The 115343-nt window shown below is 33.8% G+C and carries 112 protein-coding genes, 12 pseudogenes, 1 riboswitch and 2 other annotated features (1 of these 127 running past the window's edge); of the genes and pseudogenes, 34 read left to right on the top strand and 90 right to left on the bottom strand.

All coding sequences use genetic code 11. From position 1 onward, the window contains the following. The 5 genes from ACQKNI_RS23825 to ACQKNI_RS23805 all read right to left on the bottom strand — a co-directional run. Nucleotides 1-670: the 5' portion of a PTS sugar transporter subunit IIC gene (locus ACQKNI_RS23825; RefSeq protein ID WP_427282708.1), read on the bottom strand. 614 nt of this gene lie to the left of the window's left edge; only the first 670 of its 1284 coding nucleotides appear in the window; it begins with the start codon at nucleotides 668-670; its stop codon lies beyond the left edge, outside the window. Between the two features lie 11 nt (nucleotides 671-681). Further along, nucleotides 682-987 carry a PTS sugar transporter subunit IIB gene (locus tag ACQKNI_RS23820; RefSeq protein ID WP_427282707.1) on the bottom strand — a complete coding sequence of 102 codons (306 nt, stop codon included), beginning with the start codon at nucleotides 985-987 and terminating at the stop codon, nucleotides 682-684. 488 nt (nucleotides 988-1475) lie between these two features. Next, nucleotides 1476-2309, bottom strand: a complete 834-nt coding sequence (locus tag ACQKNI_RS23815) for a DUF3974 domain-containing protein (RefSeq protein WP_088233307.1) — start codon at nucleotides 2307-2309, stop codon at nucleotides 1476-1478. Between the two features lie 24 nt (nucleotides 2310-2333). Beyond that, nucleotides 2334-3446: a toxic anion resistance protein gene (locus ACQKNI_RS23810; protein WP_427282706.1), complete on the bottom strand. Its 1113-nt coding sequence runs from the start codon at nucleotides 3444-3446 to the stop codon at nucleotides 2334-2336. A 311-nt stretch (nucleotides 3447-3757) separates the two neighbouring features. Further along, nucleotides 3758-4351: an O-methyltransferase gene (locus tag ACQKNI_RS23805; protein WP_088233309.1), complete on the bottom strand. Its 594-nt coding sequence runs from the start codon at nucleotides 4349-4351 to the stop codon at nucleotides 3758-3760. Nucleotides 4352-4656: 305 nt separating this feature from the next. Between ACQKNI_RS23805 and ACQKNI_RS23800 the strand changes: the two genes are divergently transcribed. After that, on the top strand, nucleotides 4657-4815 hold the full coding sequence (locus ACQKNI_RS23800; RefSeq protein WP_001100984.1) for a hypothetical protein: 159 nt from the start codon (nucleotides 4657-4659) through the stop codon (nucleotides 4813-4815). A gap of 375 nt (nucleotides 4816-5190) precedes the next feature. Here ACQKNI_RS23800 and ACQKNI_RS23795 read toward each other — a convergent pair whose 3' ends face one another. Continuing rightward, on the bottom strand, nucleotides 5191-6492 hold the full coding sequence (locus ACQKNI_RS23795; protein WP_427282705.1) for an RNA-guided endonuclease TnpB family protein: 1302 nt from the start codon (nucleotides 6490-6492) through the stop codon (nucleotides 5191-5193). A gap of 518 nt (nucleotides 6493-7010) precedes the next feature. Between ACQKNI_RS23795 and ACQKNI_RS23790 the strand changes: the two genes are divergently transcribed. Next, the gene (locus ACQKNI_RS23790; protein WP_427282704.1) at nucleotides 7011-7643 is read left to right on the top strand and encodes a cupin domain-containing protein; all 633 of its coding nucleotides are present in this window, start codon (nucleotides 7011-7013) and stop codon (nucleotides 7641-7643) included. 860 nt (nucleotides 7644-8503) lie between these two features. Here ACQKNI_RS23790 and ACQKNI_RS23785 read toward each other — a convergent pair. After that, nucleotides 8504-9901, bottom strand: coding sequence for an exosporium glycoprotein BclB-related protein (locus ACQKNI_RS23785; RefSeq protein ID WP_427282703.1), 1398 nt, complete (start codon nucleotides 9899-9901; stop codon nucleotides 8504-8506). Between the two features lie 730 nt (nucleotides 9902-10631). After that, nucleotides 10632-11246 (bottom strand): helix-turn-helix domain-containing protein, encoded by a 615-nt coding sequence (locus ACQKNI_RS23780; RefSeq protein ID WP_098840777.1) that lies wholly within the window; start codon nucleotides 11244-11246, stop codon nucleotides 10632-10634. A gap of 58 nt (nucleotides 11247-11304) precedes the next feature. Between ACQKNI_RS23780 and ACQKNI_RS23775 the strand changes: the two genes are divergently transcribed. Beyond that, nucleotides 11305-11889, top strand: a complete 585-nt coding sequence (locus ACQKNI_RS23775) for a LysE family transporter (protein ID WP_088233164.1) — start codon at nucleotides 11305-11307, stop codon at nucleotides 11887-11889. A 249-nt stretch (nucleotides 11890-12138) separates the two neighbouring features. Here ACQKNI_RS23775 and ACQKNI_RS23770 read toward each other — a convergent pair whose 3' ends face one another. Beyond that, nucleotides 12139-12882: an N-acetylmuramoyl-L-alanine amidase gene (locus ACQKNI_RS23770; protein ID WP_088233163.1), complete on the bottom strand. Its 744-nt coding sequence runs from the start codon at nucleotides 12880-12882 to the stop codon at nucleotides 12139-12141. Nucleotides 12883-13235: 353 nt separating this feature from the next. Between ACQKNI_RS23770 and ACQKNI_RS23765 the strand changes: the two are divergent. Further along, a pseudogene (locus tag ACQKNI_RS23765) lies at nucleotides 13236-13495 on the top strand (hypothetical protein). A gap of 756 nt (nucleotides 13496-14251) precedes the next feature. Here the strand turns inward: ACQKNI_RS23765 and ACQKNI_RS23760 are convergent. From ACQKNI_RS23760 to ACQKNI_RS23720, 9 genes and pseudogenes are all read right to left on the bottom strand, one after another. After that, entirely contained in the window at nucleotides 14252-16048 is a 1797-nt protein-coding gene (locus ACQKNI_RS23760) for an ABC transporter ATP-binding protein (RefSeq protein WP_098882956.1), read from the bottom strand. After that, on the bottom strand, nucleotides 16041-17795 hold the full coding sequence (locus ACQKNI_RS23755; RefSeq protein ID WP_088233161.1) for an ABC transporter ATP-binding protein: 1755 nt from the start codon (nucleotides 17793-17795) through the stop codon (nucleotides 16041-16043). Before ACQKNI_RS23755 ends, ACQKNI_RS23760 begins: the two co-directional genes overlap by 8 nt. 245 nt (nucleotides 17796-18040) lie before the next feature. Continuing rightward, a pseudogene (locus tag ACQKNI_RS23750) lies at nucleotides 18041-18130 on the bottom strand (DUF1349 domain-containing protein); the annotation flags it as partial. A gap of 8 nt (nucleotides 18131-18138) precedes the next feature. Beyond that, entirely contained in the window at nucleotides 18139-19023 is an 885-nt protein-coding gene (locus ACQKNI_RS23745) for a GNAT family N-acetyltransferase (RefSeq protein ID WP_088233160.1), read from the bottom strand. Between the two features lie 258 nt (nucleotides 19024-19281). Then, nucleotides 19282-19368: pseudogene (locus tag ACQKNI_RS23740) on the bottom strand (MOSC domain-containing protein); the annotation flags it as partial. Between the two features lie 55 nt (nucleotides 19369-19423). Beyond that, complete coding sequence (locus tag ACQKNI_RS23735) at nucleotides 19424-20548, bottom strand: C45 family autoproteolytic acyltransferase/hydolase (protein ID WP_098882955.1); 1125 nt, start codon at nucleotides 20546-20548, stop codon at nucleotides 19424-19426. Between the two features lie 442 nt (nucleotides 20549-20990). Then, entirely contained in the window at nucleotides 20991-21596 is a 606-nt protein-coding gene (locus ACQKNI_RS23730) for a PRK06770 family protein (protein ID WP_088233168.1), read from the bottom strand. A gap of 363 nt (nucleotides 21597-21959) precedes the next feature. Next, nucleotides 21960-22619, bottom strand: coding sequence for an AAA family ATPase (locus ACQKNI_RS23725; protein WP_140417531.1), 660 nt, complete (start codon nucleotides 22617-22619; stop codon nucleotides 21960-21962). Further along, nucleotides 22619-23515, bottom strand: a complete 897-nt coding sequence (locus tag ACQKNI_RS23720; protein ID WP_088233158.1) for a CPBP family intramembrane glutamic endopeptidase — start codon at nucleotides 23513-23515, stop codon at nucleotides 22619-22621. Before ACQKNI_RS23720 ends, ACQKNI_RS23725 begins: the two co-directional genes overlap by 1 nt. A 374-nt stretch (nucleotides 23516-23889) precedes the next feature. Between ACQKNI_RS23720 and cspD the strand changes: the two genes are divergently transcribed. Both cspD and ACQKNI_RS23710 read left to right on the top strand, forming a co-directional pair. Then, on the top strand, nucleotides 23890-24093 hold the full coding sequence (gene cspD, locus ACQKNI_RS23715; protein WP_000176365.1) for a cold-shock protein CspD: 204 nt from the start codon (nucleotides 23890-23892) through the stop codon (nucleotides 24091-24093). A gap of 85 nt (nucleotides 24094-24178) precedes the next feature. Beyond that, entirely contained in the window at nucleotides 24179-24364 is a 186-nt protein-coding gene (locus ACQKNI_RS23710; protein ID WP_000286203.1) for a cold-shock protein, read from the top strand. 37 nt (nucleotides 24365-24401) lie between these two features. On the opposite strand, the gene ACQKNI_RS23705 is transcribed toward ACQKNI_RS23710, so the two are convergent. Continuing rightward, a complete protein-coding gene (locus ACQKNI_RS23705) occupies nucleotides 24402-24953 on the bottom strand; it encodes a GNAT family N-acetyltransferase (RefSeq protein WP_088233157.1) in 552 nt (183 codons plus the stop codon). Between the two features lie 203 nt (nucleotides 24954-25156). Next, entirely contained in the window at nucleotides 25157-25783 is a 627-nt protein-coding gene (locus tag ACQKNI_RS23700) for a class I SAM-dependent methyltransferase (RefSeq protein WP_088233156.1), read from the bottom strand. Nucleotides 25784-25993: 210 nt separating this feature from the next. On the opposite strand from ACQKNI_RS23700, the gene ACQKNI_RS23695 reads away from it, so the two are divergent. Continuing rightward, nucleotides 25994-26542 (top strand): hypothetical protein, encoded by a 549-nt coding sequence (locus ACQKNI_RS23695; RefSeq protein WP_088233155.1) that lies wholly within the window; start codon nucleotides 25994-25996, stop codon nucleotides 26540-26542. A 56-nt stretch (nucleotides 26543-26598) separates the two neighbouring features. Here ACQKNI_RS23695 and ACQKNI_RS23690 read toward each other — a convergent pair whose 3' ends face one another. From ACQKNI_RS23690 to ACQKNI_RS23675, 4 genes and pseudogenes are all read right to left on the bottom strand, one after another. Continuing rightward, nucleotides 26599-27999, bottom strand: a complete 1401-nt coding sequence (locus tag ACQKNI_RS23690) for a protoporphyrinogen oxidase (protein ID WP_088233154.1) — start codon at nucleotides 27997-27999, stop codon at nucleotides 26599-26601. Nucleotides 28000-28212: 213 nt separating this feature from the next. Then, the gene (locus ACQKNI_RS23685) at nucleotides 28213-28362 is read right to left on the bottom strand and encodes an aspartyl-phosphate phosphatase Spo0E family protein (RefSeq protein WP_088233153.1); all 150 of its coding nucleotides are present in this window, start codon (nucleotides 28360-28362) and stop codon (nucleotides 28213-28215) included. A gap of 165 nt (nucleotides 28363-28527) precedes the next feature. Next, nucleotides 28528-28745: pseudogene (locus tag ACQKNI_RS23680) on the bottom strand (hypothetical protein); the annotation flags it as partial. A gap of 66 nt (nucleotides 28746-28811) precedes the next feature. Further along, entirely contained in the window at nucleotides 28812-29372 is a 561-nt protein-coding gene (locus ACQKNI_RS23675; RefSeq protein ID WP_088233152.1) for a helix-turn-helix domain-containing protein, read from the bottom strand. Nucleotides 29373-29543: 171 nt separating this feature from the next. On the opposite strand from ACQKNI_RS23675, the gene ACQKNI_RS23670 reads away from it, so the two are divergent. Next, nucleotides 29544-30431 carry a DMT family transporter gene (locus ACQKNI_RS23670; protein ID WP_088233151.1) on the top strand — a complete coding sequence of 296 codons (888 nt, stop codon included), beginning with the start codon at nucleotides 29544-29546 and terminating at the stop codon, nucleotides 30429-30431. A gap of 42 nt (nucleotides 30432-30473) precedes the next feature. Here the strand turns inward: ACQKNI_RS23670 and ACQKNI_RS23665 are convergent, their stop codons facing one another. From ACQKNI_RS23665 to catA, 4 genes are all read right to left on the bottom strand, one after another. After that, the gene (locus tag ACQKNI_RS23665) at nucleotides 30474-30983 is read right to left on the bottom strand and encodes a GNAT family N-acetyltransferase (protein WP_088233150.1); all 510 of its coding nucleotides are present in this window, start codon (nucleotides 30981-30983) and stop codon (nucleotides 30474-30476) included. 134 nt (nucleotides 30984-31117) lie between these two features. Beyond that, nucleotides 31118-32044 (bottom strand): GNAT family N-acetyltransferase, encoded by a 927-nt coding sequence (locus ACQKNI_RS23660; RefSeq protein ID WP_088233149.1) that lies wholly within the window; start codon nucleotides 32042-32044, stop codon nucleotides 31118-31120. A 20-nt stretch (nucleotides 32045-32064) separates the two neighbouring features. After that, the gene (locus ACQKNI_RS23655; RefSeq protein WP_088233148.1) at nucleotides 32065-32595 is read right to left on the bottom strand and encodes a GNAT family N-acetyltransferase; all 531 of its coding nucleotides are present in this window, start codon (nucleotides 32593-32595) and stop codon (nucleotides 32065-32067) included. Nucleotides 32596-32789: 194 nt separating this feature from the next. Next, nucleotides 32790-33440: a type A chloramphenicol O-acetyltransferase gene (catA, locus tag ACQKNI_RS23650; protein ID WP_088233147.1), complete on the bottom strand. Its 651-nt coding sequence runs from the start codon at nucleotides 33438-33440 to the stop codon at nucleotides 32790-32792. Between the two features lie 200 nt (nucleotides 33441-33640). Between catA and ACQKNI_RS23645 the strand changes: the two genes are divergently transcribed. After that, the gene (locus ACQKNI_RS23645) at nucleotides 33641-33823 is read left to right on the top strand and encodes a DUF4021 domain-containing protein (RefSeq protein WP_088233146.1); all 183 of its coding nucleotides are present in this window, start codon (nucleotides 33641-33643) and stop codon (nucleotides 33821-33823) included. 43 nt (nucleotides 33824-33866) lie between these two features. On the opposite strand, the gene ACQKNI_RS23640 is transcribed toward ACQKNI_RS23645, so the two are convergent. After that, nucleotides 33867-36098: an MMPL family transporter gene (locus ACQKNI_RS23640; protein ID WP_088233145.1), complete on the bottom strand. Its 2232-nt coding sequence runs from the start codon at nucleotides 36096-36098 to the stop codon at nucleotides 33867-33869. Between the two features lie 124 nt (nucleotides 36099-36222). Between ACQKNI_RS23640 and ACQKNI_RS23635 the strand changes: the two genes are divergently transcribed. Next, entirely contained in the window at nucleotides 36223-36840 is a 618-nt protein-coding gene (locus ACQKNI_RS23635; protein ID WP_140417530.1) for a TetR/AcrR family transcriptional regulator, read from the top strand. A 109-nt stretch (nucleotides 36841-36949) separates the two neighbouring features. Here ACQKNI_RS23635 and ACQKNI_RS23630 read toward each other — a convergent pair whose 3' ends face one another. Further along, complete coding sequence (locus tag ACQKNI_RS23630; RefSeq protein ID WP_088233143.1) at nucleotides 36950-37360, bottom strand: GNAT family N-acetyltransferase; 411 nt, start codon at nucleotides 37358-37360, stop codon at nucleotides 36950-36952. 532 nt (nucleotides 37361-37892) lie between these two features. Here ACQKNI_RS23630 and ACQKNI_RS23625 point away from each other — a divergent pair. Then, the gene (locus ACQKNI_RS23625; RefSeq protein WP_088233142.1) at nucleotides 37893-38333 is read left to right on the top strand and encodes a MarR family winged helix-turn-helix transcriptional regulator; all 441 of its coding nucleotides are present in this window, start codon (nucleotides 37893-37895) and stop codon (nucleotides 38331-38333) included. A 33-nt stretch (nucleotides 38334-38366) separates the two neighbouring features. Next, nucleotides 38367-39188 (top strand): class I SAM-dependent methyltransferase, encoded by an 822-nt coding sequence (locus ACQKNI_RS23620; protein WP_088233141.1) that lies wholly within the window; start codon nucleotides 38367-38369, stop codon nucleotides 39186-39188. A gap of 339 nt (nucleotides 39189-39527) precedes the next feature. Here the strand turns inward: ACQKNI_RS23620 and ACQKNI_RS23615 are convergent, their stop codons facing one another. Both ACQKNI_RS23615 and ACQKNI_RS23610 read right to left on the bottom strand, forming a co-directional pair. Then, entirely contained in the window at nucleotides 39528-39974 is a 447-nt protein-coding gene (locus ACQKNI_RS23615) for a HEAT repeat domain-containing protein (RefSeq protein WP_088233140.1), read from the bottom strand. Nucleotides 39975-40286: 312 nt separating this feature from the next. Beyond that, complete coding sequence (locus tag ACQKNI_RS23610; protein WP_088233346.1) at nucleotides 40287-41180, bottom strand: alpha/beta fold hydrolase; 894 nt, start codon at nucleotides 41178-41180, stop codon at nucleotides 40287-40289. 196 nt (nucleotides 41181-41376) lie between these two features. Between ACQKNI_RS23610 and ACQKNI_RS23605 the strand changes: the two are divergent. Then, nucleotides 41377-41595: pseudogene (locus tag ACQKNI_RS23605) on the top strand (DUF2441 domain-containing protein); the annotation flags it as partial. Between the two features lie 65 nt (nucleotides 41596-41660). Here the strand turns inward: ACQKNI_RS23605 and ACQKNI_RS23600 are convergent. Continuing rightward, on the bottom strand, nucleotides 41661-42542 hold the full coding sequence (locus ACQKNI_RS23600; protein WP_140417548.1) for an MBL fold metallo-hydrolase: 882 nt from the start codon (nucleotides 42540-42542) through the stop codon (nucleotides 41661-41663). Between the two features lie 142 nt (nucleotides 42543-42684). Between ACQKNI_RS23600 and ACQKNI_RS23595 the strand changes: the two genes are divergently transcribed. After that, nucleotides 42685-43422: a ZIP family metal transporter gene (locus ACQKNI_RS23595; protein ID WP_088233348.1), complete on the top strand. Its 738-nt coding sequence runs from the start codon at nucleotides 42685-42687 to the stop codon at nucleotides 43420-43422. Between the two features lie 81 nt (nucleotides 43423-43503). Next, entirely contained in the window at nucleotides 43504-45204 is a 1701-nt protein-coding gene (locus ACQKNI_RS23590; RefSeq protein WP_088233349.1) for a pyruvate oxidase, read from the top strand. A 45-nt stretch (nucleotides 45205-45249) separates the two neighbouring features. Here the strand turns inward: ACQKNI_RS23590 and ACQKNI_RS23585 are convergent. From ACQKNI_RS23585 to ACQKNI_RS23550, 8 genes and pseudogenes are all read right to left on the bottom strand, one after another. Then, nucleotides 45250-45387: pseudogene (locus tag ACQKNI_RS23585) on the bottom strand (peptide ABC transporter permease); the annotation flags it as partial. A 219-nt stretch (nucleotides 45388-45606) separates the two neighbouring features. Further along, nucleotides 45607-45909, bottom strand: coding sequence for a heterocycloanthracin/sonorensin family bacteriocin (locus ACQKNI_RS23580; RefSeq protein ID WP_140417549.1), 303 nt, complete (start codon nucleotides 45907-45909; stop codon nucleotides 45607-45609). A gap of 324 nt (nucleotides 45910-46233) precedes the next feature. Continuing rightward, nucleotides 46234-47235: an ABC transporter permease gene (locus tag ACQKNI_RS23575; protein WP_088233350.1), complete on the bottom strand. Its 1002-nt coding sequence runs from the start codon at nucleotides 47233-47235 to the stop codon at nucleotides 46234-46236. A gap of 1 nt (nucleotide 47236) precedes the next feature. Continuing rightward, nucleotides 47237-48103, bottom strand: a complete 867-nt coding sequence (locus ACQKNI_RS23570) for an ABC transporter permease subunit (RefSeq protein WP_098253440.1) — start codon at nucleotides 48101-48103, stop codon at nucleotides 47237-47239. 221 nt (nucleotides 48104-48324) lie between these two features. Continuing rightward, a complete protein-coding gene (locus ACQKNI_RS23565) occupies nucleotides 48325-50208 on the bottom strand; it encodes an FtsX-like permease family protein (protein ID WP_088233351.1) in 1884 nt (627 codons plus the stop codon). 11 nt (nucleotides 50209-50219) lie between these two features. After that, nucleotides 50220-50987, bottom strand: coding sequence for an ABC transporter ATP-binding protein (locus ACQKNI_RS23560; protein WP_088233352.1), 768 nt, complete (start codon nucleotides 50985-50987; stop codon nucleotides 50220-50222). A gap of 269 nt (nucleotides 50988-51256) precedes the next feature. Next, nucleotides 51257-51385 (bottom strand): annotated as a pseudogene (locus tag ACQKNI_RS23555) (IS3-like element ISBt2 family transposase); the annotation flags it as partial. Nucleotides 51386-51397: 12 nt separating this feature from the next. After that, nucleotides 51398-51544 (bottom strand): annotated as a pseudogene (locus ACQKNI_RS23550) (TetR/AcrR family transcriptional regulator); the annotation flags it as partial. Between the two features lie 157 nt (nucleotides 51545-51701). Between ACQKNI_RS23550 and ACQKNI_RS23545 the strand changes: the two are divergent. Next, nucleotides 51702-52199 (top strand): DAPG hydrolase family protein, encoded by a 498-nt coding sequence (locus ACQKNI_RS23545; protein WP_098253441.1) that lies wholly within the window; start codon nucleotides 51702-51704, stop codon nucleotides 52197-52199. 273 nt (nucleotides 52200-52472) lie between these two features. Here ACQKNI_RS23545 and thrS read toward each other — a convergent pair whose 3' ends face one another. From thrS to ACQKNI_RS23520, 5 genes are all read right to left on the bottom strand, one after another. Beyond that, nucleotides 52473-54392 (bottom strand): threonine--tRNA ligase, encoded by a 1920-nt coding sequence (gene thrS / locus ACQKNI_RS23540; protein ID WP_088230304.1) that lies wholly within the window; start codon nucleotides 54390-54392, stop codon nucleotides 52473-52475. A gap of 44 nt (nucleotides 54393-54436) precedes the next feature. Next, nucleotides 54437-54659 (bottom strand) — a binding site (T-box leader). Nucleotides 54660-54694: 35 nt separating this feature from the next. Next, nucleotides 54695-54916, bottom strand: a binding site (T-box leader). A gap of 121 nt (nucleotides 54917-55037) precedes the next feature. Further along, the gene (gene rluF / locus ACQKNI_RS23535) at nucleotides 55038-55745 is read right to left on the bottom strand and encodes a 23S rRNA pseudouridine(2604) synthase RluF (RefSeq protein WP_140417327.1); all 708 of its coding nucleotides are present in this window, start codon (nucleotides 55743-55745) and stop codon (nucleotides 55038-55040) included. A gap of 186 nt (nucleotides 55746-55931) precedes the next feature. Further along, on the bottom strand, nucleotides 55932-56552 hold the full coding sequence (locus ACQKNI_RS23530; RefSeq protein WP_088230305.1) for a YdbC family protein: 621 nt from the start codon (nucleotides 56550-56552) through the stop codon (nucleotides 55932-55934). A 140-nt stretch (nucleotides 56553-56692) separates the two neighbouring features. Beyond that, nucleotides 56693-56851 (bottom strand): PhzF family phenazine biosynthesis protein, encoded by a 159-nt coding sequence (locus tag ACQKNI_RS23525; protein WP_176548482.1) that lies wholly within the window; start codon nucleotides 56849-56851, stop codon nucleotides 56693-56695. Between the two features lie 12 nt (nucleotides 56852-56863). Beyond that, the gene (locus ACQKNI_RS23520) at nucleotides 56864-57682 is read right to left on the bottom strand and encodes a nucleotidyltransferase (protein ID WP_088230306.1); all 819 of its coding nucleotides are present in this window, start codon (nucleotides 57680-57682) and stop codon (nucleotides 56864-56866) included. A gap of 80 nt (nucleotides 57683-57762) precedes the next feature. Between ACQKNI_RS23520 and ACQKNI_RS23515 the strand changes: the two are divergent. Continuing rightward, nucleotides 57763-58149: pseudogene (locus ACQKNI_RS23515) on the top strand (hypothetical protein); the annotation flags it as partial. 207 nt (nucleotides 58150-58356) lie between these two features. Next, nucleotides 58357-58477: riboswitch (glycine riboswitch) on the top strand. A 107-nt stretch (nucleotides 58478-58584) separates the two neighbouring features. After that, a complete protein-coding gene (locus ACQKNI_RS23510) occupies nucleotides 58585-59952 on the top strand; it encodes an alanine/glycine:cation symporter family protein (protein ID WP_088230307.1) in 1368 nt (455 codons plus the stop codon). 46 nt (nucleotides 59953-59998) lie between these two features. Here the strand turns inward: ACQKNI_RS23510 and ACQKNI_RS23505 are convergent, their stop codons facing one another. Continuing rightward, on the bottom strand, nucleotides 59999-60529 hold the full coding sequence (locus tag ACQKNI_RS23505; protein ID WP_088230308.1) for a DinB family protein: 531 nt from the start codon (nucleotides 60527-60529) through the stop codon (nucleotides 59999-60001). Between the two features lie 14 nt (nucleotides 60530-60543). Continuing rightward, nucleotides 60544-61311: a DUF3891 family protein gene (locus ACQKNI_RS23500; protein WP_088230309.1), complete on the bottom strand. Its 768-nt coding sequence runs from the start codon at nucleotides 61309-61311 to the stop codon at nucleotides 60544-60546. Between the two features lie 203 nt (nucleotides 61312-61514). Here ACQKNI_RS23500 and ACQKNI_RS23495 point away from each other — a divergent pair, with 203 nt between their 5' ends. Next, a complete protein-coding gene (locus ACQKNI_RS23495) occupies nucleotides 61515-61787 on the top strand; it encodes an HU family DNA-binding protein (RefSeq protein WP_001043907.1) in 273 nt (90 codons plus the stop codon). A gap of 38 nt (nucleotides 61788-61825) precedes the next feature. Here ACQKNI_RS23495 and ACQKNI_RS23490 read toward each other — a convergent pair whose 3' ends face one another. Next, a complete protein-coding gene (locus ACQKNI_RS23490; protein WP_088230310.1) occupies nucleotides 61826-62368 on the bottom strand; it encodes a chorismate pyruvate-lyase family protein in 543 nt (180 codons plus the stop codon). Nucleotides 62369-62881: 513 nt separating this feature from the next. Next, complete coding sequence (locus ACQKNI_RS23485; protein WP_088230311.1) at nucleotides 62882-64084, bottom strand: L-lactate MFS transporter; 1203 nt, start codon at nucleotides 64082-64084, stop codon at nucleotides 62882-62884. Nucleotides 64085-64416: 332 nt separating this feature from the next. Here ACQKNI_RS23485 and ACQKNI_RS23480 point away from each other — a divergent pair, with 332 nt between their 5' ends. Continuing rightward, nucleotides 64417-64602, top strand: coding sequence for a YkvS family protein (locus ACQKNI_RS23480; protein WP_088230313.1), 186 nt, complete (start codon nucleotides 64417-64419; stop codon nucleotides 64600-64602). A gap of 58 nt (nucleotides 64603-64660) precedes the next feature. On the opposite strand, the gene ACQKNI_RS23475 is transcribed toward ACQKNI_RS23480, so the two are convergent. After that, entirely contained in the window at nucleotides 64661-64960 is a 300-nt protein-coding gene (locus ACQKNI_RS23475) for an ArsR/SmtB family transcription factor (RefSeq protein WP_088230314.1), read from the bottom strand. A gap of 342 nt (nucleotides 64961-65302) precedes the next feature. On the opposite strand from ACQKNI_RS23475, the gene ACQKNI_RS23470 reads away from it, so the two are divergent. Further along, nucleotides 65303-65476: a hypothetical protein gene (locus tag ACQKNI_RS23470; protein WP_088230315.1), complete on the top strand. Its 174-nt coding sequence runs from the start codon at nucleotides 65303-65305 to the stop codon at nucleotides 65474-65476. Nucleotides 65477-65574: 98 nt separating this feature from the next. On the opposite strand, the gene ACQKNI_RS23465 is transcribed toward ACQKNI_RS23470, so the two are convergent. From ACQKNI_RS23465 to ACQKNI_RS23440, 6 genes are all read right to left on the bottom strand, one after another. Further along, nucleotides 65575-66945 (bottom strand): DUF4179 domain-containing protein, encoded by a 1371-nt coding sequence (locus ACQKNI_RS23465; protein ID WP_088230316.1) that lies wholly within the window; start codon nucleotides 66943-66945, stop codon nucleotides 65575-65577. After that, nucleotides 66935-67510, bottom strand: coding sequence for a sigma-70 family RNA polymerase sigma factor (locus ACQKNI_RS23460; RefSeq protein WP_088230317.1), 576 nt, complete (start codon nucleotides 67508-67510; stop codon nucleotides 66935-66937). The genes ACQKNI_RS23465 and ACQKNI_RS23460 overlap by 11 nt, the downstream gene beginning before the upstream one ends. Nucleotides 67511-67913: 403 nt before the next feature. After that, entirely contained in the window at nucleotides 67914-71003 is a 3090-nt protein-coding gene (locus tag ACQKNI_RS23455) for an AAA family ATPase (protein ID WP_098840792.1), read from the bottom strand. Further along, nucleotides 71000-72157 (bottom strand): exonuclease SbcCD subunit D, encoded by a 1158-nt coding sequence (locus tag ACQKNI_RS23450; RefSeq protein ID WP_088230319.1) that lies wholly within the window; start codon nucleotides 72155-72157, stop codon nucleotides 71000-71002. The genes ACQKNI_RS23455 and ACQKNI_RS23450 overlap by 4 nt, the downstream gene beginning before the upstream one ends. Before the next feature lie 15 nt (nucleotides 72158-72172). Next, a complete protein-coding gene (locus tag ACQKNI_RS23445; protein WP_088230320.1) occupies nucleotides 72173-72412 on the bottom strand; it encodes a DUF2584 family protein in 240 nt (79 codons plus the stop codon). Nucleotides 72413-72596: 184 nt separating this feature from the next. Further along, a complete protein-coding gene (locus tag ACQKNI_RS23440) occupies nucleotides 72597-72854 on the bottom strand; it encodes a hypothetical protein (RefSeq protein ID WP_001145041.1) in 258 nt (85 codons plus the stop codon). Nucleotides 72855-73167: 313 nt separating this feature from the next. On the opposite strand from ACQKNI_RS23440, the gene ACQKNI_RS23435 reads away from it, so the two are divergent. Together ACQKNI_RS23435 and ACQKNI_RS23430 are read left to right on the top strand one after the other, a co-directional pair. Then, complete coding sequence (locus ACQKNI_RS23435) at nucleotides 73168-74223, top strand: enoyl-CoA hydratase/isomerase family protein (RefSeq protein WP_088230321.1); 1056 nt, start codon at nucleotides 73168-73170, stop codon at nucleotides 74221-74223. A 225-nt stretch (nucleotides 74224-74448) separates the two neighbouring features. Beyond that, nucleotides 74449-75081: a LysE family translocator gene (locus tag ACQKNI_RS23430; RefSeq protein WP_000572336.1), complete on the top strand. Its 633-nt coding sequence runs from the start codon at nucleotides 74449-74451 to the stop codon at nucleotides 75079-75081. Between the two features lie 70 nt (nucleotides 75082-75151). Here the strand turns inward: ACQKNI_RS23430 and ACQKNI_RS23425 are convergent, their stop codons facing one another. The 6 genes from ACQKNI_RS23425 to mmgD form a co-directional block, all read right to left on the bottom strand. Beyond that, nucleotides 75152-76612, bottom strand: coding sequence for a CoA-acylating methylmalonate-semialdehyde dehydrogenase (locus ACQKNI_RS23425; protein ID WP_088230322.1), 1461 nt, complete (start codon nucleotides 76610-76612; stop codon nucleotides 75152-75154). 36 nt (nucleotides 76613-76648) lie between these two features. After that, nucleotides 76649-77539 (bottom strand): NAD(P)-dependent oxidoreductase, encoded by an 891-nt coding sequence (locus ACQKNI_RS23420; protein ID WP_098253446.1) that lies wholly within the window; start codon nucleotides 77537-77539, stop codon nucleotides 76649-76651. Nucleotides 77540-77555: 16 nt separating this feature from the next. After that, the gene (locus ACQKNI_RS23415) at nucleotides 77556-79265 is read right to left on the bottom strand and encodes an acyl-CoA dehydrogenase family protein (protein ID WP_088230324.1); all 1710 of its coding nucleotides are present in this window, start codon (nucleotides 79263-79265) and stop codon (nucleotides 77556-77558) included. A gap of 154 nt (nucleotides 79266-79419) precedes the next feature. After that, complete coding sequence (gene prpB / locus ACQKNI_RS23410) at nucleotides 79420-80328, bottom strand: methylisocitrate lyase (RefSeq protein WP_000312630.1); 909 nt, start codon at nucleotides 80326-80328, stop codon at nucleotides 79420-79422. Nucleotides 80329-80346: 18 nt separating this feature from the next. Further along, a complete protein-coding gene (prpD, locus tag ACQKNI_RS23405; protein ID WP_088230325.1) occupies nucleotides 80347-81783 on the bottom strand; it encodes a 2-methylcitrate dehydratase in 1437 nt (478 codons plus the stop codon). A 98-nt stretch (nucleotides 81784-81881) separates the two neighbouring features. Beyond that, complete coding sequence (mmgD, locus tag ACQKNI_RS23400) at nucleotides 81882-83003, bottom strand: citrate synthase (RefSeq protein ID WP_140417328.1); 1122 nt, start codon at nucleotides 83001-83003, stop codon at nucleotides 81882-81884. A 649-nt stretch (nucleotides 83004-83652) separates the two neighbouring features. On the opposite strand from mmgD, the gene ACQKNI_RS23395 reads away from it, so the two are divergent. Beyond that, nucleotides 83653-83934 carry a hypothetical protein gene (locus ACQKNI_RS23395; protein WP_088230327.1) on the top strand — a complete coding sequence of 94 codons (282 nt, stop codon included), beginning with the start codon at nucleotides 83653-83655 and terminating at the stop codon, nucleotides 83932-83934. A 79-nt stretch (nucleotides 83935-84013) separates the two neighbouring features. Here the strand turns inward: ACQKNI_RS23395 and ACQKNI_RS23390 are convergent, their stop codons facing one another. Beyond that, on the bottom strand, nucleotides 84014-86497 hold the full coding sequence (locus ACQKNI_RS23390; RefSeq protein WP_088230328.1) for a transglycosylase domain-containing protein: 2484 nt from the start codon (nucleotides 86495-86497) through the stop codon (nucleotides 84014-84016). A 463-nt stretch (nucleotides 86498-86960) separates the two neighbouring features. Here ACQKNI_RS23390 and ACQKNI_RS23385 point away from each other — a divergent pair, with 463 nt between their 5' ends. After that, nucleotides 86961-87170, top strand: coding sequence for a KTSC domain-containing protein (locus ACQKNI_RS23385; protein ID WP_140417329.1), 210 nt, complete (start codon nucleotides 86961-86963; stop codon nucleotides 87168-87170). 70 nt (nucleotides 87171-87240) lie between these two features. Here ACQKNI_RS23385 and ACQKNI_RS23380 read toward each other — a convergent pair whose 3' ends face one another. From ACQKNI_RS23380 to ACQKNI_RS23365, 4 genes are all read right to left on the bottom strand, one after another. Further along, entirely contained in the window at nucleotides 87241-87453 is a 213-nt protein-coding gene (locus ACQKNI_RS23380; RefSeq protein ID WP_088230329.1) for a YqaE/Pmp3 family membrane protein, read from the bottom strand. Between the two features lie 195 nt (nucleotides 87454-87648). After that, complete coding sequence (locus ACQKNI_RS23375) at nucleotides 87649-88323, bottom strand: DUF6944 family repetitive protein (protein ID WP_088230330.1); 675 nt, start codon at nucleotides 88321-88323, stop codon at nucleotides 87649-87651. A gap of 218 nt (nucleotides 88324-88541) precedes the next feature. Further along, nucleotides 88542-89264 carry an SDR family oxidoreductase gene (locus tag ACQKNI_RS23370; protein ID WP_141552088.1) on the bottom strand — a complete coding sequence of 241 codons (723 nt, stop codon included), beginning with the start codon at nucleotides 89262-89264 and terminating at the stop codon, nucleotides 88542-88544. Nucleotides 89265-89578: 314 nt separating this feature from the next. Beyond that, on the bottom strand, nucleotides 89579-89914 hold the full coding sequence (locus ACQKNI_RS23365; protein ID WP_088230331.1) for a hypothetical protein: 336 nt from the start codon (nucleotides 89912-89914) through the stop codon (nucleotides 89579-89581). A gap of 211 nt (nucleotides 89915-90125) precedes the next feature. Between ACQKNI_RS23365 and gerPF the strand changes: the two genes are divergently transcribed. Then, the gene (gene gerPF / locus ACQKNI_RS23360) at nucleotides 90126-90341 is read left to right on the top strand and encodes a spore germination protein GerPF (RefSeq protein WP_001141569.1); all 216 of its coding nucleotides are present in this window, start codon (nucleotides 90126-90128) and stop codon (nucleotides 90339-90341) included. Nucleotides 90342-90559: 218 nt separating this feature from the next. Here the strand turns inward: gerPF and ACQKNI_RS23355 are convergent, their stop codons facing one another. The 3 genes and pseudogenes from ACQKNI_RS23355 to ACQKNI_RS23345 all read right to left on the bottom strand — a co-directional run. Continuing rightward, a complete protein-coding gene (locus tag ACQKNI_RS23355) occupies nucleotides 90560-90754 on the bottom strand; it encodes a hypothetical protein (RefSeq protein ID WP_088230332.1) in 195 nt (64 codons plus the stop codon). Nucleotides 90755-91492: 738 nt separating this feature from the next. Beyond that, nucleotides 91493-92344: a peptidylprolyl isomerase PrsA gene (locus tag ACQKNI_RS23350; protein WP_088230333.1), complete on the bottom strand. Its 852-nt coding sequence runs from the start codon at nucleotides 92342-92344 to the stop codon at nucleotides 91493-91495. 390 nt (nucleotides 92345-92734) lie between these two features. Next, a pseudogene (locus ACQKNI_RS23345) lies at nucleotides 92735-93301 on the bottom strand (glycoside hydrolase family 25 protein); the annotation flags it as partial. A gap of 315 nt (nucleotides 93302-93616) precedes the next feature. On the opposite strand from ACQKNI_RS23345, the gene ACQKNI_RS23340 reads away from it, so the two are divergent. Continuing rightward, on the top strand, nucleotides 93617-93811 hold the full coding sequence (locus ACQKNI_RS23340) for a hypothetical protein (protein ID WP_088230334.1): 195 nt from the start codon (nucleotides 93617-93619) through the stop codon (nucleotides 93809-93811). Between the two features lie 417 nt (nucleotides 93812-94228). Here the strand turns inward: ACQKNI_RS23340 and ACQKNI_RS23335 are convergent, their stop codons facing one another. Beyond that, nucleotides 94229-94765 (bottom strand): C1q-like domain-containing protein, encoded by a 537-nt coding sequence (locus ACQKNI_RS23335; protein WP_088230335.1) that lies wholly within the window; start codon nucleotides 94763-94765, stop codon nucleotides 94229-94231. A gap of 316 nt (nucleotides 94766-95081) precedes the next feature. Between ACQKNI_RS23335 and ACQKNI_RS23330 the strand changes: the two genes are divergently transcribed. Continuing rightward, nucleotides 95082-96410: a BclA C-terminal domain-containing protein gene (locus ACQKNI_RS23330; RefSeq protein ID WP_427282701.1), complete on the top strand. Its 1329-nt coding sequence runs from the start codon at nucleotides 95082-95084 to the stop codon at nucleotides 96408-96410. 136 nt (nucleotides 96411-96546) lie between these two features. On the opposite strand, the gene ACQKNI_RS23325 is transcribed toward ACQKNI_RS23330, so the two are convergent. Further along, complete coding sequence (locus ACQKNI_RS23325; protein WP_088230618.1) at nucleotides 96547-96843, bottom strand: hypothetical protein; 297 nt, start codon at nucleotides 96841-96843, stop codon at nucleotides 96547-96549. A 237-nt stretch (nucleotides 96844-97080) separates the two neighbouring features. Between ACQKNI_RS23325 and ACQKNI_RS23320 the strand changes: the two genes are divergently transcribed. Then, nucleotides 97081-97254, top strand: a complete 174-nt coding sequence (locus tag ACQKNI_RS23320) for a hypothetical protein (protein WP_088230337.1) — start codon at nucleotides 97081-97083, stop codon at nucleotides 97252-97254. 260 nt (nucleotides 97255-97514) lie between these two features. Further along, the gene (locus ACQKNI_RS23315) at nucleotides 97515-98123 is read left to right on the top strand and encodes a hypothetical protein (RefSeq protein WP_088230338.1); all 609 of its coding nucleotides are present in this window, start codon (nucleotides 97515-97517) and stop codon (nucleotides 98121-98123) included. A 572-nt stretch (nucleotides 98124-98695) separates the two neighbouring features. On the opposite strand, the pseudogene ACQKNI_RS23310 reads toward ACQKNI_RS23315, so the two are convergent. Both ACQKNI_RS23310 and ACQKNI_RS23305 read right to left on the bottom strand, forming a co-directional pair. Continuing rightward, nucleotides 98696-99052: pseudogene (locus tag ACQKNI_RS23310) on the bottom strand (DNA cytosine methyltransferase); the annotation flags it as partial. A 414-nt stretch (nucleotides 99053-99466) separates the two neighbouring features. Beyond that, nucleotides 99467-99670, bottom strand: a complete 204-nt coding sequence (locus tag ACQKNI_RS23305; RefSeq protein WP_088230339.1) for a hypothetical protein — start codon at nucleotides 99668-99670, stop codon at nucleotides 99467-99469. A 424-nt stretch (nucleotides 99671-100094) separates the two neighbouring features. On the opposite strand from ACQKNI_RS23305, the pseudogene ACQKNI_RS23300 reads away from it, so the two are divergent. The 3 genes and pseudogenes from ACQKNI_RS23300 to ACQKNI_RS23290 all read left to right on the top strand — a co-directional run. Beyond that, nucleotides 100095-100366: pseudogene (locus tag ACQKNI_RS23300) on the top strand (tyrosine-type recombinase/integrase); the annotation flags it as partial. Nucleotides 100367-100408: 42 nt separating this feature from the next. Continuing rightward, on the top strand, nucleotides 100409-100723 hold the full coding sequence (locus tag ACQKNI_RS23295) for a thioredoxin family protein (RefSeq protein ID WP_000658777.1): 315 nt from the start codon (nucleotides 100409-100411) through the stop codon (nucleotides 100721-100723). 439 nt (nucleotides 100724-101162) lie between these two features. Continuing rightward, nucleotides 101163-102044, top strand: a complete 882-nt coding sequence (locus ACQKNI_RS23290) for a cation diffusion facilitator family transporter (protein WP_140417332.1) — start codon at nucleotides 101163-101165, stop codon at nucleotides 102042-102044. Here the strand turns inward: ACQKNI_RS23290 and ACQKNI_RS23285 are convergent. The 5 genes from ACQKNI_RS23285 to ACQKNI_RS23265 all read right to left on the bottom strand — a co-directional run bounded on the left by ACQKNI_RS23285 (nucleotide 102031) and on the right by ACQKNI_RS23265 (nucleotide 104775). Further along, complete coding sequence (locus tag ACQKNI_RS23285) at nucleotides 102031-102669, bottom strand: phosphatase PAP2 family protein (protein ID WP_140417333.1); 639 nt, start codon at nucleotides 102667-102669, stop codon at nucleotides 102031-102033. The genes ACQKNI_RS23290 and ACQKNI_RS23285 overlap by 14 nt on opposite strands. Before the next feature lie 77 nt (nucleotides 102670-102746). Then, nucleotides 102747-103502 (bottom strand): sporulation protein, encoded by a 756-nt coding sequence (locus ACQKNI_RS23280; protein ID WP_088230341.1) that lies wholly within the window; start codon nucleotides 103500-103502, stop codon nucleotides 102747-102749. Then, the gene (locus ACQKNI_RS23275; RefSeq protein ID WP_088230342.1) at nucleotides 103484-104305 is read right to left on the bottom strand and encodes a serine/threonine protein kinase; all 822 of its coding nucleotides are present in this window, start codon (nucleotides 104303-104305) and stop codon (nucleotides 103484-103486) included. Before ACQKNI_RS23275 ends, ACQKNI_RS23280 begins: the two co-directional genes overlap by 19 nt. Continuing rightward, on the bottom strand, nucleotides 104305-104487 hold the full coding sequence (locus ACQKNI_RS23270) for a hypothetical protein (RefSeq protein ID WP_088230343.1): 183 nt from the start codon (nucleotides 104485-104487) through the stop codon (nucleotides 104305-104307). The genes ACQKNI_RS23275 and ACQKNI_RS23270 overlap by 1 nt, the downstream gene beginning before the upstream one ends. Nucleotides 104488-104595: 108 nt before the next feature. After that, nucleotides 104596-104775, bottom strand: coding sequence for a YozD family protein (locus ACQKNI_RS23265; RefSeq protein ID WP_000658451.1), 180 nt, complete (start codon nucleotides 104773-104775; stop codon nucleotides 104596-104598). Between the two features lie 149 nt (nucleotides 104776-104924). Between ACQKNI_RS23265 and ACQKNI_RS23260 the strand changes: the two genes are divergently transcribed. Beyond that, nucleotides 104925-105080: a DUF3930 family protein gene (locus ACQKNI_RS23260; RefSeq protein WP_002018281.1), complete on the top strand. Its 156-nt coding sequence runs from the start codon at nucleotides 104925-104927 to the stop codon at nucleotides 105078-105080. 4 nt (nucleotides 105081-105084) lie between these two features. On the opposite strand, the gene ACQKNI_RS23255 is transcribed toward ACQKNI_RS23260, so the two are convergent. From ACQKNI_RS23255 to ACQKNI_RS23210, 10 genes are all read right to left on the bottom strand, one after another. After that, nucleotides 105085-105747 carry a hypothetical protein gene (locus ACQKNI_RS23255; RefSeq protein WP_000101497.1) on the bottom strand — a complete coding sequence of 221 codons (663 nt, stop codon included), beginning with the start codon at nucleotides 105745-105747 and terminating at the stop codon, nucleotides 105085-105087. A 188-nt stretch (nucleotides 105748-105935) separates the two neighbouring features. Beyond that, nucleotides 105936-106151 (bottom strand): YozE family protein, encoded by a 216-nt coding sequence (locus ACQKNI_RS23250; protein ID WP_088230344.1) that lies wholly within the window; start codon nucleotides 106149-106151, stop codon nucleotides 105936-105938. A gap of 72 nt (nucleotides 106152-106223) precedes the next feature. Then, the gene (locus tag ACQKNI_RS23245; protein ID WP_000995763.1) at nucleotides 106224-106496 is read right to left on the bottom strand and encodes a YokU family protein; all 273 of its coding nucleotides are present in this window, start codon (nucleotides 106494-106496) and stop codon (nucleotides 106224-106226) included. Continuing rightward, nucleotides 106493-107914, bottom strand: coding sequence for a lysine 2,3-aminomutase (gene ablA, locus ACQKNI_RS23240; RefSeq protein ID WP_088230345.1), 1422 nt, complete (start codon nucleotides 107912-107914; stop codon nucleotides 106493-106495). The genes ACQKNI_RS23245 and ablA overlap by 4 nt, the downstream gene beginning before the upstream one ends. 210 nt (nucleotides 107915-108124) lie before the next feature. Beyond that, the gene (gene rocR, locus ACQKNI_RS23235) at nucleotides 108125-109510 is read right to left on the bottom strand and encodes an arginine utilization transcriptional regulator RocR (RefSeq protein ID WP_098253371.1); all 1386 of its coding nucleotides are present in this window, start codon (nucleotides 109508-109510) and stop codon (nucleotides 108125-108127) included. Between the two features lie 120 nt (nucleotides 109511-109630). Continuing rightward, entirely contained in the window at nucleotides 109631-110482 is an 852-nt protein-coding gene (gene ablB, locus ACQKNI_RS23230) for a putative beta-lysine N-acetyltransferase (protein ID WP_088230347.1), read from the bottom strand. Continuing rightward, on the bottom strand, nucleotides 110479-111747 hold the full coding sequence (locus ACQKNI_RS23225; RefSeq protein ID WP_088230348.1) for a peptidase: 1269 nt from the start codon (nucleotides 111745-111747) through the stop codon (nucleotides 110479-110481). Before ACQKNI_RS23225 ends, ablB begins: the two co-directional genes overlap by 4 nt. 15 nt (nucleotides 111748-111762) lie before the next feature. Then, nucleotides 111763-112425 (bottom strand): CoA transferase subunit B, encoded by a 663-nt coding sequence (locus tag ACQKNI_RS23220; protein ID WP_088230349.1) that lies wholly within the window; start codon nucleotides 112423-112425, stop codon nucleotides 111763-111765. Next, entirely contained in the window at nucleotides 112410-113108 is a 699-nt protein-coding gene (gene atoD, locus ACQKNI_RS23215) for an acetate CoA-transferase subunit alpha (RefSeq protein WP_088230350.1), read from the bottom strand. Before atoD ends, ACQKNI_RS23220 begins: the two co-directional genes overlap by 16 nt. Beyond that, nucleotides 113105-114415 (bottom strand): aspartate aminotransferase family protein, encoded by a 1311-nt coding sequence (locus ACQKNI_RS23210; protein WP_098253372.1) that lies wholly within the window; start codon nucleotides 114413-114415, stop codon nucleotides 113105-113107. The genes atoD and ACQKNI_RS23210 overlap by 4 nt, the downstream gene beginning before the upstream one ends. Between the last annotated feature and the right edge of the window lie 928 nt (nucleotides 114416-115343).

The following is a 115343-nucleotide window of genomic DNA, read 5'->3' as shown; positions in this document are numbered from 1 at the left end:
GTATAATAACGCCAAAGTAACTATCACCTGCTTTTACTAACGGGGCGGCTAATTTATCTACAACGTAATGTACATCAACTTTAAAAACAATCGTAATAAGACTCATAATAATAATAACGAAAGCTGCAGGTATAAGTGCTTCGAACGAACGCGATACTGATGGTGGTACTTGTTCTGGCATTTTGATTGTTACGTTATTCTTTTTACAAAATCTTAAAATCTCAACTGATAAAATAGAAACAATCATCGTCACGAATAATCCATGACCTCCGAGATTTGTCATCGGAAGCATAAACCCTTTTTTATCGATTAATTCAGGGGTTAATGTTAATAGCAGTGAACATACTGCAAGCTGCGCTCCCGATAAAGCATCTAACTTATAACTTTTCGCTAAATTATACCCTATTCCAAATGCTATATATAAAGACATAATAAACATCGTTAACCGATATGGTATTAATATACTTGTTTGATTTTTTAATGCCCAAACTGATATGAAACTATCTTTCGGTAATGGCGGAAATGCTACGATTAAAAAGAAACTTCCAACGATAATAAATGGTAACGCCGAAATAACTCCATCACGGATTGCTTGTAAATGCCTCTGTTCAGAAAGCCTTGCCATCGGTCCAGATAAATTTTTATCAAGAAACGTGACAAACTTATTCATAACGCTTCCCCCTAACTAATTAATTCATTTACAGTTTTCAATAATGTTGGTCCACCAAGCGGTGTGTATGCTTGCGGCGGAATGATACCGCACGGAACAGACTCCTGATCTGCCAGTTTTTTTACAGAATCAAATCGATGTCTAATTTGAGGGGCAACCATTACAACATCCCAACCATTCTTTACTTCTTCTTCCACCTCACTTGTTCCAATTGCATGCACTTCCATGTTTACACCCTTTTTCTCCGCCTCTTTTTTTAAAGCGCTTACAACAATTGCGCTGGACATTCCTCCAGAACAAACGAATAAAACCTTCATTATTGAATCCTCCTATGCTTATAAATTATTTCCTTCAAATGAAAGAAAGTTTCACTTTACTAACAAGCATATGAAGTAATGAAACGATTTAGTTATATTGAAAATAAATTTCATTAAAAATATTCCTCCTATTAAATTAATGTTTCAATATCATTTTCTCTCAATTGAAAGGCCAACCTGACCTCGGATAGTATTTTAAATAAACATATGATAGGAAGGCGTATAAATAATCGTTAAACGTTTATTATTGATATGTTGTATCGTCATCTTTTTTATTCCTTTCTCTTTTATTTCCACTCATATAACCAACCTATTCATAAAAGAAACCGTCCCATAATACCTTTTGGGACGGTTTCTTTTCATATTATGGCTATTATTAAATTATATCGTTAATACTGTAATTTCTGATTACAGTATTATTTCTATCAAAAATAAAAAGAGATCCCTCAAAAAAGTGATAACTTAAAACTTTTTTAAGGGAACCTCTCTTATTTATTCTTAAACTTCTCAGTCGCTGCTCTCATCTTCACATTCAAATCGTGATCAATGGAATCACGAATGTCTCGCTCTACTTCTTCCATTTCTTTTTTGAAATTTTGCAAGTAGATTTTTAATTCTTCTTCTTTTTCCGGTCGTTGTGACGGTGGTAATTGTACTACTAACGATAACATCGCAGTTAAATCTTTCATTAAGAACGTTTCAAGTTTATGCTGTTGTTCAAACATACGCTGCTCTTGATAGTATGGCAATGCATTCAATACTGAAATTGTAATGTCATCAACCGTTCTTTGTAATGAAGGATTGATTGAGCGCTTATACGCTTGAATTGTATTCAATGCATCTGGATATCGATCATAAAAATACAATTTATAAAACGATAAGTCTGTCGGTTTTACTGTTTGTTGTGATTCTTGCCTTAAGAAATCTTTCACTTTCATCGCAGCCACATCGATATCTTCATTTGTAAGCTTTTTCGTTGTTTTTGCCATTACATGTACTTTTTTCTGCTTTTCTTTCGGTAACATAGAGAATACTTGCTCTCTCGTACGTTGTCCTGATGTACAGAAAAGAGTATTTAATGTATGCTGTTCTTTCTTCCCTTCCGTACGAATCCAACGATAAAAGAGTGGGTGCTGCGTAAATTCTTGTAGAAACGGTATTGATTTATTCGATAACTTTTCTAAAGAATCGTGTGCTCTTTTATATGGTTTCGTCCATGAAAAATACAGTTTTCGTCCGAAATATACAACTAATACAACGACAGTAAATGCGATTAAAAGTAATGTACCTAATAGTACTAGTACTGTTTGAATGAAACTCATTTTTTCACCTCCTCTAATAATCTGTTATTTCCTTGGACGTTGAATGAGTTTCTGCTTCATCTCATCGTTAAATGTGTCTAGCTCAATAACGAATTTCTTACTAGATTCGATAATCCGTTCTGAAGATTTCTCAGAAGCTTCAATAGCCGCAAATACATTTTGGAATGATTCGCGTAATTTATCCATGCTAATAGCAGGATTTTCAAGCAACTTTGTTGTTTCTTCTGTATTTTGTTTTAACGCTTGAGAATTGCTTAATACCATCGATTCAATCGCTTCATTTGTCGCATTCACTGCATCAATTGTTTTACGTTGATTCGTTAATGCTAGCTGAATAGCAGCTGACACTGTTACAACGTTTTGCGTCATCGTAATGGCATTACGAATTGCTTCTGTTAATTTTTCATTATTTTTCTTAATAATGTCTACAGATGCGATAGATTGTAATAATACACTTTTTGCTTGCTGCATATTACGTGTACGTACAAGTATCTTTTCTAATGCATCATTAATTAATGGAATATCTCTTTGACGCTCTGGATTGTGTTTCTCAGCTTCTAGCATACCAGCAAGCTTTTTCCCTAAGTATACTTGTTTATCAAGAGCGTGAATTTTATCGTACGATTGTTCCTTAAGCATCTCAAGACCAACTGTATCTTCTTGTAAGTTATCACGGCCAATTAAAAGCGATCTTATAATCTCCTCAATTTGCTTATCTATAGACTGATATTTATGCACGTATGTTTCAAGAGGGTTTTTCTTAAATACTTTAAACATGATTTTTTTCATACCACTTGCTTTTAATGAATTCGGATCAAGTTCAGATACCACTTTTCGTAACTCTAACAATGTATTTGGAATTTCTTCATTTTTCCCATTCATCATCGCTGTTACAGGACGTTTTAACGCTGACAACGTTTGCCCTGCTGCTTGTTGCTCTTTATCCCCTAAATCTCCTAGCTGAGACAATACTTTTGATAAATCCGTATTTTGCTCGCTGTTTAACTTTTGTACATAAAGATCTGCTTCTTTATTCAGTTCCTCTAGTTCTTCATCTTTTATAACTGTATCTACTACTACCTCTACATTATTGTCTTTCACAATCGATACAGGTTCTTTTTTCTCGAGTTCAGTCAACAAAATCGCTCCTTTATTTATATGTGCGAATTTATATGCACTATATTTCATCTATTATATCGTATTTCATATACATTTTGACTGCTTGAAATCGATTTTTTAGAAATGCCTGTTTATGCAGTCATTCCCTGTTTCTTACTATAAGTATACCTGTAATCAACATAATTTTCCTCAGACTTAAGACCTAGAGAACAACATGCTGAAGACGGATTCTTCGTATGTTACCTATATAATTTGTGTTCTTCCTTTGTGCGGCGCTCATTTTTTGACAGCTATCCGCTTTCAATGTGATAATTACATTACGCTCACATCTATTTATTCTTTCGAGCTACGAATGCTCCCTTTTGAAACGCTAATAACACCGTTTCAAACGTATCATCCTCTTCGATCATTTTTATAAACTCAGCTAATTCACTTGCATGAGAAGTTGCATTATCGATAACAAGAAGACCTTTTGGTTGTAACATACGTTTAATATGCTCAAGCCACCACATATATTGCGTACGCTCTGAATCTAGGAAAATAAAATCAAATGAGTGATCTAATTGCGAATCTAAAAATGCCCCCGCTTCTTGATTATGAACATCGATTCTTTGCAAAAGGTTTGCCTTTTCAAAATTTACAAGTGCCTCTCCAACTCGTTCTGAAGAAAGCTCGACCGTTGTTACATTTCCATTTGTTTCTTCTACCGCATTTGCTATCCAAAGTGTAGAATAACCATTAGAAGTTCCAATTTCTAAAATGTTTTTTGCATTACACCCTTTAACTAAAATCGATAAAAATTGCCCCATCTCACGAGAAACATTCCTCAATTTTTCTTCCCGTGTTTTTTTATTTCTATCATGCTCTTCTCCATATTGTTCAAGTTGTAATAATAATGAATCTAAAGTATCCATTCTTTTCATCGCCTTTCCAAGCAATATGATGAAAAAGCTCTTGCTGCCCGTCTACTTTTTATTATATGCGAAACGAAAGCCTTTTTCCCGTTATATGACAAAGATTTATAATTTTTTATAGCATATTGTTTCGTTTTTTGGTAAAGTTAATTTCTACGTGCAATTATTCCATTCATATTATTTCACATTAAAATTGCAGTTATAAAATAATATAAACCCCATTGAAATGAATCGGTATTTCAAATTCAATTAAGCGCCCTTTTCGGACGCATTTTCTTTTGTTTATATATTTCTAGAGGAAAGGATGCTTACTTATGAACGTGATTAGCTTAGATGCTGCTAGAAAGCGAAAGCAGCACAAAAAATTAATGATTACTATACCGATTATTACACGTATTTATGAAGAAGACGGGGAAATTAAATTTGAGGTAGCTGGAGAGAAAGATGTACCTCTTGAAATGTTAGAAAAGTAATAAAATAAAGACGCATTCCCGTGAAATGCGTCTTTATTTTATATTTCCACATTTAAATGCATAAGTTTTTCAGGATTAACCATCATGTCAACTACCCCTACTGAGATGAAACGTTTCAGTGGAGGCTTGAGTTAGAACACTAGGTCTTTTCGGTCTATCGCTAGACAGTTTGACGCTCTAGCCTTCATGCCACCTTATGGTAACACCCCAAGTGTGTTTTTGGTTGGTACTGGCAACGAACGATCGTTTCCCCACTTGCACCACCCTTTCGAAAAAGAGCAGTTCTTCCTTGTGGAAGAAGCCACCACTCAGATGAATCCGGCGTGTGCTACAAGCCCCGACAAGTCGCGTACACATGGATGGTTGACGCACCCACTAAGCTATGCGCGAAGCAACAGCCTTACGTTTTTGCACTTCTAATAGAATCGGCGTTTTCACTTTGAGATTGTCATCCAATTGTACAACTCTTGATTTTTGCAATGTATTCAATGCACCGTTAATATCAGCGTGAATACATTTCCCTGATTTACTTTGGTACAGTCCACGCGTGATTCGTTTGCCACTAAAGCGATACTGAGTCCTATCATCCTTAGACCAAACTGGAACCGGATCTTTATCAAGAAAACTAGCTTTTGAAGTATAACTTTCTTCTTGTTTCAAAAATCGGATGCCTTCTTTTACACATTTATTCTCAATTGCTGCTATCAGTTTATGAAATGGAATTTGAACAAACTTTTGATTATTCTTTTTCCCCATATCAGATTTTTGTTTCCAACCAGCGTTATACCCTACAACAATCGTATCTATATCTAATTCTTTCATTTTTTTGAACAACAAGCCTACCGTTTGTGAAAGGTAACCATTGATTTGTCGTTCTCGTTTATGCCAAAGTGCAGCCATTTGATTCGTTACAACACGTTTTGAAATTCCATTTTCTATATTTTTCTGCTGTAGATTACGTATCATTTTGTTGAAGTACTGGTTAATAGATTTTAGTTTTTTTCCATCAATTAAAAATGTATCACCTGTATTTGTCACGCAACTTACTAATCTGTCTACACCTAAATCGCAACTCAAAGCGTTACTCGTAGTCGTGGATTGTTGCTTCATTTGAGAAACGTGCATGTCATATGTGTAATGCACCTCAAAGAACCGACTTTTTTGCTTTGGTACAATCTCAATATAGGAGATTTCTTTATTTCTTAAGTTTTTTGGCATACGTATTTTAATGGAGCCGAATTTTTTCCTGCATGCCACATTCATCGGAATCATCCAATACCCGTTCTCATCCACTTTTGGCACTTGATAGATTTCAATAATTCGTTTGTCAGTGGAAAGAGAGTAATTCGGAAACTTCGGACGACCTGTGAACTTCTCAGGATTTTTCTTCCACTGTTCCAACGCTTTAAAAAAGCTCTTCACTTCTGTAAATAAGGCTCTACGAATCGCTTGAACAGAATTTGATTGCATACCCCAGTAGTTCATATCAGTTTGCATAGCAGTGTCCACTTCTTTTACAGTAGCCATTTTATTATAGGTCAAATAACTTTGTTTAATGGTGTACAATCCAACATTTCGCAGTGCTTTTGAACTATGCGACATGCGCTGAAGTAAACAAAATTCTTTAGCTGTGAGACAAGCTCGTCCAATATTCTGTTTCTGCGTGAATCGTTGCATAGTTTCTCTTTTCTTTTGTTTCCGTAATACTTTCACTGCTTTCTAGCCATTGTTTTCACCACCTTTCTTAGAGGGTTCATTAATTTTTTTTGACAAATCAATATTGGGAACGAAATGGAACAAAATGTGAACATGTTCTTCATCGTAATTCCTTTTGGTTCAAGTATCCAAATGATTATGATTATCATTATCTGATTTCGTTGTCCTACGATATATTCCCTCCTTATCTAGGGCAGATTATATCTTAAGACAAAAGAAACAAAATTGTTTCGTCTACCTGCTGATGGCAATTCATCTCCACCTGAATTGTTGGGCTTCACCCGTAACACAAATCAGATGGAGTCTTCTTGCCGAAAAGGATAAATATCCATATTAACATTATTATAAATACGAAGTACCACCTACGTTATTTATGAAATAGGTAAATTTATTATGATACCGACAACTGCACATAACAAACACTAGACACATATCCTAATTTTGTACCTTACTTACTAATAGAAAGGCGGGTAATACAAATGACTTCCAATATCGACTACACATCTCCTTCAACCAATTTCACTTATGACTTGGGTAAAAGTAATTTTTTTACGAAAGATGCCCAAAATTATATAAACGTTCTTGGCATAAAACAATTAAACACTTTAGAAAATACTTCTTTATTAGATATTTATTTAAGTACAGGTAATGTTGTAGAACCACATATTCATCAAAATGCAGCTGAACTTGTTTACTGTATTTCTGGGTCTGCTGTTGTTTCTTTACTTAATCCATTTACGAATCAAATATTAAACTTACCGATTCAACCAGGGCAGGTTGCCAACATTCCGCAAGCATGGTGGCATTATGAAATCGCTTCAACAGATCATACTCATTTATTAGCGATTTTCGATGCTCCAACCCCAGAAGTTATTTTCGGTTCTGATATTTTAAGATTAACTCCCGCTAATATAATGGCTCATACTTATTGCCTCAATGAACAACAATGGAAACAAGCGGTATCCCCTATTCAATCTACTACGGTAATTGGCCCTTCGGCAAACTGTAATCAAAACCGAGGAATGATAAATCCACCAACTCAGCCGCCTAATCCACAACAAAATTTATATTACCAAGATTCATATTATTTCCCACCATATTGGGGCTACTGATTTAAGTCATTTCTATTAAAAAAATCTCCTCGGAAAACCCTTGGAGATTTTTTTCATATCAACATCTTAATTTCCTATTCTTTATCGTAACGATTAATAGAGCTAGTACATATAATAATTATATATTTAATTGGAGGTGATAGTACTATGAGTAATTATAACTATCAACAAAACTACACTCATAATAAAAATAGTAGCTCGTCAACATCCTCTCAGTCTTCGAATTCTCAATCTTCCAATTCCCAATCGCAAAGAGATTTAGCCGAACAAGGCTATGTAAAGAAAAAAGGATGTAACTGTAATAAAAATAAGTAAAACATTTCAAAAATACTATATTCAGCCATAAAAATTAATACTATTTTTATAAAATGCACCTATAGGATAGAAACTAAAAAGTCTATTCTATAGGATATTTCTTGTATAATGAGAGAAAATTGAAATCGTAGAAGGTTCAAAATGACAATTTTGAACCGAAAGAGATATTCAAATTCTATCAAATAACCCATACATAAAATCTGTAAGTCAGAGAAGTGCGTAAAGAAGATGACTCCTGCTGGATACAAAAATCCTCTTCTTGATGTTGCCTAACTTTTTTCAAAATGTCCTTTACAAAGGGTACTGATTATTAGTAGTATTCCTTTTTAATTTTTCCAAAATTCAAACTTAAATCTAACACTCTAAGAATAAAATTATCTATATTAGTATACAAATTGTATAAATGCTAGAACTATATCCTAAAATTATAACTGTGTCTAAATACACCTAATTCCATTAGGTGCTCAAATACAATTATTTAACAGAAAAGGCGCAATCATTAAGATTACGCCTTTTCTTCTTAACATAGTAACATTCTCTTGTACCTAAAGAATAGTTACCCCTGCACTCGCAAAACCAGCTACAGTAGTAGCTACCCCTAGACCTGTAGTAGTAATAGAGAAAACCATTAACAAACGTGTCTGTGGAGTTACTGGAATCCCTAGTCCAGTTATAATATTATTTGCAAACTTACCAACGGCTATTGGAAACGGTAGAGCAGGTGCTAGTGTTACAGTAGTACCTAGTACCGGTGAGAAGATATCATCAGGTGTTGTAGAACTATATAACTGCGCTGTAACGGTTGCACTTCCTATAACCAAAGCTGCTGACGCCGTTACACTAATATATGCCGCAATTGAATCAATTACCCCGTTACGTGGTACAGAAAAAGCAAAATTTAGAAGTCCACCTGAACCTGACAAATCAATATTTCCACCAAGTAAAGATGGAGTAGGCGCAGAATTTCCAAATCCGATTAGCCCACCAGTACCAGCTAGACCATTTGCAAGCGACGTTAATACAACAGGTATCCCCGAAGCAAACGGAATAATAGCCCCTGATCCAGTCGATCCTGTTGCTCCTGCTGGACCTGTTGCTCCTGCTGGACCTGTTGCTCCTGCTGGACCTGTTGCTCCTGCTCCTGTTGCTCCTGCTGGACCTGTTGCTCCCGCTGGACCTGTTGCTCCTGCTGGACCTGTTGCTCCTGCTGGACCTGTTGCTCCTGCTGGACCTGTTGCTCCTGGGTCTCCTGTTGCTCCCGTTGCTCCTGCTCCTGTTGCCCCCGCTGGACCTGTTGCTCCCGCTGGGCCTGTTGCTCCCGCTGGACCTGTTGCTCCTGCCGGGCCTGTTGCTCCTGCTCCTGTTGCCCCCGCTGGACCTGTTGCTCCCGCTGGGCCTGTTGCTCCCGCTGGACCTGTTGCTCCTGCTCCTGTTGGACCTGCCGGACCTGTTGCTCCTGCTGGGCCTGTTGCTCCTGCTGGGCCTGTTGCTCCTGCTCCTGGAGTAGCAGCAATTAGTTGAACTAATAAGTTTAATAGAATTTGTAAACATGCAGGGTCAATAATTAACGAATAGAAGAATGGTGGAAGAGCGCTGTAGAATTGTTGTAATAAGGAAAGTAATTCGCTTAAGTTTGGATTAGGAGATTGTAGTACAGTGATAATACTTTGAATTAATTGTTTTAAATATTTACCTTCTGAAGAAGGTGGTAATTCATTTAGTAAATCCAGTAGTTGCGTAAACAAGCCGAGTAAAACTAATCTGTTTGCGTTACTTGGATTTGCAAAAAACGCTGCAACTGCCGAAATTAAAGATTTTAGTATAGCTTTTAATCGCCCTAATTGCTCATTAGAAATTGGAACTGTTTGTGGATTATTACAACAATCTGGTGTAAAAACTATCGGATTGCAGTGATTATGACCAAAACAATTATTATGTGTCATTTATTTCCTCCTTACTTATTTTGTATTTGAGTGTTTTCCTATTTTAAGAACAATATGAAATGTAATAAAAAAAGAATTTATATTATATGTTTAACTTAAAATAGAAAACATGAATTATAATTAAAATACTATTTAATTATGTTCATGACTCACATATTAATTATATGTTTTTAATAATTGACTGCTTAGATTATTCACCTAAACTGAAGAGTTTATTTTATTTTTCCACGTTTATCTCTTAGGTCCAAACACACATTTTAATTTGAATACAAAAACTCAAATTAACCATTAACTTATATTCCGCAAGTAACAACACCACTTTTCACATATAAATATAGATTATTTCTTTACTAAAACTGGGTTTGCCTTTAAATAGGAAGCCGTTTCTATTATAGAAAGTTCTCATACAATATAGCGGACAAGTTATTCTATACTTCAAATAAAATATGAAAAGATATGAAATTTAATTACCAATCATTCAACCATTTATGGCATCTAGAAGATTTACATCCCCTTCTACCCATGTTACATTAAATGTGAAGACAGTTTCTCCTTTACGAACCATCTCAATACGTATTTGCGGAACACTCTCCAGTCCTATACACGAGAACAATACTATGTTGACACTCAAATGAGTGTCTTTTTTTGTGAATTACAAAAATAAAAACCATCTCTCAAAGATGGCCTTATCATTACACCTTTCTTTATATTACTAAATGTAAGTGCACGCTTATGAAACAGGATAATAAATTGTCATGCTTAATCGAGTTAATGTTCGACCAGAATTTTTATAAGTGTGCGATCTATCCGCCATAAAGCGAATTGAATCTCCGTTACTTAATGTATATTCGCAATCATTTACTTCAACTATCAATTCTCCTTCGAACACTGTTATAAATTCTTCCGTTCCTTCTTTATGCGCTTCCGAACTTAATCTTCCTCCTGTTTCAATTTCAATTGTATAAATTTCAAAATGTCTATCATCTTGGAAAGGAAAAGAGGTATAAATTTTATATTTCCCATTGTCTTCAGACAATACTTGAACATCATTTCGTAAAACAACTTTCGTATCCGGCTGTGGATTATTGATTAAGGAAGTAAAAGACACTTTCAATCCATTTGCAATTTTCCATATTGTTGTTAACGTAGGACTTGATTCTCCTCTTTCAATTTGTCCAATCATCGTTTTACTTACACCAGTTAATTGTGAAACCTTTTCTAAACTTAATTTTTCTTTCTCTCGAATTATTTTTAAATTTTTCGCCAGAATAAGTTGAATTTCTTCCATAAAAAACACCTCTACACTATATACAATATAACGACCGTTATGTATAATAAAAAGCACACGTTATATTGTTCTTTTCGGTCATTATAACATACTATTTTATCAGGAGGGTTTTGAAATGCCTATATTTTCTTTTTTATTATTTGTTTTTATAAGTAGCTTCACACCCGGTCCTAACAATTTTTTAGCGATGACATATGCCAATCAACACGGGTTAAAGAGGAGCATACAATTTTGCATTGGCGTAGCTCTTGGTTTTTTCATACTTACTTTCTTATGCAGTTTCTTTAATGTTGTCCTCATTAATATACTACCCATAATCGAATTACCTTTAAAAATTTTAGGTGTAGCGTACATGCTATATTTAGCTTTTAAAATACTTACTAGTAAAGGCAATACAGAGCCCACTGAAAAAAGTAATACAAACTTATTTACAGTGGGGATTTCCCTTCAATTTGTTAACCCTAAAGGGATATTATTCGGACTGACTGTAGTATCGACTTTTATACTCCCTTATTACCAATCTTATTTAAGCTACGTTTTCTTTTCCTTATTTCTAGGTTTAGTCGGTTTAATGAGTACGTTTAGTTGGAGCCTATTCGGTTCAATGTTTCAAAAAATATTATTAAAACATACTCGATTATTTAACATCCTTATGGCTATTTTATTAGTTTTCAGTGCATTTTCAATTGTAGTAAATTAAATTCAAATCCTATATTTCTTTTCTTATTAAAGATATTTTTCACCAATAAAGTTGAGATTCTCAATGTATTTTCCACTTACGGGCAGTCCACTACCTAACCTAATTCCTTTGCATTCGCCTAATTTTGAGATAGGCATCTTACTGCCCAGCAAATAGCGGGATAAAATTAGAAAAAGAGGATTACTAAAAACAAGTAGTCCTCTTTTTCGATCTATCGCTATTTAACTCTGCCACTAAACCAAAATATTTTTATTTAACTTCATACCACCAACCTTTACGATCTAGGTAGTCCGTCATTCCATTAAGTTGTGCATCTGAAGTTGGTTCAGAAATAAAATACGTTAAACCATCAGATTGTAAGATGAAATTAGCTGTCATTTTTAAGGACGTTAATGCCCCCATAACATCAGGCGTTTCATATGGTGAAAAAGCTCCTGATTGGATGATATTTTTTTTTGATGGTGGAGGCGGAGTTGCCCCACCTGATTGTCCAGTTAATGCGTATACAATTGAATTTGCAATCTTATCTGGATTCCATTTTGCCATATCTGCTTCATTATCTATAAATCCAAGTTCAATTAAAATTGCCGGTGCCTTTGTATTCGCTAACACGTAAAGATCTTTTCGTTCCTTCGCACCACGATTTGACCAACCAATATCTTTTGAAAGTTGCGCTGCTACTTTTGCTGCTAACGCCTGCTGGTCATAGTAAAGCACTTCAACACCATTAGCATTCGTATCGTACGAGTTTAAGTGAAATGAAATGACTAAGTCTACATCGTGCGAATTCGTTTTTGCTACAATGTTGCTTAAATTTTGTGCTTGTGTTGTTCCTACCTCATCAGTATCATCATAAACTGTATGTCCCAATGCTCTTAATTTATTTACAACTGCATCCTTAATTTGTCGATCCATAATGTGCTCTTTCCGATTCCCATAATTTGCACCCTGTACTATACTATTGTGGCCTCCATGTAAACTATATCTAGCCATTTTTCTACATCTCCTTTTTTATTAATATATTCAAAGCTCGTCTTATTGTCCGACCAAATATCCAATATAGTTACAACTAACAATAAATAGGGCGCTAATCTATTTGATAACTTTTCAATTCTAAATTATCTATCCTCTCAAACAAAGAATCTCCAAAATAAAAACCACAACTGCCATTTTAAGTTGTGGTTTTTATTTTGAAAAAGGCCATAGCTTACTAACCCCCTCTTGTACTTATTTGTCGATTTATCCTGCCACTTATCACCTTTCCACAATACTTATTTTTAAATCCCTTTATTATAATACATAAAAATAATATATAGTATAAGATACTGTTCTTTAGGAGGATTATAATGGCTGATAATTATAAATTTTTCATTTTCATTGTTATAACATTTTTTCTTTCTTTTCCTTAATAAAAGATTTCCGCGACACTTCAAAAAGTTTCTTTTGGGGAAGTTTTGTAATTCTGACCAGCTTCATATTACTATTAACACACGCTTTAGATTTAACGCATATTCTTCTTTATTCAACCAAAATTGCTCTTGAGATTGTTACGATACCACGTAAATTATTTCTTCCATCTGTCACTGAGGCTGCTAGTTTTTGCTAAAAAAACACTTTACATATTGTTACGTAATATATATAAGGATATCTGTTTTCTAATTATCGTTGCAATTTTAAAATAAAATTTTGATCAGTGGGGATTTCCTTCATCCCCACTGATTATTAGCCTTCACCAATCTGACTTTTACGGACAGCCCAATCCCCACACCTAACCTCTTTGCTGAATTTTGAGATAGGGGATCTTACTGCCCGCAAACAGTAGGATAAAATATGCAATATTTCATATTTTATTATCTCAATATTACTTTATTAACTTTCAATCAATAGAAGTCCGCTCATAACACGCTATAAATCAACATTTACAATTTAATTCCTTATTTAACTTTTATGATTTTATTTTTAAACACTATATTCGAATAATTATATTGGAATTTCCTGTTCTATACATCTATATATATTTTGTGTATTATGTAACAGAAGAGTAATTAAAAGACTTACTCTTTGCTATTGAGGGAAGAGCCTGAGAGCCATATCAGGCTCTTCTTTGTCTATATACCCTGTCAAATACAGATTTGATAACACAAACAAAATACTAATTCCTTAAATCTGACTTGTTATATACATCCAATTCTTTCGTTGTTAATTTCTCTTCGGAATTTAGACACTTCCATTTTGTTATAGTTCTGTTTTCATACGAAATTCAATTATTTGGACTGAAGTACGTTACGTATAATGAATGTGCAAAAATATTAAAAATGCGATTTCTCCTTTCTAGAGAAACCGCACCACATGAATTTTCTTATTAAATTTTAAACTGACTTGTATATAAATCGAAATAAAACCCTCGATCCTCCATAAGAGATTCGTGATCTCCTCGCTCTAAAATACTACCATCTTTTATTACGAGAATTTGATCTGCCTTTTCAATTGTTTTGAGTCGATGAGCGATTACAAAACTTGTTCGACCACTCATTAAATTGTTTAGCCCTGTTTGAATTTGTAATTCTGTTCTCGTATCAATATTCGATGTCGCTTCATCAAGAATTAAAATATCTGCATCCGCTAAAATTGCACGTGCAATCGCAAGAAGTTGTTTTTGCCCTTGACTTAAATTCGATCCTTCTGAAGCTATTTCTGTTTCATATTGATTCGGTAAATGCTTAATAAAAGAATGTGCTGATGCTGCTTTAGCTGCATTGATTACTTCTTCATCACTAGCATTTAATCGGCCATAACGGATATTATCCATAATCGATCCAGCAAATAAATACGTATCCTGTAACACTACTCCTATTTTACTTCGTAAAGAATTAATATCATAATCCTTTATATCTTTTCCATCAATTTGAATTTGGCCTTGCTGTATATCATAAAAACGAGTTAATAAATTAATGATTGTTGTTTTTCCCGATCCAGTCGGACCAACTAAAGCAATTGTCTCTCCAGGATTCGCCTTAAGACTCACTTCTTTTAAAATCATTTTATTTTCCGCGTAGCCAAATGAAACATTCTCAAGTGCGACATGCCCCTGCAGATTTTCTACAACAAATGCATCTTTTTTATTTTGAATTTCTGGAACTTCATCCATAATTTCAAAAACACGTTCCCCGCCAGCAACTGCCGCTTGAATTGTATTCATTAAAGTTGCAAATTGACTTAATGGTCTTGAGAATTGACGCGAATAATTAATAAAAGCTGCAATGACACCTACTGTAGTCATTCCATTTAAAACCATAACTGATCCAGTTCCGATTACAAGCCCCATTCCCAAGTTATTAATAAAGTTCATACTCGGAAAAATAAAGGCTGAAAATGTATCCGCCTTCGTAGCTGAAATTCTTAGTTGTTCATTAATTTTGTTGAAATTTTGTACAGTTTCTTTTTCTTTCCCATATAACGTTGTAACATCCGCCCCTGTTATAGCTTCTTCAATAAATCCGTTTAATTCTCCTAAATCTTTTTGACGCTTCGCAAAGTTTTTACCACTATATGCAACTAGTTTTTTTGTAACAATAAACATAATAGGTACTGTAATTAAAGTTACAACTGCTAAAATCCAATCTAATGCGAACATCGCAATCGTCACACCTATAAAAGTTAACGCTGATGAAATAATTTGCACCACACTTTGTGTCAACGCTTGATTCAAATTATCTATATCATTTGTCACACGACTCATTAAATCGCCTTGAGAACGTACATCAAAGAACCGTAAAGAAAGTGTTTGGATTTTCTCAAAAATATCTTGACGTATTTTTTGAATTGTTTTTAATGCAACGTTAATCATGACGTACGTTTGTAGCCATGTTAAAAGCACCGTTACACCGTAAATCGCTATAAGTAGCATACACATTCTTGCCGTACCGCTTAAATCTTTCGGTACAATATATTGATCTATAATTACACCCATAAAATACGGACCTAATAACCCAAGTAACGTCGTAACAAATACTAGAAATATAACGAACATAAGCGCAGCCTTTTGATACCCCATATAGTTCCATACACACACTACAGTTCCTTTAGTATTTTTCGCTTTTCCCATCTTCGGTGCGTTACGTCCACCTTTATTTGCAAATTGTCCTTGAAAATTACGCATGTTCTTTCCCACCTTCTTTATGTAAATTGCCACCTTGGGAAAGATAGATTTCCTGATATACATCACATTGTTCTAACAGTTGTTCATGAGTACCATCACCAACTAATTCACCATTATCTAGTACGAGAATTTTATCAGCATCTATTATAGATGAGATTTTAGAGGCAATTAATAATGTCGTAGTTCCTTTATATTCTGTTCTTAATGCTGATTGAATATTGGATTCTGATTTAGCATCAACTGCTGATGTAGAATCATCTAAGATAAGAATGGATGGTTTTCTTACAAGCGCTCTTGCAATAGATACGCGTTGTTTTTGTCCACCTGATAAATTTGTCGCACCTTGTGTTAAATTATATTGATAAGATTCTTCCAGTTTGTTGATAAACTCCGTCGCACAAGCTGATGAAGCTGCTGTTTCCAGTTCATCGCGCGCGGCATCTTCTTTACCATAACGTAAATTCCCTTCAATACTTCCTGAAAATAACAATGCCTTTTGGGGTACAAAACCTATTGAAGCACGCAATTTTTGTAAATCGTAGGATTTAATATTTATTCCATCTATACATATTTCACCATGATCAACATCATAAAGACGTGGTAATAGTTTAGCTAAAGTAGATTTCCCACTACCTGTTGATCCAATAATCCCTACTTTTTCCCCTTTTCGTATACTAAATGAAATATCTTTTAAAACATATTCATTATTTTTCGCGTAACTATAACTTACATTTTTAAAGTCAATATTTCCTTCGACCTCCTCAGGTACAAACGCGTTTGCTTCGCTCATAATATCAACTTCAGTATTTAAAACTTGCTGTACACGATCTGCGGATGGAAAAGCTCGAGCAATTTGAATAAATACCATACTAATAGACATAAGTGACATTAAAATAATATTCAAATAGTTAATAAATGCTAAAATCGCTCCCACTTGAAGAGTTCCATTAAATACTTTTTCTCCACCAAGCCATAATGTGGCGACAATCCCGCCACTTACAACTAGCATAATGATTGGCATCATTAATGAAATAAGCTGCACAGCTCGAATATTTATCTTCGTTAAATTTGTATTAACATTTCCAAACTGACCAATTTCATATTTTTGTCTTACATACGCTTTTATAACACGTACACCAGATAAGTTTTCTTGTAACTTTGTATTCACTTTATCTAGTGCCTCTTGTACTTTTTTAAACGTTCCGCTCGCTTTACTTGCAATTAATATAATCGCTAGTAATAAAATCGGAACGACTACAAGTAATATAGGAAATAATTCTCGAGCTGTTACAAAAACGATAATTATACTTCCTATAAATAACAACGGGCCACGAACAAGAACACGCAATGTCATCGTCATCGCCGATTGAATTGAAGTAACATCATTTGTCACGATCGTTAGTAATTTTCCTGTTCCAAATGAATCACGATTATTGCTAGAAAAAGTTTCTATTTTTGCAAAAACATCTTTTCTTATGTCTGTTGCGAAATTAACAGCTGCTTTTGTAGAATACATCATACACCCAAGTCCTCCAACTAAACCGAGCGCCGCTGCTCCTATCATAAGAAGCCCCATTTTTATTACATAATTTAAATCCCGATTTGCAATCCCAACATCAATAATATGTTGCATAATAGTCGGTTGAATTAAGTCCATCGCAACCTCAAGTACCATAAATAGCGGTCCAATAATAGCGAAGAACATGTATGGTTTTAAATATTGTAATAACTTACGAAATGATTTCATACATAATCTCCTTTTCCCATGAAATTACCAGTGAATAATTCAGATCCCTCCTTATTTAAGCGATATATTTTGTAATTTCTTCATTACTTCTATTATATTATGTAAATTAATATTTAACATTATTAAATGATAAGTATTAATTCCTATCTGGTCAATAAATTTGCTTTTTATCATGGAAATACAAAAACCGCATTCTTCATTATAAGAATGCGGTTTTCCATCTATATTTGTTCAATTGTAAAATTTTAAAATTCAGTCTCGAATTCATTATTATTAGATGAACTACATGTGTAAAAATCTATTTTAACAGGCTTGTCATCTATATCCTCCAGCAAAATACTTTTTAAAACTCCGTTAATACTGGGAATTTATACCCTTTAAAATCTAACGCTTTACTACTTCGAACCATCAAATACTTACTAGACTGTAATTCTGTAAATTGTACATCCTCAATTCCTAATTGATCTGGAGAAAAATAAAATTCGATTTCTGTAAATTCCTCATTAATTTCCTCACATAATTCATCTAAAACTGGAAGTACCGGTGCGAACACTCCAAATAACTTCAACTTTTGATCTTTTACTTCATATACAATTAAAGCATCTAGTTTTTCTGAATAATACAGTTTTTCATTCCAATTTGAGTTATACATATTCAAATAAAGTGAAGATTGGAAGTTTAATGTTGAAAATATGTTCGAAAGCCTTTGACTATTATCAACAGCCTCATGTATTAACTGTCTATCCTCTTCAGTATAATAGTCTACCTTTCTAAGTAAAGAATCCTTATTATTATTTTTATCGTATGGTATAGTCATCAGATGTTCTTGCACAACTTTAAACCCAAATGATGTATATAATTCAGGGGTTTCAGTAAACAATAACGCACACTCACATTGCTTATCAATTTCTTCTATCATCTTACGCATTAATTGCGTCATTAGTCCTTGTCTACGAAAACTAGGGTGCGTCATTACTGATTGGATGGCTGCTGCATGTATTCTTTCACCATCTAGTAGCAATGGTAGTGAAAATGCTGCAACATTTGCAATCACTTTATCTTCGTGTAAACATGATAAAGCTTTATATGTATCATCCCAATATCCTTTCTTCGAAAAATCATTCAATGTTTGACTTGTAATACCAAACACTTCTTCAAATAAAGGAAATAACTGCTCTCTTTCTGGTTCTTCTATTAGAAGATTTGCAAATTTTTCAACATTACCCATGTTGTACCTCCATACGTCAATTCCATTAAATTAGATATACTTGTATGACCTACTCATAAAACAATAGGTCTTACAAATCAATATAGTATCATAAAATATAAAAAAATAGTCTAATAAATTTTATGTTTCAACCATTCAAAAATAAGTTGAATAAAACAATATTAATATTTTTGAATATTAATAAGTTAATTACATAAAAACAGTGCATTTCTACTTAGCTTTCACTAATAGAAATGCACTACTTATAATAAAATTTATTTATTCTTTTTCCCCTTCAATTCTCTCTTTCGTACTAATTTCTTCTCCCCGCATTCGTTTTTCAAGTGTTTTTCGCCAACTAGTAGACTACTCTCCTTTCATAGTGAAATACAAAATTTCGTATGAATTTCAATGTACCTTTTTATCTTTTAGGTATCAAATCATTTCTCTCTTCTCTCCAAAAGTCAGTATACGTTTTATTTTTAAAGTTCACATTCACCTCAGAAAATGGAAGACTTCCTCCTACTTTCAATGAATACCAATCATTGAAAAGTGGCGATCCAAAACAGATATTCATTGTACAATCATGTAAATCAAATAATACAGAATGCAAAGTCCCAAACCATTCTTCATAATTATGTACTGTCAGCCCTACAGGATATTCTTCTTCTACTAATCCTTTTAAAGACTCCATGCTCAACTTTTCATCTCGATTTATATGTTCATGTAAAATGTGATATCTCTTTGTAGATTGTTCTAATTTCCTATTATTTAATTTCTGAATAGATGAACTAACTGCATGATTCGTTGATACGATGAAAGCTTGATTGTCATCTTCATTTGTTGTTATGGATTTATGCCCGTCAAATATTTCAATATGTGCTGCATTTATAGGATCTGCTACAATTATATTAATATTACTTGCAATAGGCAGTTCTTTTATTAATGATATAGCTTCCTGAACATTTTTACATTTCTCCAATAATACCCGGATTACCGCAAAGCATTGTAATCCATTTACCTTTGGTTTTCTTAAACCTTCAATATTCCCAACTGGTTGACCACATGCGGAAAATGTAGCAGATAACCCATGTTCGTTAACCCCTTCTGTTCGGCCAAAATATTGAGAAGAAAAACCACTATATGCATATGCCCCTTCAACATGCGTCGAGCAAAAACGCATATCATCTATTTTTGGTGATAAATCATAATTTCTTAATACATATGTGTGCTCTGAATCTGTCTTTTTAGGTAATACTGCACAATGACTACAACCTGCTTTTAATAATGTTTGATAATAATACATCATATTTTTAGAAGGTATTTTCAATACTTCGCAAAATCCTTCAATTTCTTCATTAATCCCTGGACAATATTGCCCCAATATATTCCTAGATTCTTTCCAATAATTATCCGATACTGAATGTTCTTGTTGTATAAATTGTGGAATGAGATACGGATGTTGTTTCACAAATTCCCCTTGCTTTTTTCCAATTTGATAATGGTTTCCTTTTAATAATGAAAAATACCCTTTTACTTGATACATCTAATTCCCTCCTCACATTGTATATATCCATATCATACCAAATGAATTTTATTCATTCTTGATGTTTTTTACTCTCTTCCCTTCATGCATCTCGTTTTAAAATCTCAAACTAATAATTATTTACTAGATAATTAGAGCTTTGCTAATATTACTGTAATACCTTTATTGAACCCACTTATAAGCAATCATCTTATTCTTGAAATTAAGAAACTCATATAAATCTAGATGGGTATCCCCAGTACTTCAGTCATTTCTTACCTTACTAGGGTGCGACTACACTATTAAAAAATTGCACAAAAAAGAGTAACTGCCAAAAAGCACTTACTCTCTTTCATTGATACATATTTTATCCCGCATTAACGGGCAGTAAGACTCTCACCTCAAAATTTGGCGAATGCGAGGAAGTTAGGTGGGAGATCAACTACCCGTAAAAGCCTTCACTTTATTTATTAGGCTGTCCCCCACCTGCAATTAATTTACTACCTGAATATGTACCTTTTTGCATAAACACTTGATTAATTAATTCTTTTTGCTCCTTTTCTGACATTACTCCTTTCCCTTCTCCTAAATTCCCGCTTTGTAATTTCCAAATCTTATTGTGATCCGCATCAACCTTTTCATATTTTCCTAGTTTCCATCGTTCTAAAATATCTACATATGTACTTTTTTGTGCAACATCATTACTATTTATTATTTCAAGTAAACTTTCAATACGTTCTTGTGTTATAAAAATATAGCCCCATTTTTGATCTGCTTTCGTTTTTTGATGTGCCATTTCATGTAATGCTGTTTGTATGTTCTCATCTGTCCATTTAAAATTTTTATTAAAACCACTATTTGGTAATGAATAGTTGCCATTTTCTAAAAGCTTTGCATCTTCCGCTTTCACATTACTATCGGCTAGTACTTCTACTGCTGGAGCTGCTGGTGTTGTCTTTTTCGCAGCCGGTTTACTATTATTCAAATAATATAGCATACCATATGTTAAACCTACTCCGATTACCGCCATACCAGCTATAATACCTATTATTTTTAAAAATGTTTTCATCTCGCTTGTTTCCTCCCCAATATCCCTGTCCATAATTTTCCTCTATTAAACATCGGTGTAGCATTTCTTTATTTTACATCTTACCGCTATTCATTTTTTTATATTCACATAAATCCTCCTTTCTATATAAATCGAAACATTGATTATCATTTGGACTAATCATTCTTTTAATGACATTAGATTTCCTCCAGCCCGATTTTCCCTCTTACATATTTTTAACTGCTTAAACCACATACGCATTTCCTTATATTGTATTTCTTTTCATTGTAAATTAAAAGATTATTCTGTTAAAAAAATCTTTTTTCAAGCACTATTCAATATACATAAAAACAACGAGCACCTTATAAGGCACTCGTTGTTTATTTATGCACGATTTTCTTTTAACCACTTCGTAATAACATCGAACCTCGAAACATCAAAACGTCTTTCTTCACACACGTTCAAGCTTTTTAAACTTTTTACAATTTCTAATTCATTCGATTTTACACTTTTCGCCTCAATCAATTTACAGTACCCGCCTGTTATGTTATTTAAATTTTCATAATAACGCTGAAACATTTTAGCTATATGTAAATGCTTTTCAAAGTTTCTTCTTCTTTTCGTCTCATCAGATTCTTTCCGTTTTCTCAGTTCTTCATCATTCGTGTATAAATAAAAATATTGATCTGGAAAACCAATTTCCCTATTTATCATCTTTTCTTTATAAAAGCTTTCTATTAAAGATAACGGTTGATTAAATATATCAAAATGGAAACACCAATTATAACTAAGTGGCTGATATATGTCCCCATCAAGTATTACTAATTCATATTGCTCCGATTTCTGCACTGCTATATTCCAACGCTCTACTTGCTTTTCAAAATACCATGTTCTATGTTCATTTTTAGGTCTTTCAAATAATAAGTTTACTTCAGGTATAATATAAGCACCATAATTTTTTTCTAGTTCACGACATGTTGTACTTTTACCAACAGCGCTTGCTCCCTCAAACGCTATAATCCCCATAGTTTCTCCCACTTTCATTAAATAAAATCTCGTTGTTTCGCTTTTCTCCCCCATAACTGTTTCCATAAAACAATTGAAGCGATAGAAAGCAATATTGTTGTAATGATACTCCCTTCAATTCCGAATGAACCTCCATGAAAGATTTCTGCTCCATTTGTTACAGGTTTAAATAATGACGTTGAATATATCGTCATGCCACTAACTGCAAAGCCGTAAACATTATATTGCGCCCAATTCCAAATGGAATGCCATGCGCATATCCCCCAAAGACTACTGTCCTTTAATACGTAAAAAGCCGCAAATATACCAACTAATATTATATTCGATATTGAAAGAATTGTAATACCTGGATTAAGTAAATGAAGAAACCCAAATAAAAAAGACGTCACAACAATCCCAACCCATATACGACTTCTAACAGAAAGAATCGGAAATAACCAACCTCGAACAACAATCTCTTCTGTCGCACCTTGTATTAAAAAAGCAACTAAAGATCCCGCAATTCCAAGTATAGTGGTAGGTGTAATTTGTTGCATTTGTAGTTGTACAATTCCTGTTAATACAAGTATCATTACTGGTATTGAAATGAAAATAAACCCTATACATGCACCTCTCACATATTTTCTTATCCATTGATCTTTCCAAAAACCAATTGATGAAAATGATCTTTTCTCTACAAATCTAACCCATAAAAAAACAAAAAATATAGCACCGCCAAACGTTAATATCATCTCAATATTGCTATAAATCGCCTTTATAAAGGTTGTTTCTGCTTTCGGTAAAAACAACATCAATAACATAAACAATTCACCTAACGTTAAAAATACAATCGCAAGTATAACAGCAAATACAGGATGAACTTTTCTTCTTCCTTTTTTTGCTGCTTCAATTATTTTAAATTGAGTAGGTTGCAATATTCTCTCCTCCTTAACAAATACATCACCACTATTCTTAAATATATATCGTTTCCCTTATAAAAATTTTCAATAAAAATGTTCTTAGTTTAGCATAAACCAAAATTAGGAATAATATATAAATAAAAGAGATGCCTTTGTGCCTTTTCCCATCCTATTCCTTACTGATATTACCAGCACTTGCTATTTCACACCATTTGTTGTAAGATAGTAATTAAGGTCAATTTAACACTATATTTTCTTTGCATATTATCAAGTATCAATCAGGACCATTTCGTACTCCTTATGGGTTTTTGATAATATGTGAACTTTTATTTTTCATTCAAATAAGGCCGATCATATTGTAATCTTTTTAAATTTTAGGAGGCATTACCATGACATTAACAGGTAAAGTAAAATGGTTTAACAGCGAAAAAGGTTTCGGTTTCATCGAAGTTGCAGACGGTAACGACGTATTCGTTCACTTCTCAGCTATCACTGGCGACGGCTTCAAGTCTCTTGACGAAGGTCAAGAAGTTAGCTTCGAAGTTGAAGACGGTAACCGTGGACCTCAAGCTAAAAACGTTGTAAAGCTATAATTCAAACAATAAAAAGGTTGTTACCAGCTCGGTTAACAACCTTTTTAATATATAACTAAAATTTTTACATAAAAGGAGTGGTTACATGTATCGCAATCGAAAGAACGATGTAGCAGAAGTACCACCAGAACAAACCCCTGTTTGGGAATGTGAATCAGAGGATTGTTTAGGATGGATGAGAAAGAACTTTTCATTTGAAGAAGAGCCTAAATGCCCTTTATGTAAAAGTAGCATGAAAAGCGGAGAACGTTTATTACCTAAGTTAGGTTAATTTTACTTAACCCCTCTTTTAATAAGAGGGGTTTTTATTATAAATTTACATGCTCTACATCCGTTCGAACTATAGAATACAGTAATGCATCATGTTGCTTATTTCCTTGATGAATATATCCACGTAATAATCCTTCCTTATGAAAGCCTATTTTAGATAACATTTTACAAGATGTAATATTTTCAGGGTATGTAATAGCTCCAATTCTAAATAAGCCTAAATCTTGAAATCCATAATTGATGATTTCCCTGGCTGCTTCTGATGCATAACCATTTCCCCAATATTTGGGATGCAAGTCATAGCCGATCTCGGATCGTTTACTCCATAGTTGTAAATTATTTAATCCAATTGTACCTAGTAAAGTATTTGTTTCTTTTAATACAATCCCCCATCGTATTGCCTTTTTCTCGAAGTAATTTTTTGAAAAAGATTCAATCATACGTGAAGCTTGTCCAAACTCCGTAAAAGAATTCATACCGTAATAACATGTTACCTCATCCAGTGAAAAAATTTCATATATTTTTTGACAATAAGATTGTTCTATTTCTACTAAACGCAAGCGTTCTGTTTCTAATATAGGAAATGCCATAGGCTCACTCCTTTCTCTCTACTCATTTATTATAGCAGAAAACATATTTAGAATTAGGAAAGTCCTCAATGTTCCATTAATCAAATATTTCAAGAGAAGCTTATCCTCTTAATTCAATACGAACTACGAGTAACCCTTCTTGCTCTTGCATGATTAGAAAAAATAAAGAGATGATCAAAATACTATGATCATCTCTTTATTCCCTATTTATGTGCAACTAATGCCCAATGACATGGAGCTGTTTGTCTCCAATTTACACTTGAAAAACCAGTTTCTCTAAGTAGTGTATCTAACTCATTAACAAACGGATATACTTCTGTACTATCCCACTTTCTCCCGATTCGTTCTCGCGCTTCATTTAATGCAAAATCAGATACGAACATAATATCTAAGAGAAGAAATCTCCCTTCTTTCCTTACTATTCTATAAACCTCTTCACAGGCTTTCTTCCTCTCTGAAGGTAACACCTCATGAAAACAAAAACTAGAAATAACTATATCAAAAGCTTCATCCTCTTGATTTGTATTTGTAAATGATCCTACCTCTAAATGATACGTTGGATGTTTTTCTTTACATGTTTCTAACATCTTTTCTGATACATCCACCCCTACTACACTCTCATTATTTTCACTCACTAATGAAGCAAATGCACCCGTTCCAATTCCAATATCAATAATTTTTTCTCTCTTATATAGTCGGATCATTTCTTTCGCTTCAATCAAACTATTGTTATATCCATATAACGGACCTGTTGCTTCCTGTAAATTTTCATCGTAAGTTTTTGCCCATTCGTCAAATAATTTTTGCGTTGCTTCAACAGTACGTAACAATCACATTCACTCCTATTATCCTGTTCTTACCTTCATTTTTTAAAATTAATTGTATTATTTTCATTTTCATTTTCATCACTCCGCCCGTATAATATATCTTATACTTTCGATTCCATGCTCACTTTTTCCTTCTAAAATTACACCATACCCCATACGTTTATGGTAAAATTTAGTTGGCATATTATTTTATTGCGGAGGTGTAAATTTCCTATGTATATATTCATCGGCTTATCCCTCTTACTCATATTACTCATTTTTTTATTTGCAAAAAAGGTCGCCCCAAACTCATTCATGATGACTAGTTTTAAAGGAAATAGCTTTAGGACGTTTTCAATTAGCATTTTAATCGCTGCCACACTCTCACTTTCGTATGGAATATACCATGCAGCAACATATCAACCTAAATATTTAGATATTACATTACAAAATCAAAACTTTACTGTTTTCGGTAATGTTGGAGAGCTTGGATATTTTTCAGATGAGTTACTAAAAAAAGATAGAGAAGTTGAACTACATTTTGCCTCTTGGGAACCAATGCAATTAAATAATCCAGTAATAATAGTAAAGTATCCTTCAGGTAAACAGGAAACATGGAAACCGAACATAACATTACTTCCTGCCAATAAATTAAAAGAGAAACATGGTATAAAAGAGCTTTATCAATTCTCATCATATTCATTTAAAGAATCCGGTAACATAACATTAACAATTACCGAGAATAATACAACTAATAAAAAGGTCTCAATTCAAGTGAAATAAATAAAATGTCCCTCCAGCATAACGGAGGGACATTTTATCAATTTATTTATGTATTATTAATTTGACGGTTCATTTAATGTTGCAATTATTTCATTTGCAGTGTTCTTTCCATTTCCAATACACGCACCAATTCCAACACCGTAATAGGAAGCGCCAGCTAAGTATACATTCGGATAAAGATTCGTCATTTTTTCTTGTAATGTTTGAACCGCTTGATTATGTTCTAAATGATATTTCGGCATTAAATCTTTCCAATTCGTAACTTCAACTACTTCTGGTTCACCTTTTATTCCAAGGCTTTTTTCAATATCATATAAAGCTACTCGTACTAATTCTTCTTCACTATAATTTTTGATCGTTTCATATACTGGGTTTGTACTCTTATAAAACATTCTTACCAATAGCTTTTGTTTACCCGATGTATGTTTCCACTTCCGGCTTGTCCATGTACAAGCATCACAATGTAAATCACTGTTTTCCGTTACGATAAACCCTGTACCATCAGCTGGTAGTTGTTCATCTAGTATGTCAAAACCTAAGTAAATACTTATAAGAGATGCGTTTTTAAATGTATGAAACTGCTCGTTTAACTCGTTAGACTGTAATAAAGTTTGTGCGATATCATGCGGAGCTGCTAAAACAACATAATCAGCTTGGATTGACTCATGATTTGCAAAGGAAATTTCATAGCGATTACCTTTTTTACTTACAGCTGTCGTTACAACACCTTTTTTTATGACAGCCTCACTCAGCATTTCTTCTAAGCGATTTATAATTGTAGATAAGCCACTTTTAAATGATACAAACTTTTTATTTCCTACTGATTGAAATTGTTTTTTATTCTCTTCAAAACCTTTAATAATACTTCCATACTTATTTTTATAATCCAGTAAATACGGTAATGTAGATGCCATTGTAAGTTCATTCAAATTACCGGAATATACCCCTGAAAGCACAGGGGCAATTTGTCTTTCTACTAACTCTTTCCCTAAAAAGCTTTCTAAAAATACAGCAAGTGATGTGTCTTTTGTGAATTCTTTATTTTTCGTTATAAAATCTTTTAAAGCAACAATTTTCCCTTTCGTTGAGACTAGCGTACTGCTAAACAACGACTGGGCGCTCATCGGTATCCCAAATATAGTGTCAGAAGGAATTGGATGTAAAGTATGATCAGAATATATGTAAGAAATACCCGTTTCATTATATACCATTTCTTCTTCTAAATTTAAATCTTTTACAAGCGGCATAACATGTTCATTACGAGCAACGATAGAATCCGCTCCTGATTCCATAATAAAATCCTTTTCTTCTACACTATGGATTTTACCACCTAAATACTCTTCTTTTTCGACAAGGATTAAATTTAAATCGATATTATAATCCTTTTTTAATTTTTCTAAATAAAACATAGTAGAAAGTCCAGTTATACCTCCACCGATAACAACAACTGTTTTCATATGTGCTGCGCTCCTAACCGATACAATTAATAATTCCTTTATTATTATACCCAAAAGTCCTTATATCCGACTAGCAGCTTGATCATTCTGTAAAAAATTAGACAATATATACGAACATATTTATTTTTATACTCTTAATTAATAACTGTCCTGAATGTATATTTACTCAATAAAAAAGAACTATAACAGTTTCAAATCACGTCATAGTTCTTTCTATTTTACAAACATAAAATAATTAATCAATTTGTCTATTTCTTGACTCAGTGTCAGTACTTTTTCATGTTGAAATCCATAATCCGATACTAAATATAAAAGCTCTTCTTTTTTAACCTCAATTACTTTTTCTAATTTCGATACTTCCATGTTGTTTTATTTCTCTCCAATAATAAAAATGTATGTATTTTAGTATAGCCCACTTACATAATTAGTAAAAGTAAAACACGCATGTAAAATCTTACAAATTTTTAAATAATATACTATCAACAAATAAGTGACTCAAATTAAGTTTCTTCCGATTATCACATACCATTAAGAATTTATAATATAACAAAATTTTTCTAATGTTATATCTTTATATTCTGGGCCCTCTTTATATAATCAAAATAACTATATGAAAATTTAAAGACATGCCCTAAATCATACATGATATTGATTGCGTGAGAATAAGTAAGCATATGCCCAATTAAATCATGATGCGATTCCGCTCGATAAATAATATTAAATTTTGATAGTTCATTTAAAATGAAAAGTCCACCTTTTAAAATGCTTTTATTTTCCATTTTCTATCTCCCATAATAAAAATCACTATATTTTCACCCTAAAGATGGTGTCAATACAAATAAAATGTGATTTGATTCATCACTTTTATTCAAAAAGCGATGCTTCACATTTGGCGGGATACGTACAACATCCCCTTCTTCTAAGAAGTACTCTTTTCCTTCTAATTCCACAAACACTTCTCCTTTCATGACAACAGCAATTTCTTCCTTCTCTTCATGTGAATAGTGACTTTCTGTTGTATTTGCTTGTTTATTTAAATCCATCATTAACATTTCAATACGTGCTTTCATGAAATCCGGTGTTAACACATCATATACTATGTGATCGCTATTTTCCCGATATACTTTCTTTCTATCTTTCTTCTTAGAAATGAGTGAATCTGTATCAATATCGTTAATAAACAGCGTAAATAATGGTACATTTAATGCTTTCGCTATTAATTCCAAAACACTTAAAGAAGGATTGGCATGTCCTCTTTCAATTTGACTAATTAGTGATGTACTAATCCCTGCATACTCAGCGAATTCACGAATTGTCATATTATTTTTCTTACGATAACTTAAAACAGTTTGTCCAAGTCGATAGTGAATCAAAATAACTACTCCCTTTCGTCCATCATAATGTATGTTTCGTTCCCGTTGTGCTGACATATTAAACAAAGTCAAATAATACTTTCTTTCATCTTCTAGCCCTTATATACTTACCTTTGTACATTATATCGTAAATAGTTCATTATAATAAACAAACTATCGGAGGGATAGACTTTGAAATCATCTACTTTTTCATATTTCATCTTATTTTTCGGTGTATTCGCCTTATCAACTTCAGCGATTTTTGTAAAATTGGCCGATGCTCCTGCGGTAATTATTGCTTTTTACCGCTTATTATTTGCAGCAATCATGCTACTACCATTTCTAATATGTAATAAAAATAATCGAAACGAGCTAAAAACATTAACGAAAAAACAGTGGAGATTCGGTTTCATATCTGGGCTATTTTTAGCTGCACATTATGTATTATGGTTTGAATCATTACGATATACTTCTGTAGCAAGCTCGACAGTTATCGTAACGTTACAACCTTTATTCTCAATGATCGGTGGTTATTTTTTATTCAAGGAGAGGTTTACGAAAGGAGCGATTATTGGTTGCCTCATCGCTATTTCAGGAAGTATCGTCATTGGATGGCAAGATTTCCAAATTAGTGGAGAAGCTTTATACGGAGATATTTTAGCATTTATTGCAGCCGGAATAATTACTGCTTATTTTTTCATTAGCCAACACGTTCGTAAAGATTTATCACTTATTCCGTATTCGGTAATTAGTTATGGAAGTAGTGCCTGCTTTCTCGGTATATTTGCTTACATGCAGCAAGAATCTTTCTTCCATTACTCTACACAAACATGGTTGTCCTTCATAGGATTAGCTTTCATTGCAACGATTTTAGGACAAACGATTTTCAATTGGTTATTAAAATGGATGAGTACTACTGTAATTTCAATGAGTATTTTAGGAGAAACAATTGGCACTTGTGTACTAGCCTATTTTATTTTGAATGAGACCATTTCTCTACAACAAGCACTAGGAATTTCAATTATTTTCATTGGATTGGCATTATTTTTATTACAGCCGAAGCTTCCAAATCATAAATAACAATCCAAAAAGCATGACATTGACTTGTCATGCTTTTAACAATTAATTATGTACAAGTAAACCATCAGGTCTAAAACGACTCATCATAATTTCATTAATAAAATTTCCATGAGCCTTTAAATTCCCTACCTTTATCCCCTCTTCTACAAATCCGAATTTTTCATATAGTGCTTTTGCTTTCGGATTTGTTTCTAACACACCAAGTTCTACTCTCTCTAACATTAACCAATTATCAGCGAGATCAAGCATTTTTGTAAGAAGTGCTTTCCCAATACCTTTATTATGGTATTCGCTATCTACCCCGATAAATAAATCACCCGAATGAGATCTACGCCCCGGACTTTGGGTTAAACCAATGAAACCTACTACTTCTCCACCATACTCCGCAACGAATTCATATTGATTTGGTGCTAAGTTTCGAATTCTATTTTCCATAGCATCTACTCGCATGCTAGGTAAAAAAACCATGTAAGGTAAAACGTCATCCTGTATACATATACGATGAATTGCTCTAGCATCTTGTATTTCTACTGCTCTAACGTTAATCTCCATTTTTCTTCCCTCCATATAAACAACCTTATCTTCTTATAACCTATATTAAATCCCTTCTCATTCGCATTTCTTTATGTTATTTTTATATAACTATATTTATATTTCATTCAACTAACTAATTTCCCTTAATTAAGTTAGTTATTTACCCGGTTATACAACGCCAGCAAATCTTCTATTAAAATACCGTTTATTTTCATACCATTTACATCACAATTTTCTATTTCCATATTTTTAAGATTACTATTACTTATCATGCTACGTTCCAAATCGCATCTATTAAATGAAATAGGAGCCTTCTCTTCCCCAAGGTTTGTATCTTTAAATTGAACTCCACCTAAAGTCACCAAACTAAATTTACTGCCAGAAAGATTTAAATCTGTATATGAAGAACTTCTAAAATTAATATTTCTAAACTTTGATTGACTTACATTACAATTGCTCATGTTCATATTCATTACATTGCTACCAACAAATGAACTATTTTTTAAATTCACTTGGTAATACTCTGTATTTGCTAAGTTACAGTTTTCGTATTGACTATTTTTCATATCTTCATTTTTAACTACACTCTCTTTGTTTGAGCTTGTCTGTATTCTTTTCACGTAACAATACTCATCTTCAGATTTAAAAATTATTTCATAGCCCATTTTTTTATAAAAATGATGATTATTAATTTGTCTACTAGATGTTTCAAGATCCCAAATCCTTATGTTCGGATATTCCTCTTCCATTAATTTAATAACATGTGATCCAATTCCTTTTCCTTGATAAACAGGATCTATAAAAATACGATCAATTCGGCCGTATGACTTACCAGAGACCGTAACTATAATTCCCCCAATTATTTCTTTATCCATTATCACTTTGAAAGAATCCAGTTCTTCAATCGAATATTTCATCATTTCAACGGAAGAATATCCTGGCGGTTGAATGTTATAATCAATGACATCATCTTGGCCGTATAACCATTGTTTTGCTTCTTCATCAAATGTTCTTTTCATTATTTCCGTTAAATCTTCTGCATCTAAAATTGTAGCTTTTTCTATAGATATTATCGTCATTTTTGTTTTCTCCTTTATGCTTACAAACCAATAACTTTTGTTTTTAATACTTTTCCCATTATTACATAAGGAACATCATCTTTACTTGGATAAAATGGATCCAATATATTTACCCAATCTAATCTTTCATATAACGAACGTGCCTTTACATTGTTTATTTGTGTTGTTAATACACTCGTTCTATTTGAAATACCGTCTAATAATCTATTATGTAATTTCGTTCCAACACCTTCCTTTTGATATTTGGGTTGAACTGCTAACTCTACAAATTCAAAACAATCCTGTAACCATTCGTTTACTTGCTCTAGATGTAACGCTTCCCTCATTAATTGATTATAGTACTGTCCTTCTAATGAGCGATAACCATACGTAAAACCAACTACTTCATTTTCATCATTTATCGCTACTATACCTTTAAAATCTTCATATTCTATATGTCTTTTCACTCGCTCGATCATTTCATTGAAATTTGTTTTCTCAAATGCTTTACAATACAAATTTGCTATATTATGAATTAGGATCTCATCTCTTTCAATGCTTACGAATTTCACTTTAATTCCCCCTTATTAAAACATATAAAAACAAAGAAAATTAACACTAATCACTCTCTTTACTATTAAACTACAAATCACCCTATATTTTCCACAATTACTTAGTATTAATGAATAATAAAAAGAGACCATGCAATATAAACATGATCTCTTCTATTATTCATTTTCAATTGTATATACTTAAAAATTAGTTGTTATTTAAGCCACTCGTTGCAAGTATGACTTAACTCCTGCAAACCTTCTATAAATCGACTCGCATGATATCCATCACAAACCGCATGATGAACTTGCAATGAAACTGGTAGCATAACCTTATTTTCTTCATTAAAATATTTCCCACAAGTTATAATTGGTACTAGAAAATCAGCATCATTATTAATATTAAGATTAAATCCAGTAAAACTAGTCCAAGGTATGCTAGAAATCGGAAATACATTCGGCGGAATATTTTCTTTCGTGAAAAGACCATGAACATTAGCATAGCATCTCATATCTTCTTCATAGTTTTTATAGAAAATATGGAAATCACTATAATAATCCGTCCATATACTCGAAAAAGATTTATCATCTTTATGAAAAACTGTATAGCTGGGTATCATCTCCTCCCAATAGCCTAATACTCCTTCATCATTAAAACATGTTCGAAATTCTTTATGTTTATTTATTATTCTCGAAATTATATAAATAAAAGTCGGATAAAATTTAATTTCATTTTGACGTACTTTCTCTGTCAAAAGCGTAATATCAACATTTGCTGTCATACTAAACGTACATTTTAATTTTAAATAATGTTCAAAATACTGCTCTCTATTCCAATTTTCTCTATCAATTACATGAAACTTCATTTTATTAGCCTCCTGAAATTTTCTTTTTATTTTAGAAGGCTAATTTCCTTGCTTTCACCATAATTGTTCACTCCTAACCGTTTACATTTCACCATAATTGTTTATTTAATTATATAACATCTTTAAGAATCCATTCACATATTTCTGGAAATCCATCCACATACTATACATACATCAAATGAAATTTGGAGGATCCATAAATGAATAACAAAAATGTAAATAAAAAAGAAACTGTTACCGAAATCGCTACACCAATTCAAAATAATAACACTGTAAATCTTACTATCGAAGAACAAGCAATGAACGGCTTATATGGAATGCCAGAAACCGATATTGAAGATGTTGATCATGCTGCAACTGATGATCTGGCTTCAAAAAATTAATTACATTGAAAAAAGCCAAGGAAAATATCCTTGGCTTTCTCAACTATGCATCCACTTTTTGTATCTCTTCACTCTTTCTTGAAAGTTTCCCTGGCCAAAAAGCAAAACGGCCTAAAACAACTGTAATTGCCGGTACAAGTAATGGTCTTACAATAAATGTATCTAGTAATACACCGATTGCTGTTACAATACCAAATTGTACTAAAACTTGAATTGGTAACGTACCTAACACCGCAAAAGTTCCTGCTAAAATTAAACCTGCCGATGTAATGACACTACCTGTTTGTATAACGCCATTTTTTACTGCATCCAAGTGATTTTGTTTCTTTCTGTTTTTCCACATTTCTGAAACCATAAAGATATTATAATCTTCACCTAAAGCAACTAAAAATACGAATGCGTATAACGGTATTGCACCCTGAATAGCCGGTGCTCCCATACCGAAATGAAGTAATATCCATCCTGCTCCTAATGCCGAGAAGAATGATAAAACGACCGTTACAATTAAATAAATCATCGCAACAATTGATCGTAAGTAAACTAGTAACAATAAAGCTATAATACTAATCATTACTGGAATAATAACTGCTTCATCACGTTCTGTAATTTGCTTTGTATCATATAATGAAGCCGTTTCTCCACCAATCCATAGTTGATCTTCAGCATTACTAATCTCTGCATCTTTTAATACTTTTTCTACACTATTTTTCAATTTAGGGATTTGATCTAATGCTTCAATTGAGTATGGATTTTCAGCTAAAGAAACTTCATACATTTTAATTTGCTTATTTTCTTTACCCTCTTTTGGCTCTTTCACTGTTTTTACGAAAGAAAATTTCTCCAGTTCTTGTTTAACAGGAAGCTCTTTTCCTTTCGTATCAACAACAACTTTTACTGGCGCTAGTTCACCAGCTGAAAAATGATCACTAATTAACGTAAACCCTTCACGTGAAGGCATATCTTTTGGAAACGATTCTAATAAGTCATACGTATATTGAATACGTGGTACAAATGAAGCCAAACCACCTAATACAAAGACGGTGAGCATAATTATTGTCCACGGTCTTCGGACTACAACATCACCTAGTTTTTTGCTAAAGGTACCTTTTGACTTTTTAACTTTTACGACTTTCTTTTTCTTTCTTGCAAATTCCTCATTCATCGAAGTTGTTCTTGGTATAAATGGGAAGAATGCCGCTCTACCGAAAATTAATAAAAACGCTGGTAAAATTGTTAAAGCAGCAATTCCCATTATGAATACAGCAACACTAAATGGTACTGCGAATCGATGAAAGGCTCCATAATGAGCAAGTAATAACGTTCCTAATCCAAGTACGACAGTTAAGGCACTCATAATAATGGCCCCGCCAGATGCTTTAATCGCAAGTTGCAACGCTTTATATTTACTTTCTTCTTCTAATAAGTACTCTCTATATCTTGAAATTAAAAATAGACAATAGTCCGTTCCAGCGCCAAACAATAATACTGTCATGATTGATATCGCTTGGGCATCTACTTTAATCCATCCATGATCTGCTAAAAAACCGAGTGTAGGACTAATAATACCGTATGCAAAACCAACAACAAGTAAAGGTAAAATTGCTAAAATCGGTGAACGGTACAGTAAAATTAATAAAACTAATACGAGTAATACGGTAGCAACTAACAATTTTACATCCGCTTGACTAAATAAACTAACCGCATCCGTTTGAATACCTACAGGTCCAGATAGTCGAACATGTAAACCGGATTCACTAATTTTTCGTTTGAATGGATCTTCATCGACCTTACTATTCACTATGTTTCTTAAATCTTCAAGATTTCCTTTTAATATATCCGTCCCAGCAGATTTATTAAAAAATACTGGTGTAACAAATGATGTACCATCTTTTGATGCACTTTTTGATAATACTTGTTCCGGTATTGTATCAAATGGTGGTAACGTTGATTGTTCTTTTAAAGGACTATTCTTTAACTCTTTATAAACGTCCTGTATGAGCTTATAGTCATTTGACTGTAGTCCACCATCTCTATGCCATACTACTAACAACGGATTTCCTGCATTATTAGGAAATTCTTTTTTCATTACTGCTTCAGCTTGCTGCGACATAGCAGTTTCAGGTAAATTTTTCGGATTCGGTTCTTTCGTATTATTTACTTGTGGTAACGTAAATGAAAGTAATAATGTAATGAGGACCCAAACCGATAAAGTTATCCATTGTGTATTTTTCCCTGCTACAAGCCTCCCTAACATATGTAACGGGTGCTTTTTCATAAAAAAACCCACCTTCCTTTTTCCCTCCATTATTAATTATATATACTGGTCGGTTAATTAATCAAGAATGAATAAAAATTTGTGTTATAATTATCTTAACAATACATGTCAGGAGCGAATGAATTTGGAACAAAAACAACGTCCTCTTGGAAGGCCTCGTCAAAATAAAAATACAAAATCTACAAAAGAACTAATTTTAGAAGTTGCAACTCGATTATTTCTTACTCAAAATTATCAAGTAGTTTCCATGGATGAGGTCGCGAAAGAATGCGGTGTTACGAAAGCAACCGTCTACTATTATTATTCAACAAAAGCCGATTTATTTACCGCTACTATGATTCAAATGATGTTGCGTATACGAGAAAATATGTCTCAAATACTCTCTACAAATAAGACTTTAGAAGAAAGATTATTGGACTTCGCTAAAGTCTATTTACATGCAACGATGGATATTGATATGAAAAATTTTATGAAAGATGCAAAACTATCGTTATCTGAAGAGCAATTGAAAGAATTAAAAGAGGCTGAAGACAGCATGTATGAAGTATTAGAAAAAGTAATCGAGAATGTAATGCAGATTGGAGAAATCCCGAAAAGAAACGCTGAATTTGCCGCTCATGCTTTCGTATCTTTATTATCAATCGGGAATTTTAAAGATGAAAATCACAATCCTATTCTTCCAAATATAGATGAATTAGCACAAGAAATCGTTTCTTTTTATTGGAACGGGTTAAATCATTAATATGAAATATATCCACTCTAATAAAAGAGCATGTTTGAAGTAATTTTAAACATGCTCTTTTATTATTTATTAAGAGTTCAATTTATAAAATAGTAATTAAATTATTTTTTTAACATCGTTTAATGTGTTTTGTCATCCCAATCGAGAATGCTTCAAATCCGATAGCTTCATAGTAAGATTGCAATTTTTCTACACACATAAGTTGCGGAATAACCTTATGTTGTTCACAATGCTGGATTAATCGTTTCATTATTTCTTTCCCGATGCCACTAGACTGATATTTTGGCAATACACCCACTCCACAAATAATGCCTGTTATGACTCCATCTGATATGACACGCCCCATCCCTACTAACCTCTTATCATCAAAAACATAAATTGCATACCAACTTTGTTTACACATTCGTTCTAACTCGTTAACCGTTAATTTAAGAGAGTTCCATCCTAAAGATTCATATAAAGCTAATAATCCATTGAAGTCTGTTGGGTGTTCAATTGTGTAGCTTATACTATTATTCATGTGAATACTCCTTATTCTCTCGTTTGTTTGTATTTCGTAAAATTACCCTTAATATGAAATTAACTTAAACAAACTTCCATATAAACGATATAATTCCTTCTCAACATATAATAAAAAGAAGTTAACCTCACCACAGTTAACTTCTTTTATATAAAACTACCATTATATTATCAACCAAAAATCATACAGCTACATACGATAAGAACAAACAAAACTAATAAACCATTTGAGAAATAACCCATACAATACTACCCCTTTATTAAATTATGTAATAGATTTTATCATAAAATGATTTACAACATAATAACTGAAAAAGACATTATATTCATTAGTTATATATGTTTAGTAATATTTTATTTCCAATCATATTCTCCTTTCCTAAAATAACTACTCAAACACATCGACTTCAGTCCACATAAATTCAAAAACGACAAATTAGTAAATAAAAATTTACCATATTAAATAAAATTAATTGATTTATAGTTAAATTAGTAATAAAATAATTACTAAATTCATAAAGGAAGAGAAAACAATGGCCCATAACGAATTATTAAACGAATACATGAATTTATTATTAAATATGTCCGGTACTTTTAAATTACTATCGGAGAAATCCTCTGAGTTTACACATTTAGAGCAACACGTAGTGGAGTATATCGTCCAGCAAAAAGTACCTGTAAATTTAAAAATGATTGCTAGTTACTTAAACATCCCTAAGCAACAATTAAGTGTAACAGTACGTAACTTAGAACTAAACGGATATATTGTAAAAAAGCAAGATACGGTAGACAAAAGAGCTGTATTAATTTCTTTGACAGAAAAAGCTGAAAAGGTGCACTATGAGAGGTGGAAACAAATTTATAATAATTTCACAGTTAATCTCGATACATTATCTGAAGAAGATCAACGGGATTTAACTTACGGATTGTATAAAACAAATAAAATGCTTTCAAAAATGTTAAATAACGACTAATTATATTGTTTATTATTAAACGGAGGATGTTTCATGGTTAAAGAATTAGATTTACAATCAGTACAAGGTACTATGCTTATTCCGCTATGGGGGCGAGCATATGGCAGTAAGAACAATAAGGATATTTTAGATGATACAGAAGCTATTCGGATTATTAAAGAATGTGATTTTAACTTCTCAGCAATAGCAAATACCTTTGGTGAATACGGGTGTATCACATACATTACCCGTGCACGAAAAATAGACGATACTATAAAAAGATTTATAACAAAACATCCGAATGCTACTATTGTAAATATCGGTTCTGGACTAGACACTACTTTTTCAAGAATTGATAACGGTACAATACACTGGTATAACCTTGATTTACCCAATGCAATCTCTTTTCGAAAAACGTTAATTGAAGATACACCGAGAAATATTAGCATTTCTAAATCATTTTTTGATACTTCTTGGTTTGACGATATAAAATATAATCCGAACGATGGTATTCTTTTTATATCAGCAGGTGTGTTTTATTACTTTAAAGAAGAAGATTTAAAAGAAATCATAGTCGCTATGTCAAACCGGTTTCCTGGAGGAGAATTATATTTTGATGCTGAATCAAAATTCGCACTGAAACTTTCGAATTCTACTGTAAAAAAATCTGGTAATAACGGCGCTATGATGTATTTTTACGTAAACAATCCAAAGACAATAGAAAAATGGTCATCTAACATAAAAGTGTTGAACTGTTCCCCGTTCTTTAAAGGTATACCTACAAATAAAGATTGGGATGGAAGCACACGTATAATGATGAGAATTGTAAACTTAATAAAGATGTTGAAATTTGTTCATTTGCGGTTCGAAAAATAATAAATAAAGAAGACCCTAATAAATTTTAATTTAGGTCATAGATGTTAAACTTAATACAATCAAAAGCAGGAACATATTTGATATGTACAAAATGTTCCTGCCTTTTGATTATGGGGACCGGTTCATAACCATCTAGCTAAGACTTTGAAATACTTCAAAATCAAAAATTTCATCACACCACAATTTCCTATGAGAATTCAGTGCATTTTTTCAAAACAATCTATACTATGAAAGAAATAGAATAAGCTGCCCATATGGACAGCTTGTTTACATAATTATCGAAAGTGGTAGTTACTTATAAGCTGATTGTAATTGGATAAAAAATAAAAATGGATTCCATTAGAACTTCTTCTCATAAGCAAAAGAAGCCCTTCTTCTAACATATTCATGTTCATCAACTAAAAATTTCTCAAGGATCCTTTGTATTTCTGCGGTTGTTTCATCCAATTCTCCTAGACCGTATGCAATCTGCCATCTTGCATCTTGGTCTGGAAAGGATACAGTATGTTTTGCTAACGAAACCAATTGATTTGGGAAGTTAATTAAATGATAAAGAATTATTTCACACTCATTATCTCTCGCTAAAATATAAAGGAACTCATTAAGTAAATCTTCATTCCATTGTTTAACAGGTATCTCTTGTATTAATTGTTCTGCTGCTTTATTAATCTTATCCCAATGAAGGTAATCAGTTTCCCATTCCCCATAGGAAGTATCGGCTGTATTAGCCCATAATTTAAAACTTTTTATTTCGTTCAGCAATTGAATCATAATTTTATTTTCCAATAGAAATCCTCCCTAAACTATGTATATTCCATTCACTTCAAGTTAACATAACGTCACATTATCGGTAGCAAAAAAAGGAGAAACCCCACTCTCACAAGGGAACCTCCTTTTTTGTTCTATGGATCTATGCGTTTTTTATACAGTCCTATACTGATGCGGTTTTAGGATTCTTTTTTGTTATTGGATTAACCGAAAAACTGTATAAAATTTCGTATGCTCTTAGCGTAGGGATTTTCCGAAATGCTAGCGATCCCCTATAGTTTCTTAATAAAAGCTTCCACTCTATTAACTTGGTTTGATCTTAACATCCTCCTATCGTTCCAAAAACTCAATAAGCGTTTCACATACTTTATCCGTCTCCTCGATATCTGGAAAATGCGCACTATTTTCAAATATAACAAGTTTACTATTTTTCAATTTTCTCGTTATTCTATTACTCATTCCTACACCCGTGTTATAGTCATGCGCCCCGACTATGACACACGTATCAATTTCTAAATCTTTAATGCGCTCAATAAGCGGTAAAGGTGATTTTGTTTCAAAAATAACTTTACTCATCTTCCCTGTATTATTTAACTGACTTTCCTCCCAAAGACTTCGATTTAACTTTGCAAATTCTTCACCTTTAAACAATAGTCGATCTACAGTTTCTTTATCAACTATATTCCACACTTGATTATATCTTTCTTTTAAAGGAATTTCTGACTTGCTTATTATCGATATTTGTTCTTTCATTTCCCCTTTCGTTACTTGTAGAAAACCTTCTATCTGCACAGTATACATATCATTAAAATCATCTAACAATGGTGCTTGTAATACCATTTTTGCGACCTTTTTCGGATATTTCAAAGCATACTCTAAACAAAGCTGTCCACCAAAAGAATATCCTAACAAATTTATCTTCTCTACATTTAATTGCTTTCTTAATTCCTCTAAATCTTCAACTAGAGTATTGATTGAGTACTCACCATCATCTTGTGGTGCCTCACTTCGTCCACATCCTCTTTGTTCGTAATAAACTACAGTCATATATCCTTCTAACCTCAACCCAAGTGTTCTTTCGAATACATAATGATTACCACCTGGACCACCATGTACAATAATAAGAGGAACTGTATTATGAGCTCTCCCTGCAACTTTACACCAATGCAAAATCTCATTGATTTTCAAATAGTGTACACCATCTTGCAACATATACTGAATCACTTATCTTCTCTCCTTATCGCTCATTTACTGCTACTTAAATGTACATATTCTAATTATTAGCATTTTCTCCTTTATTTTTCCGCCTCTAATCTCTTTCCTATTCTGATTCGAAAATTACTAAAACAACAAAAATAAACTTCACATCCATATGAAAATAACTAGGAATTAACAAAAAAACACAACTCAAAATATTTGAGTTGTGCAGATTGTTAAACTACGAGTGACTGGAAATTCTTTTGAAGGTGATGGGAACCTTTTACCGAAAGAAGATGGTATTCCTTTCTCTCAAAAAATTGAACAAGCTAGAGAGTATTGGAAAGGAAATATTAGAAATGAACTTCCTGAGCTACTGATTAATGGCGAAATTGAAGTGGTGGACATTATTGATGATTTTTCAACTGCCAATATGCTATAAACCATATACAAAAAAGTATTGAATTAACCTTCAATACTTTTTTGTATATTCTAATTGAATTATTATTACCTTTTAACCATTTCATAACCATTTACAAAATACTCTATCGTTTCTAACTCATCTTCATTTAATTCTCTATCTATTTCTTGTTTATACGCTGCCTTTATCTTCTCTCTATCACCTTTAAAAGTCTCTGTATAGGTTCCTACTGTTTTCAATAAATGAATTTCTTGTAAAAATTCAGCCCGATTTATAGCCGTCCCATGAGAAAGAATATATGTCTCAGCATCAAATCCCTCTAATTCTTCAATTAACTTAAATGTTCGTTTCGTCGTATAGTTCCTCTTTGCCGAAAAAATATCTGCATATATACAGTCTCCTAAAAACAATATCTTTTCTTCTTTAATATACATAACAACAGAGTCATGTGCATGATCTCCTCCAACATGTTTTAACACACATGTCACTTCACCAAGATCTAATTCAAGCTGATTCTGGAACGTTACGGTCGGAGGAATAATTTTAATGTTTCTTGGTTTTTCACTAAACTCTTTTTTGATACAATCCGCACAAAATTCAATTTCAGTACCTTCTTTTACTCGTGCGTCTAGAGCTGCATCTGTCCATTCATAAGAAACTAATGTATTCATCTCTTTTTTTGTTTCAGAATACGCAATAGATAATGCATCTTGCAGTACAGGCAATCCAAAAATATGATCCCAGTGCCAATGGGTTAACGCCACAAAATCAGGACTTGATACATTCTGTTCTTTTAACATTTCTAAAAATAATTGTGCATGTGCTTCTGAATTCCCTGCATCAATCATTAAAGTTTTCTCTTTTCCAACGACCATTCCTAATATAGGTCTATCCGTTTCAGAAACAGGTGTCATATACCAAAATGAGTTTCCTATTTTTTTAATTTGTTGCATAACTAATCCCTCCATTTACTACTACTCTCTTCAATTTAATATGTAAATTATAATAAATTTACAGTTTTTTCTCTATAATTAGTCATAATAATTTGGACTAATCTAACTTTCCCTCTCGTAAGCTAAAAATAAGGGTATAGAATCGGAGTGTGATACTATGGAACGATTATGGATTCCAATGATTGTTACGTTTTTTTCATTCGGGGGATTACTATTAGGAGGGGCAGTTGGAGTAGCAACACGCCAACTAATTGAAGAAAAAATGCATCGTTTATACGCATTATGTGGTGGGATTTTGTTTGGACTTTTATCACTTGAAATTATTCCTGAAACATTTTCAGGCTATGAAATAATTGGTCCTATACTTGGTATAGCTATCGGTATTTTAGTTATGAGCTTATTAGATAACTATTTTCATCATCCAATGATACATAAAAAAGATCAACAAGCATGGCAAACTTTCCTTTTTCTCTCTTTCGCTATATTCATTCACAATATGCCAAGTGGATTCGCCTTAGGCACAGCTTTTATTAGTCATGCCGAATCTGCCATTCCCTTTTTAATAGCAATTGTTATTCATCATATTCCAGAAGGATTAGCTTTAATAATCCCCTTTCTCTTTACAAAGCATAAATATATTTCCTTTTTATTAACAACTTTATTACTCTCTCTTATTCTCGGTACCGGTACGGTTTTTGGCATTTTGATGGAAGGAAAAGCTCTTCACCTGCAAGGGCTCATTATGGGAAGTGCTATCGGTTCACTTGGCTATGTCACAATTCATGAAATGCTTTGGAAAGCTAAAAAACAGCTCTCTTTCCTTACGTTTTTAACATGGGCAACTAGTGGTTTATTACTAATAACAGTATTTACACTATTCGCTGGTCATCATTAAAGCTAAAATTTTTTTCATTTGTATATTTTTCCTTTTTCTCCAAAACATAATGTTATCTACCTATTATAAGGAGGAACCATTATGTTTGAGAAAACAGCTGGTGAAGCATTAGTTGATTTATTAATTGACTGGGGAGTAGAACACATATACGGTATGCCTGGGGATTCCATCAATTCTATAATTGAAGCTTTAAGAAAAAAACAAGACAAAATTAAATTCATCCAAGTTCGCCACGAAGAAGCTGGCGCATTAGCAGCGGCTGCCTATGCGAAATTAACAGGAAAACTAGGCGTATGTATGGCTATTGCAGGACCAGGTGCAATCCATTTACTCAATGGTTTATATGATGCCAAACTCGATAAAGCCCCTGTACTAGCAATTTCAGGACAAGTAGAAAGCGATTTGCTCGGAACAGATTTTTTCCAAGAAGTAAACTTGGAAAGAATGTTTGATGATGTTGCGGTTTATAACCAGCGCATTATGTCAGCAGAACAGTTACCTGCTGTAGTGAACCAAGCCATTCGAATGGCTTATACGAAAAAAGGTGTGTCCGTTCTTACTATTCCAGATGATGTGCCGAAATTTGAAGTGAAAAATGGTGCTCGTGTTACAAACACTTCTTTTACATTGCCTGAGCTATTTCCTCAAAAAGAAGATTTATCTGCCGCGAAACTCGCAATAAATGAAGCGACAAAGCCTGTTATTTTAGCTGGAAAAGGCGCAAAACATGCGAGAGAGTCTTTACTTGCATTTGCAGAACACATTGGCGCTCCAATCGTTCTTACCTTACCAGCTAAAGGAATTATTCCTGATGAACACCCTCTTTGTATCGGTGGATTAGGATTAATTGGAACGAAACCTTCTTATGAAGCAATGAAACATGCGGATACTTTAATTATGGTTGGTACTTCTTATCCATTTACTGGTTTCTTACCCGAAAAGGCAAAAACAATTCATATCGATACAGATCCTGCCCAAATCGGAAAGCGTTATGTGACAGATATCGGCTTAGCTGGTGATGCTGATAAAACATTAAAATGGTTAGTTGCAAATGTTGAAAAACATGAAGACCATACTTTCTTAGAACACCATCAAGAAATGATGAAAAAGTGGGAAGAAAAATTACACAATCAAGAAGAAGACTCATCCACTCCAATTAAACCACAGCGAGTTATGCATGCCTTACAGCAAGTGGCAGAAGATGATGCAATCCTTTCAGTCGATGTTGGCAATGTAACAGTATGGACAGCAAGACATTTCCGTATGACAAACCAACAATTTATCATTTCTAGCTGGCTTGCAACACTTGGTTGTGGTTTACCTGGTGCCCTCGCTGGGAAAATTGCGTTCCCGGATAAACAAGTGTTTGCAGTTTGTGGTGATGGTGGGTTTGGAATGACAATGAACGACTTTGTAACAGCTGTTAAATATAAGCTACCAATCGTTGTTGTCGTATTGAACAACAATAAAATTGCTATGATTAAATTCGAGCAAGAGGTTATGGGTAATATAGAATTCGGCACAGATTTAACAAACCCTGATTTTGCAAAATACGCAGAAGCTTGTGGTGGTATTGGATACCGTGTTGAGAATTTAGATGAACTACTTCCTGCTTTCGAAAGTGCAGTAAAACAAAACAGACCGTGTATTATTGATGTAGTTGTAGATGTAAATGAAGCACCAATGCCAGCAAAAATCACATTTGGTCAAGCAGCTGGTTATACGAAACATATGATAAAAGAATTATTTGAAGAAGGTAAAATTGATTTACCTCCCCTTTAAACAAAATAAGATAGCTGAAAACAAATTGTCTTCAGCTATCTTATTTTATTTTTGTACCTCTCTATAAAAAGAAATATTATTCACATTAGACTGTATTTTCTTATCTACTTTCACTTCTTTATTTTCCCTCTTTGGCCTTTTCACATTTCCTAGCTTAACTGCCTCTTGCATACTATTACTAATATCACGAATGATTTTTGAGTATTCACATTAATATTATCTACTTAATTAAGTCTTTTTTTCAAGTGACATATCAGCGATATTTTATATCTATTTCGTATATGTGTTAGCAAGCTCGTTTGCAAACTTGTTAGCGCTTTTTTATAAAATTTGTATAATGCTTTAAAAAGTATGAATCCGTTTTAATCAATCTTTTTCAAAATGGATTCCTTTTGTCTCTTATCAATATTCATATGTTACAATAGTACCAGTAGTATCAGTAAAACCATTAAAACAATTAGAGCAACCACCACAACCGCCACAGCCGCCACAGCCGCCACAACTAAAGCAACCGAAGCAACCAAAACAACGGAATCCACCACAACGAAATCCACCACCACCACAACGACCACAACCGCCACAGCGACGAGCAGCATCTTCTATATAGTAATATGGATATTGATTTTGCTGGTCCCAATACACAATATTTCCAGAATGGTAATCATTCAGGCTTAACGTTTGTAGTTCTTGTTGAAACTTATTCATTTTCATAACCTCCATTTATTAACTACGACCCCATAGATGCTTTCCTATATTTCTGTCTGTTAAATCTAAGTAGAAATAGCGCTATAAACTAAGTTCAATACGTACACCAACAAAATATGACCTATCACTAGATGATGCACCTTGTTCATATACCCATTTTTAGTTTTTTTACTATGGGTTCATTTTTATAAATGGAAATTATAATTTCCCTGGTGCACTTGCTGGAAAAATTGCTTTTCCGTATAAACAAGTATTTGCAGTTTTACCTCCCCTTTAAAATATAAAAAAGGTAGCTGAAAACTTATTATTTTCAGCTACCTTCCTCTATTTTGATACCTCTCTATGAAATGAAAAACCGTTCACGGTAGGCTGCGATTGTTTCTCTACTTTCACTTCTTTATCCTTCTTCTTTGGCATTCTTACGTTTCCTAGTTTTATCGCATCTTGCATACTATTACTAATCAGATTTCCCGACAATATTGTCATACTATAGAAAGCGATTGGTATTAATACAATCCATGTGTGTGTAGTTAAGTGACGGAAGTTTTGGCCAATTAATCCTGTCCATTCTTTTGTTACACTATCTGGATCTAATCCAAACATTATCGTTCCTCCGAAAAACAACTTAAGTAAACCAAGATGCATAAGAAGTAATAGCACACTTACAAATTGTTGAGCTACTAATAAAAGAAAAGATGGTAACATATGTGGCCATACATGGTGCTTCAGTCTCTGCCACTTACTTCCTCCAAGCACTGTTGCCGCTAACATAAATTCTTCTTTCTTAATACGCTTCACTTCTTGCGCTACATACAACATAACTGTCGGTACTGCAAGACATGTAAGAACTAAAATTTGAAATGCAACTCGCAAATGAAACGGAGCAGCTGCCTCCCCACTGTCGAACATTAAAACTTCCTTTAATATAAAATAGGAAATCATAATCATCGGTACAATACTAAAGGGATCAAAAAAGGATGAAATAACTGGAAATGAGCGTTTACTGTACATACCAAGTAATAAGCCAATAGCTCCGCCAATTACTACACGTAAAACTGCGATAACGATACTCGCTCCTACGGTCCATTTTGCCCCTTCTATTATTAATTGAAAAAGATCGCGTCCTTTCACATCAGTTCCGAACCAAAATTTACTAGATGGTGAAAATGGAGCAGCCTCTAATTCTCCCTTCTCGTTATACATCATCGTTATTTCACGAATATTCCCATCAAAAAACACCGTATTTCCAATACTAACAATCATTAATACACTCAAAAAAGTAACACCTATCCAAAATCTAACATCCCTTTTTACAACTTGCCACATGTTACACACGCTCCTTTATAACATTTTGCAGCAGCGTATGTAATATACGAAATAGTATAAAAAGCGGTACGTATAATATAACTAAACTCACTGTAAATATTTCTAATTTAGAATTTTCTTTTACAAAAACAAACATGCCGTACGTATTAAATAGCCATTCAATAATATATAAATTTGATAACATAAATAAAATATTTGTTTTTGCATAATAGACTGTTGTTAACAAGACATTTCTTGAAATATGATGCGTCAAAATATATCTTAAACTTAATCCTTTACTCTTGGCAAATATACTATAATCTTTCTCTAATTCTTCTCTAAAACGTAATAATAGTAGCTTAATAAATAATAATGTTGTAGGTATAGCAAGGCATATTATTGGTAACATGCGCACTTTTTCCTCACCCAATCCCGCATGTTTCACCGGCATAAATCCTGTTTTTTGAAAGATAATTACAACTAGAAGCTGAGATAGTAAAATTAATAAAATATCTGGAATACTTTCAAGCGCTACAAAAACTCCATTCCATATTCGTTGCTTTGATTGCGAGCGTTGTAATACCCACACGACGATAAAATATGCAATAAGTAAAGATAGTATAAATGCGGAAAGGAACACAAACATTGTCTCTACATAATGAATCCATATTTGTGGAAATAACTTTCTTGAATTCCGAAATCCATAAGTAATTTCACCCGGTTGAAGTAACTTCTCTCCAAGAAACACAACTGTGTTCCAAAAACCGATTAAATCAATTTGCAGTCCTTTAAATAAACGTGGTAGCGCCCCTAAAAAAAGAATACAAATAAATGCGGCAAACAATTGTAAACATGTAACCCCACACCACTTACCAATTCGAATAAACATAACAATTACCCCTTTTATTTAAATGAATATTCAGAAATAAATACCATGTATTGTGCCTATACCTTGTAATGAAATCACCCCTCTCTCGACAAAACGTTGCGATTCCCGTCATTTCTCGGAGCTGTATTATATTTTTCGACTTTTATCCAACATTTTCCTTCTCAATTCATTACATACTAGAAAAGAGCCCTTGTTTTCAAAACAAGGGCTTTTTTCTTAAACTATTTTGCTACCTCTTCTTTCGGCATTACCATACCTTTATACAATTGAACCGTTATCCAGTAATAAATAAAGTAAATGACCAAGAAGATCCCTATCGGCACCCATACTTTCACAAATGGGTCAACTAATATAAAGCTGAATAAGTTAAGCCCTACTAACACGTGGGAAATACCAATAATCGCTGGGAAGATAAATAAATATGAAATTTCTTTATATATACTTTTCGTTAACATACTGCGTCTCACACCGATTTTTCGTAACATTTCATAGCGGCGTACGTCACGTGAAGCACCTGTTAATATTTTGAACATAAGGGAACTTGCCATCATTGCTAAAAAGGCAATTCCGAGGAAAAATCCCATAAACATTGTTCCGCTCATGAAACTGTTCATGAACTGATAAATTGTCATTTTCGTATATAGTTCTACTTTTGCACCTATTGTTTTTTCAATTAATTCTTTTTGTCTCTTATCTATGTCGAGCAACAATGGTTTATATTTTTTCATATCGTCTACTCTTACTAGTATTACACTATGTTCTGTTCCTTGAACTGCCTTATAATGCTCCTCATCAGCAATTCTTACAGGTTTTCCGTTAAATTGATTATGTGTAATTTGTATTTCTCTTACAACTGCATCTTCCCAATCTTTTGGCATGCGAGGAAGCTTATTCGCTGCTTCGGGAGCGTCCAAAGCAGAATAGACAGGTTCAGTTAAAGGTTCAGCCACACGTTTACGTGCAGGCTCTTTTAAAGTTTTTGTATCAAAATGATCGGAAACAAGTGGCGGTTTTGCAGTTAAGTCGTTACGTAAGTAATACACCGCTTCTCCATCTACTTTATACTTATACTTGCTTTCTTCAACAATTTCCATTTCTTTTAATGCTGCTCTATCTTGTTCATTTGGATCATGAATGACAACATCATAAACACGTGAGAAGTCTGTCATAATACCTACATTTTTTTGAAATGCCATACCTGCTGTCATTGCACCTGCACCTAATGCAATTAGCATCGCTACAGTGCCTAATACTCTCGATAAACTATTTACTCGAAAGCGTAGCTGTGCATATGTAAAACTATTTAAGCCCGTTTCATTTCGTTTTTTATTTCCTTTAATTTTCATCACAAAAAATGGGAGCAATGAACTGAAAATAAAATACGTTCCAAGTGTCGTAACGATTGTCGCTATTATAAAACCGACTTCCGCAAATAATTTTATATTCACCATAAAATAGTACCCTGTACTTACTAGTAACATACCAAATACTGTCATTATAATAATGCGAGTTTTACTTTTCTTCACTTCATCTAATGTTTCATCTTCACGAATTAACTCTAGTTCTGTTTTACGTAATAAACGGATGCTATTCATTAAACCAGTAATAAAAAATAGTATTAAGAAGAATATAGCTGTAACTATAATCGCTGGTGTATATACAGATGAATAACTACCTTTTGCTGAAATTTCCATGCCATTTATTAAAAAGTTTCCTGCTACACTTGCTAGTAACATTCCTACTAAAATACCGATAATAATACTAACAATACCCATACCGAATGTTTCAATAAATAATAGCTGTGCTACTTTTTTCTTTTTTGCTCCAAGCATCATGTACATACCTAGTTCTTTTCTTCTTAATGTGAGCAAGAAAGAGTTGGCATATATAATATAAAATACCGTAATGAAAGATAATAGTATTGCACCAACCCAGAAGACGAGTCTAATACTACTAATCAGACTATTATCTTTCGTAAATTCACTATTCATCGCCATCGTTTGGAACATATAAAAAATACTAATACTAATAACGAGACCAATAAGTAAAACCATGTAATCTTTTAACATCTTTTTCATACTATGACGTGATAATTTGAATAACATAGTTCCGCCCCCTACTTAGACTCAGCAGCTGAGCCCATATGAGCAAGCACACCTAAAATGTCTTGATAGAAATTTTCTCGTGTTCCTTGACGATGTAACTCTTTATATAGAAGACCGTCTTGAATAAATAAAATACGTTCACAATAACTCGCACTAAAAGCATCGTGTGTAACCATTAAAATACTTACATTGTGATTTTCATGTAAATCTTGCATCGCTTCTAATAAACTTTTTGCGTTTTTACTATCAAGCGCTCCTGTCGGTTCATCTGCTAATACGATTGCTGGATTATGTACTAAAGCTCGTGCTGCCGCTGTTCTTTGCTTTTGACCGCCAGAAACAGCGGACGGATATTTCGTTAAAATTTCAGTAATCCCTAATTTATTTGCAACTTCATTGACCTTTCCAGTAATCTCACTTGATGGTACTCCTTGCAAAGAAAGTGGTAAAGCGATGTTTTCATAAATTGATAAATTTTCTAGTAAGTTAAAATCTTGAAAAATGAATCCTAATTTTTGAGATCGAAAATCTGATAATGCATTACCTTTCATAGAAGTAATATTTATGCCAGCTATCGTCACACTACCACCAGTCGCTTGATCAAGTGTACTAATCACATTAAGTAATGTCGTTTTTCCAGATCCAGAAGGACCCATAATCCCTACAAACTCCCCTTCTTTAATACTTAATGAAACACCCCTTAATGCTTTCGACTGATTTTCATTTCTTTTCCCATACGTTTTTTCTACACTTTCTACAGTTACTACATTTGTTGACATCACTTTCACTCCATCCCTTTTGTATAGTATAAATTTCTCATATATTTCTTATCTTTTTCTCATGTAAATCCTTAAGAATTTTTTAACTTTTCAAATATAAAGAGTTACATAAGTACCATGAACCTATCTCCTACTTCATATTCTCACTTTTCTAAAACTCGTTCATTCGATTTCCCTTACATTTACCTTACAATTTTGTAAGGTAGAAAAGAAAACACACCACTTGGAAATAAACCGCAAAATCGGGACACAGATTAAAACACTCAAACAATCTGCTCCAATTCACTTAACTCTTTTGCCCCATTCCCAAAAAGATATTGTTTTCCTACAAATAATTGAAAACAATACGTTTGATCTGTACGATACCATTTCATCCATATCTTAATTTGAGAAACATTTTAATTCGGAGTAAATGTCCCTCGATTACTATTGGCTTTAGTTGTAATATCCTTAACCGTAATGGAGTCCATCCCTTTTTCATGTATTAATTCAGTTCGTGCATCACGTATTGCTTCTTTAGTACGAGCTATACGTAAATCAGTATATGCTTTTGCCAATTTTTCCCCTCCTAAATTTTTTTAGACATATTTTTATAAGGTGTTCAGAATACAACAGATCAGCTATTTCTGTTTATTGAACGCATGCGATACACAAACTATAATAATAAATATAAATAACCGACACTATGTTGGTTAAAAAATAGGAGGTATAAAAATGAAAAACCAAGTATCACTAGTAGTCGAACATGAATTGAATGACGTAACACCAGAAATGATTGACTGGTGGTGGGATAATATTGATAACTCTGAACGATATAAACTATGGCACCCAGAAGAGCATGTTGATTTTAAGTGGTTAGTTGACCCTAAAGTACATGGACACGTAGGAGCCATATCAGCTTCGATTGAATCTGCGGGGGATGGACTAGAATTCCCACTAAGAATTAGATGGGAAGACCCTAAAGATTGTCCTATAAATACCCATTACAGCCATGTTTTAATGGGTTCATGTTTAGATGATGATGACGATGTAATTTCACAAGTAATACATCAATACGAAAAATCCGAAAACGGTACAGTAATGACTTCTACATTCATTTTCCCGAAAGGATTACCACCATTTATTAATCTAAGTGGTTTATATAAACACAATGTAGAAGAAATGAGTCAGTTCAGTAAATTTTTACCGCAACTTTTTGAAGAAAATCTGTAAGACAACTTAACAGCTTTACTTGTAATAAGTGACTAACTAGAAAACAAATTGGCCTCCAATGTTTTAGATACGTCTAAAATACTGGAGGCCATTCAATATCGAATCAATCCATTTCCACTTCCACTTTACTTCTTCTCGGTAACATACTCTTCCCTTCAAATGAAAAACACCTCCATTGAAATTACATACTTAGTATGCCAATTCAGGAGATGTTTTTTCATGTACCACTATTCGAGTTTACTTCATTAAAATGGTGTATTTTCTAATCAATTTTTATTTTCTATTCTTTATTTCCTCTTCAATACTTGCCGCAAATATATTTAACGAAACACCTTCCGACTTCTCTTCTCCATATTTCCGTACATTTACAGCTTTGCTTTCCATTTCTTTATCACCAATAACGAGAACATACGGTACTTTTTGCATTTGTGCTTCTCTTATTTTATATCCTAATTTTTCATCTCGCATATCTTGCTCAACACGAATACCAGCTTGCGCTAATTTATTTACCACTTCATTTGCATATTGTTCATGTACTGCATTTGAAACTGGAATTACTTTTACTTGAACTGGTGCCACCCATGCCGGGAACGCGCCTCCAAAGTGCTCAATTAATATTGCTAAGAAACGATCTAAGGATCCTAAAACTGCTCGGTGAATGACAACTGGTCTTTTCTTTTCATTCTTCTCATCTATATAATTCAAATCAAATTTCTCTGGCATTTGGAAATCAAGCTGGATTGTTCCGCACTGATGACTTCTATTTAAAGCATCTTTTATATGGAAATCAATTTTTGGCCCGTAAAAAGCACCGTCCCCTTCATTTAGTCTATATTTATAATTCAATGAATGCAATACATTTGCTAACGCCGCTTCTGCTTGCTCCCATAATTTATCGTCACCCATTGAATCTTCTGGACGAGTAGATAGCTCTACTTCATATTCAAATCCAAAAGTTTTATATACGTAATCAATTTGTGCCATTACTGATTTGATCTCATCTTCAATTTGTTCTGGTGTTACGAATAAATGAGCATCATCTTGGCAGAAAGTACGAACTCTTAATAATCCGTTTAAAGCACCACTAAATTCATGTCGATGTACTTGACCAAACTCACACATGCGAATCGGTAATTCACGATAAGAATGCAATTTATTTTTAAACATAAGCATATGTCCAGGGCAGTTCATCGGTTTTAATGCAAAACTTTTATGATCTACTTCTGAGAAATACATATTGTCCTTATAGTGACCCCAATGCCCTGATTTCTCCCATAATTCTTGGTTCATCATGAACGGAGTGCGTACTTCTTGATAATTGTACTCTTTTTGAATGCCTCTTAAAAATGCTTCTAATTCGTTACGAATAATCTGTCCTTTCGGTAAATAAAACGGCATTCCCGGAGCCTCTTCAGAAAACATAAATAACTCCAATTCACTACCTAACTTACGATGATTTCTCTTTGCTGCTTCCTCAACAAAATGTAAATACTCTTCTAATTCTTTTTGAGAAGAAAATGCAACACCGTATATGCGCTGAAGCACTTGATTGTTACTATCACCTCGCCAATATGCACCAGAAACGTTAGTTAATTGAAATGCTTTCAAATACCCTGTAGATGGTAAATGGGGTCCTCTACATAAATCTACAAATTCACCTTGTTTATAAAGTGTTACACTTTCCTCATTAGGAATTGCTTCTAAAAGTTCTAATTTCAAAAGATCGTTCATTTCTTGAAATAATTTTTCTGCTTCTTCTCGAGAAACCTCAACTCGCTCTATATTTATATTTTCTTTTATAATATTTTTCATTTCTTTTTCGATTTTTGGTAAATCTTCTACGTTTACACTACTTGGAAGATCCATATCATAATAAAATCCATTTTCAATAACTGGCCCTACTCCAAGCTTTATATCACCATACAATCTTTTTACAGCTTGCGCTAAAATATGTGCCGCGGAGTGTCTTGTAATTTCTACACCTTCATCGGAATCCATAGAAACGATTTCTACTTCCGCATTTTCTTCAATATTTCGGCGTAAATCATATAACTGATCATTTACTTTTCCTGCAACTGCTTTCTTTTTTAAACTGCTGCTAATGGATCCAGCTATTTCTTCTAAAGTAATTCCTTTCACAAACTCTTTAACACTACCATCCGGAAATTTAATTTCAATCATCTGTTCTTTCATTTTTCATCTCTCCATTTCATAATAAAAAGCACACTCATCCCTAAAATAGGGACGAGCGTGCTTATACCCGTGGTTCCACCCAGATTCCCATTGTAAACAAACAATGGCTTCTTTTACGGTAACGTCGTTTACACGGCACTAGATACTTAATTTCCCCAGTGCAGCTCTAAGGTGGTAAGTTATTTTTCTGCGTTAGGAAGTTCTCAGCTTTCCTTCCTTCTCTGTATAACCGGGTAAAATAACTCGTGTCCTTTTCTTCGCTTATTATGAAATTGAATGCAAAAAAGCATATTCATCCCTAAAATAGGGACGAATATGCTTATATCCGTGGTTCCACCCAGATTCCCATCACAAAATGTAATGGCTTCTTTTGCGATAACGTCGCTTACACGGCACTAGATACTTAATTTCCCCAGTGCAGCTCTAAGGTGGTAAGTTATTTTTCTGCGTTAGGAAGTTCTCAGCTTTCCTTCCTTCTCTGTATAACCGGGTAAAATAACTCGTGTCCTTTTCTTTGCTTTTATAAGTACATCCATTAATTGTTATTTACTATATCTTATTCATTTTATTTTTGCAAGTGTTAAAAAAAATTTTATTTAATAAAAAAAGAAACCAAAAATAGATTTTTGGTTTCACTTCACAATTTTACCAATCTTGTGGTTCGTAATTTAAGTCTGAAAATAGACGTCTTTTCTCTTTTTTCGTTAAATCTCTCCACTGTCCAACAGGTAAATTATTCAATTCAATATTCATAATTCTCGTACGTTTTAACGTGTATACTTGATAACCTAAAGCTTCACACATACGACGAATTTGGCGATTCAACCCTTGTGTCAAAATAATTTGGAACTCATATTTTGATAACTGTGTGATCTCACAAGGTAGCGTTTTCGTTCCTAAAATTTTCACACCAGCTGCCATTTTCTCTAGAAAATCAGGTGTAATTGGCTTATCTACTGAAACGATATATTCTTTCTCATGTTTGTTTTCCGCACGTAAAATTTCATTAACGATATCGCCATCATTCGTTAACAAAATTAAGCCGTCTGAGTCTTTATCGAGACGTCCAATATGACTAATTCGTAAAGGATGATTCACTAAATCGATAATATTACCTTTTACTGATTTTTCACTTGTACATGTAATACCTACTGGTTTATTTAAAGCGATATATACGTGATCTCGAGCAATACGAAGTTGCTCTCCATTTACGCGCACATCATCACCTGGATTTACTTGGTCACCAATTTTTGCAACCTTACCGTTAATAATTACTCTTCTCTCATTAATTAATTTATCTGCTCCACGTCGGGACGCTTTTCCAGCTTCACTAATAAATTTATTGATACGCAAATTAGGCACATCCTTTTCTAAACAAAATTTCAAGCTCACACTGCTACTACCGTACAATACAAAAGGGTAAGCCTTCTATTATAACTTAAATATATTAACATGAAAGGGTATATGACGTCTTCTATTAATTACTCGTTTATAAGAAAATATCTTTATTATACATTCATTTATGCACTTTTTCTGCGCTTAATATACAAGCCACTCTTCCTTACATACAGCTTGTTTTCCTCTTATATCTTCTAAATCCTCATGAATATTAGCTAGTTTATACAACTCTGGGAAAATCTCTTCTACATAATTTTGATGTGCCATTTCATCTTTCCAATAAGTTAACACGATGTAACGATTTTCAGTTTTTAAAGACTTCCCAACTACTCCACCTATCATCCCTTTTACTTTTTCCATTCCTTTATTCCAAATCGTTTCTTGTTTATGTAAAAAGTACTTTTCCTTTTCCAACTTTATATCACATATAGCAACTCTTACGAATGATCCTTCTGTAACAACATCTTTCAAAGGCGTATTAGTTATATCATACAACGTTTGAAACAATTCAATTTCACATGAAAGGAACGTATCCTCTTGTTTACTATTTAAATAAATTGTATCGTGAGCACCATTTATAAATGATTGATATTTACTTCTATCTTCCCATAAAGTAAATACACATGCCTCCTCTTCACTCCATCCACCAAATTGCCCATGAAAACCATCTAAGTGCTGTATATCACGCCATTTTTCTTGTGCTCTTGAAAATAATTCCTTTTTCTCTTCTGCTACCTTACAGTAGATTGTTTTTAGTAACATTTTTAATTCCCCCTTATCTTACATTCCATTTCCCATCTGCAATACTTTCTACTTTTTCCCCTAAACGAATATTATTTTTACTCTCTATTTCTTCAGCTCTTATATGTATTAAAGAAGGCCTTTTCATCTCGTATCCTTGTTCAACACACAGATTTATCTTTTCTGTTCCAAAAATTACGATACTTTAAAAGATACGCTGCTAAACATCCATTTGAACTTCCTGTTGTCACATCTTCCAGGATCCCATAATAGTCTGCAAAATCACGAACATTTAGATCATTTATTTGTTTACATAACATGATTATATTCTTCTAGTTATCTATAGAATTCAAAAAAACATCCGCTCTTTCTATCAGCCATTCACCAAACGTATTTAAAAATAATAAAATTTCATTTATATCATTTATCGGTTCAATTACATATTGTAATGCCTTTCTCATATTTTCTTCTTGTTCGGGAAAATGCTTACTGAATAGTGTATACGCTGGGTATAAATCTCTTGAATACAGCCCTTCTCTATCAATAGTTAATGCTAGACCTGCTCTGATTATGATCTTCATTATCCAACGGCAACAATCCGCAATATCATCCACGCCTTTATTATAAATTAATTCTTTGCGTGCTTGTCCAATTTGTTTCCGCAATTGAATAAGGTGTTCATAGGCTAACTCCTGACTAACTTTATATTTAGGTAAAGACAATGTTACATCTTCACCAAATATACATACTCCATGTGTCTGTATCATGAAGCTTATAAAAGAAAAACTCTTGGAATTTATCACCTCTTTTTTACTGTAAAAACTCAATTCCACTCCTGTTATACAATTAAACTTTTGCAAACTTTGAACTTCTAGTTTCTTTCGCCAGCTTAAGTCTATTAATTTAGGATCCTTTCGTACTACTATAATCACATCTATATCTGCAACTCCTTCAATTCCAATCCCCCTTGGAATTGAGCCTCTTATATAAACACTGTGTAAATCATCCTGTAACAATTCACAACAAGTATTTTTTATTTCTCGTATGGCCCCCATAAATATAGGTTGAACTTTTTCAATATGTGCATCATTTATAATATATCCTTCATCATCAGTAGGACAAAAACGACCTATCTTTTTTATACTTGGCAAATTATCATCTCATCTCCATACTAAATATTATTTTATTCTATACACATAGTAATTATAATTCAAATAATTCAGAATTAAAATTCGAAAAAGATTGGTTACCTGCTTGGGAAGAAATTAACACGAACGGAGATTCAGTAAACAGAGATAAACTATTAGTTACAATGAGTGCTATTTCCAAACAATATGAAAAAATTTTGAACGAAATAGACACTATGAAAATTAAAGAAAATATATCGGAAGTACAAATACAAGAACAACTAGTTTATTTCACAACTGAATTTAAGACTGCTTCTAAATTTATGAAAAACGCGGCGGATTTAATTATAGACGGAACCACTAACTCTACTCCAAACAGTATAATAATTAAAAATACAAAACATGCTTTAGGGCTTGCAGATCAACATATTGTCATCGCTTTATCTACTTTAACTGAAGTTGAAGAGAAATTAGGACTTGCAAAAAAATAAAACTGTTTATTATTTTAAAATAAAAAAAGATTGCATTTCACATTTTGTCTGTCTATAATGTTTTTATTGATTTACAATCAATGTTTTTATAAATTTTATAATTCGGATGAACCATTCAGGAGAAGGTCTATTGATCTACCGACGGGGCAAAAAGTTGTTAACCGACTTTGAAACTCTCAGGTCTTGTTTACAAGTAGAACTGCATGGGGACGAATCTCTGGAGAGACTCCCTCTCGCTTTTTTGTAGCGCGGAGGAAAACGAGCACCGAAGGAGCAAATCCGCTACTTTAGCGGATAATCTCTCAGGTAAAAGGACAGAGACAAGCGAAAGAAAAAGCCGATTTGTATCGGTTTATTTTTCTATTCCTTGTTTCTCCAGAGACCATTTCATTTACTTGAAGTGGTTTTTATTTTTTCTAAAAAAGGAGAATAACGATGGAGACAGTAAGTAAAGTATTAGAACAAATCAATCACTATGTGTGGGGATTACCAACGTTGTTGTTACTCGTTGGGACTGGTATCATTCTCACAGTGCGTCTAAAAGGTTTACAGTTTAGTAAATTATTATACGCTCATAAACTTGCATTTAAAAAATCAGAAGATACATCTTCCTCTGGAGATATTAGTCATTTCCAAGCACTTATGACAGCTATGGCGGCAACGATTGGTATGGGAAATATAGCTGGCGTAGCAACCGCAGTTACAATTGGTGGTCCTGGTGCAATTTTTTGGATGTGGATTACTGCTTTGTTCGGTATGGCAACAAAGTATGCCGAAGCAATTCTTGCAGTGAAATACCGTGTTAGTAATGAAAATGGCGAATATTCAGGTGGACCAATGTATTATTTAGAACGTGGTTTAGGTAAGAAATGGCTGGCGGTTTTATTTGCGATATTCGGTACTACTGCTTCTTTCGGTATCGGTAATATGGTGCAATCAAACTCAGTTGCAGAGGCAATGCGAATTAATTTCTCTTTTCCCCCCGCTTTAACTGGTATATTCATGTCATTTTTAATCGCTATCGTTATTTTAGGCGGTGTAAAAAAAATCGGGAAAGTGACAGGATATGTAGTTCCTATTAAAGCTTTCTTTTATATTATTGCTGGCCTTATTATTATTTTCTATCATTACGATCAAATTCCAGAAGCATTTTCACTTATTTTTTCTGGTGCATTTAATGGTACTGCAGCTGCTGGTGGTTTTATCGGTGCAACGGTTGCATCAGCTATTCAAATCGGGATGGCACGCGGTGTATTTGCGAACGAAGCTGGTTTAGGAAGTGCTCCTATCGCGGCAGCGGCAGCAAAAACTGATTCCCCTGCAAAACAAGCACTGGTTTCTATGACTGGTACTTTTCTTGATACATTTATCGTATGTACAATTACAGGACTTGTATTAATTACTACAGGTGCATGGAAGTCAGGTAAAACTGGCGTTGAAGCAACAACTATAGCATTCCAATCTGTATTCGGCACTGCTGGTAGTATGATTCTTGGTATCGCAATTATTCTATTCGCCTACTCTACTATTTTAGGTTGGTCGTATTACGGTGAGAAATGTGTAGCGTATTTATTTGGAGAAGGTGCAGTACGATATTATAAGGCAATCTTCATTGTTATGATTGCTATTGGTGCCAATTTAAAACTAGGCATCGTATGGACATTTGCTGATATTGCAAATGGACTGATGGCAATTCCAAACTTAATTGGCCTAATCGGATTAAGTGGTATTGTTGTCGCTGAAACGAATCGCTTTTTACAAGCAGAGAAATTGAAAGAAAGTCATAAAAAACAGGCTAGTTAATCACTAAAAAAAGAATGGCTTATCTATAATAGCCATTCTTTTTTTTCTATTTCAATTCCTGTCCCTTCTGAACCATATGTAAATAAAGTATAAAATCCATCATTGTTGAAGAGTGACCAAGTTGACGAATCATCGCTGTTATATTTCCTCTATGATATGTACCATGATTTACGACATGTTGTACTAACTCTAAAATTGAAGTTTCTAATTTTCCTACATAAGGGTTTTTAATTACAAATACCGCATTTACATCTCGTATTGTACTTAAAAATTCTTTATATTGATTTGCAATGTTTTCAAACATTTTTTCTAATTCATGTAACGATTTTGTTTCGATTTGCTTTTGTAGCGTTTCTCGATCTTGTATTGCTTCACTCATACTACTGCCATGTAATATGTGTAACCACACTTGGTCTGTAATATAAATATGTGCAAAAGTATCCTTAATTGATGGAAATACACTCTGTATCTTTTCATTAAAGATTGTCTCATAGTTTGGTAATTCCTTTAGTCGATTGAATAATTTTGTATTAGCCCAAGCATGGTAATCAAACTGTTTTAACATGTAATCCTTCAATCTAAATCTCCTCCCTATCCTATAAAACAAATTTTTTGTTTCTTCATTTCCGATTCTCTATCAGCCTTTATAATCCCTTTTTCTTCTATTGAACGTTTATTTATAGTTTTATATTTTACATACGTATAAAATTCTCTTTTAAATGGAAATGGTGTAATTCGAATTGTTTCTTCATCCAGCCATTCAGCTTGAATAGGTTGCTCCTCCTTACTATTAAACATTTCTGTTCCCTCAAAACCATATTTAAATAAGTCAATTTCATCTTTCTTTTTGACACCAGGTTTATTCATACATACATATAAAGAAAGTTCATCACAAAACTTTAATAATCTATAATGTTTATCGAACATCGTAAATTGTTCTTTTGTTAAGGTTTTCAATATTCTTTTTTGTCGTTCCAATTCATTCCTATAAAAAGACATCATCTCTTCGTCTTCTTCATTTAGTGGAAATGATAAAAAGTGTTTACTACACAGTAACGCCCCGTATGGATTAGATTCTTCAATTTCATTTAAACCAATCGTATAAAAAACAAAACGCAATGAGCTTGGACAATCCATAAATGTATACGGGATATTTTTGACATCATTTAAAATTGGTACTTTATCAAGTCCTATCCATCCTCTATCATGTTCATATATTGCATCAATAGTTTCCTTTAAATACTGCTGATTTTCAAAGAAACTTTCTTTTATTTTACTAGCAATCTCTCCAGCTAAAAAACCATGATCATGTTGACGAATTAATATACTTTCTTTCTCATTCTTTTCACGAAAAATCATCCGTATACTCCCCCTCATCTCCATACTACAGCTTTTGGTATACATCAATTCTTAATTAATCCCTGATTATTAGCAGGGATTCAGTCTCTTGCAACGAAATTAACATAACTATACAGCATTCTTTCTAATCATAGAATTAGCTTTATTTTTACTATCTATTATACTAAAACATTCTTTCTAAAAAATTTTTATGAGGTGAAAACATGAACAAAACAGAACTAATTAAAAACGTAGCACAGTCAGCTGATATTTCTCAAAAGGATGCTTCTGCAGCTGTACAATCCGTATTTGACACAATTGCTACTGCATTACAATCTGGCGATAAAGTTCAACTAATTGGATTTGGAACTTTCGAAGTGCGTGAAAGATCTGCTCGTACAGGTCGTAATCCACAAACTGGTGAGGAAATTCAAATCGCTGCTGGTAAAGTTCCAGCATTTAAAGCAGGTAAAGAATTAAAAGAAGCTGTAAAATAAAACAAGAAACCAGCCTTTTTATAGGCTGGTTTCTTGTTTTATTTAAGCAATTCCTTTATATTCTCCGCATGATACACTTCACAAATATAAAATATACATTTGCAGTTACTTATAATTTGATATTTTCTAGTCGGATAAACATTCGCGGCAACAGAACATCCATCAAACAATTCGATAATATTTCCGGATGGCTGATATCCTTCGTATAATACGTTTCTTCTTACTTCCATTTTTTCTATAAGTTTTTCAACTGGAATATTTCCATTCTCTAATTCTTGCTTTATAGTATCCGGTAAAAACGATGTGTCCACAAAAATTAGATTTTCAGATAATACCTTACCTTTATAACTAACATTAGATACGCGGTAAAGAAATGTTCCGTTTTTATCAAAGAAATTCTTTACTTCTTTCGGAATGTACTGTCTATCAATTACCTCTTGTTCGAGAACATCCAATTGAACTGTATCATTCAAAAGCTTCTCTAAAGCACGAATAGATGGCGTATCTCCAGAAAATAAAATATTTTTAATTGCTTGTACATTATAAGTTAATTCGCTTTTTCTATTTTCCACCACTAACATGAGGAACACCTCTTCTATAAAATATTTCATTAACTAGTATGAACTTAACGATTTTTCAAAAGTTCTCTTGCATCTAATTGTTGTATTTCATATACGCCCCTTTGTAATATCAATATTGCTTTTATTATAACAAGTACAGAAAATCACTCAATTGATAATCACTTTCATTTATAACCTACACCGAAATGATAATCCCTCTCATTTAACTTGTCAATCTTTTTTTATTTTTCAGATAAATATTTCTACACTTTTGGAAATACAAATATCTATATTGATTTTTTTAGCTTATAAAGATTTCCAAAAAATTTATATACTGTTGATTTCATCATTCGATAAAATTCCGATAATAACAAATCCTGAATAAAGGCAAATACTAAAAACATAGTTCATGAAGAAAAAAGGAAGTGGTTTGTCATCCACTTCCCTTTCATAATTTTATAATATACCGTAAAAAAGCACCCTATTTAATAGGGTGCTTTTTAGTAATAATAGTGTGATAGAAGATTTATATGCTTACGCTACGCTGCGATATTCATCTTCTTGTTCTTTTTTCTGATTAGGTGCTTGAATTAAAAGTGCGATAATAAATGACACGACACATAATACGCCGATCACCATAAAGGTTGGTTTGAATCCACCTAGAAGTGCACCGATAAAGGAACCTGCAAGCGCTCCAAATCCAAATCCTTGATACACAATTCCGTAATTCTTACTGTGGTTTTTCATACCGAAGAAATCACCAACAATAGCTGGGAAAATCGTGATATTTCCACCAAAGCAAAACGCTACACTTGCTACACAGACGAAGTAGATACCATAATTTAAATCTACGAAACTTAGAACCAAGACTGAAGTCGCCATAACAACAAAAGTACCAGTAACGATTTTTAAACGACCGATTTTATCTGATAACGGTCCTAGAATAATACGACCTAATGTATTGAAGATTGCAACCATAGCGACCGCATTAGCTGCTGTTGCTGCAGTAAGCCCTACAAGTTGAACACCAATGTCTTTTACCATGCCAATTAAGTATAAACCACTCATACATGATGTAAATAACATAATAAATAATAAGTATACTTGTTTTGTACCTAACATTTCTTTTGTTGTATATTCCTTAGTTTTTGTTGCTTGAACTGCACCTTGATCAGCAGCTTGATGGATTAAACAAGCACCAATTACAATCATCGTTGTAACAATTACACCCCAATATATAAATGCTTGTGATACACCAACCGATTCAATCAAATATGCGTTAATATATTTAAAGATTAAGCTACCTGAACCATATGCAGCTACAGATATACCAGAGATTAAACCTTTACGTTCTGGGAACCACTTAATTAAATTAGATAGTGAAGTAATATAAGCTGTACCATCTGCGTAACCTACAACAACTCCTGCTAGTACATAAAGTAATACTAGTGAAGACGCTTGTGAGCTAAGCACTAATCCCATTCCTAATGCTAGTCCAGCTATCATAATAAGTTTACGAAGTCCCCATTTTTCTTGCAATTTACTCGCAAACAAAGTTGAAACTGCTAAAGAAAGACTAGTAATTGAGAAAGTTATAGCAACTGCGTTTAGGCTCCAACCGTATTTACTAACTAAAGGCTGATTAAATAAGCTCCATGTATATATCGTTCCAAGCCCCATTTGTACGATGACTGTGCCAAGGACAACAAGCCATGGATTAACTGATGGTTTTTTCATATCATCCCGCCTCCTCTTTCTATTTCAATTGTATTTGCTAAGTTTACTTTTTTCATATTCATCTTAGTCACCTCATTTGATTTAACAACTTCATTGTATAGGATGTTCCTATTGGTGTAAGCACTTACAACACAGAGCGTCAAATATATGGAATCAGTTACAGAAAACGAAAGGTGAAATACAAAAAAACTGCTTATTAAATACGTAGTAGCTATTTGTATTGTTTTGTGAGTCGTTTTTCATTGATAAAAAACTAAATATTCACTAATATAACCGTACGTGGTTTAATATATATAATAAACAAATATTTCTGTCTTTTATAAGGAGGTACTATGAAAGCAAACGTAGGGGATACTATACTTTTTCAACGAAATAATTTAAAGATTACAGGAACTGTACTAAAACTATATACTGAATCGGTTTTAGTTGAAATTACAGATGTAAGCGGTGGTACTTTTGAATTTGATCGAACAATTGTAAATCATAAAAACTATAAAATTTTAAATGCAAGTACATAAAACAACATAAAATAGCCCCTGCTTAACAGCAGAGGCTATTTTATGTTGTAGTACTTCATTAATTTATATATCCTAAAACACTAACAATCTTGCTCGCTTTTAAGTTATTAATGTGATAATAAATTTCTAAACCCCTTCTCTCCGCTCGTAACACTTTACCTTTCATTTTTGATAAATGTTGCGAAACAGTCGATTGTGGAATATTTAGCAATTCTGTTAATTGTGTTACGTTGCATGTTTTTCTTGTGCTTAATTCATTTACAATTTGTAATCGGATTGGATGCGCCATAATTTTTAAAATATCTACATCTTCTTCTGAAACTATAGTTTTCTTCATCTCACTCGTATATGTTGTCATAAGACATTCCCCTTTTATATGAATTCCTTTTTATTAAGAACCATTTCCAAAACTAAAAATTCCTAATCAAGACCTTTATATAAAAATAATAGGATTTTCAATTTTCAAAAATAGAACTTACTATTATTCACTTTATTTATTTGGCACATATACATAATACAATTTTAATATGTGCTGTATGTGAAGTTTGCATAAATTTATAATGAAGATTTGTTAAACCACTTGTATTCTAAATTCATACTACACCTATTACCTTCTCCATAGAACTATCCTGTGATTTTAACATATTTTAGGCGTTTGTATATACTATTTACAAAACAATTATGTAAAGGAGGATTTTATATGCCTACAGTGTCACAAGAACAAGTAGAAGAAGCACGTGAGACATATGTCAGTCGGATCATTTTAGTTGGCGGATCAACTTTATTTTTAGCAGGTGGTGTTATATCGGCAATTGCAGCTTTTAAAGCTTATAACCGTTTGGCAAATACGCCGCCATCTCCAAACAACTCATAAATAAAAAATAAAACGTCGTCTCCAATTTAAAGACGGCGTTTTATTTTTTATAGTCTCTTCTTAATTAAATCAAATTTAAACATTAAATCTATACTATTTTATTTAAATTCAACCGTAAAGGCTTGATCATAATACACATCATTTGGATTTACGACAAATATTTTTTTATCTCCAAATGTCGTTCTAAAGACTTCTACAGATTCTTGTCCTTTAACTGTACTGATACGAGTTTCCTGCTTACCGAATTCCTCTCTTCCATCTTCATCTACTAAGAAGAATGGCCATAAGTTACTAATAGGGTTTGTAGTTTTATAGTATACATATGTTTCTCCAGCCTTTTCTTCAATTCTAGTTATTGTCATTTCTTTGTTATCACCGAGAGGAATTTTTGTCTCCCCTACTTTATTAACAAGAATTTTATTTTTCGTGTCATAGCCCGAGTGTTTTTTTCCATAGACGTATGGAATAACTTTTATAGATTTGATATTCTGACTACGTGTTTCATACGCTGCTGTTGAGACCGAATTATTCTTGCTAGTATCTACCATTACCTGATTTTCCGTTCGCTTTAAAACCTCTCCTTTATCATCTAATACAAGATACTCAAATGGACCGCCTTTCTCCGACGCAGTTCCTTGCAAGTATATTCTAAGGGGTGTTACAATGACTTTTTCCAATTTCGCATTAGTACGTATAGCACTTAAGTCTTTATTGAGGTTAATTTCTTTCTCACTTTGTTTTGCTGGTATACTTTGAACGGGTAAATCAAAGTTCCATTTACCTTGAGTCGTTCCTTCTCTTCCACCCAATCGCTCTACATTAAGAGAAAGAGTAAAATTGTTCGCTATATTAGATACTTGAATTCGATCGGCATCTTCCTGATCTTCCAGGCTTTTGTTAAAGCTACCATTATTAAGGGCAAATGTTATCGCTCCTGAGTAAACTTTATGATCTTTATCTTTAAATTCACCATATTCTTGTTTCTGTGCTACAAAATTCTTCTCATTCTCTATAGTAATAAAACTCTTATCTGTTTGTATTTTCGGTTCTTCACTAAATGGCTTATTCCCTTCTACAGTATAGGAAACAATTAATGTTACTCCGTCATAGATTGTACTATTAATTGTGACTTTTACCCCATTACTTTCCTTAACAGTAGTAGATTCTTTCGTAATTTTTTCAGCCCCTTCCTTTATATGGAAATGTTCTAATACTGGTTTAAAAATTGACTGTAGCGTAGATATATTCGCATAGCTTGGCATTGATGTATTAAATATAAATATTGCTCCAAAACATGTTACTGCAGTAAGACCCATTAATAATCGTCTCTTTATCACACTTTTATATATTTGCTTTGTTTGGCGATATTCTTCAAATGAAGCACTTACCCTCTTGTTCAATTTATTCGATGGTTGCATACTCTCGGATTCTCTCTGAAATTCATCACGCAATTGTTTTTCAAAATCCATTTATTTTTTCCCCCTCTTCAACCGGTAACTTCCCCATCTCTTTTCGCAACTGTCTATGCGCCGTATGCAATCGGGATTTCACTGTTCCTATCGGGATTCCGACAAGTAAGCCAATCTCCTCTAAGCTGTATTCATGAAAGTAACGCATAATAATTACTTCACGATGTTTATATGACAGTGTTTTCACTAATTCTAGCAATTCACTTCGTGTTTCCTTATGTAGTACCTCTTCATCCGTTTTATAAAACTGATCCTGCCAGAATTCTTTATTTTTCTCCAAAATCCGGAACCTGCGCCATAGCTTCCTTCTCCAATCTTGTATCTCATGCACAACTAGACTATGTAACCAAAATGAAAATGGACGTTGTGGATCATATTTCGCAATTGATTTCCACATACGAATATAAACACCATTTACTATGTCATCTACATCATGTTGATCCTCAATAAGAAACGATACCGTTCGAAAAACATCTTTACTGGTTAATTCATATATGTGCTGAAAGGCTTTTTGGTCACCAGCAACCATCCTTTCTAACCATTCTTTCCATTCTATTTTGTCCACGTTTGGACCTCCTCTGTCTCCCTTAATAGTGCCTTTTTATAAATTGACTTCTTTTTCCTCTTCTTAATGGTCGCTACTATATTTACAGTCACTTCCGAGATTTCTTTTCTATTTCACATCCCCTTTTTCTCCCAATGTATTTCTCACTCTTATATTCGCTCGTTTCCATAAAAAGGTTCATATTTTTTATTAAAAAAAATTTTGATTGCGAATTTTTTTAGGATATGATGAGCCGACGATTTATAATCTAATTTTATAATATAAAATTAGATTATAAAGATTTTCTCAACAAAAAAGTCGGTTTATATTGAAGTGCAATTGCACTTCAATATAAACCGACTTAACACTAGTTCATTCTATAAAATTCAGGATAACTATGAAATTCCTACTGTATTTCCAAAACTTACTTCACCACAAACCTTGTCTGACTACACCCATCCTTCTGCTTCGTTACTTCTAATACAGCTGGCATTGCGTTTTTCAGCTCTTGAACGTGTGAAATAACACCGATAAATCGGCCTGATTTTTGTAAGTCAATTAAAGCGTCAACCGCTTTCGTTAATGACTCCTCATCTAATGAACCGAATCCTTCATCGATAAACATCGTTTCGATGGAAATACCACCTTCATACGCTTGAATTACGTCTGCCATTCCAAGTGCTAAGCAAAGCGATGCATTAAATTTCTCACCGCCAGATAATGTTTTTACATCACGTGTTTGGCCGGTGTATGCGTCGTATACATCTAGACCTAATCCACTTTGACGATTTCTCTTTTCAACTCGTTCACTTCGTTTTAAATAAAATTGTCCATTTGATAATTTACGTAGTCGCTCATTTGCGATTTGAACAATTTGTTCTAAATACTCAATTAAGATGTAACGTTCAAATGATATACGGCTTTCGTTATCACCTTTCATTACTTCATATAAATCAACAAGTTCTTGGAATGCCTTTTCTTCTTCATGAATTTGTTCATCAATACGTCTAATATTTTCATGTAAATCAGAAATATATACTACAGCATTTTGCGCGCGTTGACGTTTTTCTTTAATTATATCAAGATTAATTTCTAATTCTTGTATGTGTTCACCTAATGAAGTAATATCCATATACTGTTTATCTTTCAATTCAGTACGTAACTCTTCGATTTGCTTTACAAGTACTTCAAGAGATGAATAATAACTTTGAATTTCTTTTTGTAACATCTCCATCTCAGCATCATTTAACTTAGCTTCTTTATACGTGAATGGATCTGTAAAACCACTCTGTTCAAGTTCTTTCATAAAGCGCGCGAAAGTCTCTTCTTTCTTCAATTTTGCACTTTCAAATTGATTAGAAGCCCCCTCATGTTCTGCTTGAATACGTATATTTTCATTTTGCCAATGTTGATATGCTTCTTGCACTTTCTTCCATTCATCTTCCATTAGCCTGAATTGTTGCATAGCTTGGTCAAACTGTATTTTCCAAGCTTGTACTGTTTGTAAGTTATCTGGAATATTTTGCTTATCATGTTCATATGACGTACGAAGTTGCATGCACTCCATTTCTGTACGGTGCTGCAATGTTTCTACTTCACGTTTTTGTTTCTGAAGTTCATCTACTTTTTCTTCTAGGCTTTTTATATTCACAGTGATTTGTTTACGTCTTTCTTCGCTTTCTTTTAACGTATTCACTTCTGCTGCTAATTGTTTTCCTTTTTGAACGAGCACACTGTATGTTTCAACTAATTGTTCTGAGTGGTACCCTCGATTCATAACTTCTTCTATCACCTGTTCATATTGTAGTCGATAGAAATTCCATTTCTCCTCTACTTGAACATGTAATTTTTCAGCAACGTTCTTCTTATCTCTTAAATCGTTTAACTCTTTTTCATCGATCGCATCACTTTGCTCTGTCGCTTTTTTCGGATGATTCGTACTACCACATACTGGACAAGATTCACCATCATGTAAATGAAGTGCTAATATACCTGCTTGTTCACTTAACCAGCGGCGTTCCATATTTTCATACGCACGAGTGGCCTGTTGCATCTTAATAAATGCGGCCTCTTTTTCTTGCTCGAATTTTTGTTTTTCTTGCCAAACATCATATGCTTGCTTTAAAATCTTTGCATCTTCTCGCATATTTGTTAGTTCTTCTACTTTAGTTACATATTGCTCAAGTGCTCGTTCTAATTGCTGTAATTCACCAGACATTTTCTGTTTTTGATTTATATGCTCTTCTAATAGTTGATCGAACTTTTGCATACTTTCTTTTAATTTCCCTATTTGAATTTCAGCATTTTGTAAATTCAACTTTTTCTCAGCTAATGATGCAATAATTGGTTGTAACTCTTCTAATCTTTGAAAAAATTTCTTAGCATCTTCTCGTTCTGATTCTTTATTCTTTACTGTTTCATATTTTTCCTGAGCAAGCTCAAAACTGTTTAGTATATGTTCTTTTTTGGCGATTATCTGTTTTAACAAACTTTCAGCCTTCTGCTCATTTTGCATTGCTTCCTCATACCATTGCTCAAATGGCAGTAAACGCTTCGCTTGTTCAGCACGTTTAAAGGACTTCTCTTTCATTTCAATGACTGTACGGTTTTCTTGTAATGTATTATATCTCTCATTTTTTTGCTGTAAATCTGTAAATTTCTCATTTACAGATTTTGCTGCATGAAAGCGTGTTTCTGCATCTTTCAATTGCTTCGTTTGGTTATCTTGTTCGACTTGTAATTGATCAACCTCTGCCTTATACGCAGCTGTTTCTTGCTCTAATGCTTCTACTACTTGATGCGTGTTTACATGTTCTTGTTCCACTAACGTCTCTAATAATGCTCCATCGCGGATTGGTAATTTAAAAACATTACGGAAATATAATTCTCGTTCTTTTTGTTTTTCTTGCAAAACATCTTTCCATTGTTTACGTTTTTGATCTAGTAACTCACGCATTAATTTATAACGATCTGTTTTAAAAATACGACGTAAAATCTCTTCTTTATTTTCTGTCTCAGAAGTTAATAGTTTTCGGAATTCGCCTTGTGGTAACATAACAATTTGGCTAAATTGATGTTTGCTTAAACCAATTAAATCTTCCACTTTTTTATTTACATCCGTTACATGAAAACGATCAACAGCTGGAACCTTCTCTTCATCAATCACTTCGTATAATTCTACTGCATGCCCTGTAATCGTCTTATTCCCTTGTTTTTTATGACCAAGTTGTCGTTTTATTTCATAGCGCTTTCCTTTTAACTGGAAGGTTAATTCTACACTTGTATAAACATTATCATCAGCAAATTGACTTCGAAGCATACTCGTATCACTACGCTCTTCTCCACTAGCCTCACCATACAACACATAACAAATTGCATCAAAAATCGTTGTCTTTCCAGCTCCCGTATTCCCAGAAATGGCGAAAATACGATGCGCTCCAAGATCATCAAAATCGATTACTTCTTTCTGTTTATATGGCCCAAATGCTGTCATAATAAGCTGAATCGGTCTCATCCTCGTTCACCTTCCCGTTCTTGCACTGTTTGTAAAACTTCTATAAATAGACGTTCTTTCTCTTCAGATAAATCTAAGCCTTTCATTTCTTTATAAAAAGCCTTTAATAGAGATAAATCATCCATTTTATGTCTTGAAACAGTTACTTCATTTGTATCTGTAAGCTCTCGCCTTTGCATTGCTCTTTCAACGTGCATTGCATTTGGATATACAGAGCGTATTTTCTCCATTGGCTGTAAGACAGGATTTTCATCTAATAATTTTACAAATACGTAATCTTCACTTACTGAATGCTGTAATAAATCATCTATTTCCGCTTCTACTGTTCGCATTTTACGACGTGGTGTAAGTAACCTTTTTTCAATTGTTACTTCGCCTTCCTCGTCTAGTTCAACAATATAATATCCTTTTTTATGTTTTTCTTCTGAAATAGAATATGCAAGTGGCGAACCTGAATATCGAATTGTCTCATTACGTACGAAATGCGCTTGATGTAAATGCCCAAGCGCTGTGTAATGAAACTTATCAAAATAATGACTATTTACATATTCAGCACCACCAATTGAAAGTGGTCGTTCTGCGTCGCTTGTATTCTCCTCTGCTTCTCCTGAAGAAGTTACAAATGCGTGTCCAACAAATACATGTCTAGCTTCTTTATCCATCGTTTCAGAAAGCTCATTCATAAAAATACGCATCGCATCATCATGAGAACGTACGTCTTCATTTTTCAATATATGTCTAACTATGCTTGGATCCGCATACGGAACGAGATGGAAATGAACCTCTCCATATTCATCATTTAATACAACAGGTTCATACGGGAATTGAAATTGCCCTACAATATGTAACCCCTGTTTCTTCATTAAATTACTTCCAAAATGTATACGGTCTGGACTATCATGGTTTCCTGCAACTGCGATAACAGGTGTTTGTAAGTCGATAACTATTTTTTGTAACACATCATTTAATAAGTCTACTGCTTCTGTCGGTGGAATTGCCCGGTCGTATAAATCCCCTGCAATAATTACGGCATCTGGTTTTTTTTCTTCAACAGCTTGTACAAACTGATCTAATACAACCTTTTGGTCTTCAGTCATATACACGCCATGAACAAGCTTACCTAAATGCCAATCAGCTGTATGAAATAACTTCATATTTTTCTGCTCCTTTTAATTTACTGATTTTAGTGATACGAGTTGATAGTTTATTGTAGTTTTTCCGTTCTCCCACTCTAACTTTTGTATCATCGCACTACCAATTCTTTCTTCATTGGATTTATATAAAGGTAATATTTCTTGCATTGTAAATAAGTGATAACCATCTAAAATTAATTGAAATATGTTTTCTTCTATATGTAATCTTACTTCTTTTTCATTTGAAACAATTTTTGTGTGCATCTCAAATTTCATGATAGATACAACCCCTTTTTATAATCTCTACATTTTAATAGTATAGTGGCTATGCGAGATTGACAAGTAAATACACGACAAAGTAAGCACTTTTCTATTTGTAAGATGTTTTATATTTTTTATTTAAAATACGGTACGTGAAATTTTATATATTCTCAAAATAAAAATGCCGATTATGACATCTTTATTTTTGTATAAATTCTTTCATTACATAATATAAAACTGTAATGAAAACGATCGCTACAAAAAATGAAAATACTGCGACAATGTATCCATCCTTATTTAATAGAATGCAAAAAGAAATAGATATAATAAAAATCGGAAATACGAGACGTACTTTATCCTTCACTTCTTCTGTCGTATCTGTATGATGAAAATACTGCGTTATCCCTATCATTAACGAAGACAAAATAATAACCGATAATAGTAAAGGTACTGGCATTCCGATTTCTCCTTCCCCTATTTCTAATTAACATACTAGCCACTCGTTACAATTTCAACAATTCTATTTTTTAAGTAACTATACACATTTTACACATATATAATAGCGCTTTTATCACCATAACTTCAAATATTTACTCTTACAGTAATGTTGTAATATTCCTCTTCCATCACCGAAATCCTGCAAATATAACTCGTCAAAATATGCGGTGGACATTTTAACACATACCGTCAACTTTAGACAAAATTTATAAAGGACATTTCAGTACATATAAAGAATTAAGAATAAGAAGATATGTAAAGGAGGATGAATCATGACTGAACACGTTTTATTTTCTGTTAGTGAAAACGGCGTTGCATCAATTACTTTAAACCGTCCAAAGGCGCTTAATTCTTTATCCTATGATATGTTACAACCAATTGGACAAAAACTTAAAGAGTGGGAACACGATGAACGTATTGCGATTATCGTATTAAAAGGAGCTGGCACAAAAGGTTTTTGTGCAGGTGGTGACATTAAAACCCTCTACGAAGCACGTTCAAGCGAAGTTGCCTTACAGCATGCTGAGCAATTTTTCGAAGAAGAGTATGAAATTGACACTTACATTTATCAATATAAAAAACCGATTATCGCTTGTTTAGATGGCATTGTAATGGGTGGTGGTGTCGGTCTGACAAATGGCGCGAAGTATCGAATTGTAACAGATCGTACAAAATGGGCAATGCCTGAGATGAACATCGGCTTCTTTCCAGACGTCGGTGCTGCATATTTCTTAAACAAATCACCTGAATATTCAGGTCGTTACGTTGCTTTAACAGCATCTATTTTAAAAGCTGCTGACGTATTGTTTATAAACGCTGCTGACTACTTTATGCCATCAGATACATTACCAAATTTCCTTACTGAACTTGAAAGTGTAAATTGGCATAATGAAGATGATGTACATACTAATTTAAAAGAAGTCATTCGTACATTTGCAACTGGTCCAAACTTAGAAAGCGAGCTTGCTCCTTCATTAGAAGTAATCAATTCACATTTTGCATTCGATACAATTGAAGAAATCATTCAATCATTGGAGAATGATCCAAGCTCATTTGCACTAAAAACGAAAGAAACGCTATTATCAAAATCACCTATTTCACTAAAAGTAACATTAAAACAATTTATTGATGGAAAAGATAAGTCCGTTGAAGAATGTTTCGCTACGGACCTTATACTAGCTAAAAATTTTATGAGACATGAAGATTTCTTCGAAGGAGTACGCTCCGTTGTCGTTGATAAAGATCAAAATCCGAATTATAAATATAAGCAGTTAAGTGATGTTTCAGAAGAAGATGTAAATCGTTTCTTTAACTTACTTAATGCATAAAGTGAAACTTTAATAAGTGAAGGTTCATCTCCTGCTTATTATTAGCCCTCACCAATCACCCGTTCATGCGGGATAAAATTGAGGCTATATAGTCGTGTAATTACATGACTATATAGCCTCTTTATCATTTAATATTTTTTAATAAAATTTAATTTTATTAAATAGGAATGTGTGCTACACTAATTTTAATCAAATATTCTAAAAATAAAAAAAGGAGGAGCGACTATGATTGAAAATTATTTTCTATTCATCATTATGTCTATTTGTCTTATTATTTTACCCGGTCCTGACACTGCAATGGCTACGAAGAACACATTAGTTGCTGGTAAGGTGGGTGGAGTGAAAACAGTGTTCGGTACATGTGTTGCACTATTAATCCATACTTTAGCAGCAGTAATCGGACTTTCCGCACTTATTGTAAAGTCAGCCCTTTTATTTTCTATTTTCAAGTACGTTGGAGCTCTATATTTAATTTATATTGGTATTAAAGCCCTTTTAGCAGTAAGAAATAAAGAAGGCGTCGATACGAACGATATTTCTTTGAATAATGAAGACGAACACACTTCTTGCTTTCGCCAAGGGTTTCTTACGAATTTATTAAATCCTAAAGTTGCAGTCTTCTTTTTAACATTTTTACCGCAATTTTTAAATCCAAATCATAATACGTTTATCCAACTTCTCGTAATGGGCCTTACTTACCTAGTTTTAACAGTTATTTGGTTCGCTTTTTATATATTTTTAATTGATAAAATTAGTGCTTTTATGAAAAAACCGAAGACGCAACGTTATATTCAAGGGTTAACGGGAATTGTCTTAATTGGTTTTGGTATTAAACTAGCTTTTGAAAAAAGCAATTAACAAGTAGAAAACCACCACTATTAATAGTGGTGGTTTTCTTTTAATCACTGATTTGACTATCTACTTTATATTAAAACCAGCGTTCAGTTACAACCTTTTTGCGCGTATAGAATTGAACGCCATCCGTACCATTTGTACCTAAATCACCAAAGAACGAAGCTTTATTTCCTGCAAATGCGAAGAATGCCATTGGTGCTGGAACGTTTACGTTTACACCGATCATACCAGCATCAATATTATCGCGGAATGTTTGTGCATGCTTACCGTTTGAAGTATAAATAACCGCACCATTTGCAAACTTAGATTGATTTGTCAGTTTGATACCTTCTTCTAAATCTTTTACTCGTACAACACTTAATACTGGAGCGAAAATTTCATCCTGCCAAATTTTCATTTCTTGATTTACATCATCGAAGATTGTTGCACCAACAAAGTAACCTTCTCCAACTTCTTCATTAATTTTACGGCCATCTACTAATAAAGTTGCCCCGTCAGCTACACCGCTATTAATATAGCCTAAAACGCGCTCTTTATGAGATTCACGGATTAATGGTCCAACATAATTATCTTCGTTGAAACCATCACCTACTTTTAGCTTCTTCGTTTCCGCTACTAATACATCAATAAATTCGTCAGCAATTTCATCAACTACTGCTACTACTGAACATGCCATGCAGCGTTCTCCGCTACTTGCAAATGCAGATCCAATTACACCTTGCACTGTTTTCTCAAGGTTGCAATCTGGCATTACAATTGCATGGTTTTTTGCACCAGCTAACGCTTGTACACGTTTTCCGTGTTTCGTACCTGTTTCATATACGTAACGAGCTACCGGTTCAGAGCCAACGAACGAAACCGCTTGAATATCTTTACTTTCTAAAATACTATTTACAACATCTTTTCCACCTTGCACTAAGTTTAATACCCCTTTTGGAAAACCAGCTTCATAGAATAACTCTACAAGTCGCTCTGCTAAAAGTGGTGTTCTTTCTGATGTCTTTAATACGAACGTATTACCACAAGCAATTGCAAGTGGGAACATCCATAACGGAATCATCATTGGGAAGTTGAATGGTGTAATACCAGCAACAACTCCAATTGGGTAGCGCCAAATCGATCCATCAATTCCACTAGCAATATTCGGGAGAGCTTGTCCCATCATTAAATTTGGTGCTGATGTTGCGAGTTCTACTGCCTCAATACCACGCTGTACTTCACCAGTTGCATCCGTTAGCGTTTTTCCATTTTCTAACGTAATGATTTTTGCAAGTTCATCTTTATTTTCTTGTAAAAGCTGTAGATATTTGTATAATTGTCTTGAACGATTTGGAACTGGTACTTTTGACCATGTTTTGTACGCCTCTTTTGCTGCTTCAACCGCTTTTTCAACATCCTCTTTTGGAGATAGTGGAACGTAAGCAATAATTTTTCCAGTCGCTGGATTCGGAACTGCTTCTACTTCCGTACCTGTTGATTCAACCCACTCGCCATTAATATGATTTTTCACTCGTTTAATTTCAGTTGTAATCATTATATTCTCTCCTTTTTTATGAATGAAATAGGTCTATTATTTTTGATTCGAAATGAATTGTTCGCTAACTTTCTTATATAAAGCAGCCATATCGTTTTCACCATATCCTGCTTCACTCGCTTCTTCATATACGTTTAATAGCATTTCGCTTACTGGTAAGTGGAGCTCACTTTCCTTAGCTAAATCAACCGCAAAGCCTAAGTCTTTTTTTAATAGATTTACAGTAAAGCCTGGCTCATAGTTTTCTGATGCAATGAAACTTTTATAATTACGCTCATAAATTCTACTTTGACCGTAACTTACATTTAAAATATCAAACATTTTATCTAAATCCATATTGTTCTTTTTCGCTAATGTTAAAGCTTCACTCACACCAGCAGTATAAAAACCAATTAATAGATTATTAATTAATTTAACCGTTGTACCACTATCAATTTGCTCGCTAACGTGGAAAATATTCGCTCCTAACACTTCCATGATAGATTCAGTTTTATCATATACCTCTTTTGATCCACCAACCATAAACGTTAAAGTACGATTTTCTGCTCCAATTACACCACCGCTAACAGGTGCTGCTAAAAAGTCTACTTTCTTTTCCTTCGCCGACTCCTCCAACTGTTTGTTTAACTGTGGAGATACAGTACTTGTATCAATTAAAACGACATTCGAGTGGCTATTTTCAAATAATCCTTCTTCTCCAAAATATACCGCTTCAACAGCACGAGGTGAAGGTAAACTTGTAAAAATTACATCACATGTCTCTGCTAGTTTTGAGATTGATAAGCCAATAATTCCTCCTTCTTTTTCAAAGGAAGCTTCAGCCTCTTTATTTAAGTCCACTCCATATACTGTGTAACTTGATTTAACTAAATTTTTAGACATCGGAAGACCCATATTACCTAAGCCGATAAAACCAATCTTTTTCATATCGCTTTCCTCCTAATTACACAATATATTTTCCGCGATTTATACTAGCTTTCGCAATTTCCCTCTTTTTCGTAAATACGTTCGTGTATAAAGGCACTAATAATTGACGGATTTCGGATAAAATATCATGTCTATTATGTTCTTCTGTGACTGCCGCTGAAAGAATAGATATTGCTGCTTCTTCTACTTTACGATATCCTTCTTCACAAATAACGTCAGTAATCATTTGCTTCGTACACTCTTTTTCTTCACCATTTTTACTTACTGCTTTTCTCGTACGTAAAAATGCTGATTCCATGACGTACACGTCCGTCAACATATTTGATAATACACGTGAATATTCTTGCTCTTGATCAATTTTTAAGCCCGGTGTTTTAGAGAGCGTTTTCAAAGATTGTCTCAACAATTTTTTCGCTAATAAAATGTAACGATGGTTTCTTTCGACGTTTTCCAAATCACTTTCTACTTCATGATCTTCAATTTGCTCCATTTGTTTCATTAACATTTTGGCAACTGTTAATCTATTAATTTCATTCGTACCTTCAAAAATACGACTAATTCGAGCATCACGATATAATCGTTCTACTTCGTATTCTTGCATATAACCGTAACCACCATGAATTTGGACAGCTTCATCTACGATATGACCAAGTGTTTCAGAAGCATTTACTTTATTTAGTGCACATTCAATTGCGAATTGGGACATTTTTTTCATAAGATCCTCATCACTCTCATGAATTGCCTCATCAATTACACCAGCTGTACGGTAAGCTGCACTTTCTGCTCCATATGTAGCAATGATCATATTCGCAATTTTCTCTTGAATCATCGTAAAGTCTACTAATTCCGTTTGGAACTGTTTTCGTTCTTTACCATATTGAACTGACAATCCAATTGCTTGTTTTGCTGTTCCAATATTTCCAAAGGCAAGTTTTAGTCTAGCAAAATTAAGAATATTAAGAGCTACATGATGCCCTTTCCCAACTTCCCCTAAAACATTTTCAACAGGGATGACAACATCTTCTAAAATAAGAGTCGCTGTTGAAGAGCCTTTAATACCCATTTTCTTTTCTTCTAAACCAATAGATACACCTTCACATGTTCTTTCGACAATAAACGCTGTCATTCCTTTATTTGTCTTTGCAAAAACAACGTATACATCTGCCATATGAGCATTTGTAATCCACTGCTTCTCGCCATTTAACTTCCAAGCTGTACCATCTTCGTTCAATACCGCACTCGTTTTTGCGCTTAATGCATCTGAACCAGCATTTGGCTCAGTTAATGCATAAGCACCAATCCATTCTCCCGATGCGATTTTTGGTAAATATTTTTCTTTTTGTTCTTTCGTTCCGTAATATATGTAAGGCAATGTACCTACACCAGCGTGTATATTAAAAGAAACGCTAAACGCACCAGCATAACCCATTTTCTCTGCTACTAGTCCTGAAACTGCCTTTCCTAACTCGAACCCGCCGTATTCTTCTGGGACTTCGATACTTAATAACCCAAGTTCCCCAGCCTTTTCAAATAATTGACGAGAAATTTTGTAGTTATGTTGTTCAATATTCTCCATTTGTGGAACAATTTCTTGTTTAACAAATTGTTCCGTTGTTTTTGCGATTAATTCCTCATCACCTGAAAAATCTTCTGGTGTAAAGTAAGTATGATTTACATCTTTATTAAGTGAAAAAAATTCATCCCATGGTAACTTCGTTTTCTCCATATGTATCCCCCTATCATTCGGCTTTCATAGCTTTTTTGCTTATGCTCGTCTACGATGAGTGGAATATCTTTTTTTGAAAATAGAAGGCGATGATTTTTCACATCAAGCATTTTATTTTGCCAAAGATGTATTTTCATCGCCTTCGCTGTCTTATCTATTGATCTTCTGATAATACTGTTTTTGCAATACCAGTATCTAGCTCTTCAAAGTCATGATATGAAATTGTTTCATATAACTCACTTCTCGTTTGCATATTAGAAAGTGCATCTTTTTGAGAACCTGTTTCCTTAATTAAAGTAAACACATTCTCATACGCTTTCGCTGCTACACGAAGTGAAGTTACAGGATAAATAACCATTTGGAAGCCCATGTTCGCAAATTCCTCTGCACTATAATATGGTGTTTTTCCAAATTCAGTCATATTCGCTAATAAAGGTGCATTTACCTTGCTATTAAATAGACGGAATTCCTCTTCTGATTGAAGCGCTTCTGGGAAAATTGCGTCTGCTCCTGCTTTTACATAGGCATTCGCTCTTTCAATTGCTTCATCTAACCCTTCTACACCACGAGCATCCGTGCGCGCTACAATATATAAACTCGGCGCAACTTCTTTAATCGCTTTAATTTTTTGAACTAATTCTTCTGTAGTAACAAGTTTCTTGCCATTTAAATGTCCACATTTTTTTGGTAATTGCTGATCTTCAATTTGGACAGCTGCTACTTTCGCCTCTACCATTTCTACAGCAGTTCTCGCTACATTTAGTACACCACCAAATCCTGTATCAATGTCAACAAGAACAGGTAAATCTGTAGCTCTTACTAAATCTCTTGCTCTTTCTGCTACTTCAGTAGACGTCACGATTCCTAAATCTGGTAGCCCTTTACTTGCAGTATAAGCAGCTCCCGATAAATAAAGAGCTGAAAAACCTGTATTTTTCGCAACAAGAGCTGCCATTGCATCATGAGCACCTGGAATTTGTAAAATTTCATTTGCTTCTACCAAAGCTCGGAAGCGATTCGCAAGCTCTTCTTGTGTTGACTGTTTATCCACAACCCAAGCCATTCTAGATTCCCCCTATTATTAAATTAAGAATAGATCTACAAATTCGTTTACATTCATATTTTCTAGTTTTTCTTCATTTAAACAAACTTCATGAATTTGTTCTTGTTGCTTATTAGAATAATGACCTGCCATATTAGCAGTGAATTTTTGAACAACCTTTGGAATCGCTTCGTCTCTACGGAAACGGTGACCAAGTGGGTATTCACATTCCACATTTTCTGTTACAGTACCATCTTTAAAGTGCACCTGAACAGCATTGGCGATTGAGCGCTTGTTCGGGTCAAGATAATCTAAACTGTACTGCTTGTTTTCAACAACAACCATCTTATTACGTAATTCATCTACACGTGGATCATTTGCTACTACATCCTCATAATCGTCCGCGACGATATCTCCTTTTAATAAACCGATTGCCGTAATATATTGTAAGCAATGATCACGATCAGCTGGGTTATTTAATGGACCTTCTTTATCGATAATACGAATTGCTGATTCATGAGTTGTAATTGTAATACGATCAACTTCATCTAATCTTTCTTTAATTTCTGGATGCAACTTCACTGCACATTCTGCAGCTGTTTGCGCATGGAATTCTGCTGGGTATGATACTTTAAATAATACATTTTCCATTACATATGACTCTAGTGGTCTAGCTAATTTTAATTCTTGTTTATTGAATAATACATCTTGGAATCCCCATCCTGGCGCTGATAATGCTGTAGGGTAACCCATTTCACCTTTTAGAGCAGTCATTGCAAGATGAACACCGCGGCTCGTTGCGTCACCTGCTGCCCATGATTTACGTGATCCAGTATTTGGAGCATGACGGTATGTACGAAGACTAGAATTATCAATCCACGCATGTGATAATGCATTAAAGATTTCTTCACGTGTTCCACCAAGCATTTTCGCAACTACAGCAGTTGTTGCTACTTTTACGTATAATACATGGTCAAGACCAACGCGGTTTAAGCTGTTTTCTAAAGCAAGTACACCTTGAATTTCATGCGCTTTAATCATCATTTCTAATACTTCACGTACTTTTAATGGTTCTTTTCCTTCTGAAATACGAACACGGCTAATATAATCTGCAACTGCTAAAATGCCGCCTAAGTTATCAGATGGATGTCCCCATTCTGCTGCAAGCCAAGTATCGTTATAGTCTAACCAACGGATCATACATCCGATATTAAATGCGCCTTTTACTGGATCTAGTACATAAGACGTTCCTGGTACACGTGTACCGTTTGGCACGATTGTTCCTGGTACAACTGGTCCTAATAATTTCGTACACTCTGGATATTGAAGTGCTAAAATTCCGCATCCAAGTGTATCAAGTAATACGTATCGAGCAGTACTAAATGCTTCTGCACTAGTAACCTCTTTATTTAATACATAATCCGTAATCTCTTCTAATAATGCATCTTTTTGTTTAATTTCATTTGTTTTAATCATACTATTCTTCCCTTTCTGTCGAAAATTCGTTATTATTAATGATGGGTGTCGGTCAAACACCCATCTGGCGGGCGGCGCTAACAACTCCCCAGTTGTTTTTATTTACTAAATACATGTCGCTCGCCAATATAATTTACACGTGGACGGAACAAACGATTGTTCGCATGTTGCTCAATTACGTGTGCACATAGTCCAACTGTTCTAGAACTAAAGAAGATCGGTGTGTATAGTTGAATTGGAATACCAAGCATCCAATATACTGGAGCAGCATAGTAATCAAGATTCGGATAAATGCCTTTTTCCTTCTCCATAATCTTTTCTCCAGCTTCACACATTTCATATAGTGTATAATCGCCTTTTACATCACAAAGCTGTTTTAAAGCTTCCTTCATCATAAGTGCTCTTGGATCTATCTTCTTCATATATACGCGATGTCCAAAGCCCATAATTTTTTCTTTGTTATAAAGTTTCTTCTGTAATAACTCTTCAAATTTCTCAACATTTCCAGCTTCTAAAAGCATGTACATAACTGCTTCATTTGCACCGCCGTGTAAGCTACCTTTTAGAGATGCAACTGCTCCTGTTAAAGCACCGTATAAATCTGATTGCGTTGATGCAATTACGCGAGCTGTAAATGTAGAGTTTGGCATTTCATGTTCACTATATAAAACAAGGGAACGATCAAAGATCTTCTCTTCAAGCTCAGTTGGTTTTTTACCAGTTAACATATAGAAGAAATTCGCACTATATGACAATTCTTGAAGAGGCTGAATTGGCTCCTCATTATTTAAAATATGATAGCTATTCGCTACAATGTTCGGTACTTTACTTAATAGCTTGTACCCTCGGCTTTTATTCACTTCTAACGAGCGGTTTTCGATATCATTATCGTAACCAGCTAATGCAGACACACCTGTACGTAATCCATCCATAGGATGCGTTTCTTTAGGTAATGCTTTTAACACATTGAATACACCTTCTGGCACCGCATATTCTTCTTTTAATTTCTTTTCAATTGTTGCTTTTTCATCCTCATTCGGTAGATGTTCCTCCAATAAAAGGTGCACAATGTCTAAATACTCTTTTGTTTTTGAGAGTTCGATTAAATCATACCCTTGAATTACAATTTCACCTTTTACTGTGTCAAGAAACGAGATTTTCGTCTCCGCTGCTACTATACCATCTAATCCCGGGGAAAATTTTTCTTCAGCTTTCATCATTATTTCCTCCAATCCTAATAGATCTTCGTGCACATAACTGTAAGCCTTTACAATACTGTGGAACTACATTTCTATTTCAATGTATCAGAGTTTTTAGAAGATTTCAATTTATTTTATAATGATAAGTTTCCTATACTTTTATCGATGTAACAATACAATTTTTTAAGAATAGTTTTCATATTTTCTAAAGAAAGGACAGACTTCCTTGTATGTCTTTTTAAAACAAAATATAAGGATTATCCATATATTCCCGTCAAATATATCATTCTTCCACATTTATTTATGAAATAGAAAAACCGATCTGTACACATATACAGCTCGGTTTTTCTATGATATTTATTTCACTATCCCATAAATACAATTCTTATATAAAACTTATTCATTTTTAGTAAAGTTATTATTTTACATAATTAAATTAAATTTCTTTCATTTTCGCATGATAACTTACAACTCATTCACAGTTTTGAACGTACCATAAATTATTACAAACTAAAAAAATATAATACCGCCCTTCTCAACTGACACTATCACCAATTTTAATGTGCTCTACGAATTTGTACCTATATTTGATTAAAATTTCTATATATGTACCTTCATATGCACTACAAGAATATACTATTTTATTATTGAACTTAGGAGTGATCGTTTCATGAGGCTACCTTTAAGAATAACTGCTGTGGTCCCGTCTGTTCCCTCAATACATGTTCCCGCCATCCATACAGCAAGTTCCGATGTTGGCATTGAACTTCCCTCAACTTGGCAACAATATCAATTTCCAGGTCAAGTCTCCCCCTCATTTTGGCATCATGGCACGCATCCAAGTAGTACTACCTTTTATCAACAAAGTTATGCTCCACTACCCCCGACTCAAGTTTTTTATCATTTTCCATCCATTTATTTTCAAAATTTCTATGGTACTTTTAACATTTAAAAAATAATAGTACTCGTTATAATACAAAAAGCACCAAAGAAACCGTTTTTACCGGTACTTATGGTGCTTTTTGTATTATTTATTGTCCATTATTGACAGGAGCCTCTCCTGCATTCCCATCATTATTCGGTGGCGTTGTCACTGGTGGCGTTGGGTTTGTATTCCCTTGACCTCCACCATTATTTGGCGGCGTTGTATTCCCTTGGCCTCCTCCGCTATTCGGCGGCGTTGTATTTCCTTGATTTCCTCCGTTATTTGGCGGCGTTGTATTTCCTTGACTTCCTCCGTTATTTGGCGGCGTTGTATTCCCTTGATTTCCTCCGTTATTCGGCGGTGTTGTATTTCCTTCATTTTGTTTCTTTTGTTCTTCTTGTTTCTTTAATTCTTCCTGTTTCTTTTGTTCTTCTTGCTTATTAAGCTCTTCTTGTTTCTTTTGCTCTTCTTGTTTCTTAAGTTCTTCCTGTTTCTTTAATTCTTCTTGCTTGTTCTCGTCTTCAGTTTTTTGCTGTTGATTTTGTTGCGGCTTTTCAGTTGTATCAGGAACGCTCCTATTTGGCGAAGAATCACGTTTCTCTCCTTTTATACGCAATTCACTACCTTCTTGAATAACACTACTTGGCATTTTAAAGCGCGATTTATCAGTAGCCATCTCGCTCATCATTTCCTTAAAGATCAACTGTGCAATTTTCGTATTTTTACTACTAATATACTCGTCTTTACCATCTTTCATATATCCAGTCCATACTGCCATCGTATATTGCGGCGTATAACCTGCAAACCAACTATCACGAGTTGCACTTTCTGGAATGTGATATTGTGCTAATTGTTTTGAATCATAGTTTGTTGTACCTGTTTTACCAGCTACATCTAAAGAACTTATATTGGCCGCTGTACCAGTACCTGATGTAACGACAGAACGAAGCATATCAGTAATCATATATGCTGTAGAATCCGCCATAACTTGTTTTGGTTTTTGCCCAAAACTTTGTGATTTGCCGTCTGGATAAACTACTTTCTTCACAAAATGCGGCTTCGTATACTTACCATTATTACCAAATGCCGCATAAGCACCTGCTATTTCAGTTGGTGATACTTCATTTGTACCAATCGCTGTTGATTCAGTCGGTGCTGTATTAAATGTAATGCCTAGTTTCTCAGAGAATTCTTTCGATTTACTAATTCCTACTTCTTTTGCAGTTTTAACTGCAGGAACATTACGTGACATCTTTAATGCTTCACGCATTGTAATTGGACCTAAATGACTTCTGTCTGCATTTCGAACTTCTTGTCCAGTTGAATATTTAAATGGAGAATCATCAATTTGATGATAAGTAGCCCATTTTAAGTATTCAATAGCAGGAGCGTAATCAAAGATTGGCTTCATTGTCGAACCAGCTGCACGATCTAATTCGATTGCCATATTATGCCCTTTAAATACTGCCTTATTTTCACCGCGTCCACTACCTATAGCACGAACTTCCCCTGTTTTCGTATCCATAAATGTGAAAGCACCTTGGAATTTATCATTTGGATAATCAATAATATTTGTATTTAAAATATTATCAGCTAATTTTTGTGCATCCTGATCCAATGTTGTATAAATTTCTAAACCGTCAGAACCAATGTTAGCATCCGGTAATTCTTTTTCTACCTCTTTCACAACCGCATCCATAAATGCAGGATATGGCATTGCTTGAAGTTCTGTTGCTGGCTTAAGTCCATCTGTTACTGGAACTTTTGACGCTTCTTCCATTTCTTGTTTTGTAATATAGCCATGTCGATTCATTAAGCCTAGAACAGTATTTCTTCTTTCTGTTGCTCTTTGAACATTTTCTGGTTTCGTTGGATCATAGTTATTTGGTGCTTTCGGTAAACCTGCTAGCATCGCAACTTCTGGTAATGTTAAATCTTTTAATTCTTTACCATAGTAGTTTTGTGCTGCTGTTGCGATTCCATATGAACGGTTACCTAAATTAATTTTATTTAAATACATCTCTAATATTTCATGTTTTGAATACTGTTGTTCTAGCTTATACGCTAAATATATCTCCTGAACCTTACGCTTTGACGTTTTTTCCATCGATAAGAAGTAGTTTTTAATAACTTGCTGCGTTATCGTACTTCCACCTTGTGAACCATAATCTCCTTTAAGACTAACTAAAATCGCACGTGTAGTACCTTTAAAGTCTACTCCACTATGCTCATAAAAACGTGCATCTTCTGTCGCTAAAAACGCTTCTTCTACTAATTTAGGAATTTGATCATACGTTACATTCGTCCTTTTTTCTTTTCCATATTCATATACCAAATTGCCATCTTTATCATAAATTTTTGAGGATAACGGATTAACAAGTTTTGCTTTCTCAAGTTTTGGTGCGTCCTTAATCATTACGAAAAAGGTAGCAACACCTGCCACTAAACCAACAATACCAATTAATAAACAACTAATTAAAAACTTACGAAAAAATGATGTTTTACCTTTTGGTTTTTGATTTTTAGAAGCTGGCTGTTTTTTCTTTTTAACTTGTCGTCGCTCCTCTCGAGAACGATAATTTTCTGACATGTTACTTTCTCCTGCCTTTCAATTCTCCCGTTGATTTACTTAAAAATATTGAGGTCACTTTCTAAAAAATTTAATTAAGAAAGTATATTGACCTGGAGCATTCAATATTTTCCCAATTCACAGATTATACTTTTTAGAATTTTTTTTATACAAACTATTTTCACTTCTATTTTTCTTAATAATGCTGCCCCTTAAAGCATAGAATGTACAAAGTGAATTTTTAATACCTCGTATAAATAATATACCTTTTTTTCAAATGGTCAATATTTTCTTATTTATAAATCAAAGGTGAAATAAAAATAGCACAACGATATGTACTTCGTGTGAACTTCCTTATAATTACGTATAACGAACATTTAATATATTGCATATAAGTATAATACCTCTTTAATTATTAGGATTTCAACACCACATCCCAATATATACAAGAAATCAGCAAAAATAAAAAGTAAGGAGTTGCGTAATGATGAAGTTATCTCCCATTATCTCAAAAAATATAGTTGCTGTTGGCTATAATCCTTTTTCTATGATTTTAAGAATTCAATTAAAGAATGGTATGTATGATTTCTTTAACGTGCCAGAAAATATTTACACTGGTTTATTAAACGCACACTCTAAAAGTTATTATCATAATACTTATATTAAAAATTCTTACCGCTACACTAAAATTTAAACTTAAACATCATATAAAAACGAAAGGAGGACAATTCCCCCTTTCGTTTAAAAAGATTTTCACGATCCAGTTATCTTCTATTTCTCCTATTAATTTCATCATATGCTTGAATTTGTTTTTTCAAACGCCGATCAGCTTTTTTTTCATGTACAACAAAAATTGCATGTATAACTCCTGGTACCCAAAATATTAATGTCAAGATGAAATTTAGTATTGCTTGAAATGGCTTTCCGCAAAATAATACCGCTACAGGTGGAAGAAAAATTGCTAATAAATACATCATCGCTTGAAAACTCCTTGTTTTATATTTTTCATTTCTCGTCTTTTCATGCGCTGACCAACCCGATTATTTGGGTGTTTCATACATTTCAATTAAACAATAAAACTTCTTTACTGTTATATATTCTATTCATATGAAAGAAAAACCTACTATATCAATGTTATCCCGTATGTAAAACTGAAATTTTACATACTTCTTTTAAATGGGCATTTTAACCCCTTTATTGTTTTCTACTCTCTCCTCTCCCTCTATTATAGTTAATCCAATTGCAGAAATAACCGTTCCGATTGCTTGTATCCAAATACCAATGAGTGCTATTATCCTCTCATTCTTCTTATCCATAATACTGTCTTCATTTTCAATTTCATCCTTCGATAAATTAATAATACCTTGATAAGCTTGAAGTCCTGCCCCTAAACTTTGCATAGAATTACCTAGAATAATGATTCTTTCTAGGGCTTTTCTCTCCATCAATGCTGCTTCTACACCTAAAAAAGCACCAATTGATTGTAAACTGTTCCCGACAATTATAAGATAATCATTCTCTTTCAGTTGTTCGTTTATATTAAAATACGTTCCTATTACATTTGATATATTTCCTAATGCTAATAATTCAATCCCCATTTCATCAAGTATTTTCCTTTTATTCTCCAAACATATATTTTGATTTTCTCTTTCCCCTTCATCTTCGCTATAATCATTTGCCACAATTTGTAATATATACCCGAGGGCTTGCAATGAGCTTCCTACAATAACAAGATCCGATTCAACTTTTTCTTCTCCATTAAATCCTCTTGTTGTTCCGATGGCCGCTGTAAGATTTCCACCTACTTGAAACCATGCCCCTGTCACTTTTAAACTGCGTAGATTCATTTTTATCACCTATACAAAAATTTTCTACTGCTTTCGAAATAAACAAATGTCGCCCTTAATCTTTTATTTTATTTTGCATATGTAATTTTGTGCATTCTATAGTGTGTTAATCATACAAAAAAAGCACCTTTACGGTACTTTTTTAACAACACATTTCTCAATGAAAATATATGCAATTAAAAACATTTATATCATTCAATATATACTTATTTTTGATGCTATCCTGGGCACGTCAATGAATCTCCATTGTTCTCTATTGTTATATTTAATATATATTGAATTGCTTTATGTGACCACATTTCAGGTGTAGGTGATTCATTTATATATTGTGGTGCACATGAATACAGCATCGGGGTCTTAATGCTTCCTCCTGGATCTAAAGCGACAACAGCCATTCCATGAGGTAATTCCAGTGCCATAGATTTTGTAATACCTTCAATTGCAAACTTTGAGGCACAGTACGGTGCAAGCTCAGCCTCACCTTCTCTGCCCCAACTAGAACTCATATTAATAATAATTCCTTCTTTCCTAGCTACCATAGCCGGGACAAATGCTCTCATTACATTTACTACACCATTAACGTTTATATTCATTACATTATCAAATTCACTAGCTGTAACTTTCCAAATTGGTGCATTTTGATTAACAATTGATGCATTATTTATTAACAAATCGGGGGTTCTATATTTATGAAATACATAACTTGCCCAACTACTAACTTGCTGAGAATCTGAAACATCAATGATTTGAAAATCATGTGTATTACCGTAATGTTTTTTTAGTTCTTCAATTTTATCTTTTGAACGTCCACATCCACATATATTCCATCCCAATTCGTGAAATCTTTCAACCATTACGCGGCCTAATCCTTGCGTCACTCCTGTAATTATTACAAGTTTCCTAATTTCGTTTTGCTTCAATTCCCTCGCCTCCCTTTCCATATTTTATTCTCTTCACTTTCATACAGCCATTTACTAAAGTATCAACTCACTTCATACTTTAGTAGCATTTTTGATATTGTAAAAAAAGAATAACCATAGCGGTTACTCCTGTTTATATCTCTATAAATTCAATATTACTTTTAATTCCCCACATTTCTCACACTGAAAAATGCGAGCTACACCTAATATATCAATTTTAAAAAACCATTATCTTGCAGCTTAATAAAACTATATTTATGTTTACAGGGCGATTCATCAAAAAATTCCCAACACAAAACAGTCCACTTTCATGTAAGAATTTTCATCTAGTCTATTTACATACTTTTATGTAAATACTCAATTTCATTTTGCAACTTTTTGAATTGCTCAAAATGCATGGTAATGGATTGATTGCTACTATAATCAACATTTTGCTTCACTAATAAAACACCAGTATCATGAAAAATCGCTTCGAGGTCTTTCCTAATCGATACTTTCGTAATATGCGCTGTTTTAATTGCCGATAAAATTGCTATTTCATTAAACTTTAATTTTATTTCATTTGGACAAAATGCTTCTTCAACCAATATAACTTCATTGCTATAAATTAGCGCAACAAGTGGACTTGATTTTGCATCTGTTAAATCCACTCTTTTTATAACATTATTCATAACATTTTGCCTCCTTTTATTTTCATATATATTAATTATACAAAATTAATCTTTGGGTTACTTAACCTTACATTAATTTTAACACACTTTCGTAAAAGGATTAAACTGTAATTCGCACGTTTTACTATTCCACAATTTTTGTTAAATGAACCATTTGGACTATAAATCCATATAGTATTGTTAACAATTAATTATAAAGCAGGTGAAAATTATGCCATCAGTTGTAGGGAATTTAGTTGTACAAAATAGTAACGGTTCATTTAACTTAGGTGATTTCTACAACGTTTCTCCGAAAGAAAATACGAAAGCTTATAATGGATCTGGTGCATCAAATGTTGGTTTTGTTGTTAATACTTTTAGCGGTGTTAGTGCGACTAATACGTTTGATTCTGATCTTGCAGATCAAAACCAAGTAGGTACGGCCTAACACTATATTTCCATCGTTCTGTTTAGGATTTTTAAATTTGTCTATACTATAACTAGGCTGTTACACAGCTATTGTTGATTTTGGAGTACCCTATCTTTTTCTCCCTTTCCCTGGGGCTCAGCAGCTAGTATGAAGCTAGCTGCTTTTTCGGATGATTTTTTCTTTTTTCCTTATTCATCAGTAAAAAAGCTAAATATTACATTTCAACTTCTTGTACATTAATAATATCCGTACCATGTTTCTGCTTTTTTCGGATGACGAAAATACTCCAGTTTATATTTTACTACTTCATATTCCACCATCCCGATTTTTATCCCTTTCGTTTCTTTTAATATAATCATTAAATCATTTATATTTTCATCATACGATTCAAAAACCTTCCCGCCACCTTCTCTTTGAAAAATGACTTTCACAATATCTCTCCCAACTTAATTTCTTTAATAACTAATCCGATTAAAAGTAAGCATTCTTTTTTCTAACATTTTCATAGCAAAAAGAACATCCTTCTTAATAGAATGCTCAGCTTGTCATTTCCTATAACGGCAATATTTTTTCAATACAATTATATGTATTATTCTTCAAATAATGTTTATCCACTTCAAGAAAATTAATATATTTGATTTATATTTAATAAAATTAATTAACTAAAACATTATAATATCAACAACCTATAAAACAATTAATTTCTCTCTTTTAATTTTATCCATAATTTTACATTGTAATTCTTAATATTAAAATGTAATATTGTATTGTCTTACTATCTATTTATAACACACACACTAATTAGAAAAGGGAACTCTATATGAGTTCCCTTTTCTAATTAAGATTATACAACTATTCATGAAAAATCCATTCACATATTGTTTTAGTTGCTTCGGAATAAGGTTTTAGCAAATCTTCAAGAGTTTTACTACGACAATTATATACAATGATCTAACACTTTTTTTTATATAGTATTCCGTTTATTCTTATCTACGCTTTCTTTTCATCTAAATCCCTTTATTCTACTATTAATTACATTCACCGATGTAATATTGCATTGTATTTGTAAATCATTATCCAAATAAGATCCTATTTTCTCTCTTTTTTACATAAAAACAAAAAACAGAAATCTAGCTCCATGCTAAATTTCTGTTTTTCCTCTATTCGTATTATTTTTCTTCTAGAAATTCAAATGTATCTTTAAATTCTTTATCATTTACCTTAATATCAGCAGCTTTCAATAAATCAGTAACTACTTGTTGTTTCCATTTACCTGTCGTATCTTGTAGTCTTTGCTCTTCTAAATCTTTACGAATTTTATCCTTCACTTCATCAAACGGCTTCAATTCTTTTTTATCAGTCGCTTTAATAATATGGTAACCATAAGTAGTTTTAATTGGCTCACTTACTTGTCCTGCATCTAATTTATACGCAGCTTCCTCAAATTCTTTCACAGTTTGCCCAGGAGCAAAACCAGGTATTTCCCCACCCTGTTCTTTTGAACCAGTATCTTCTGAATATTGCTTCGCTAAAGCAGCAAAATCTTCACCATTATTTATTTTCTCTTTTACTTCTTTAGCAGTCTTTTCATCTTTTACTAATATGTGACTTACCTTCATCTCTGGTTTATAGTTATCTTTTACATCTTTTTCTGTAACAGTCTCTTTAATCGCTTTCTCAAATGCAATTTCCGGCTTCATTTTCTCTTTTAATTCATCTTCGTCTTTCAATCCTAATTGCTCTAAAGTCGATTTAAAGTTGTCACCCATTTTCTCTTTCGCTTCTTCTACTTTCTTTTGTGCTTCCTCATCTGAAACTTTATATTTATCTAACAATGCCTTACTTAACATCATTTGATATATAGTACTTTCACCATATTTTTCATGTAATTCTTTACTTAATTCTTTCTCTGAAATGTTACCTACTTTTGATGTTACTACGTTGTCAGAGGAACCGCATGCAGATAATGCCAACACTACGCATGAAATAATCGTTCCCAAAAATAACTGTTTCTTTTTCAATTCAAATACCTCACTTTTATCAATATGTAAAAGTAACTATACACTGTTATTGTGAAAACAGTGTGTTTTCTGCATGTAATTCATTTCATTTGAATCAACTATGCTCTTTTATCTTTTATTGTTAATAGTCTTCCTATTTTATTAGTAAGAAGACTATTTACTTTTACATTAAAACACATTTCATTACTGACTAATCAAATGTGTTTCTAGTATCCAATGATTTTGCCCGATATTCACCGTATTTTTTTCGCTTTCCCATATGGAAAGATTTTGATCCAGCTATAGTCCCCTTAATATTCATACATTCAAGCTTGTCCTAGTAATTTGCTCCGTACCTAACAGAATATTACTTGACTACTACGTATCCACTATGCTAGTTTGATTTACTTAATTCGAACCTATAAACCAAGAAAGTGACTTATTTCCTATTAATTGATTCACATCACATTTTCCAATGCCGGAAACATTTCCAGAATCCGTATATTGCCAAATATCACATGGATATGCTGGCTTATTTCCTCCATAACGAGGAATCCAAACAAAATCAGCCTCAATATTCCGTGCTCCAAACGATACATACGTGTGATGCCCTACATATAATCCTACTCTTTCTGCACCTAAACGACGCAATTCATCTATAAATGCTTGAGTTCCGCCTTGCATATCTACCATCGTTTGAACTTCTACATCCGCCACCCAAAACTTAGCAGATTTATCGCCACGATTCCAAAAATTTTGTGCTTCTTTCTTTGCATCAGCAATAGATATAAAACGGCAAAATGCATAATTACCAAATGGAATACTGCGCTTTTTCATTTCATCCACATAGCTTGGATACATAAAATCCACCGTGTTCGAGCCATCTTGAACTCTAGCAATAACTAAATCTAGCTGAGGTGCTGCAATATCCCAATTAATAGTTCCATTCCATTTTGAAATATCTACAATAAAACCCATACAATTCAACTCCTTTTTATTATCATATTCAAAGCTTTTTTTATTGTAAGTCTCATATGCCTAATACTAGTAATCTATTATTTAAATAAGGAGAATCATTATTATTTTTTCAAATATATACCTATTACCAAAAAAATTCCATTCATTTATTTATTTCCCCTCAATTGGCTAAATAAAAAACATTTTCTCTTAATGAAAATGTCTTTTCACATTATTACAATCAACTTCACTAAAATTACATATTATATTAATACACCTATTCACATGAATCAAAAAGTGAATCATATATCACACTCAATATTAGGAGCTGATTTCATGGAAAAAAAACCTATCGTATTCAAAATTCCACCAAATTCAAAACTAAAAGTTACATTTTTCGGTCCTTGTAACGAAGTAATTACAAATGTTTCTATAATTAATCAACTTCTCACCCCTAAATGCCAAACTATCACTCAATATCCAGACTATAAGAAATATGAAACCGAAGTACAATCCCTATCCCGTTGTTAATCCACGTAATTCAAAGTTTTTACAGCTAATTTTAAAAGAAACACTTCATTAATAGGCTTAAATTACTCATTTTATGATATTCCATTGATAATGTATTGATTCCTTACACGTTTTCATTAAATGAGCATATATTATCGTATGGAGATTATCCACTCATAAAACCTATCTTTCTTTAGAGCGTACTTTTTATGTATGCTCTTTTTTGTTGAACCATCCTCCATATTCTTCTGTACATATAAAATTGTGCACCATTTATTTTTGTTTAACTTACTATTTTAATAATGTTGAAGGGGACTGAATTACGCTCAAATAACAATATATTCAATTTATTCACTTATATATACTAGAAAACAATAAAAAAACCTCACCGTTTGATGAGGGTCTTAAAACTTTCTACAAAACATCTAATCTTCGACTTCATTTAGTTGGGGAAGGGAATCTTGCAGCTTCAAAATGTGCCCCATCTTCTAAAGCACTTAAAACTCCATCTATACTACTTTGCGCATAGACCTCAACTTGATCTCCTTTATTCAATTGAATTATCGTCGAAACACTTACTACATTTCCAAAATTTATCGGACCAAAAAAGTCGTTATCTATAGCTATTGCAGCGTTTCCATTCACACGAATTTCTACACGTGCTCTATAATTTAAGTTGAGATCGTTTGGAAAGAAACCAATTGTTCCAATAATAGAATAAACCCCTCTAGTCTTCGGAATAAAAATAGACGTTGCTGGATTATACTCATTTGCTAAATCAAATTGTTCATTTTGGAACAATACCTTTACAAAAGTATTAGCAGGAACAGTTTGATCCACCGTATTTCTTGCTCTAAATGCAGATGCCCTTACAAGCTTGTCCTTGTTGTCATAACACTTACTTGTGTTCTTACAACAGTCATGCTGTTTCTTTTTATACTCCTTACAATATTTACAATAGTAATAACAAGACATACTAGTTCCCCTTTCATGCTTATTACTACATATTATGCAAGATTGATTAACAAAGTTTGGACTAATTATTATTATTTCTCATAAGGGTGCTCTATACTTACACTCTTATTTTTTATATACAACTCAATTCCTTTCGATTTATAAATTGTATACAGTTCCATATAGAATGGTCAGAAAAGAACTTCCGTATTTAACAAATTCAACATTTAAATACCGGGAAAAAATACGATAAATTTGAGTGATTCCCCTCTCTAATTACATATTTCAATTACAAGTTTCATCTAATAATAATACTTCGATTTTTGGAGGTGATTTTATGGCAAAAGAAAATAAATATAATTCAAAAGAAATTCTTTACGGAGCTGCATTCGATCCTAACTTGATTGGGCCGACACTACCACCTCCTCCAACATTTACAATACCAACCGGACCTACTGGGGCTACTGGTGTTACTGGAGCCACAGGAGATACTGGACCTACTGGCATTACTGGGACTACGGGCGTTACCGGACCTACCGGCGTTACTGGGACTACGGGCATTACTGGGACTACGGGCGTCACTGGGACTACGGGCGTTACTGGACCTACCGGCGTTACTGGGACTACGGGCGTCACTGGGACTACGGGCATTACTGGGACTACGGGCATTACTGGGACTACGGGCGTCACTGGGACTACGGGCGTTACTGGACCTACCGGCGTTACTGGAGCCACAGGAGATACTGGACCTACTGGCATTACTGGGACTACGGGCGTCACTGGGACTACGGGCGTCACTGGGACTACGGGTGTTACCGGACCTACTGGTGTTACTGGAGCCACAGGAGATATCGGATCTACTGGCATTACTGGGACTACTGGGACTACTGGGACTACGGGCGTTACCGGACCTACCGGCGTTACTGGGACTACGGGAGCCACAGGAGATACTGGACCTACGGGCGTTACCGGACCTACTGGTGTTACTGGAGCCACAGGAGATACTGGACCTGCTGGCATTATTGGGACTACGGGAGCCACAGGACCTACTGGCATTACTGGGACTACGGGAGCCACAGGACCTACTGGCATTACTGGGACTACGGGCGTTACCGGACCTACTGGGGCTACTGGGACTACTGGCGTTACCGGACCTACCGGCGTTACCGGACCTACCGGCGTTACTGGACCTACTGGGGCTACCGGATCTACTGGGGCTACTGGATCTACTGGGGCTACCGGATCTACGGGGACTAGTACTACAAATGTATCAAGTTTCGCCGCTAATACTACCGGCGCACTAATCGGTGTAATTGTACTTGGAACTGATGTACCTCTTCCTAGTGATCAAACTTTATCTGGTGGTATTACAGTTGATGGTACAAATACTATTTTCACCGTTCCTAATGCTGGTCGTTATTTAATTACCTATGGAGTCAATTTAACCGCTGCTCTATTACTAAGTACACGATTAATTATTAATGGTTCGGCTAATACAGCTTCTACAATTACTCCAATACTTTCAGCTAGCCAGTTTAATAATACAATTATAGTATCGTTAGCAGCAGCAAGTACTATAAAATTACAATTGTTCGGATTACTCGGCGCCGCTACTTTATTACCTGGAAGTGCTGGCGCTACATTAACAATAGTGCAAGTTTCATAAAAAATGAAAAACCCTTCCTATATTGAAGTGCCCTCAATTGTTACACACTCTTTAACAATTGGGGGACACTTTTTTGACTACATTTTCTTCAAATGACAAAATAAAAAAGCAGCTCTCAGGCTACTTTGAATTCTTCTTATCCCCAAATGAAATGATATATATATTCTCCCGTTACACGTTCATCAATTCCAGCAACTCTAACGAATCTCATTAAGTCCGCCCCTTGAAGAAAATATACCGAGAGCGTAGTCGGTACTTGTGACCACATGAATTGATAAAGCTCATTCACTCTCTGATTCGTCGAGACGATTAAATCATTTACAGGTCCATGATTCCATGCAGAGGTTTGAACTGAAGTGAACGGAAGGTCTTTCCCATTAACCACTATTCTTACCACACTTTGAGTTATGTCCACAATAATCCCCTCCACCATTACAAAAATTGGACCTATTTCTTTATTCATATTGTTATAAATATTCTTGATTGCAATTAATGTTTAAGGCAAACTCCTATTTTCAGTTTAAAAACTTGAGTTCTACACCATCTCTTTTTCACATATCTTCTTTCATACAATTTTTCGTTTAAAGTTACCTTAAATCTTGCTCAAACAACCTAACCACAAGAAAAACCCCTTTATAATACAATTAAGTAATTTATAGGGGTGTTATTTATGACAGATACATTAAGACTCGTTATTTTTATTATTGTTGCAATTGGTGCAATTATTAACTTATACCTAGAGTTTAAAAAACCGAAAAAAAGTATATTATCAATTGTTTTTCTATCGATACTCCTCATTGGGGCTTCAGGATTAATCAAAGATATTTTATCCCGACTTTTATAAAGTGACACTTGAATCAGTGAGGGTTTTGTGCATCCCTCACTGATTATTAGCCTTCACCAATCGGGCTTTTACGGGCAGCCCGACCACCCCCTAACTTCTTTGCTTTCGCTGAATTTTGAGATGGGGGTCTTACTGCCCGGCAAATAGCGGGATAAAACTCAATATTCCATGAGTGGAGCAGTTAGCTTTTGCTAGCTGCTCTTTTAGGAAGGATTTCCTTCCTATTATCAAATTAGTAAAATTCGGAAAGGGAGTGTACTATGGCAGAAATTAAAGTGAGCCTTACACAATTTTTAGACTTCACACTGAAAAGTAGTGCAGCTAAAACAACCTTTGTAAAAAATCTAAAATCTCAACCTGAATACCAACCAGTTTTTGATTACTGGAAACACTTACGAGAAACTGTTATTAAATTCCATCAAAATGAACTACCTTTTGAATGTTTCGAAACATTAGTGCAAACAGTTGATCAGAAGAAAAAGCAAAACTACATTGATGTCATAAAACAGTACAAAAAATTTATTAAAAACAAAGACATCTCTTGGTTCGATCCAGGTAAATCACATTGGATATCAGATGATTTAATCGTTCGCTCATCACCTGAACTCGGTTTGTTTATTAATGATGAGCCGCATCTTATTAAACTATTTTTCAAAGGAAAAAGAGAGCGAATTGATAAATACAACATCAACTCAACACTAACATTATTAAATGAATCAACATTTAATAATGAACATAACGATGTGAATTATACAGTCCTTAACATCCAAAAGAACAGAATGTTTACGAATAACTCTATTAATAATGAGCATTTAATAGCACTTGAATCAGAAGCTAACCAGCTTTGTTATATATGGAATAAAATGTAGTAATTGCGATTTCATCCCACACCTTTTATACAATCCGTCAATACATGTAAGAAATGCTTTACGCTTAATCACCGGAAAAATCACCTTACCTTTCACGATTTTCATGTAATACGCAAAAAAGACCTTCAAATGACGGGATAATTGCTCATCGGTCATTTCTAAGTCTCTTTTGGCCACTGCTATTTTATTTTGGAATTGTTAGTTGTTCATATCTACCACCTCATCGCTAATTACTAAATGAATCTTATTTCCAAAAAACTTCTGTTTTTGTTCAGTTTTCGTGGAGAACCTTCTTCTAGTTTGTATATACCCGTGTAACGCAAAGTAGAAAGGGATTTTACGATGAAAACAGAAACTCAACAACAATCGAACAACAACTTATCACCTGAGCTTATTTTCGCTATTGCGGAATTCATCCGAGCTCTCCATGAAGCAGGAATCATTTGATTCTTGCTTTTTTCTTTCGTTATGTTCGTTTGTTTTTTAACCCAAAATATAAAAAGCAGCAAATAGTGTGATAGGGAGTCTTAATAATAACCCTCCTATTCTAGCTGCACCTTTATTATCATTACTTCCAACATAATTACACGTGGTTTTACAGCTATTGCCCACTTAACAGCAATCCATGCTAATCCTCTTATTTTCTTTTCAACTGGTTTACCGCCTTTTGCTTTCGAAAAATGTTTGCAGTCTGGGGAGAACCAGGCAAGACCTACCTTTCTCCCCTTAACCGCTTCTGAAGGATCATCATCCCAAACGCTTTCGCAGTAATGTTCTGTATCTGGTTGATTAACCTTATGCATCGCAATAGCTGCTGGATCATGATTAATTGCTATATCAACACTTAAACCCGTCGCCATTTCAATTTCTGTACTCGCTCCGCCACCGCCCGCGAAGTTATCGACTACAATTTCGTGAAATAAATCAATTTACATACCCGTTTCTCCTTTCTACGCAAATAGCATTTTTATTCAATTGCCATTTTCACTTTTTCTCGTTCCACAATTCGATATGCAATATTTCATATTTTATTATCTCAATATCACTTTATTAGCTATAACTTTATATAAATGAGTTTCTATAACGCACTACATCAACATTTGTAATTTAATTCCTTATTTAAAAATCTAGAATATTATTTTAAACACTATATTCGGATAGTTATATTGGAATTTCTTGCTCTACACATCCATATAAATTTTGTGTATTATGTAGTAGAAGAGTAATTAAAAGACTTACTCTTTGCTATTGAGGGAAGAGCCTGAGAGCCATATCAGGCTCTTCTTTGTTTATATACCATGTAATCAAATAACGCTTTTGTTTTAATCTCTCATCGCATAAAGTTAATTCTTGATATACTCTTCGCTTTGTTTGTCATTTACTTTTAACTCGCCCTTCTCATGAAAAGTTACTAAAATTCCCGTTAAAACCAGCTTATCTGTCAACGTCATTTGATAAGTGTACATAGTTTCTTTTTTGACAAAGATCATTTTCCATTCCCCATTTCTGTACAAAATCCAAACTTTATTGGGCTTTCTTCCCACCATTCTTTATCTCTTTCAGTTGCGCTGCTTCCTTCTTTGTTGATTCCTTAATAAAGTTAATTTGATACCAACGTCTCTCTGCTTTATTCAATTCTCCTATTTTGTGTAGCGGAAACTGTAACCGCTAAATAACCTATAAGACATCCTAACCACAATATAATTTAATTCCCCTATACTTTAATTCGTTTTTATCAAAAACTTAAAATATATTAATGTTAAGTAAAACACTTGTTATGGTTGCTGATTTCTTCTGGTTTCTCTTCTGAAAGCCCATGTCTCAGGATTTTCCCTTTCAAATAATACACGCGACAAATTTACTTTTTGAGCCTCCCTAATATCCACTACGATATCTTTTGAATCGTGTAGGCCAAAAATTCATATCCATACACAGAGCCAAAAACCTCTTTCGGAAAGAGATTGCTGGTTTTGCCCTGCTTATAATAGCAACCCTGCAATTTCAGAAGTTTGACACAGCTCCAGAAAAAGCTTATAAAGAAAAGTGAGGTTCCTGATATTTAGTTCCGCGATCTAAGGCATGCCTATACAACCTTAATGTTGAAACAAGGTATCCACTCTAAGATTGTCAGTGAACAATTAGAACATAAAAGAGTAGGCATTACATTAGTTACCTACTCACATGTCGTACCAGGCCTACAAGAAAAAACTGTCGAAGATTTTACAATTACGGATTTTGCATAAAAATACTAGCTTATCCGTGTGACATTGAGAGGAGTCAAAAACATGAAAGAAATCAAATCTGAACAAGAATTCAAAGACATCATCGCAAGCGAGGAGCCAGTAGTTGTTAAGTTCTTTACAACGTGGTGCCCAGATTGCGTGCGTATGGACAACTTTATCGGAGATGTAATGGAAGAGTTCAATAAATTTGAATGGTATTCTATTAATAAAGATGAGTTCCCAAGTATTGCTGAAGAGTATCAAGTAATGGGTATTCCAAGTTTACTTGTATATCAAAATGGTGAGAAGCTAGGACACTTACATAGCGCTAATGCAAAAACTGAAGAGCAAGTTACTGAGTTTTTAGAAGCATACTAAGATGCAAAAAACCTCTGAATAATTTTCAGAGGTTTTTCATTTATTTTCACAACGATTCTTCGTAGTATCTTTTTTAATTCTTCATTTGTACACTACGCTGTTTCTTCATGGAAAATGAGAATGATGATACTTTTCCCCTCTCCTCCAAAGGATAGGTATTTTTCATTTATAGTATTACATCCAGTCATTATGAAAAAAATACATAGTAAAGAAAGGATTCGGGATTTCATCTATATACCTCTCTCCATACTTAAATGCTGATACATAGTGTACCAACTATCGCTTTGCACTTTACAACATATTTTTCCTTCACGAAACTTTGTTATCCTCTTCTTAAAAAGCTATAAAACGTCAACAATGTTTGTATAGACCCACACGAGTTTCGTTTGATACTCTATTTATAGAAAGAAATTCCTTTAAAGAAAGGTGAGTGATTATAATGGATACTCTTTCTCATAAAGAAGCTGATAAAGGTGCTATTGTCAGCATTATGGCCTACATATTTTTATCCTCTATGAAAATCATCATCAGTTATATTACCCTCTCTAGTGCATTACGTGCTGACGGTTTAAATAACTTAACGGATATCGGTGCTTCTTTGGCGATATTAATTGGTCTAAAAATTTCTCGTAAACCTCGTGACCCAGATCATCCATATGGGCATTCACGTGCAGAACAAATCGCATCACTTGTTGCTTCTTTTATTATGGCAACAGTCGGATTAGAAGTTGTTATTAGTGCCATTCAATCTTTCTTAAATCCGAAACAAGCTGCGCCTAATGTACTCGCTGCGTGGGTTGCTTTATTTTCTGCTGTCGTTATGTACTTTGTATATTTGTATACGAAAAAGATTGCAGCGCGAACAAAAAGTAAGTCATTAGAAGCCGCTGCGAAGGATAATTTATCAGATGCTCTCGTAAGTATTGGTACAGTAGTAGGTATTGTCGGTTCACAGTTCCAAATGCCTATTTTAGATCCTATTGCCGCTTTAATTGTCGGCCTTATTATTTGTAAAACTGCATGGGAGATTTTCGTAGAAGCTTCCCATATGTTAACGGATGGAATTGATCCTGATAAAATGGAAGAATATGCTGATGCTATTGAACATATTGGTGGCGTGGAAAACATCGTTGATATTCGCGCTCGTATGTATGGGAATCAAACGTACGTTGATATTACAATCGAGGTAGATGCTCGTATGGATGTTGGTGAAAGTCACTGTATTACTGACAACATCGAGGCTATGTTGCGAAAAAAATTTGGAATTTACCATGCTCATATTCATGTTGAACCAATGGAAAAAGAACCTATTTTGACATAGGTTCTTTTTTAATGAACGCTTTATGAAATATAACACATAAAACGAGCCAACTACCGCCAGCTGCCCATCCTGCTAATATGTCAGATGGATAGTGAACGCCAAGATATATTCGGCTAACTGAAATAGATAATACAACAAAGCTTGCTATAAAAATAATCAACAATTTTTTATGCAGTGTAATACGCTCTTCTGTAATTGTGACGTATGCAATAAATCCTAAAAAAGCAGTAGCATTCATCGTATGACCGCTCGGAAAACTATATCCAGTTGCAGTAACAAGCTGCGTTACATCTGGTCTTGCTCGTTCGTACCATAGTTTAAGCATACTGTTCAAATAACGAGATCCGTAATAATTAATTGTTAGAAGTAATGCACTAAGCAACTTTTTTCTAACGAGAAAATACATTACAAGTATAATGAGTATCGGGAAATATATTCTTTTGGAACCGATAAAAGACACCCAAGTAAAATAGGCTGTCAAGTAATCGTTTCGAAAGCTTTGAATAAAGTGTGCAACTACATCATCAAATTTTTCAATACAAGCGGTATGATACGAAAGTGATAGTGCGACAAAACAAATAAGTAAAGTACAGCTTAACAAGTATAAATGTCGATATCGTTTCACATACATAACCTCACTATGCAAAAAAATGGAGCGGTTGTTTTAGTTTCCCACTCCATTTCTTTTTTATGCATAGATTATTAATAAAGATAATTGTTAATTTTTTGCTTCATCGTTGGAATATCTTCATTCGTTACTGTTAAGCGAATAATTTTCTCATCAAGATCAAGCGCTTCTGCAAATAGTCCAGCTAATCCACGAGATTTTCTATCTACTTCCATAACAATTTCTAGGCGGTCGTAAGCACTTGGCAAGATTAATAATTCTAACTCATCTAACTTCCCATAATACTCTCCGGAAACCGGAATAAACTCAAATTCTTGCGCGAATGGAACTTGCTTACGTAATCGATACGGTAATTCTTCACATTCTATATGACGTGCTTTAAAGCCTAATTGATTTACACTATCTAATACACTACTTAACAGTGCGTTCGGCAACACTTGAATGTAGTCACGGTCACTTGGGTCAATACTACGTTTAATATCAAGACCCGTATGCACCCAAACTGTTTTCATTCCGAGTGTAAGTGGAGCTTCCACTGGCATTTTAAATGCAAAAGGAATTTCCATCTTTTCATTCGGCTCTACCGAAAAAGGTTCTGTTAAACGAACTCGCTCTAAATCGTACGTTGCCGTTACTTTTTTATCATCGACTTCTCGTACATACGAAGTCGATAACGTTAAGTAAATGCTTTCAATTTGTTGGCTAACTGAACCACCAGTTATATGCACCTTACCTACTATCTCTTCTCCAACAATATACTCATCTTTTTCAAGAATAGTATCTACTTTTGCACTACCAATACCAACGCTTGCTAAAAACTTTTGAAACATGAATCCTCCATCCTTTCTAAAGCAAAAGCTATATCTTTTTTTAAATCGTGTACATTCTCATAGTACGGTGATTTTATTTGTAACATTCGCATGAGTATTTCGCGATTATAATTTTCCAAAATTAACTCTTCATACCATGGTTTTTCGTTTTTTTCAGTAGATTCATAACCTGCATATAATAAAAATAAAGAGAAATGACCAAGAGCATAAAAATCACTTCGAAAATGAACTTCTCGCATTAAAGCTTGTTCACCTTCATAAGTTGTAGCTCGCTCATCCCCCTCCCCTTTATATTTAGCCAATCCAAAATCAATAATACTAACCTGTTTTTCTTTCATTAATATATTCGGAATACGTAAATCCCTGTGAATAATGCCTTTACTATGAAACACCGAAACAATTTCTAATATTTCGTATAAAATTTCAAAAACTTCACGTTCTGTATATATATGTCCATCTAAAAAAATATAATCTTCGAAATTTTTACCAGGCATATATTCCATTACGAAAAAGCTCTTTTTCTCCCATACGAAATAATCATATAGACTAGGAATTGCATGATGATTTAATGTTTGTAAAATCATTTTCTCTTGTTCAAATGATTTTCTACCAGACTCATATCTTTGTTTACTTCGTCTTAATTGCTTTAAGACTTTATATCTATTTATTTGTAAATCATTAACGACATATGTAACCCCATAACTACCCATTCCAATTACTGATTCAATTTTATAACGTTCTGCAACAATTGTATTTTTTCGCAGTGGTCTATCAAATAAAGCTAGTACACGACGCCATTTCATCAGCTACTTGAAAAGAAGCTACGGCTTTTACGTTTTCTTTTATAATGATGATGCCCATAATCAGATGAATGTCGTTTATAATCGCTACTTGAATAAGAGCGCCCTCTATGACGATAATCACTACTCGAATACGAACGATATCTTTTCTTTCCTAATATAGAATCAATAATTTTTTTGAACATCCCTTCACCTCTTGAGTAAATTTCTTTTAATTATACCAACAATTGTCGACTATGTTTGTGACAAGTTTGTAAAGAGTAAAAAACGACGAGTTAAGCCCGCCGTTACTTTCACTCATCCTCTTCATCAAAAACTTCATCAATCATACATTTCTCTAATAAATACTCGAATGTAATATCTGCGAGATCTTCAATTTCTTCTCGTTTTGGGACGTATCCTCGTTCAATTAGTTGCTCATAAAAAAACTCCGCAATCTCTTCCGTATCAATTACGACTTCAATTTCCTTCATGAGCATCACTCCTTTATTTCTGTTTTATGAAAAAATCTCAAAATTATGTATATGAGATTAGAAAAATAGTTTTTATTTTTTTATAGGTCATATCATTCGGACAAGGTGCATACGATGGTAGTACAAGCTATCCAAAGGGGGAAATAAGAATGGAATATCAATATGAAGTAGAGCAAACAAAAGAAGAGTTCATGCATGAAGATCAATGGGCAGACTCTCTTATTAAATGGCTTTTTATTTTTTTAATAATTGTAGGCATACCTTATACTGCATATGTTGTTGTTCAATTTATTCTCTCTTTCTAGTTAACTATTTTTTCTCTGTCAATTTAACTAAATAATTATGAACAACATCCATTACAATTTTATATTCTTCATCTTTAAATGTATCAAATAACAATTGATAATCGTTATAAATATCAAGTAATCCATCAATGATTTCTTGACGATTCGTCTTAACACTCACTTTTTTCGAGTTGTTAATTGACTTTAATTTTCCTAAATCTAATTTATTCATACCAGCTTTATCTTGTTTCATTTTCTTCAAAATTGCATTTGCCGTTTGAGCATTGGCAAGTAATGTTAAATCTGATTCATCCGCTTCTAACCATTCACCATCTGTAATTCGTGACAATTCATATATTGTATCTTCCCATGCGTCATTTTTATATCTCCATACTTCTGTTCGAAAACCGACAATACGGAAAACATCTTTATCATATCCTGTTACTTGCACGAGATCACCAAATGTGAAATTATAATTTAATTCAATCCACTCTGTGTCGCCCTTTTTCATTTCTTGTTCTGAAACGTGCTGCAATGTTTGTTCTACGTAAAACCCATCGTGATTATTTACTTCGTATACGTAAACTCCATCTAAAACTTTCATATTTGTGATTTTCCCAACGGTTCCATATAGCGTAATCACGACTATGTCCCCTACGTTGTATTTAGGTTGTTTTTTTCTTGCCATCTCTATCTCTCCTTTTTTTGACGTCGTGATTTTGATAACAGTATATGCAACCTACATAAAAACGCTTATCACAGAAGCTTATATTCATAAATTTTTTCAATAAAAAATAGCAACACATAAAAATTTATTTACAACGTAAAAAAGCTAGTAAATAGACTAGCTTCTTGTCAAAAAAATTCATATAGTTTTTATCTATCTTGTATGTATAAATCCCAAGCTTCATCAAATATAGACATACTGGCTAACATTCCACTTAACTCTAAGTACGAACTAATTTCATCATAGTCTTCAGATTGCTTCGGAAAACTTAAATCATCATACATTGCCTCTGCTAAATCTGAAATTTCATTTCTAAATAAAGCTGCACGATGCTTCATCATATAATGGTAAAATGTCTTTTTCAAACGTATTCCCTACCTTTCTAACTTGGGTACATTATACAAGGCAAAAAAGAAAAAAACCAGCATAAAAGCTGGTTAAAAGTCGAAATAATTCCTTTTTAATAAACGTGGTCTTCCCATTAATTCTTCATATGTTAGTTGTTTCGGCAAATCTTTCGTATAAATTAAAAACAACTGATCTTCAATTTCTTTTACTGTGTGATCTGATTGATAGTCCATTCCACATGAGGAACAAGAAATACATGGTGTCTCTTGGATTTCAATGGCTTTCGTACCATCTGGTAGTTCCCAATATACAGTATTCAAGCTTTCTTTCGCTTCTGTACTGTCACACCACATACAATTCATACTGCATCACCCTCAGTTTTTTTGTCGTTTTCTTCTAATTTAGCCATTTGCGCTTGATACTTTTTATCTTTTAATTGGTCGCGCTTATCACGTTTATCTTTTAAAGATGCATGCGTGTCATTATCTTCATAGTCTTTACGACGGCTCATACGCTGTAAATCGTCTGGAACAAGGTTAAATTTCTTATCACTCATAAGACCTGCGATACCAACATCTGAACGTTTTTCTTCGTAGTTTGGATAAATTTCTTTAAAGTATCCTTCTGCTCTTCCTGGAATGTAGCTCTCTGGCTCTGGATACGTTGTAATAACACCTTCGAAGTTACGAAGTACAACTTTATCTGCACTTTGTGAGATTAAATAGTTTGGTTGAAGCGCAATTTTACCGCCACCACCTGGTGCATCGACAACGAATGTCGGAACCGCATAACCAGATGTATGTCCGCGTAAACCTTCAATAATTTCAAGCCCTTTAGATACTGGTGCACGGAAGTGGCCGATACCTTCAGATAAGTCACATTGATAAATGTAGTATGGGCGCACACGGATTTTTACTAAATCATGCATAAGCTTTTTCATAATCGGAACGCTGTCGTTAATACCAGCTAAAATTACTGCTTGGTTTCCGATTGGAACACCAGCATTTGCTAGCATTTCACATGCTTTTTTCGATTCTTCTGTAATTTCAATAGAAGTATTAAAGTGCGTATTTAACCATACTGGATGGTATTTTTTAATAATATTACATAAATTCTCTGTAATACGCTGCGGGAATACAACCGGTGCTCTCGTTCCGATACGAATAATCTCGACATGCGGAATCTCTCGTAAACTTTTTAATACATATTCTAAAATTTTATCGTTAATTAGAAGACCGTCACCACCAGAGATTAATACATCTCGTACTTGTGGTGTATCACGAATGTAACCAATCGCATCGTCTAATTGTTTCTTCGGTACACCCATTCCAATTTGTCCACTAAAACGACGGCGTGTACAGTAACGACAATACATCGAACATTGATTCGTTACTAAAAATAGTACGCGGTCTGGATAACGATGCGTTAACCCTGGAACTGGTGAATCTTCATCTTCATGAAGCGGATCTTCTAAATCATATTTCGTTTTATATAACTCCTCCGAAATCGGTACTGATTGCATCCGAATCGGACAGCGTGGATCATCAGGATTCATTAGCCAAGCATAATACGGTGTAATGTTTAACGGGATCGTTTTCGTTGAAATTTTAACGCCCTCTTCTTCTTCAGGTGTTAAGTTAATCACTTTCTTTAAGTCATCTAACGTTTTGATCGTATTCGTTAATTGCCAAACCCAATCATTCCATTGCTCTTCAGTAACATCCTTCCATAATTCGATATCCTTCCAGTGACGATTTGGTTTGTATACATCATGTAACATTGCTATTCCCCCTTTTTATACGCTCATCCTTTATATAAGCAATAGTTATGCCAACTTTATATTGTTGATAAGTAAATGTGCGGAGAATCCTATTACATAAGAGAAAAAATATTTTTAAGTACTATACTAAATCGATACATACTATCATATTCATTACATTTTATATATGTAAACGCTCTTTTATTGGTGCAAACACACAAAAACCGCCGATTATTCGGCGGTTTTGTCGTACTTGCTCAGTTTATATTGAAGCGTTTGACGAGGGATGCCTAACATTTTGGCAGCTTGTAATATATTCCCTTCCGTTTCAATTAACGCTTGATCTATTAATTCCTTTTCCGTTTGATGAAGCGCTTCTCTAAGTGGTAAAATGCTCTTCTTCTTTGGAAGATTCTCTTTCCGAAATGTACGCGGCAAACAATTGGGTGTTAATGTATTCCCTTCTGCGATAATGACAGCATGTTCAATCGTATGTTTTAACTCACGAACATTTCCAGGCCATTGATAAGCTTGTAGTATTTCTTTCGCTTCCTTATCCATTTGAAGTACACCTTTTTTATAACTTTTATTATATTCTTTCAAAAAATAAGTAGCTAATAATACGACATCCTCGGTTCTTTCGCGTAACGGCGGGATATATAACGAAAAGACATTTAATCTATAATATAAATCAGTTCGAATTTTATTCTCTCTTAAACATATTTCTGGAGGTTGGTTCATAGCAGTAATGACGCGAACATCTACTTTTCTCGTCTTATTATCACCTATACGACGAATAACACCATCTTCTAATACACGAAGCATTTTCGCTTGTAAATCAAGTGGCATTGAATTCAGTTCATCTAGAAATAATGTCCCTCCATCCACAAGTTCAAATAGTCCTGCTCTTTCAATTGCACCTGTATAGCTTCCTTTTGTCGTTCCAAACAATAAGCTTTCTAATAGCGATTCTGGTAATGCTGCGCAGTTTTGTGCGATAAATGGCTTGTTCTTCCGTTTAGAAGCTTCATGAATCGCTTGTACAAATAGCTCTTTCCCTGTTCCCGTTTCCCCATATATTAAAACGTTTGCATCAGTTGGCGCTACTTTTTGTGCTAATTCTTTCGTCTGTTTAAATCGAGCATCATTAGTCACTATCGTCTCAAAGGCAACATGCTTTTTCACCGCTTTTTTGCTAGATGAGCGCTTTATTTTTGACTGTAAATCGACAATTGTATCAGTAAGTTGTTGAATTGTAGAATAGTCCTTTGCAATTTCAACAGCACCAGCAATATTTCCATCTATAAAAATAGGTAACGTCGTATTTACTGTACAAACATCTTCCCCATTTAAGTTTTGATAGTGCTGTACTTGATGTACAATTGGTTTTTTCGTATCTAATACTTTCATCAATGTACTTGTTTCCCTAGATAGAGAAGGAAACGCTTCTAGCAAATGCTTACCTAATACTTTTTCAATTTTTGATCCATCATGCTTTGCAGCGACTGTATTATAAAAAATCGTAATCCCATTTTCATCTACTGCGTGTATAGCCTCATCAATACTGCCCAAAATCGCTTCAATGACTTCTTGTGTCGAAACTGCTAGCAATGTCATCCCTCCTTTTGCCGAAAATTCAGCAAATTAAGCGCCGGATTTTCGGCATCCCTCTGTGCGATTATAAGCATGACGATTCCGTCCTATTATTTTTATAATACTTACCTATGTTTCTTTCACCTATTTATGATTAGATAAATCTTTCACCCATATATTCATATCTTCCAACTTATCAAAAATGTAGCAGTTATTCGCGAGTCTTCCTGTATACGTATAACCTAACTGATGAAAGGCCGCATTCATTCCGAAAGAAAGCGAGCGAGCAATTGTATAGGAACAGAAAATAGATTTTTCTTGAAGCTCTTCCTCTAACTTAATTAATAAACTTTTCATAAACCCATGTTTACGATATTCCGGTAAAGTAGCACAATTCGTTAATTCTGCATTTCCTTCCTTCACATTCATTTCTGCAGACGCTGTACTAATGATTTTCCCTTCACATTCATACACGTAGTAAATTGTGTCGTCTTCTTTCATCGTCTGTAATACATAACTCGCTTCATTTAAAGGTGTCGGATACACTTCAAATACTTTTCCAAAGACAGCCGCTAACTCTTCCGCATCCGCTTCTGTCGCTTTTCTTAACAGAAATTCCTTTGGGACTATTTTTTCCGTAACCTCTTTTGCTTTTACACCACTTAAAATGGTATCTTCCTCAGACCAATGAATACTATTTCGTCTTTCATCATTATTAAACTTCACTAAGAAGTACGCATCATGACCTTGAAAATAATGAGGTATTGTAGCTTCCAATAAGAAACCGAAAGAGAGCCATGTTGAAACATGCTCTCCCTTTCCTTTTATAATACATTTAGTGAAAGAATGTTTCTCTGCTAGTTCGTCAATAGTTTGTATAATACTCTCAACATTTCCTGTATAGTGATCTACTCGAATACGTTTATTAAAAAAATCTAAAACACCTTCTACTGTATAGTAATTCGTCTGTTCTTTAAAAGATTCATAGTATTTCATTTTTTCACCTCACACCAATCTAGTAATGTACATGCAATAATTTTTGCGGCAGCAATCATTTTATCAACTTCTATATATTCATTTGGATAATGCGCTACTTTCGTCTCTCCTGGTCCAAACACTATCGTTGGTACGTTAGCGATCTGTGTAAATAAACCTCCATCAGTCCCCCACGGAGATGCTTCTATAATTGGATCGTTCCCTTCAATCTCAACAAAGTTATGCTGAAGTGTTGTAATCAGCTCATGATTTTCTTCTAGCTCACCAGGAACCCATCGCGCTCCAAACCATTCTACTTCTACTGGATTTTCTACAAACCAATTGTCCGTATTATGTAATTCAGCGATCCAACTCTCAAACTCTTCTTTTGCTGCCTCTATAGTCTCATTCGGCGCAATACCGCATCTTCCTTCTAAAATTAACGAATCAGGAACAGAACTTGGCCAACTACCACCTTCAATTTTCCCTATGTTAATTGGGATTGGAATCGGAATCCCATTAAATAATGGATCTGTAATTCGACTATTTCTCTTTTCTTCTAATTTTCTCAAATGATCCACAACGAACATACTTTTTTCAATTGCACTTACACCTTCATAACGCGTTCCACCATGTGCTGCTTTTCCTTTCACATGGAGACGAAACCACATGGACCCTTGTTGTTTCGGGAAAAACTTCATATTGGTCGGTTCTGGAATAATAACACCATCTGCCTTATATCCTCGCAATATAGTCGCTAATGTTCCTGCCCCGCCACTTTCTTCTTCTATTACACTTTGAAAATAGATGTCTCCTTTTAATTCAATACGCGATTCAATAATCGCTTCCATCGCAAGCATAAGTGCGACATTTCCGCCTTTCATATCCGTCGTTCCACGACCGTATATACGATTTCCTATTTTCTCACCACTATAAGGATGATGATCCCATTGATTCACATCTCCTTCTGGAACTACATCTATATGCCCATTTAGTATCATAGATTTCCCATCGCCGCTTCCTTTTAAAGTAGCCACAATGTTTGGGCTGTCTGAAAAGCTTGTACGTGGTGATACAAAATAAGGATGATCTTTCATTTTAGAAAAAGAAGGCTCCCAAATATCAAGATCTAAACCTAACTCACGTAGCTTTTCAATCACAATTGCCTGTGCACCACTTTCATCACCAGATACGCTTTTTTCTTGAATTAATCTCTTTAAAAATTTCACACTTTCCTCTTCATGACTCTCAATATAATCGCAAACCTGCTTTTTTAATTGCTCCATATATTACATCTCCCCTCATTCAATTACTAGTAAATTCGAGCCAATTTGAAAATCAGCTTCCGTATGTCGTTTTATATCTTCCACTGTGTATGGGCTCATTAATTCTTGTAAAACAAGTCCATTTGAAGTCACTTCCATTACCGCCATATCCGTAATAATTAAATCTACACATTTCTTTGAAGTTAACGGCAATGTACACTCTGAAACAATTTTTGCATTTCCATACTTATCAACATGATTCATCACAACAACGACACGCTTCGCTTTTTGTGCTAAATCCATCGCTCCCCCAATACCCGGAACACGTTTCCCTGGTACAATCCAGTTTGCTAAGTCACCATTTTCACTTACTTGTAATGAACCAAGAATTGTTATGTCTAGTAAACCTTTTCGTATCATCCCAAACGCTGTGCAGCTATCAAAATAACTTGCTCCTGTAATAAGGGAAGTCGGTAAACCTGCTGCGTTACATAAATTTTCGTCTTCATTTCCTTTACTTGGCGTAGGCCCCATACCAACGATTCCATTTTCCGCATGAAACATGACGTTTATATCTTCTGGTAAATGATTCGGTACTAGCGACGGAATTCCAATACCTAAATTTACGATCATACCATTTTGTATTTCTTTCGCGGCACGCTTAGCAATCTTATCTCTCACTTCTACGCCCATACCCATTTCCAATTCACTCCTTCCGATGGCACGATATAATTTACGAATACACCTGGAACTACGATTTCCTCTGGATCTAAACTCCCAAGTGGAACAATTTCTTCGGCCTCTACAATTGTTATATCCCCTGCCATAGCTACGTGAGGATTCATATTTCGCGCACTTTTATCGAATACAAGATTACCAAATGGATCCGCCTTTTTCGCATAAACAATCGAAACTTCAGCAGTTAATGCTGTTTCAACTAAATAAGTCTTACCGTTCATTTCAACTGTTCGCTTTCCCTCTTCTACAATCGTATCCAAACCAACATCAACTAAAACTCCACCAAGCCCAACGCCTCCAGCGCGAATACGCTCTGCTAATGTTCCCTGAGGAGAAAACTCTATTTGTAATCTTCCTTCGTTTAACTGTCTTCCTGCATTCGGGTTTGAGCCAATATGAGAAGTAATTAATGATTTTACTCTTTCATTCGTAACAAGACGACCGATTCCTACATCAGGAAATCCCGTGTCATTTCCTATTAAATTTAAATTTGTAACTCCCTTTTCTAAAATAGCCTGTATTAAAGATGGAGGGGATCCAATCCCCCCAAATCCCCCAAACATTAATGTCATATCATCGTGGAACAAAGAAATTACTTCATCTATTTCTTTTAATTTATCGAACGTATTTGTAATAGTTGTCATGCGATACTATGCCCTCCTTTTTGCATCATCTCTTCTACACTTTTAGAAAAAATTGAAAGTAATTCATCTAACTCGGAATATGTAGTTGTCATTGGCGGTGCTACAAGCAGTGCACTATCTTCTTTTCCTGCTTGCCCTGAAACAGCTTGGTATAAAAGAAGTCCATTTTTAGCTGCAACCGAAATAAGTTCAGACGCTTTTGTAAACGGTTGCAATTCTATTCCAATCAGCAACCCTTTTCCGCGCACATCAGCAATGATTGTCGATTGTTGCTGAACTTTCTGTAATCCTTTTATTAAATACTCTCCCTTTTCTGCTGTTTTTTCAGGTAAATTATGTTTCTCCATATATTCAATAACAGCTAGTGCCGTTGCCGCAGACAATGGATTTGCACTTAACGTATGCCCACTCATAACAGAACGTGATCCACGTAATATCGGCTCCATAACACGGTCACTTACAACAGTCGCTGCCATCGGTGTATATCCAGCTCCTAATCCTTTACCAAGTGTCATAATATCCGGTTCTACGCCCCAATGCTCCATTGCAAACCATGCACCAGTACGACCAAGCCCAGTCATTACTTCATCTGCAATAAATAAAATATCATAATGACTACAAATATCTTTAATCACTTTATAATATTCTTTCGGCGGAACAACCGCCCCTCCAGCTGCTCCGATAATCGGTTCAGCGATAAAAGCTGCAATATGCTCTGCACCAATTCTTTCAATTGATCTTTCTAGCTCAGTTGCACAAGCAAGCTGACAAGTTGGATATACCTTTTGCATCGGGCACCTGAAACAATATGGAGCTGGAATAGTTGGATAATCTTCCAAAATAGATACGAAACGTTGTCTGCGCAAAGGATGCCCAGACATTGATAAAGCACCCATCGTAATACCGTGATAGCTCATCCATCGTGACATAATTTTATGTTTACCTTGAATACCGCGTTCCTGAAAATGCTGAATCGCGATTTTCATAGCTGTTTCATTTGCTTCCGTACCACTATTCACAAAAAAGCTCCAGTTCAAATCTCCTACACTTAAATCGCTTAACTTCTTCGCTAATTTTTCAGCCGGCTCACTCGTAAACTGTGATCTATAAACGAAAGCAATCTCCTCTGCTTGCTTTTTAATAACGTCTGCAATCTCCTTTACACCATGCCCAATCCCTGCCGTAATTGCTCCTGAAGAACCATCAAAATATTTATTTCCGTTCTGATCATACAAATAGACACCTTTTCCATGTGAAATCATTGGATACGGCTGACCAACAAGTGGTTTAATTAAGTAATCGCGCATAGCGCTCCCCCATTTCTCCAATTTGTATATATATATGAAGAAAATTGACGTTTCTTTCATAAAAAAGAATCCTCTGCAAAAGCAGTGAATTTATCAAAAAACTATTATAAAATATACAAATGAGTGCTAAAAAATATTTTAAAAACAGAAAATTCAGAACTGAAAATGAAGACTAATCCTTTATATCCGCTCAAATAACCCTCCCTTATATAAAATTAGTGTTATGCCAAATACTTTATTAACATAATGTCAGCTTCCCTCAAATACCGACATTGTGTAAACTTCGACAGTACTCCCTTTAAACTCCTTCCTATTATCCTACTTTACACTGCATATTTTTAAACAAATTTCGACACTTAACTTCACGAAATGTATAACAATTCTTTTTATAACAACTAACATTTAACATATGATATCTTGCTTTTTATACAATAAAAAAAGAACCGATTAACCACACTAATCAGTTCGGCACGACGCTCTTTTTTCGATTAATACCGTCACTTGCTAAAATAAATAGAAAAACAATATTTCAAATTCAAAATACATCCTACAGCCTTTTAGCACAAAGTCCTCCATAACTCCATTCACAATTACTATCGGGATATCCCCATCCCAATGTGCCACTCCTTTCCTCATAGTCAAACTACCTTTCCTTTATAATTTATGTAGGACAATTATCACTTTGTATGTGTATTTGCCTATAATTAAAAAAATCCCTAATTTGACATGCTTTCGATTTGCTGATAGATACGTGTTTAACAATTTCATTTTCACTTACATATAATTGATAAGCTTGGTTTCATCAAAAACGAATAATATATTATCGTTTCTCCGTGAACTACCCACCACTTAGTATCTCTTACGAGCTTACCCCAAAGTGGGGGCTTCTCGGTTTATCGCTACTTTTGATAGCTAACGAATTTGTCTT

Source organism: Bacillus sp. NPDC094064 (genome assembly GCF_050279585.1).
Taxonomy (GTDB): domain Bacteria; phylum Bacillota; class Bacilli; order Bacillales; family Bacillaceae_G; genus Bacillus_A.
This window is presented reverse-complemented; position numbering and strand designations above follow the sequence as displayed.

Bases quoted from the DNA above. Each gene is read 5' to 3' on its own strand.
- ACQKNI_RS23820 (WP_427282707.1), bottom strand. From the start codon at position 987: ATGAAGGTTTTATTCGTTTGTTCTGGAGGAATGTCCAGCGCAATTGTT.
- ACQKNI_RS23815 (WP_088233307.1), bottom strand. From the start codon at position 2,309: ATGAGTTTCATTCAAACAGTACTAGTACTATTAGGTACATTACTTTTA.
- ACQKNI_RS23805 (WP_088233309.1), bottom strand. From the start codon at position 4,351: ATGAAAAGAATGGATACTTTAGATTCATTATTATTACAACTTGAACAA.
- ACQKNI_RS23800 (WP_001100984.1), top strand. From the start codon at position 4,657: ATGAACGTGATTAGCTTAGATGCTGCTAGAAAGCGAAAGCAGCACAAA.
- ACQKNI_RS23795 (WP_427282705.1), bottom strand. From the start codon at position 6,492: ATGCAACGATTCACGCAGAAACAGAATATTGGACGAGCTTGTCTCACA.
- ACQKNI_RS23790 (WP_427282704.1), top strand. From the start codon at position 7,011: ATGACTTCCAATATCGACTACACATCTCCTTCAACCAATTTCACTTAT.
- ACQKNI_RS23785 (WP_427282703.1), bottom strand. From the start codon at position 9,901: ATGACACATAATAATTGTTTTGGTCATAATCACTGCAATCCGATAGTT.
- ACQKNI_RS23775 (WP_088233164.1), top strand. From the start codon at position 11,305: ATGCCTATATTTTCTTTTTTATTATTTGTTTTTATAAGTAGCTTCACA.
- ACQKNI_RS23770 (WP_088233163.1), bottom strand. From the start codon at position 12,882: ATGGCTAGATATAGTTTACATGGAGGCCACAATAGTATAGTACAGGGT.
- ACQKNI_RS23760 (WP_098882956.1), bottom strand. From the start codon at position 16,048: ATGCGTAATTTTCAAGGACAATTTGCAAATAAAGGTGGACGTAACGCA.
- ACQKNI_RS23755 (WP_088233161.1), bottom strand. From the start codon at position 17,795: ATGAAATCATTTCGTAAGTTATTACAATATTTAAAACCATACATGTTC.
- ACQKNI_RS23745 (WP_088233160.1), bottom strand. From the start codon at position 19,023: ATGGGTAATGTTGAAAAATTTGCAAATCTTCTAATAGAAGAACCAGAA.
- ACQKNI_RS23735 (WP_098882955.1), bottom strand. From the start codon at position 20,548: ATGTATCAAGTAAAAGGGTATTTTTCATTATTAAAAGGAAACCATTAT.
- ACQKNI_RS23730 (WP_088233168.1), bottom strand. From the start codon at position 21,596: ATGAAAACATTTTTAAAAATAATAGGTATTATAGCTGGTATGGCGGTA.
- ACQKNI_RS23725 (WP_140417531.1), bottom strand. From the start codon at position 22,619: ATGAAAGTGGGAGAAACTATGGGGATTATAGCGTTTGAGGGAGCAAGC.
- cspD (WP_000176365.1), top strand. From the start codon at position 23,890: ATGACATTAACAGGTAAAGTAAAATGGTTTAACAGCGAAAAAGGTTTC.
- ACQKNI_RS23710 (WP_000286203.1), top strand. From the start codon at position 24,179: ATGTATCGCAATCGAAAGAACGATGTAGCAGAAGTACCACCAGAACAA.
- ACQKNI_RS23705 (WP_088233157.1), bottom strand. From the start codon at position 24,953: ATGGCATTTCCTATATTAGAAACAGAACGCTTGCGTTTAGTAGAAATA.
- ACQKNI_RS23695 (WP_088233155.1), top strand. From the start codon at position 25,994: ATGTATATATTCATCGGCTTATCCCTCTTACTCATATTACTCATTTTT.
- ACQKNI_RS23690 (WP_088233154.1), bottom strand. From the start codon at position 27,999: ATGAAAACAGTTGTTGTTATCGGTGGAGGTATAACTGGACTTTCTACT.
- ACQKNI_RS23685 (WP_088233153.1), bottom strand. From the start codon at position 28,362: ATGGAAGTATCGAAATTAGAAAAAGTAATTGAGGTTAAAAAAGAAGAG.
- ACQKNI_RS23665 (WP_088233150.1), bottom strand. From the start codon at position 30,983: ATGGAGATTAACGTTAGAGCAGTAGAAATACAAGATGCTAGAGCAATT.
- ACQKNI_RS23660 (WP_088233149.1), bottom strand. From the start codon at position 32,044: ATGACGATAATATCTATAGAAAAAGCTACAATTTTAGATGCAGAAGAT.
- catA (WP_088233147.1), bottom strand. From the start codon at position 33,440: ATGAAGTTTCATGTAATTGATAGAGAAAATTGGAATAGAGAGCAGTAT.
- ACQKNI_RS23645 (WP_088233146.1), top strand. From the start codon at position 33,641: ATGAATAACAAAAATGTAAATAAAAAAGAAACTGTTACCGAAATCGCT.
- ACQKNI_RS23640 (WP_088233145.1), bottom strand. From the start codon at position 36,098: ATGAAAAAGCACCCGTTACATATGTTAGGGAGGCTTGTAGCAGGGAAA.
- ACQKNI_RS23630 (WP_088233143.1), bottom strand. From the start codon at position 37,360: ATGAATAATAGTATAAGCTACACAATTGAACACCCAACAGACTTCAAT.
- ACQKNI_RS23625 (WP_088233142.1), top strand. From the start codon at position 37,893: ATGGCCCATAACGAATTATTAAACGAATACATGAATTTATTATTAAAT.
- ACQKNI_RS23620 (WP_088233141.1), top strand. From the start codon at position 38,367: ATGGTTAAAGAATTAGATTTACAATCAGTACAAGGTACTATGCTTATT.
- ACQKNI_RS23600 (WP_140417548.1), bottom strand. From the start codon at position 42,542: ATGGAGGGATTAGTTATGCAACAAATTAAAAAAATAGGAAACTCATTT.
- ACQKNI_RS23595 (WP_088233348.1), top strand. From the start codon at position 42,685: ATGGAACGATTATGGATTCCAATGATTGTTACGTTTTTTTCATTCGGG.
- ACQKNI_RS23590 (WP_088233349.1), top strand. From the start codon at position 43,504: ATGTTTGAGAAAACAGCTGGTGAAGCATTAGTTGATTTATTAATTGAC.
- ACQKNI_RS23580 (WP_140417549.1), bottom strand. From the start codon at position 45,909: ATGAATAAGTTTCAACAAGAACTACAAACGTTAAGCCTGAATGATTAC.
- ACQKNI_RS23575 (WP_088233350.1), bottom strand. From the start codon at position 47,235: ATGTGGCAAGTTGTAAAAAGGGATGTTAGATTTTGGATAGGTGTTACT.
- ACQKNI_RS23570 (WP_098253440.1), bottom strand. From the start codon at position 48,103: ATGTTTATTCGAATTGGTAAGTGGTGTGGGGTTACATGTTTACAATTG.
- ACQKNI_RS23565 (WP_088233351.1), bottom strand. From the start codon at position 50,208: ATGTTATTCAAATTATCACGTCATAGTATGAAAAAGATGTTAAAAGAT.
- ACQKNI_RS23560 (WP_088233352.1), bottom strand. From the start codon at position 50,987: ATGTCAACAAATGTAGTAACTGTAGAAAGTGTAGAAAAAACGTATGGG.
- ACQKNI_RS23545 (WP_098253441.1), top strand. From the start codon at position 51,702: ATGAAAAACCAAGTATCACTAGTAGTCGAACATGAATTGAATGACGTA.
- thrS (WP_088230304.1), bottom strand. From the start codon at position 54,392: ATGAAAGAACAGATGATTGAAATTAAATTTCCGGATGGTAGTGTTAAA.
- ACQKNI_RS23530 (WP_088230305.1), bottom strand. From the start codon at position 56,552: ATGTTACTAAAAACAATCTACTGTAAGGTAGCAGAAGAGAAAAAGGAA.
- ACQKNI_RS23525 (WP_176548482.1), bottom strand. From the start codon at position 56,851: ATGTTATGTAAACAAATAAATGATCTAAATGTTCGTGATTTTGCAGAC.
- ACQKNI_RS23510 (WP_088230307.1), top strand. From the start codon at position 58,585: ATGGAGACAGTAAGTAAAGTATTAGAACAAATCAATCACTATGTGTGG.
- ACQKNI_RS23500 (WP_088230309.1), bottom strand. From the start codon at position 61,311: ATGATTTTTCGTGAAAAGAATGAGAAAGAAAGTATATTAATTCGTCAA.
- ACQKNI_RS23495 (WP_001043907.1), top strand. From the start codon at position 61,515: ATGAACAAAACAGAACTAATTAAAAACGTAGCACAGTCAGCTGATATT.
- ACQKNI_RS23490 (WP_088230310.1), bottom strand. From the start codon at position 62,368: ATGTTAGTGGTGGAAAATAGAAAAAGCGAATTAACTTATAATGTACAA.
- ACQKNI_RS23485 (WP_088230311.1), bottom strand. From the start codon at position 64,084: ATGAAAAAACCATCAGTTAATCCATGGCTTGTTGTCCTTGGCACAGTC.
- ACQKNI_RS23480 (WP_088230313.1), top strand. From the start codon at position 64,417: ATGAAAGCAAACGTAGGGGATACTATACTTTTTCAACGAAATAATTTA.
- ACQKNI_RS23475 (WP_088230314.1), bottom strand. From the start codon at position 64,960: ATGACAACATATACGAGTGAGATGAAGAAAACTATAGTTTCAGAAGAA.
- ACQKNI_RS23470 (WP_088230315.1), top strand. From the start codon at position 65,303: ATGCCTACAGTGTCACAAGAACAAGTAGAAGAAGCACGTGAGACATAT.
- ACQKNI_RS23465 (WP_088230316.1), bottom strand. From the start codon at position 66,945: ATGGATTTTGAAAAACAATTGCGTGATGAATTTCAGAGAGAATCCGAG.
- ACQKNI_RS23455 (WP_098840792.1), bottom strand. From the start codon at position 71,003: ATGAGACCGATTCAGCTTATTATGACAGCATTTGGGCCATATAAACAG.
- ACQKNI_RS23450 (WP_088230319.1), bottom strand. From the start codon at position 72,157: ATGAAGTTATTTCATACAGCTGATTGGCATTTAGGTAAGCTTGTTCAT.
- ACQKNI_RS23445 (WP_088230320.1), bottom strand. From the start codon at position 72,412: ATGAAATTTGAGATGCACACAAAAATTGTTTCAAATGAAAAAGAAGTA.
- ACQKNI_RS23440 (WP_001145041.1), bottom strand. From the start codon at position 72,854: ATGCCAGTACCTTTACTATTATCGGTTATTATTTTGTCTTCGTTAATG.
- ACQKNI_RS23435 (WP_088230321.1), top strand. From the start codon at position 73,168: ATGACTGAACACGTTTTATTTTCTGTTAGTGAAAACGGCGTTGCATCA.
- ACQKNI_RS23430 (WP_000572336.1), top strand. From the start codon at position 74,449: ATGATTGAAAATTATTTTCTATTCATCATTATGTCTATTTGTCTTATT.
- ACQKNI_RS23425 (WP_088230322.1), bottom strand. From the start codon at position 76,612: ATGATTACAACTGAAATTAAACGAGTGAAAAATCATATTAATGGCGAG.
- ACQKNI_RS23420 (WP_098253446.1), bottom strand. From the start codon at position 77,539: ATGAAAAAGATTGGTTTTATCGGCTTAGGTAATATGGGTCTTCCGATG.
- ACQKNI_RS23415 (WP_088230324.1), bottom strand. From the start codon at position 79,265: ATGGAGAAAACGAAGTTACCATGGGATGAATTTTTTTCACTTAATAAA.
- prpB (WP_000312630.1), bottom strand. From the start codon at position 80,328: ATGGCTTGGGTTGTGGATAAACAGTCAACACAAGAAGAGCTTGCGAAT.
- prpD (WP_088230325.1), bottom strand. From the start codon at position 81,783: ATGATTAAAACAAATGAAATTAAACAAAAAGATGCATTATTAGAAGAG.
- mmgD (WP_140417328.1), bottom strand. From the start codon at position 83,003: ATGATGAAAGCTGAAGAAAAATTTTCCCCGGGATTAGATGGTATAGTA.
- ACQKNI_RS23395 (WP_088230327.1), top strand. From the start codon at position 83,653: ATGAGGCTACCTTTAAGAATAACTGCTGTGGTCCCGTCTGTTCCCTCA.
- ACQKNI_RS23390 (WP_088230328.1), bottom strand. From the start codon at position 86,497: ATGTCAGAAAATTATCGTTCTCGAGAGGAGCGACGACAAGTTAAAAAG.
- ACQKNI_RS23385 (WP_140417329.1), top strand. From the start codon at position 86,961: ATGATGAAGTTATCTCCCATTATCTCAAAAAATATAGTTGCTGTTGGC.
- ACQKNI_RS23380 (WP_088230329.1), bottom strand. From the start codon at position 87,453: ATGATGTATTTATTAGCAATTTTTCTTCCACCTGTAGCGGTATTATTT.
- ACQKNI_RS23375 (WP_088230330.1), bottom strand. From the start codon at position 88,323: ATGAATCTACGCAGTTTAAAAGTGACAGGGGCATGGTTTCAAGTAGGT.
- ACQKNI_RS23370 (WP_141552088.1), bottom strand. From the start codon at position 89,264: ATGGAAAGGGAGGCGAGGGAATTGAAGCAAAACGAAATTAGGAAACTT.
- ACQKNI_RS23365 (WP_088230331.1), bottom strand. From the start codon at position 89,914: ATGAATAATGTTATAAAAAGAGTGGATTTAACAGATGCAAAATCAAGT.
- gerPF (WP_001141569.1), top strand. From the start codon at position 90,126: ATGCCATCAGTTGTAGGGAATTTAGTTGTACAAAATAGTAACGGTTCA.
- ACQKNI_RS23340 (WP_088230334.1), top strand. From the start codon at position 93,617: ATGGAAAAAAAACCTATCGTATTCAAAATTCCACCAAATTCAAAACTA.
- ACQKNI_RS23335 (WP_088230335.1), bottom strand. From the start codon at position 94,765: ATGTCTTGTTATTACTATTGTAAATATTGTAAGGAGTATAAAAAGAAA.
- ACQKNI_RS23330 (WP_427282701.1), top strand. From the start codon at position 95,082: ATGGCAAAAGAAAATAAATATAATTCAAAAGAAATTCTTTACGGAGCT.
- ACQKNI_RS23325 (WP_088230618.1), bottom strand. From the start codon at position 96,843: ATGGTGGAGGGGATTATTGTGGACATAACTCAAAGTGTGGTAAGAATA.
- ACQKNI_RS23320 (WP_088230337.1), top strand. From the start codon at position 97,081: ATGACAGATACATTAAGACTCGTTATTTTTATTATTGTTGCAATTGGT.
- ACQKNI_RS23315 (WP_088230338.1), top strand. From the start codon at position 97,515: ATGGCAGAAATTAAAGTGAGCCTTACACAATTTTTAGACTTCACACTG.
- ACQKNI_RS23305 (WP_088230339.1), bottom strand. From the start codon at position 99,670: ATGGTGGGAAGAAAGCCCAATAAAGTTTGGATTTTGTACAGAAATGGG.
- ACQKNI_RS23295 (WP_000658777.1), top strand. From the start codon at position 100,409: ATGAAAGAAATCAAATCTGAACAAGAATTCAAAGACATCATCGCAAGC.
- ACQKNI_RS23290 (WP_140417332.1), top strand. From the start codon at position 101,163: ATGGATACTCTTTCTCATAAAGAAGCTGATAAAGGTGCTATTGTCAGC.
- ACQKNI_RS23280 (WP_088230341.1), bottom strand. From the start codon at position 103,502: ATGTTTCAAAAGTTTTTAGCAAGCGTTGGTATTGGTAGTGCAAAAGTA.
- ACQKNI_RS23275 (WP_088230342.1), bottom strand. From the start codon at position 104,305: ATGAAATGGCGTCGTGTACTAGCTTTATTTGATAGACCACTGCGAAAA.
- ACQKNI_RS23270 (WP_088230343.1), bottom strand. From the start codon at position 104,487: ATGTTCAAAAAAATTATTGATTCTATATTAGGAAAGAAAAGATATCGT.
- ACQKNI_RS23265 (WP_000658451.1), bottom strand. From the start codon at position 104,775: ATGAAGGAAATTGAAGTCGTAATTGATACGGAAGAGATTGCGGAGTTT.
- ACQKNI_RS23260 (WP_002018281.1), top strand. From the start codon at position 104,925: ATGGAATATCAATATGAAGTAGAGCAAACAAAAGAAGAGTTCATGCAT.
- ACQKNI_RS23255 (WP_000101497.1), bottom strand. From the start codon at position 105,747: ATGGCAAGAAAAAAACAACCTAAATACAACGTAGGGGACATAGTCGTG.
- ACQKNI_RS23245 (WP_000995763.1), bottom strand. From the start codon at position 106,496: ATGAATTGTATGTGGTGTGACAGTACAGAAGCGAAAGAAAGCTTGAAT.
- ablA (WP_088230345.1), bottom strand. From the start codon at position 107,914: ATGTTACATGATGTATACAAACCAAATCGTCACTGGAAGGATATCGAA.
- rocR (WP_098253371.1), bottom strand. From the start codon at position 109,510: ATGACATTGCTAGCAGTTTCGACACAAGAAGTCATTGAAGCGATTTTG.
- ablB (WP_088230347.1), bottom strand. From the start codon at position 110,482: ATGAAATACTATGAATCTTTTAAAGAACAGACGAATTACTATACAGTA.
- ACQKNI_RS23225 (WP_088230348.1), bottom strand. From the start codon at position 111,747: ATGGAGCAATTAAAAAAGCAGGTTTGCGATTATATTGAGAGTCATGAA.
- ACQKNI_RS23220 (WP_088230349.1), bottom strand. From the start codon at position 112,425: ATGGGTATGGGCGTAGAAGTGAGAGATAAGATTGCTAAGCGTGCCGCG.
- atoD (WP_088230350.1), bottom strand. From the start codon at position 113,108: ATGACAACTATTACAAATACGTTCGATAAATTAAAAGAAATAGATGAA.
- ACQKNI_RS23210 (WP_098253372.1), bottom strand. From the start codon at position 114,415: ATGCGCGATTACTTAATTAAACCACTTGTTGGTCAGCCGTATCCAATG.